The 115,343-nt window shown below is 47.0% G+C and carries 95 protein-coding genes (1 of these 95 running past the window's edge); 33 read left to right on the top strand and 62 right to left on the bottom strand.

The features are described 5' to 3' along the window. Positions 1-983 carry the beginning of an excinuclease ABC subunit UvrA gene (uvrA, locus tag EDC45_RS00485; RefSeq protein ID WP_133542385.1) on the bottom strand. 1,849 nt of this gene lie to the left of the window's left edge, so only the first 983 of its 2,832 coding nucleotides appear in the window; its start codon is at positions 981-983; the stop codon falls past the left edge of the window. Between the two features lie 150 nt (positions 984-1,133). Here uvrA and EDC45_RS00480 point away from each other — a divergent pair, with 150 nt between their 5' ends. Together EDC45_RS00480 and EDC45_RS00470 are read left to right on the top strand one after the other, a co-directional pair. After that, the gene (locus tag EDC45_RS00480) at positions 1,134-1,616 is read left to right on the top strand and encodes a single-stranded DNA-binding protein (protein WP_133542383.1); all 483 of its coding nucleotides are present in this window, start codon (positions 1,134-1,136) and stop codon (positions 1,614-1,616) included. 994 nt (positions 1,617-2,610) lie between these two features. Beyond that, positions 2,611-6,765, top strand: a complete 4,155-nt coding sequence (locus EDC45_RS00470) for an NACHT domain-containing protein (RefSeq protein ID WP_133542381.1) — start codon at positions 2,611-2,613, stop codon at positions 6,763-6,765. 979 nt (positions 6,766-7,744) lie between these two features. Here EDC45_RS00470 and EDC45_RS00460 read toward each other — a convergent pair. The 3 genes from EDC45_RS00460 to EDC45_RS00450 form a co-directional block, all read right to left on the bottom strand. Further along, positions 7,745-9,262 (bottom strand): class I SAM-dependent methyltransferase, encoded by a 1,518-nt coding sequence (locus EDC45_RS00460; RefSeq protein ID WP_133542379.1) that lies wholly within the window; start codon positions 9,260-9,262, stop codon positions 7,745-7,747. Positions 9,263-9,472: 210 nt separating this feature from the next. Further along, the gene (gene glyS, locus EDC45_RS00455; RefSeq protein WP_133542377.1) at positions 9,473-11,542 is read right to left on the bottom strand and encodes a glycine--tRNA ligase subunit beta; all 2,070 of its coding nucleotides are present in this window, start codon (positions 11,540-11,542) and stop codon (positions 9,473-9,475) included. A gap of 273 nt (positions 11,543-11,815) precedes the next feature. Beyond that, positions 11,816-12,553: a DUF8095 domain-containing protein gene (locus EDC45_RS00450; protein WP_133542375.1), complete on the bottom strand. Its 738-nt coding sequence runs from the start codon at positions 12,551-12,553 to the stop codon at positions 11,816-11,818. Between the two features lie 289 nt (positions 12,554-12,842). On the opposite strand from EDC45_RS00450, the gene EDC45_RS00445 reads away from it, so the two are divergent. Further along, positions 12,843-13,532, top strand: coding sequence for a pirin family protein (locus tag EDC45_RS00445; RefSeq protein ID WP_133542373.1), 690 nt, complete (start codon positions 12,843-12,845; stop codon positions 13,530-13,532). 58 nt (positions 13,533-13,590) lie between these two features. On the opposite strand, the gene EDC45_RS00440 is transcribed toward EDC45_RS00445, so the two are convergent. Continuing rightward, complete coding sequence (locus EDC45_RS00440; RefSeq protein WP_133542371.1) at positions 13,591-14,241, bottom strand: FABP family protein; 651 nt, start codon at positions 14,239-14,241, stop codon at positions 13,591-13,593. Positions 14,242-14,327: 86 nt separating this feature from the next. Continuing rightward, the gene (glyQ, locus tag EDC45_RS00435) at positions 14,328-15,236 is read right to left on the bottom strand and encodes a glycine--tRNA ligase subunit alpha (RefSeq protein WP_133542369.1); all 909 of its coding nucleotides are present in this window, start codon (positions 15,234-15,236) and stop codon (positions 14,328-14,330) included. 359 nt (positions 15,237-15,595) lie between these two features. Here glyQ and metJ point away from each other — a divergent pair, with 359 nt between their 5' ends. Next, positions 15,596-15,913: a met regulon transcriptional regulator MetJ gene (gene metJ / locus EDC45_RS00430; RefSeq protein ID WP_133542367.1), complete on the top strand. Its 318-nt coding sequence runs from the start codon at positions 15,596-15,598 to the stop codon at positions 15,911-15,913. Between the two features lie 77 nt (positions 15,914-15,990). On the opposite strand, the gene EDC45_RS00425 is transcribed toward metJ, so the two are convergent. The 5 genes from EDC45_RS00425 to rph all read right to left on the bottom strand — a co-directional run bounded on the left by EDC45_RS00425 (position 15,991) and on the right by rph (position 23,874). Then, positions 15,991-18,762, bottom strand: a complete 2,772-nt coding sequence (locus EDC45_RS00425; protein WP_133542365.1) for a M16 family metallopeptidase — start codon at positions 18,760-18,762, stop codon at positions 15,991-15,993. A gap of 50 nt (positions 18,763-18,812) precedes the next feature. Continuing rightward, positions 18,813-21,149 (bottom strand): TonB-dependent receptor plug domain-containing protein, encoded by a 2,337-nt coding sequence (locus EDC45_RS00420; RefSeq protein ID WP_243728749.1) that lies wholly within the window; start codon positions 21,147-21,149, stop codon positions 18,813-18,815. Between the two features lie 195 nt (positions 21,150-21,344). After that, complete coding sequence (locus tag EDC45_RS00415; RefSeq protein WP_133542363.1) at positions 21,345-22,409, bottom strand: MmcQ/YjbR family DNA-binding protein; 1,065 nt, start codon at positions 22,407-22,409, stop codon at positions 21,345-21,347. Between the two features lie 90 nt (positions 22,410-22,499). After that, positions 22,500-23,144 carry an orotate phosphoribosyltransferase gene (gene pyrE, locus EDC45_RS00410; protein ID WP_133542361.1) on the bottom strand — a complete coding sequence of 215 codons (645 nt, stop codon included), beginning with the start codon at positions 23,142-23,144 and terminating at the stop codon, positions 22,500-22,502. Between the two features lie 16 nt (positions 23,145-23,160). Continuing rightward, positions 23,161-23,874, bottom strand: coding sequence for a ribonuclease PH (gene rph / locus EDC45_RS00405; protein WP_133542358.1), 714 nt, complete (start codon positions 23,872-23,874; stop codon positions 23,161-23,163). Positions 23,875-24,031: 157 nt separating this feature from the next. On the opposite strand from rph, the gene EDC45_RS00400 reads away from it, so the two are divergent. From EDC45_RS00400 to pyrG, 3 genes are all read left to right on the top strand, one after another. Next, entirely contained in the window at positions 24,032-24,895 is an 864-nt protein-coding gene (locus EDC45_RS00400; protein WP_133542356.1) for a YicC/YloC family endoribonuclease, read from the top strand. Between the two features lie 5 nt (positions 24,896-24,900). Next, entirely contained in the window at positions 24,901-25,728 is an 828-nt protein-coding gene (ygfZ, locus tag EDC45_RS00395) for a CAF17-like 4Fe-4S cluster assembly/insertion protein YgfZ (RefSeq protein ID WP_133542354.1), read from the top strand. Between the two features lie 480 nt (positions 25,729-26,208). After that, positions 26,209-27,837: a glutamine hydrolyzing CTP synthase gene (gene pyrG, locus EDC45_RS00390; RefSeq protein WP_133542352.1), complete on the top strand. Its 1,629-nt coding sequence runs from the start codon at positions 26,209-26,211 to the stop codon at positions 27,835-27,837. A gap of 89 nt (positions 27,838-27,926) precedes the next feature. Here the strand turns inward: pyrG and EDC45_RS00385 are convergent, their stop codons facing one another. Continuing rightward, entirely contained in the window at positions 27,927-28,817 is an 891-nt protein-coding gene (locus EDC45_RS00385) for a glycerophosphodiester phosphodiesterase family protein (protein WP_133542350.1), read from the bottom strand. 259 nt (positions 28,818-29,076) lie between these two features. Here EDC45_RS00385 and eno point away from each other — a divergent pair, with 259 nt between their 5' ends. The 3 genes from eno to EDC45_RS00370 all read left to right on the top strand — a co-directional run bounded on the left by eno (position 29,077) and on the right by EDC45_RS00370 (position 31,502). Then, positions 29,077-30,378: a phosphopyruvate hydratase gene (eno, locus tag EDC45_RS00380; protein ID WP_133542348.1), complete on the top strand. Its 1,302-nt coding sequence runs from the start codon at positions 29,077-29,079 to the stop codon at positions 30,376-30,378. 68 nt (positions 30,379-30,446) lie between these two features. Further along, positions 30,447-31,079, top strand: coding sequence for an NUDIX hydrolase N-terminal domain-containing protein (locus EDC45_RS00375; RefSeq protein WP_133542346.1), 633 nt, complete (start codon positions 30,447-30,449; stop codon positions 31,077-31,079). 18 nt (positions 31,080-31,097) lie between these two features. After that, a complete protein-coding gene (locus EDC45_RS00370; RefSeq protein ID WP_133542344.1) occupies positions 31,098-31,502 on the top strand; it encodes a DUF2251 domain-containing protein in 405 nt (134 codons plus the stop codon). A 109-nt stretch (positions 31,503-31,611) separates the two neighbouring features. Here the strand turns inward: EDC45_RS00370 and argH are convergent, their stop codons facing one another. The 3 genes from argH to argC all read right to left on the bottom strand — a co-directional run bounded on the left by argH (position 31,612) and on the right by argC (position 34,898). Then, complete coding sequence (gene argH, locus EDC45_RS00365) at positions 31,612-32,991, bottom strand: argininosuccinate lyase (RefSeq protein ID WP_133542342.1); 1,380 nt, start codon at positions 32,989-32,991, stop codon at positions 31,612-31,614. A gap of 112 nt (positions 32,992-33,103) precedes the next feature. Continuing rightward, positions 33,104-33,877, bottom strand: coding sequence for an acetylglutamate kinase (gene argB / locus EDC45_RS00360; protein WP_133542340.1), 774 nt, complete (start codon positions 33,875-33,877; stop codon positions 33,104-33,106). A 1-nt stretch (position 33,878) separates the two neighbouring features. Next, positions 33,879-34,898, bottom strand: a complete 1,020-nt coding sequence (gene argC, locus EDC45_RS00355) for an N-acetyl-gamma-glutamyl-phosphate reductase (protein WP_133542337.1) — start codon at positions 34,896-34,898, stop codon at positions 33,879-33,881. 256 nt (positions 34,899-35,154) lie between these two features. On the opposite strand from argC, the gene argE reads away from it, so the two are divergent. The 5 genes from argE (at position 35,155) to hemN (ending at position 39,487) form a co-directional block, all read left to right on the top strand. Then, entirely contained in the window at positions 35,155-36,309 is a 1,155-nt protein-coding gene (gene argE / locus EDC45_RS00350; RefSeq protein WP_133542335.1) for an acetylornithine deacetylase, read from the top strand. A gap of 23 nt (positions 36,310-36,332) precedes the next feature. Continuing rightward, a complete protein-coding gene (gene rluA, locus EDC45_RS00345) occupies positions 36,333-36,992 on the top strand; it encodes a bifunctional tRNA pseudouridine(32) synthase/23S rRNA pseudouridine(746) synthase RluA (protein WP_133542333.1) in 660 nt (219 codons plus the stop codon). An 86-nt stretch (positions 36,993-37,078) separates the two neighbouring features. After that, a complete protein-coding gene (yihI, locus tag EDC45_RS00340) occupies positions 37,079-37,639 on the top strand; it encodes a Der GTPase-activating protein YihI (protein WP_133542331.1) in 561 nt (186 codons plus the stop codon). Positions 37,640-37,645: 6 nt separating this feature from the next. Then, on the top strand, positions 37,646-38,095 hold the full coding sequence (locus EDC45_RS00335; protein ID WP_133542329.1) for a DUF2489 domain-containing protein: 450 nt from the start codon (positions 37,646-37,648) through the stop codon (positions 38,093-38,095). Positions 38,096-38,119: 24 nt separating this feature from the next. Then, positions 38,120-39,487 carry an oxygen-independent coproporphyrinogen III oxidase gene (gene hemN, locus EDC45_RS00330; protein ID WP_133542327.1) on the top strand — a complete coding sequence of 456 codons (1,368 nt, stop codon included), beginning with the start codon at positions 38,120-38,122 and terminating at the stop codon, positions 39,485-39,487. Between the two features lie 104 nt (positions 39,488-39,591). Here hemN and EDC45_RS00325 read toward each other — a convergent pair whose 3' ends face one another. Beyond that, complete coding sequence (locus EDC45_RS00325) at positions 39,592-40,905, bottom strand: esterase-like activity of phytase family protein (protein WP_243728748.1); 1,314 nt, start codon at positions 40,903-40,905, stop codon at positions 39,592-39,594. A 275-nt stretch (positions 40,906-41,180) separates the two neighbouring features. On the opposite strand from EDC45_RS00325, the gene bacA reads away from it, so the two are divergent. Then, entirely contained in the window at positions 41,181-41,984 is an 804-nt protein-coding gene (gene bacA, locus EDC45_RS00320; protein ID WP_133542325.1) for an undecaprenyl-diphosphate phosphatase, read from the top strand. A 70-nt stretch (positions 41,985-42,054) separates the two neighbouring features. Here the strand turns inward: bacA and EDC45_RS00315 are convergent, their stop codons facing one another. The 8 genes from EDC45_RS00315 to artP all read right to left on the bottom strand — a co-directional run bounded on the left by EDC45_RS00315 (position 42,055) and on the right by artP (position 49,330). Next, positions 42,055-43,278: an ABC transporter permease gene (locus tag EDC45_RS00315; protein WP_133542323.1), complete on the bottom strand. Its 1,224-nt coding sequence runs from the start codon at positions 43,276-43,278 to the stop codon at positions 42,055-42,057. A gap of 3 nt (positions 43,279-43,281) precedes the next feature. Beyond that, positions 43,282-43,950 carry an ABC transporter ATP-binding protein gene (locus tag EDC45_RS00310; protein WP_133542321.1) on the bottom strand — a complete coding sequence of 223 codons (669 nt, stop codon included), beginning with the start codon at positions 43,948-43,950 and terminating at the stop codon, positions 43,282-43,284. 14 nt (positions 43,951-43,964) lie between these two features. After that, a complete protein-coding gene (locus EDC45_RS00305; protein ID WP_133542319.1) occupies positions 43,965-44,435 on the bottom strand; it encodes a hypothetical protein in 471 nt (156 codons plus the stop codon). Next, positions 44,435-46,174 carry an alkaline phosphatase gene (locus tag EDC45_RS00300; protein WP_133542317.1) on the bottom strand — a complete coding sequence of 580 codons (1,740 nt, stop codon included), beginning with the start codon at positions 46,172-46,174 and terminating at the stop codon, positions 44,435-44,437. Before EDC45_RS00300 ends, EDC45_RS00305 begins: the two co-directional genes overlap by 1 nt. A 327-nt stretch (positions 46,175-46,501) precedes the next feature. Further along, a complete protein-coding gene (artM, locus tag EDC45_RS00295) occupies positions 46,502-47,185 on the bottom strand; it encodes an arginine ABC transporter permease ArtM (protein ID WP_133542315.1) in 684 nt (227 codons plus the stop codon). Then, positions 47,185-47,856 (bottom strand): arginine ABC transporter permease ArtQ, encoded by a 672-nt coding sequence (gene artQ / locus EDC45_RS00290; RefSeq protein WP_133542313.1) that lies wholly within the window; start codon positions 47,854-47,856, stop codon positions 47,185-47,187. The genes artM and artQ overlap by 1 nt, the downstream gene beginning before the upstream one ends. A 6-nt stretch (positions 47,857-47,862) precedes the next feature. Continuing rightward, positions 47,863-48,585, bottom strand: coding sequence for an arginine ABC transporter substrate-binding protein (locus EDC45_RS00285; protein WP_133542311.1), 723 nt, complete (start codon positions 48,583-48,585; stop codon positions 47,863-47,865). 10 nt (positions 48,586-48,595) lie between these two features. Next, positions 48,596-49,330, bottom strand: a complete 735-nt coding sequence (artP, locus tag EDC45_RS00280; RefSeq protein WP_133542309.1) for an arginine ABC transporter ATP-binding protein ArtP — start codon at positions 49,328-49,330, stop codon at positions 48,596-48,598. A 339-nt stretch (positions 49,331-49,669) separates the two neighbouring features. On the opposite strand from artP, the gene citC reads away from it, so the two are divergent. The 6 genes from citC to EDC45_RS00250 all read left to right on the top strand — a co-directional run bounded on the left by citC (position 49,670) and on the right by EDC45_RS00250 (position 56,281). Continuing rightward, entirely contained in the window at positions 49,670-50,725 is a 1,056-nt protein-coding gene (gene citC, locus EDC45_RS00275) for a [citrate (pro-3S)-lyase] ligase (protein ID WP_133542307.1), read from the top strand. Next, positions 50,679-50,966: a citrate lyase acyl carrier protein gene (gene citD / locus EDC45_RS00270; protein WP_133542305.1), complete on the top strand. Its 288-nt coding sequence runs from the start codon at positions 50,679-50,681 to the stop codon at positions 50,964-50,966. The genes citC and citD overlap by 47 nt, the downstream gene beginning before the upstream one ends. After that, on the top strand, positions 50,963-51,856 hold the full coding sequence (locus EDC45_RS00265; RefSeq protein ID WP_133542303.1) for an aldolase/citrate lyase family protein: 894 nt from the start codon (positions 50,963-50,965) through the stop codon (positions 51,854-51,856). Before citD ends, EDC45_RS00265 begins: the two co-directional genes overlap by 4 nt. Continuing rightward, a complete protein-coding gene (gene citF / locus EDC45_RS00260; RefSeq protein ID WP_133542301.1) occupies positions 51,853-53,352 on the top strand; it encodes a citrate lyase subunit alpha in 1,500 nt (499 codons plus the stop codon). Before EDC45_RS00265 ends, citF begins: the two co-directional genes overlap by 4 nt. Positions 53,353-53,431: 79 nt before the next feature. Next, entirely contained in the window at positions 53,432-54,832 is a 1,401-nt protein-coding gene (gene citG, locus EDC45_RS00255) for a triphosphoribosyl-dephospho-CoA synthase CitG (RefSeq protein ID WP_133542299.1), read from the top strand. Between the two features lie 6 nt (positions 54,833-54,838). Beyond that, positions 54,839-56,281, top strand: coding sequence for an anion permease (locus tag EDC45_RS00250; protein WP_133542297.1), 1,443 nt, complete (start codon positions 54,839-54,841; stop codon positions 56,279-56,281). 85 nt (positions 56,282-56,366) lie between these two features. Here the strand turns inward: EDC45_RS00250 and lpcA are convergent, their stop codons facing one another. From lpcA to secE, 10 genes are all read right to left on the bottom strand, one after another. Next, positions 56,367-56,951: a D-sedoheptulose 7-phosphate isomerase gene (gene lpcA, locus EDC45_RS00245; RefSeq protein ID WP_133543227.1), complete on the bottom strand. Its 585-nt coding sequence runs from the start codon at positions 56,949-56,951 to the stop codon at positions 56,367-56,369. Between the two features lie 166 nt (positions 56,952-57,117). Next, positions 57,118-60,558 carry a transcription-repair coupling factor gene (gene mfd / locus EDC45_RS00240; protein WP_133542295.1) on the bottom strand — a complete coding sequence of 1,147 codons (3,441 nt, stop codon included), beginning with the start codon at positions 60,556-60,558 and terminating at the stop codon, positions 57,118-57,120. 119 nt (positions 60,559-60,677) lie between these two features. Continuing rightward, on the bottom strand, positions 60,678-64,943 hold the full coding sequence (gene rpoC / locus EDC45_RS00235; RefSeq protein ID WP_133542293.1) for a DNA-directed RNA polymerase subunit beta': 4,266 nt from the start codon (positions 64,941-64,943) through the stop codon (positions 60,678-60,680). A 101-nt stretch (positions 64,944-65,044) separates the two neighbouring features. Next, positions 65,045-69,073: a DNA-directed RNA polymerase subunit beta gene (rpoB, locus tag EDC45_RS00230; protein WP_133542291.1), complete on the bottom strand. Its 4,029-nt coding sequence runs from the start codon at positions 69,071-69,073 to the stop codon at positions 65,045-65,047. A gap of 281 nt (positions 69,074-69,354) precedes the next feature. After that, positions 69,355-69,723, bottom strand: coding sequence for a 50S ribosomal protein L7/L12 (rplL, locus tag EDC45_RS00225; RefSeq protein ID WP_133542289.1), 369 nt, complete (start codon positions 69,721-69,723; stop codon positions 69,355-69,357). Positions 69,724-69,780: 57 nt separating this feature from the next. Then, positions 69,781-70,269, bottom strand: coding sequence for a 50S ribosomal protein L10 (gene rplJ, locus EDC45_RS00220; RefSeq protein ID WP_133542287.1), 489 nt, complete (start codon positions 70,267-70,269; stop codon positions 69,781-69,783). A 276-nt stretch (positions 70,270-70,545) separates the two neighbouring features. Continuing rightward, a complete protein-coding gene (rplA, locus tag EDC45_RS00215) occupies positions 70,546-71,235 on the bottom strand; it encodes a 50S ribosomal protein L1 (protein ID WP_133542285.1) in 690 nt (229 codons plus the stop codon). Between the two features lie 3 nt (positions 71,236-71,238). Next, entirely contained in the window at positions 71,239-71,667 is a 429-nt protein-coding gene (gene rplK / locus EDC45_RS00210; RefSeq protein WP_133542282.1) for a 50S ribosomal protein L11, read from the bottom strand. Positions 71,668-71,842: 175 nt separating this feature from the next. After that, entirely contained in the window at positions 71,843-72,394 is a 552-nt protein-coding gene (gene nusG, locus EDC45_RS00205; protein WP_133542280.1) for a transcription termination/antitermination protein NusG, read from the bottom strand. 1 nt (position 72,395) lies between these two features. Beyond that, entirely contained in the window at positions 72,396-72,809 is a 414-nt protein-coding gene (gene secE, locus EDC45_RS00200; RefSeq protein WP_133542279.1) for a preprotein translocase subunit SecE, read from the bottom strand. 297 nt (positions 72,810-73,106) lie between these two features. Here secE and EDC45_RS00195 point away from each other — a divergent pair, with 297 nt between their 5' ends. Then, positions 73,107-73,820: a tRNA1(Val) (adenine(37)-N6)-methyltransferase gene (locus EDC45_RS00195; RefSeq protein ID WP_133542278.1), complete on the top strand. Its 714-nt coding sequence runs from the start codon at positions 73,107-73,109 to the stop codon at positions 73,818-73,820. Here the strand turns inward: EDC45_RS00195 and srmB are convergent. Together srmB and EDC45_RS00185 are read right to left on the bottom strand one after the other, a co-directional pair. Next, entirely contained in the window at positions 73,817-75,145 is a 1,329-nt protein-coding gene (gene srmB, locus EDC45_RS00190; RefSeq protein ID WP_133542277.1) for an ATP-dependent RNA helicase SrmB, read from the bottom strand. The two genes, EDC45_RS00195 and srmB, sit on opposite strands and share 4 nt — an antisense overlap. Before the next feature lie 171 nt (positions 75,146-75,316). Next, positions 75,317-76,975: a putative transporter gene (locus EDC45_RS00185; protein WP_133542276.1), complete on the bottom strand. Its 1,659-nt coding sequence runs from the start codon at positions 76,973-76,975 to the stop codon at positions 75,317-75,319. A gap of 177 nt (positions 76,976-77,152) precedes the next feature. Between EDC45_RS00185 and EDC45_RS00180 the strand changes: the two genes are divergently transcribed. Further along, positions 77,153-78,937: an ABC transporter ATP-binding protein/permease gene (locus EDC45_RS00180; protein WP_133542274.1), complete on the top strand. Its 1,785-nt coding sequence runs from the start codon at positions 77,153-77,155 to the stop codon at positions 78,935-78,937. 69 nt (positions 78,938-79,006) lie between these two features. Here the strand turns inward: EDC45_RS00180 and EDC45_RS00175 are convergent, their stop codons facing one another. The 9 genes from EDC45_RS00175 to ltnD all read right to left on the bottom strand — a co-directional run bounded on the left by EDC45_RS00175 (position 79,007) and on the right by ltnD (position 89,014). Further along, the gene (locus EDC45_RS00175; RefSeq protein WP_133542272.1) at positions 79,007-80,809 is read right to left on the bottom strand and encodes an alpha/beta hydrolase; all 1,803 of its coding nucleotides are present in this window, start codon (positions 80,807-80,809) and stop codon (positions 79,007-79,009) included. 4 nt (positions 80,810-80,813) lie between these two features. Beyond that, a complete protein-coding gene (locus tag EDC45_RS00170; RefSeq protein WP_133542270.1) occupies positions 80,814-81,488 on the bottom strand; it encodes a cyclase family protein in 675 nt (224 codons plus the stop codon). Between the two features lie 10 nt (positions 81,489-81,498). After that, positions 81,499-82,842, bottom strand: a complete 1,344-nt coding sequence (locus EDC45_RS00165; RefSeq protein WP_133542268.1) for a phospholipase — start codon at positions 82,840-82,842, stop codon at positions 81,499-81,501. A gap of 44 nt (positions 82,843-82,886) precedes the next feature. Then, the gene (locus EDC45_RS00160; RefSeq protein WP_133542266.1) at positions 82,887-84,353 is read right to left on the bottom strand and encodes a GntT/GntP/DsdX family permease; all 1,467 of its coding nucleotides are present in this window, start codon (positions 84,351-84,353) and stop codon (positions 82,887-82,889) included. Positions 84,354-84,400: 47 nt separating this feature from the next. Beyond that, positions 84,401-85,357, bottom strand: coding sequence for a D-erythronate dehydrogenase (gene denD / locus EDC45_RS00155; protein WP_133542264.1), 957 nt, complete (start codon positions 85,355-85,357; stop codon positions 84,401-84,403). An 86-nt stretch (positions 85,358-85,443) separates the two neighbouring features. Next, positions 85,444-86,220: a 2-oxo-tetronate isomerase gene (otnI, locus tag EDC45_RS00150; RefSeq protein ID WP_133542262.1), complete on the bottom strand. Its 777-nt coding sequence runs from the start codon at positions 86,218-86,220 to the stop codon at positions 85,444-85,446. Between the two features lie 2 nt (positions 86,221-86,222). Then, the gene (gene otnC / locus EDC45_RS00145; protein WP_133542260.1) at positions 86,223-86,855 is read right to left on the bottom strand and encodes a 3-oxo-tetronate 4-phosphate decarboxylase; all 633 of its coding nucleotides are present in this window, start codon (positions 86,853-86,855) and stop codon (positions 86,223-86,225) included. Beyond that, complete coding sequence (otnK, locus tag EDC45_RS00140) at positions 86,852-88,105, bottom strand: 3-oxo-tetronate kinase (protein ID WP_133542258.1); 1,254 nt, start codon at positions 88,103-88,105, stop codon at positions 86,852-86,854. Before otnK ends, otnC begins: the two co-directional genes overlap by 4 nt. Before the next feature lie 3 nt (positions 88,106-88,108). Then, the gene (ltnD, locus tag EDC45_RS00135; RefSeq protein WP_133542256.1) at positions 88,109-89,014 is read right to left on the bottom strand and encodes an L-threonate dehydrogenase; all 906 of its coding nucleotides are present in this window, start codon (positions 89,012-89,014) and stop codon (positions 88,109-88,111) included. Positions 89,015-89,218: 204 nt separating this feature from the next. On the opposite strand from ltnD, the gene EDC45_RS00130 reads away from it, so the two are divergent. Further along, positions 89,219-89,977: a DeoR/GlpR family DNA-binding transcription regulator gene (locus EDC45_RS00130; RefSeq protein ID WP_133542254.1), complete on the top strand. Its 759-nt coding sequence runs from the start codon at positions 89,219-89,221 to the stop codon at positions 89,975-89,977. Between the two features lie 4 nt (positions 89,978-89,981). Here EDC45_RS00130 and EDC45_RS00125 read toward each other — a convergent pair whose 3' ends face one another. The 5 genes from EDC45_RS00125 to EDC45_RS00105 form a co-directional block, all read right to left on the bottom strand. Then, positions 89,982-90,458, bottom strand: a complete 477-nt coding sequence (locus tag EDC45_RS00125; protein ID WP_133542252.1) for a low molecular weight protein-tyrosine-phosphatase — start codon at positions 90,456-90,458, stop codon at positions 89,982-89,984. A gap of 79 nt (positions 90,459-90,537) precedes the next feature. Beyond that, positions 90,538-92,535 (bottom strand): transketolase, encoded by a 1,998-nt coding sequence (gene tkt, locus EDC45_RS00120; RefSeq protein ID WP_133542249.1) that lies wholly within the window; start codon positions 92,533-92,535, stop codon positions 90,538-90,540. Between the two features lie 139 nt (positions 92,536-92,674). Further along, on the bottom strand, positions 92,675-93,346 hold the full coding sequence (locus EDC45_RS00115; RefSeq protein WP_133542247.1) for a 3-keto-L-gulonate-6-phosphate decarboxylase UlaD: 672 nt from the start codon (positions 93,344-93,346) through the stop codon (positions 92,675-92,677). Positions 93,347-93,554: 208 nt separating this feature from the next. After that, a complete protein-coding gene (locus tag EDC45_RS00110; RefSeq protein ID WP_133542245.1) occupies positions 93,555-94,022 on the bottom strand; it encodes a PTS sugar transporter subunit IIA in 468 nt (155 codons plus the stop codon). A 65-nt stretch (positions 94,023-94,087) separates the two neighbouring features. Then, positions 94,088-95,869, bottom strand: coding sequence for a PTS ascorbate-specific subunit IIBC (locus EDC45_RS00105; RefSeq protein ID WP_133542243.1), 1,782 nt, complete (start codon positions 95,867-95,869; stop codon positions 94,088-94,090). A 366-nt stretch (positions 95,870-96,235) separates the two neighbouring features. On the opposite strand from EDC45_RS00105, the gene ulaG reads away from it, so the two are divergent. The 4 genes from ulaG to araD all read left to right on the top strand — a co-directional run bounded on the left by ulaG (position 96,236) and on the right by araD (position 99,832). Further along, the gene (gene ulaG / locus EDC45_RS00100) at positions 96,236-97,327 is read left to right on the top strand and encodes an L-ascorbate 6-phosphate lactonase (protein WP_133542241.1); all 1,092 of its coding nucleotides are present in this window, start codon (positions 96,236-96,238) and stop codon (positions 97,325-97,327) included. A 187-nt stretch (positions 97,328-97,514) separates the two neighbouring features. Beyond that, entirely contained in the window at positions 97,515-98,267 is a 753-nt protein-coding gene (ulaR, locus tag EDC45_RS00095) for an HTH-type transcriptional regulator UlaR (RefSeq protein WP_133542239.1), read from the top strand. 15 nt (positions 98,268-98,282) lie between these two features. Next, entirely contained in the window at positions 98,283-99,143 is an 861-nt protein-coding gene (locus EDC45_RS00090) for an L-ribulose-5-phosphate 3-epimerase (RefSeq protein WP_133542237.1), read from the top strand. Beyond that, positions 99,137-99,832 (top strand): L-ribulose-5-phosphate 4-epimerase, encoded by a 696-nt coding sequence (gene araD / locus EDC45_RS00085; protein ID WP_133542235.1) that lies wholly within the window; start codon positions 99,137-99,139, stop codon positions 99,830-99,832. The genes EDC45_RS00090 and araD overlap by 7 nt, the downstream gene beginning before the upstream one ends. A 73-nt stretch (positions 99,833-99,905) precedes the next feature. On the opposite strand, the gene rpoH is transcribed toward araD, so the two are convergent. From rpoH to EDC45_RS00055, 6 genes are all read right to left on the bottom strand, one after another. Next, positions 99,906-100,751, bottom strand: a complete 846-nt coding sequence (gene rpoH, locus EDC45_RS00080) for an RNA polymerase sigma factor RpoH (protein WP_133542232.1) — start codon at positions 100,749-100,751, stop codon at positions 99,906-99,908. 228 nt (positions 100,752-100,979) lie between these two features. Then, positions 100,980-102,011, bottom strand: coding sequence for a UDP-N-acetylmuramate dehydrogenase (gene murB, locus EDC45_RS00075; RefSeq protein ID WP_133542230.1), 1,032 nt, complete (start codon positions 102,009-102,011; stop codon positions 100,980-100,982). A gap of 102 nt (positions 102,012-102,113) precedes the next feature. Further along, positions 102,114-103,325 (bottom strand): sodium/glutamate symporter, encoded by a 1,212-nt coding sequence (gene gltS, locus EDC45_RS00070; RefSeq protein ID WP_133542228.1) that lies wholly within the window; start codon positions 103,323-103,325, stop codon positions 102,114-102,116. A gap of 172 nt (positions 103,326-103,497) precedes the next feature. Further along, a complete protein-coding gene (gene dtd, locus EDC45_RS00065) occupies positions 103,498-103,932 on the bottom strand; it encodes a D-aminoacyl-tRNA deacylase (protein WP_133542226.1) in 435 nt (144 codons plus the stop codon). Next, on the bottom strand, positions 103,929-104,849 hold the full coding sequence (locus EDC45_RS00060) for a virulence factor BrkB family protein (protein ID WP_133542224.1): 921 nt from the start codon (positions 104,847-104,849) through the stop codon (positions 103,929-103,931). The genes dtd and EDC45_RS00060 overlap by 4 nt, the downstream gene beginning before the upstream one ends. Further along, on the bottom strand, positions 104,831-105,298 hold the full coding sequence (locus EDC45_RS00055) for a YchJ family protein (RefSeq protein ID WP_133542222.1): 468 nt from the start codon (positions 105,296-105,298) through the stop codon (positions 104,831-104,833). Before EDC45_RS00055 ends, EDC45_RS00060 begins: the two co-directional genes overlap by 19 nt. 196 nt (positions 105,299-105,494) lie before the next feature. Between EDC45_RS00055 and EDC45_RS00050 the strand changes: the two genes are divergently transcribed. Then, on the top strand, positions 105,495-106,997 hold the full coding sequence (locus tag EDC45_RS00050) for a helicase HerA-like C-terminal domain-containing protein (protein WP_133542220.1): 1,503 nt from the start codon (positions 105,495-105,497) through the stop codon (positions 106,995-106,997). 151 nt (positions 106,998-107,148) lie between these two features. On the opposite strand, the gene EDC45_RS00045 is transcribed toward EDC45_RS00050, so the two are convergent. The 5 genes from EDC45_RS00045 to EDC45_RS00025 all read right to left on the bottom strand — a co-directional run bounded on the left by EDC45_RS00045 (position 107,149) and on the right by EDC45_RS00025 (position 112,469). Then, positions 107,149-107,439 (bottom strand): YfcZ/YiiS family protein, encoded by a 291-nt coding sequence (locus EDC45_RS00045; protein WP_133542218.1) that lies wholly within the window; start codon positions 107,437-107,439, stop codon positions 107,149-107,151. Positions 107,440-107,683: 244 nt separating this feature from the next. Next, positions 107,684-109,363: a fructose-specific PTS transporter subunit EIIC gene (locus tag EDC45_RS00040; RefSeq protein WP_133542216.1), complete on the bottom strand. Its 1,680-nt coding sequence runs from the start codon at positions 109,361-109,363 to the stop codon at positions 107,684-107,686. Positions 109,364-109,367: 4 nt separating this feature from the next. Then, positions 109,368-110,309: a 1-phosphofructokinase gene (gene fruK / locus EDC45_RS00035; RefSeq protein WP_133542214.1), complete on the bottom strand. Its 942-nt coding sequence runs from the start codon at positions 110,307-110,309 to the stop codon at positions 109,368-109,370. Between the two features lie 9 nt (positions 110,310-110,318). Further along, a complete protein-coding gene (gene fruB, locus EDC45_RS00030) occupies positions 110,319-111,839 on the bottom strand; it encodes a fused PTS fructose transporter subunit IIA/HPr protein (protein WP_133542212.1) in 1,521 nt (506 codons plus the stop codon). A gap of 111 nt (positions 111,840-111,950) precedes the next feature. Beyond that, positions 111,951-112,469, bottom strand: coding sequence for a hypothetical protein (locus EDC45_RS00025; RefSeq protein ID WP_133542210.1), 519 nt, complete (start codon positions 112,467-112,469; stop codon positions 111,951-111,953). A 281-nt stretch (positions 112,470-112,750) separates the two neighbouring features. On the opposite strand from EDC45_RS00025, the gene glpE reads away from it, so the two are divergent. Continuing rightward, positions 112,751-113,098: a thiosulfate sulfurtransferase GlpE gene (gene glpE, locus EDC45_RS00020; RefSeq protein WP_133542208.1), complete on the top strand. Its 348-nt coding sequence runs from the start codon at positions 112,751-112,753 to the stop codon at positions 113,096-113,098. Here the strand turns inward: glpE and EDC45_RS00015 are convergent. After that, positions 113,068-113,385, bottom strand: a complete 318-nt coding sequence (locus EDC45_RS00015) for a DUF5389 domain-containing protein (protein ID WP_133542206.1) — start codon at positions 113,383-113,385, stop codon at positions 113,068-113,070. The two genes, glpE and EDC45_RS00015, sit on opposite strands and share 31 nt — an antisense overlap. A gap of 41 nt (positions 113,386-113,426) precedes the next feature. Between EDC45_RS00015 and EDC45_RS00010 the strand changes: the two genes are divergently transcribed. Both EDC45_RS00010 and EDC45_RS00005 read left to right on the top strand, forming a co-directional pair. Further along, positions 113,427-114,338 carry a rhomboid family intramembrane serine protease gene (locus EDC45_RS00010; RefSeq protein WP_133542204.1) on the top strand — a complete coding sequence of 304 codons (912 nt, stop codon included), beginning with the start codon at positions 113,427-113,429 and terminating at the stop codon, positions 114,336-114,338. Positions 114,339-114,410: 72 nt separating this feature from the next. Next, positions 114,411-115,169: a DeoR/GlpR family transcriptional regulator gene (locus tag EDC45_RS00005; RefSeq protein WP_133542202.1), complete on the top strand. Its 759-nt coding sequence runs from the start codon at positions 114,411-114,413 to the stop codon at positions 115,167-115,169. Positions 115,170-115,343 lie beyond the last annotated feature (174 nt).

The raw sequence follows: 115,343 nt of genomic DNA, 5'->3' as shown, positions 1-115,343 counted from the left end.
TAATGTTTAGCCAAAGAAGTCAGCATCTGATAATAATAGAAATTACGCCGATCCCAACCTTTAATTGCACCGCCGGCAAGGGAAATAGCCGGGTTCTGCACCACCCGCTGCTCATCAAAATACTGCTGAACACCAAGTCCGTCGCAGCTCGGGCAGGCACCGGCCGGGTTATTAAAAGAGAATAGACGCGGTTCCAACTCGGTAACGGAATAGCCGCAGTGCGGACAGGCGAAATTAGCGGAAAATACCAATTCCTCCGCTTTCGGATTATCCATATCCGCCACCACCACGATCCCGCCGGAAAGTTCCAACGCCGTTTCGAAGGATTCCGCCAAACGGGTAGCTAAGTCCGGACGCACCTTAAAGCGATCCACCACCACTTCAATCGTATGTTTTTTCTGTAATTCCAGTTTGGGCGGATCGGATAAATCGCATACCTCACCGTCAATCCGGGCGCGGATATAACCCTGTGCGGCAATATGCTCCAGAATTTTCACATGTTCGCCTTTCCGCGCCTTAACCACCGGAGCCAACAGCATCATACGACTGCTTTCCGGCAAAGCCAGCACCTGATCCACCATCTGACTAACGGTCTGCGCCGCCAGTGCCACATTATGGGTCGGACAACGCGGTTCGCCCACACGGGCAAACAGCAAACGCAAATAATCATAAATTTCAGTAATGGTACCGACCGTTGAGCGCGGGTTATGGGAAGTGGATTTCTGCTCAATGGAAATTGCCGGCGACAGACCTTCGATATGATCCACATCGGGCTTTTCCATCAGGGATAAAAACTGGCGCGCATAAGCGGACAGCGATTCCACATAACGACGCTGCCCCTCCGCATACAGCGTATCGAAAGCTAATGAGGACTTGCCCGAACCGGACAGCCCTGTAATTACAATTAATTTATCGCGCGGAATGATAAGATTGATATTTTTCAGATTATGCGTCCGCGCTCCGCGGATATCGATTTGATCCATAATGATTACAGCATAGAGGTTAATTCAAAACTGGAAACATTATCGCACATTCTTTAATCTGTGCAAATATCCAGTGAAAACGAATGGATCTTTTATGCTATTTCAGGCAAAATAAGGCAAATTTTTCGACAAATAGAATCAGAGGAAATTATGGCAGGAATTAATAAAGTGATTATCGTCGGCAACTTAGGTAACGACCCTGAAATCCGTACTATGCCGAACGGCGAAGCTGTAGCCAATATCAGCGTTGCCACCAGTGAAAGCTGGACCGATAAAAACACCGGCGAACGCCGCGAAATCACCGAATGGCATCGCATCGTATTCTATCGTCGTCAGGCGGAAGTGGCCGGTGAATATTTGCGTAAAGGCTCCCAGGTTTATGTGGAAGGCCGTTTAAGAACTCGCAAATGGCAGGATCAAAACGGTCAGGATCGCTACACCACGGAAATTCAGGGCGATGTTCTGCAAATGTTAGGCGGCCGCAATAGCACACAGGGCGGCTATGCACCTCAGGGCGCTCCGCAGCAGCAATACACCCAATCAAGCGCACCGTCCCGCCCTGCCCCGGCGGAAAAACCGGCGCCGAAAGCGGAACCGGCGATGGACGATTTTGATGATGATATTCCGTTCTAAGTTACATATAATTTAAACCTTTATACGCTAGAGAACCCTTTAAAACAAAGGGTTCTTTTTTTTATATTCATTTTTAGAGTGGAAATTTATCATTTTAGTATTTATATATGTTTAATTTGTAAATTAAATGGGTATGTATAAACTAAAGAACAATTAAAATCTCTTATTCGACACATGAAGTAAAATATAAAAAATAGAAGTAGGTTACCAATCCAGAAGAAAATAAATGTGAGTTTTAACCTGTGATATAAAGGCATATTGATGAAAGTTTTTGTTCGAGATAATTTGGGCGGTTGAACATCTTAATTTATTTAGGGTTATATTTATAATATGAAGGTAATTTCATCATTTGTTTTTGGTTGCAAACATAAAAACTAAATATATTGAATGCTTTTTATAGAAATAACCAAAATAGGAAACTGTAGAATTTGAGAACATTTTTGCAAAATCTTCTCAAAATCTCACCGCTCTTTTTCAATAATATTTAAAGTTATGCTGTTCGATATTCAGGCAGTCTTTCAGTAATCCATAATTAATCAATGTCAGCCATAGGATAGCCAAGCCGTTTGTGGACTTACACCTGCTTTTGTAGCTTCGTCCGCACACAATTTGGCTTACACTTCAGGCTTCATCAGCAGTGCGTTAATCTGCACATTTTCAACGACAGATATCCAATCTTTCACTTTGCAATTGGCATAGCATTCATGCGTGGCAATAAAAACCGTCTGAACCACTTTTTTATCGGTACCACCACAAGTACCATCAACAACATCAAAACACATCAATAACAAAATATCTGTCCAATTTTTGTGCTTTTAACGCATCAGGCACATTCGGATTCAACAAGCAGCAAATGATTTTAATGCTTGCATGTTTGAATTTAGTGTAAATCTCGGTGGCAAGCTTATTTAGAAAATTAATCTTTCAAGTGACTTGCCACCTACTTTAAAAATCCTCATACTTATAAAATAAAAATAATTTATGGTGATATAAGATGTCTATCAGATGGGAAAATATCAAACCTTTAAAAGGTTCTCAAAATAATGCTTTTGAAGAACTGGTATGTCAATTGGCACACCAAGAATTTCAATCACAAGGAAAATTTACCAGAATTTCTGCCCCTGATGGTGGAATTGAAGCAATGTGCGAATTTCCAGATGGCTCATTATATGGATGGCAAGCCAAATATTTTTTAAGTTCATTTTCATCATCACAATGGCAACAAATTGAAGATTCCTTTAAGGAATCTTTAAAAAATTATCCAAACCTTAAAAAATATTATGTTTGTGTCGCAACCGATAGAGCAAATGCCAATATATCTAGGACCAGGTCTTTTCTTTTCAAATGGAAAGCATATACCAAAAAATGGAAAGAATTCGCTCAATCACAAGGTCGTGAAATAGAATTTGAATTTTGGGGAAGTTTTGAATTATCTAATTTATTATCAAAACCAGAAAATGCAGGAAAAAAATTCTTTTGGTTTAATGAGAATGAATTATCAGACAAATGGTTTGAACAATACAATCAACAAGCCATTAGCAATCTTGGTGTTCGTTATACACCAGAAATCAATGTTAATTTACCCATTGCAATACAATTAGAAAGCCTAGCTCGAACAGAGAATTTTAAAGAAAATTTTGAAAAAAAATTTAATCAATTATTAATAAATGTCAAATCAAACCATCAATTCATATATCACAATGAAGAGTTAAACCAGTATTTTGAGCCTGTATATAAACTTTTAATTAAAGAGCTTAATTTATCAACAATTAATAATTTAGAGACAGTTATTGATATTAACTTATTAATTCAGAAAACTAATGAGTTAATAAGTTATATTAAAAATTTATTTCAAGATAATTCAAATAAAACAAATAATAATTACTACTTTTACAGGAGTTTAATCAAGGAATTAGACGACATTATTCAACTATTAAATTCATCTGAATTGTCATTATTCAACGGTAAAATACTTATTTTAACTGGTCAAGCTGGTAGTGGTAAATCCCATTTATTAGGGGATTTTATCCAAAACACCCAATCTTCAGGAAAATATGCCCTATTGTTATTGGGTCAAGATTTCACTGAAAAGTCTAATGTTTGGGATCAAATTTTCAAACAGTTAAATATTCGAAACACCACACCTGATGTTTTTTTGTCAGCTTTGAATAGCATAGGTGAAATGCAGAAAGAACGGGTTATTTTAGCCATAGATGCTTTAAACGAAGGCGAAGGGAAATCTTTGTGGAATAATCAACTCAATGGATTTATTGAATTGGTAAGTCAATACTCAAATATTGGATTGGTCCTTAGTGTAAGAAATAGTTACCAAGAAATTATTTTTAATCAATTAACTACAAAAAATAAAGAAAAATTATGTTATGTCAATCATACAGGGTTTATGGATAATGAGTTTGAAGCCATTCAAATATTTTTCCCTTACTATGGCTTACAATTACCTAGCATTCCATTACTTAATCCAGAATTTTCTAATCCATTATATTTAAAATTATTTTGTGAATCTTTAAGATTTCAAAGGGAAACTTATGTACCGAAAGGTCATAAGGGATTTAATTACATTATAAAATCTTATGTAGAAGGGGTTGAGAAACGTATTTGCAAACAAATTGAACAAGATATTGGCTCAAATTTAGTTCAAAGAGCAATCAATGTGATTGCAAAATTGCAATTGGAAGAAGATAAATATATCTTGAATTATATTACAGTTAAGAGAAAAATTTGTGATGAGTTAATAGAAGACATTGCAGAATCAGAAGCCAAAAAATTTCTTGATTACTTAATTAAAGAAAACGTAATCAGTAAAAGCGCTTATTATAATAAAGATGAAGAATATATTTATTTTAATTATGAAAGAATCGGGGATTACCAAAAAGCCAACTTGATATTACAACATATTCATAATAAAGATAATTTTATTCAATGGTTAAGTACCGAACAAGGGAAAACCCTATGCAAAAGAGTTAGTTATAACAGGGGTATTTGGGAAGCATTGAGCGTATTATTATCCGAACAATTTCATTTTGAATTATTTGAAGTGTTTGATTGCTCAAAAGATTGTATTTGGTTTGAGATTATTGTGGAAAATCTCTTTTGGAGGCTACCTGAAACAATCAATATGCAAAAACTGCAAAAGTTTCTTAATGCTCATCAATATTTTAATCAAGAAATTTGGATAGATGTTTTATATCAATTAGCTACCGAAATTGACCACCCATTAAATATAAGATATTTGCACAATAAACTGCATTCTTTTTCTTTAGCACATAGAGATGCAAATTGGACTGCTTTTATTGTATTAGATTCTTATCAATGCCTAGCAATAGATAGATTATTGACTTGGTGTTATAAATCAAGCGGTCAAAAAAATATTGAACCAGAAGTATTATTGTTGGGTGCAATCGCTGTAAGTTGGTTATTTACTTCTACTGACAAAAAAAATAGAAATAAGTATATCAATGCGCTTGCCCACTTATTGTGGAATAGATTGGAAATAGCGTTAGAATTATTTAAAGAATTTAATACGGTTAATGACCCTTATGTGATGGAAGGTATTTTATCTGCCATTTATGGTGCTGTTGTCTATTCGGAAAATATATCTTATTTAAAAGAACTTGCATTAGAGATAGACAATCAGATATTTAATAAAACTGAAACAGAAGAAATTTATCCAAATGTATTGATTCGTAATTATGCTCGCTATATTATTAAATATTCTTTACAAAAAGATGATTACTCATCAGATAATATTGAGTTAATCAACGAAAGAATCACACCACCATATAGAAGTTCTTTCCCTGATATTTTACCAAGCAATGAAGATATTGATAAAGAATATCATTCTAATGGGCAACGAATAATTATTCGTTCAATGGCAACGGAGCATGGTCGTGGTACTTGTAGCTATGGTGATTTTGGTAGATATACTTTTGAAGCCAATTTTCGCCAATGGAAAAATTATAAGCTAGGAAATATTATTAATGTTGATTTATTAAGCAATTATGCTTGCCAAATGGTTTTTGAAAAATTTGGTTATGATGATGAAAAGCACCTTAAATTTGATATGGAAATCCATTCAAAACATTGGCAAAGAAATGATACCAGTAAAATTGAACGAATTGGTAAAAAATATCAATGGTTGGCTTTATATGAAATTTTAGCAAGGGTAATGGATAATTTTCCTGCTTTTGTTGATAGCTATAATGATAAACCAGAGCATGATTATATAAGAAATTTAGCTAATTTTAATTTACCAAGAACCCAAATAAAAATTTCCCCCCCAATCAGAACCAATGTATTTTCTCAATACAAAAATCAAGAACAATGTAAAACCAAATATTATTTTACTATTAAGGATAATGAATTGATTGATAGTTGGGTGCAGAATAATACTTTTCCTGATATCAGCAATTTACTGGAATTGACGATCAATGGTGAAAAATGGCTTGTTTTAGAAAGACACGATGATTTTTGTGAATTGGAAAAATTCGGACAAAAAGAAACTTATGATATTCAAAAATGGTTACAAATACGCAGTTATTTAGTTAAACAATATCAATATACAGAGGTAAAAAACTGGTTAAAACAACAAGATTTTATGGGGAGATGGATGCCTGAAGGTAATGAATATTACGGGACTGATATTAATCAATTTTTTACTGAAAATATATTCAGGGAATGGCAAGAAATTTCTAGATATGGAGAAATTGAATCACCTTCATTTAAAGTGATACCCAGTGTAGATTCCCATTTTTGGGAATCTATTTATGGAAATGATGGCATTTCATTTTATGCGCCTACCCCGATAATTTATCACGGAATGAGAATGAAAAATTCCATTAAAGATGGTTATTGGGTTGATTCCCAAAATGATTTAATCTGTTTTAATCCACAGATAAATGATAAATTTCAAGACAGTTTATTAGTTAAAAAGCATGAATTCTTAAATTTTTTAAAAGAACATAAATTAAAATTAGTCTGGACTGTTTTGGGTGAGAAACACGCTTACAAACAAAGCAAATTTTTACAAGAACTTTCTGGAGTTTATTATCTGCATGGTAAAAATCAACAAGTAAAAGGTAATATTTCAAATACCATTAAAGAGATCCCAAATTGGAGAAATGAACAATAAACGCCCTTTTGTTACCATTATTCAGAAAGGCAGTCTCTCCAAAACCTCTGAACGGTTGAATATGTCAATTGACACCATTAACTGACAAATCATGGAATTGAAAAAATCACTCAACATTCAATTAGCTGACTGCAAAAAATCTGTCGTTAAGGTTTAAAAATTCGGATGGACGTGAGTCTGTACATAGTATTCATACCCTTGACGATACATCTCGAACGGTAACGCCGCTACCTGCTCTTTGTTTCCGACTGCGACTATCTGAGCCAGGCTCTGCTGAATGCTGTCTTTCTGGCAGTACATAAAGCTGTTGCAGAGCGCATCGCTCGAATTGAACATACTGAGTGTAGCCACCACCTTAAAGTGCTTGTCGGTTTGCGCTGCTTTAATCGAATACAGCCGCCACAGATTCCCAACAAGCCGATATGTGCGCTGTCTACACCTTTATACCGGCTGATAAAATCCGCTGCGGCGCGAATATTTTCGATATGGTTTTTCGGCTTATCGGTATAACGCGGTGTTCCCTAGCTGCTGCCCTGATAGGCCGTATTAATGGTAATGTATCCCTGTTCCACCAGTCGCTGTGCATACAGTCCGGCGACCTGCTATTTTCCCCCGCCGTTAGGATGGGCAACAACAATGGCCGGATATTTTTATTCGGGTCGAAGTTTGCCCTGTAAGTTTTGTGTTATCGCTCCCTCATAGGTCAATGTGAACGGTTTTTTCGTCTAATCTTCCACTATAACTGCTCCTGATATGCTGAATAAAAGAAATGAACTGAGTAATGTTTTTCTTAACATGCCCCCCTCCTTCCGGAGAAGGTCTGACAAAAATAAGAATAATGTCGATTAATGTTTCATCAACGGGTATTACTATAACGACGAATGATTATTTCGATTAATCGGAAAATAAAGAAAGGGGTTTTGAATTTTCTTCAAAAATAAAGCGAACGTAATTGTTCGCTTTATATATTGCACGGAAACTAAGCCACAAATAAAAGGCGCTTTAAGAGAGGGAGTCTGTTCTGAATAAAGGTATCCGCCAGTTTTTCCAGTTGACGTAGATTATCTTCCTCGCTTTCTAGGGTTTTACCGTCGGCGATCAAGCGTTGGCCCTGCTGTTGTAAGAATTTCCATACAAATTTTCCCCAATCATGGCTTTCCATTCCCTGTAAATGAGCGAGTAAAAACAGTTGTTCAACGCGGTTTACCTGTATCGCACCGCCCGTTAACGGACTGGCCAAATAATGAATATCCTCCCGCTCCCTGGCCTGATTCATAATATAGCGGTTTAATTTCTCGCAGCGCGGTTGCGCCCGTTCAATGTCTTTTTTATCCTGAACCAGTACCAGATGCCCGCAAGAATACAGAATAGACAGAATCTCAAACAAGCCGTCATGGCCGATGGCATTATACAGCTCGCCGACATTATGAACTTCGCCGTCTTCTAAAAGATCTAAAATTGGGTTGGTCATCTCTTCGTTAAGATTAGTCCTAATGCGACGGCTGATAGCGAAATCAAAATCTTTACGCGCCGTAATAAACATCACATTGAGTTCGGACCAAGCATCTCGCAATACCGAATGGGGTGCTGTTACCCGCCCTTTCACCCACAGATCGGCACGGAACTGTTTATTTAAAATAAAATCCTTGGCCGTCTGCATTAAGGTTCTGTTACCGAGCCCGCTGATAAACTCCGCCTGTTCCGTACTGAAGAGTACGGGATTAAAATCATCTAGAAAATTGGAAGAACAGGCAAAACTTACCTTAGCCGGCTCCAGCCATTCCTGCATTTCGGAAAAATACATGGGTTGCCAGTCTTTATTCAGGTATTCATGCGCCAGATAATTGATATTGGTATTTTTCAACTCCTGAATCTTATCCGCCAGTGCCGGTGATTCTTTCACCAAGCCATGACTAAGCGCCAGCGTTTTTTCACTCAGCTCCAGTGTATTTTTTACATTTGCCTCATGGGACTGTCCTTCAACCGCCGTTGCCTGCTGATAAACGGAAAGCAAGTGGCGTACCGGTGCTTTAGCCGACCAACCCGGCAGAGTATTGTAACTGATATGAAGCACTCCGCCGATTTTCAGTTTACGCCGGATAAACTCCACAATAACCGCACGATTTTCATCGGAGATCCAGGACCAAATACCATGTAGAGCGATAAAATCAAATTCAGGTAAATCCTCGCGTTGACAGAACTCATGAAAAGCCTGATCGGAAATCAGCGCCCCCGATGAAAAACTATCGGCAAGCTGTTGAGCGAATGCGGCATGATTCGGGTTAAAATCCGTACCGTACCAATCGGCATTTCCCGCAGCAGAATGAATATTAAAGGAAATCCCCTGCCCGAAGCCCAGTTCACAGGCGTTAATAATTTTCGGCGGAATAAGCCCCGCAGCTAAAAAAGGAATAATAATTCTCTGCGGTTGCAGATTTTCATAATAACCGTAGGTATAACCAACGCTACTGAAATATCCTTCCGACCAACTCGACATAAACTCTCCTTATTCTGCTGAATAACAAAAAATAGAAACCAATTATAAGGGGATATATATAAAAAGAAATGAAAAAAGCCAATTAGCGCGGGAAAATCGAATACCGGCATATTTTTATATAACAGTTTCAATAAACCCGTACAAAATACGCCTAGGAAAAGGTGTCATAAGTGAGTGCCGGGACATAAGTCCCGGCAATTTTAAATAAACTTAGGATTGCAGTAAGGAAATATCCGCCACTTGCAGGAAAAGATCGCGCAGGCTGTTAAGAATGGCTAAGCGGTTATGCCGCAGTTTTTCGTCTTCCGCATTTACCATCACCTGATCGAAGAAATTATCCACCAAGTTGCGCAACCCGGCTAAACGATCCAGCGCAGGCTGATATTCGCCGCGAGCAAATAACGGCTGTAATTCCTGCTGTAATTTTTCGACCTGCTCCGCCAGAGCGATTTCCGCTGCTTCGACACATAAAGTGCGGTCTATTTTCAGGGATAATTTTCCTTCCGCCTTATCCAAAATATTGCTGACGCGTTTATTCGCCGCCGCCAGCGCCTGCGCCGCCTCCAGGCTGCGGAAATGAGAAACGGCGCGCACCCGCGCATCAAAATCGGAAGGTTTGGTCGGGCGCCGCGCCAGTACGGACTGAATCACATCCACCGCAATACCTTCATCTTGATACCAGGCGCGGAAACGGGCAAGCATAAAGTCCACCACGTCTTCGAGCACATTTTTGTTGCTGAGCTTATCGCCAAATAATGCAACGGATTTTGCAATTAAATCCTTCAGATCCAAGGGGAGTTTTTTCTCGACGATAATCCGCAGTACCCCTAAAGCGGCACGGCGCAAGGCAAAGGGATCCTTATCCCCTTTCGGATGCTGACCTATGCCGAAAATACCGGTCAGGGTATCGATTTTATCCGCCAGTGCAACGGCACAGGCAACCGGAGAATGAGGCAACTCGTCGCCGGCGAAGCGCGGCATATATTGCTCATTCAGGGCAACCGCCACTTCTTCATCTTCTCCATCATGACGGGCGTAATGCATGCCCATCACCCCTTGGGTATCGGTGAACTCAAATACCATATCGGTCATCAAATCGCATTTTGACAACAAGCCGGCGCGTCTGGCTTTTTGCACGTCCGCACCGATTTGGGCGGCAATTTCACCGCTCAGCGCTTCGATACGCTCGGTTTTATCGCGCAAGGTTCCCAGCTGCTGTTGGAAAAGTACGGTCTGCAAACGCGGCAAACGATCTTCCAGGCGCTGTTTTAAATCTGTTTTAAAGAAGAATTCCGCGTCGGTTAAGCGCGGGCGTACCACTTTTTCATTGCCTTGAATAATTGCGCTCGGATCCTGCGGACGAATATTGGAAACAAAAATAAAATGCGGTAATAATTTCCCCGCTTTATCATAAATCGGGAAGTATTTTTGATCGCCCTTCATGGTATAAACCAGAGCTTCCGCTGGCACCGCAAGAAAACGCTCTTCGAATTTCGCACTTAAAACGTTCGGATATTCCACCAATGAAGTAACTTCTTCCAATAGATCTTCTTCAATATCCGCCACCCCGCCCAACTCGGCGGCTTTAGCCTGCGCCTCGGACAGAATCATAGCCTTGCGCTGTTCAAAATCGGCGATAACTTCACCCTTATCGCGCAAAATCTGCGGATATTGATCCGCATGTTCGATCCGGAATTCGCGCTCGCCGAGGAAACGATGGCCGCGCAGCGTATTCGCACTGGCTACCCCCAGAATTTCCCCCTCGATTAACTCATCACCCAATAATAGGGTTACCGTATGCACCGGGCGAACAAACTGGACGTTTTTATCCGCCCAACGCATGGTTTTAGGAATAGGTAATTTAGCCAGCGCGCCCTCAATAATTCCAACTAGCAGATTCTTAGTCGGCTGTCCCTTAACCAAGGAACGGTAAACCAGCCATTCACCTTTATCGGTGCTAATACGTTCCGCCTGTTCGAGGCTGATACCGCAACCGCGCGCCCAACCCAACGCCGCCTGGGTCGGATTACCTTCGGCATCGAAAGCGGCGGACAGCGCAGGACCGCGTTTTTCTATTTCTTTATCCGGCTGACTGGTCGCCAAGCCCAATACTTTTACGGCCAGACGGCGCGGGCTGGCGAACCATTGCAGGCCGTCAAAAGCCAGACCGGCCTGATTCAGCGCTTGTTCCACATTATCCGCAAAGGCGATGGCTAATTTTTTAAGCGCCTTCGGCGGTAGTTCTTCGGTGCCTATTTCGGCCAGAAAATTTTGTTTCATTAGTTTATTCTCAATTACAATAATTTAAGCTTGAATTATTTCAGCCTATGGAAATCTTTTCCTGATACTGACCTTGGCCGCTATGCTAACGGAGATTATTTCCTGCTGCAGGTTATCCTAATAACGACCTTATTCGGGACAATAAAAAGTGCGCCGAATATTGTATCTATTTTTAGCGCAAAATTCATCTGTTAGTGCGTTACCGCACAAATAATAAGGCCGATTGGATAAATCGATGGAAATAAAGGATCCGCTTTCCCTGCCGCCCGGGGTTTAAGGTAAAACTCGGCGCCCGCAGATATCCCCTAAAAGAAGTAAGGATTTATCCACCACTTCCATAGTAGCGAGATCCTGTCCGTACAGATTATCCAAATCCTGTAAGCCGAGAGCCGTTACCTGCTCGGATGCGGAAAAATAAGGACGGTAGCGAACATTATAGGATAAGGGTTTTTTAAGACTAATATGATGTTTGAGCAATATGCTGTAATACTGAGCGGGATCCTGTTCCTGATAGTAGTTAACCGCCATTTCCAACTTAACCCCGGCACGGGTTCGAATATCTTTGCACATCGCTCGCGGCGCCTGGAAACGGGCGTGCAGAATACGATAATTACCGAACTGATAAAAATCGAAAGCGTCCGCTTTCATTAACTCCGCCATTTCCTCCGCTCGGTTTGGATTCAGAGATTTTTCTCCGTATTTAACCAGGATCATAAACTGCTGCTCGTGCGTATCCGTTTTATTATATAGTTCTCCCAGCCTGTGCCTATGGATAACCTTCCCCTCGCTAACTTTTTGTAAAACCGTACCCAGCGGTAGCGCGGAATCATCGGTTTGTAGTTCGGAAGCGGCGCGAGGCACAAAAGTCGCTTCTCGTTCAACGCCCTCAATATCCCGATATTTTAACCAAGATTCTTCTGCCCGCTGTGCTTTTCCTTGCGGCTTCATTGAGCTACAGGCAACCAATCCTGCGCTCAGGGCAAGGCATATTATGCCTTTAACAAATTCCATTTTGACTCCTTTCCCTAAATTCCTTGCCTTAATTCCTGTGGAAAGTCGATTTGTTTCGGGGTGATAAAACCGATTTTCCCCAGGCTGTTCTATCCTGAAAATAAGACGCTTGTTATTTTAGGATCTTTTTTCGCCATTTTCATCCTTCCCCTTGATTTTATTATGAAATGTGAAATTCTCCCCAAATTATTTTTTCTCCATAAGAAATAATTATTCAACAAAATCATTATTTATTAATTTTTTATTCATAATAAAATGGCGCCTGAAAGCAATACAAAGGAGTAACCCCATGCTAAAACTTAGAAAAGCACAAGAACGCGGCGACGGTTCACATGATTGGCTACAGAGTCGACACAGTTTTTCCTTTGCCGATTATTATGATCCGCAGCATATGCATTTTTCCCATTTGCGCGTAATCAATGAAGATATTATTGCCCCGGGAACAGGATTCGGTCTGCATCCGCATAAAGATATGGAAATTCTGACCTATGTATTAAGCGGTACGGTGGAACATAGGGACAGCATGGGCAATACCACCCGGGTAAATGCCGGAGAGTTTCAGATTATGTCCGCCGGCAGCGGAATTTTTCACTCGGAAATAAATCCTAGCGAAAACCAACCGCTGCATTTATATCAGATCTGGATTATACCGGAACAAAAGGGCATTACTCCCCGTTACCGCCAAGGGAGCTTTGTACCGCAGCCGGGCGCCACCCTGATTCTGTCGCCGCAGGCGGAACAAGGCTCATTTAAGGTATATCAGGACATGAAACTATGGCGCTACTGCTATGAAGAGGCGCAGCAGGAAAATCTTAGCCTGAATCCGCAACGCAGCTATTGGTTGCAAGTCGTAAGCGGAGAATTAAGCATTAACGGCACGCCGCTAAGCGCCGGAGATGCGCTCGGGATTAAAGCGGAACAGGCGCTACAGTTGAAAACCTCTGCGCCGACAGAATTTCTATTATTTGATTTAGTCTAAAAAAACGACCCGAGCCAATTAAGCTCGGGTCGGTTCATTTCTACCGCTCTCGGCAATCTTAGCCCTCTTCCTGCTCCGCCAGCGCCAACGGATTCAGTTTCGGCTCGCCGATTTTAGTTAATCGGTTACGATCACGGTGATGGAAAGGTTCGTCAAAGTTCGGAATAATCATTACCGTATCCTGATCATAGGACCAGGTGCCGTCATCATTGATTTTAACCGTGATGGTATAACTTTCGGTGGTAAATTTCTGTTCCAAGAAGGGATTGGAAATAATCCCGTTGGTTAAGGAACCCCGTACCGCCGTCAAGGTAAATTCTTTAGCATCGGCTTTGGCATTTCCCGTTGCCATCAGAGTCTGACCGCGCGGAATACTCAGGGTCAGCAATAAGTTACCTGTGGCCGGTTCCCACAGCCAATATCCCACCTGATCATGGAATGTTTCCGCTTCCCCTTCCTGTACGATATGAATATGGTAACGTAAGCCGTAGAACAACTGCGGTCCGTTTGCCTGCGCATCGATAGGATGCAATTCGATACGTTCGATATAGGGATCTTTTACCGCCCCTTCCGCTTTCGGATTAATGTCCAGTCCGCGTTTCCCTTCCCAGATACCGGCCATAGGTGCCAACGGCCCCAGGTTTTTCAGGGTATCCGCACTGGAATCCGCTTCCGTATAAATATCTTCGGAATACTGATAATCGTTCATTTCCTTCCCCCTTTGCAATAAAGAGCGGTCCTTTTCACAGGAGTTTTTTAACCCCGACCGCCCGAATTTATGTTATGTTTTTTTAATTATTTACGGCAGCCCGGAAAACCCAAGGCTTCGCGAGAAGCATAATAAGCCTCCGCCACGCCTTTGGTCAGCGCGCGAATACGCAAAATATAACGCTGACGTTCGGTAACTGAAATCGCCTTGCGCGCATCCAGTAAATTAAAGCTGTGCGCCGCTTTCAGAATACGCTCGTATGCCGGTAAGGGCAGCGGTTTTTCCAAATTAAGTAAAGATTGGGCTTCTTTCTCATATTGATCGAAACAGGCGAACAGAAAATCCACATCGGCATATTCGAAATTATAGGCGGACTGCTCCACTTCGTTTTGGTGAAATACATCGCCATAAGTGGTTTTACCCAGAGGACCGTCGGACCAAACCAGATCATAAACGCTGTCCACCCCCTGAATATACATGGCCAGACGTTCCAGTCCGTAGGTAATTTCACCGGTAACAGGTTTACATTCCAGACCGCCCACCTGTTGGAAATAGGTAAACTGAGTAACTTCCATACCGTTCAGCCAAACTTCCCAACCCAGTCCCCAAGCACCCAAGGTAGGGTTTTCCCAGTTATCTTCCACAAAACGGATGTCATTTAGAGTCGGATCGAAACCGAGCATTTTCAAACTGTCCAGATAGAGTTCCTGAATATTATCCGGCGAAGGTTTAATCACCACCTGAAACTGATAATAATGTTGCAGGCGATTCGGATTTTCGCCGTAACGGCCGTCGGTCGGTCGGCGCGAAGGCTGTACATAGGCAAAAGCCATAGGCTCCGGCCCCAATGCACGCAAACAGGTCATGGGGTGAGAAGTTCCCGCCCCCACTTCCATATCAAAGGGTTGAACCAATGTGCAGCCCTGCTGCGCCCAATAGTCCTGAAGGGCCAAAATCATGCCCTGAAAGGTTTTTACATTAAATTTAGTGCTCATAATCATTTACTTATTCAAATCTATACCAGAAAACCGCCCCATTATACTGGAAAATCGACGCTTAGCACAGAACGAAAAAGGCGTCTAAGGACAAAAACATGGACAAAAGTGCGGTCAAAAAGCCGCCTATTTTTTGCCCTTCCGCCTCGGACGGAAAAGCCCGGGCTGCGTTCAAATCCGAGGCGATATATGTGATGATGCGACCTAATGCGCCGCAGTCCCCGTCTCTTTACACACAAAGTATGAGGTACATTTGTTTTCCGCCGCGTTGTCGTTTAAAATTGGCGCACGCAAAGGGCGACAAATAAGTAACGGCCCGGAACAGATAAAATAATCAAAGTTATTGGCAGGATTCTTTCATGGCGAACTGGAACGGAAAATACATCAGCCCTTATGCAGAGCACGGAAAAAAAAGCGAACAGGTAAAAAAAATCACGGTATCCATTCCGATTAAAGTATTGGAAATACTCACTAACGAACGAACCCGCCGCCAGATTCATAATCTGCGCCACGCCACCAATAGCGAATTACTGTGCGAAGCCTTTTTGCACGCCTTTACCGGCCAACCTCTGCCCACCGACAGCGATCTGCTTAAAGAACGCCATGATGAAATTCCGGAACAGGCGAAGGATATTATGCGCAAGCTGGGGATTGACCCGGAGGAATGGGAATACTAAATCCCGCCCCGCCGCTGATTTTCATCTTGCCCCTGTTACGCCCGGGGGCATAGTTTACAATTGGAAGAGCGGAAAAATTATTGGCTCAGCACCGCTTCGAATCTGCCCTTTCTATCAAACAGCTTTTTCGCCAAAGCATGGATTTTTTCCGCACTGACATCCTGTTCCAAGCGTTGATATAAGTAGATTAAATCGCTGCTTTGACTGAGCAGATAACTTTGTTCAATTTGATTTAATACAAAGACTAAACTGTCAAAGTTCTGCTTAATCTGAATTTTCTTTTCATTGATCTTTTTTTGTAATAATTCGGGTTCCACACCCTTTTGTATAATCTCATCGAGTACCAGATGTGTTAGCCGCAGTAAATAATCTACTCTGTCAGGCGCGGCGGAGAAGGTGATTCTGCCCTCCATTTGCGGCGACTGGGGTTCCTGAAAAACGGAAGCATTCACCGCATAAATACCGGATTCCCGCTCGCGCAGCAACAACCGCAATTTTTCCTGCAGAATATCCGCCAGAATATCTAATAAATAGCTATCTTCCGCCTGCCAGCGCTTATCCGCCACAAGGTAAAGTTCGGCTTCCGCTCTCGGTTCCGAAAAACCTGCGACGCTCAGCCGCTTTTCAGGCACGGCTACAACGACCGGATAAGCCGAACGGCGCTGCTCTTTGCGTGGTAAACCGGCAAGGTACTGTTGCGCTAAGGTTTTCACCTGATTCAGGCGAATATCGCCCACAATAAAATAGGTGAAATCGGTTTTATCCGCGATATAGTGCTGATACATACGGCGGATTTGCGTTGCGGAAAGGTTGCTTAGATTTTCCGCCCTTTGGCTATAGACGGTTTCGACATTCGGGTGTCTGAGCTTCGACAGGCGTCGGGCAAATTCCGTTTCTTTATCCCTTTGTTTCAAATATTCCAGGCTGTCTTTTTTGTATTTACTCAATACCTCGGGATCTACTGTCATGTCCTCTAATCTCAGGCGAAACAACCTTAATACTTGCTCAAAATTCTCTGTTTTCCCGCTGCCGATAAAGCCCTGATAATAATCCTCCAGTACCGTGGATAAGCCCAGCGGATTTTTACTGAACAAGCGTTCCAACGCCTGTGGGGATAAGCCGCCGATACCGCTTTCGTCAATCACTTTTGCCGCCGAACGCAGTTGATGAAAATCCTGTGGCGGTACGCTTCTGACGCCGCCTTGGGTTAGCGCTTTAAAATATACCTGTTGCGGCGATTTATCGCTGTAATGATAAATTAAGCGGCTGCCGTTGCTGAGTGTGAATTGGTAAATATCCCCTTTGTCATGATGCACTTCATCAACAATGGTACCCCGAGTTAAATCTAATGCCGGTAATGCGTCCTTAGGCGCAATATCTTCCCAAGCCCGCTGAGGTTGATGAAAACTTTCATGCCACAGCCGTGCAATTTGCGCGGAGCTGCTCAGTGAAAGTTTGGTGGCCTTAGGCTGGGTAAGCAACATTAATTTAGATTTTAATGCCACCATCTGTCGGAACCTTTGTTCCACTTCCTGTAACCTAATCTCCTTCAGTAAGCGAGATTTGAGCCGATATTGCTGGGATTGACTGAGAAACAAGGGCCGTTGCATTACGCTTGCAGTCATTAACTCATCGGCCATCCGCAAACTGCCGCGCTTTAAATCCAATTTGCGTTTATTCAATGCCTGCAAACGAGCCACTTCCCGTTCGAATTCCTGCGGGCTAAAGCCATGCTGGTTGATTTCCGCAAGAAAGCGGAATAAAAGCGCCACCGCCCCTTGATAATCCTGTTCGGCAAGTTGCAGGGTAAATAAATGTTGCCGGGTTTCCCGCCCCAGCAACGAATCGTAAAATGCGGCGGAATCTAATAGTTGCGAGTGCTGTTTTTCCCAATCTTTTAACCTATTATTTAATAATCCTCCGAGCAAGCTGTCGATAAGTTCCTGTTTGTAGTCCTCCAGGGTTTGGATTTCCCGGTAAGGTTCAAACAAGCTGAAATCAATACTGCGGTAATCGGTTTCAGGTTCCGAAACCCGGGCAAAACGCCATTGATTTAGCAAAGGAATACTGTAATCCACTTGTTCCAACGGCGTATTCGGTGTGAAACTATGCGCTAATTTTTGTTTAATTAAGGATTGAATTTTACCTTTATCAATATCACCGACAACGACCAAAGACATATTATCCGGGCGATACCATTTTTGATAAAAATCCTTTACCCGTTTTGCGGAAATATTTTTAATAATATTTACCTCGCCGATCGGATCGCGCCGAATATAACGGGAGCCCGCCATTTCTATCGCGCTTTTTTTATCGCCCAAGCGCAGCATCGGGCTAAGACGGGAGCGCCATTCCTCCAGTACGACACCGCGTTCCGCGTCCAAATCTTTTTCAAGAATCGTCAGGTTATTCATCCATTCATCAATGACCTCAAAAGCTAAAGCCAGCTTGCTTTCCTCATTGCCGGATAAATTTAAGGTGTAAACCGTATTTTCGAAATCGGTAAAGGCGTTAATATCCCGGGCAAATTTCATGCCGAGCCGCTCCAAGGCATTGATAATCTGATTCTCAGGATATTTGGCGGAACCGTTAAAAGCCATATGTTCGACAATATGGGCAACGCCTTTTTGATCTTCATCTTCATTCATTGAACCCGCATTGACGATCAGACGAAGATAAACCCGTTCCTTAGGTTCGTTATTTTCCAAAATAAAGTAGCTCAGCCCGTTATCTAATTTTCCCCGCAGCACCCGAGGATGAAAAGGCAGCTTTTGCTCATACGGAGAAAGATTGCCGTTACAACCCATTAAGAGAAAACATAGTACAAAAAGTGCGGTCAGTTTTTTCATAGTTTTTTGCGCTTACAATATAAAGGCCTGGTTACAGGCGCCATTGGCAATTAAAATTCGTATCCGACTTCCAGCCAGAATTCACGTCCCGGCGTATATTCGCCAAAATTCTCCGCGCCGCTGCGTTTCAGAATTTTACGGGTTTTATCCAGTACATTTAACACATCCACCTGAACATAAGGCTTATGCTGCCCATATATTGTCGGCTGCCAGCGCAAACGCATATCCCATTGAGGATGGGTGCCGTAATCATAGGTGCGGTATTCCAGATCCCGGATTTCTTCATAGCCTTTAACCGCCGCTTTTACCCATAGATTATTCGACCAACTTAGGCCGTATTCGGGCAATGCCATATCCAGATTAAAGCGCAAAGTCCAATCTCCATTATTGGCATTTACCCGCCGCTGCATTTCTTCTCGGGTCATAGGTTTACCGTTGAGAACAACGATTTCCTTCGGATCGAGCTGACGATGAATATCGCTTAATTTGGTGTCCAGCCAGTCGAAAGCGAGCCGCGTATTCCAGTAAGTATTTCCTAATTTCCAGGGTTCAATATTATTTATCTGGAAGGTATAAACATTCACATTATAGGGATTACCGTTGCGATACTCGTCAACACTCTCTCCATTGTCGTTTTTATAGCGCGCCAATATGATACGCTGGCGGTTTTGGCGATAAATATATTTAAGGTTAAAGGCAAAATTTCCCCAGTTTTGTTCAAGCCCCAGGCTTAACTCATCGGCATAGGGCGTTTTCAGGTGCTTTAATTTTTCATAGCGGGCCAGCTTATTTTCATTGAGCGCCAGGATTTTATCCGTCAGCTTCAGCGAAGCAAACGAACGTCCGTAGTAACGGTTATATCCCGCAATGAAGCCGGTTTGGCTAAAAGGCTTCCATTTCCCCACTAAACGCGGAGCGATATTATTATTTTTCAGATAATCATCACGTTCCGCACGGATACCGGTACGCAATTCAAAGTTACCCCATTGCATCAAATCCTCCGCATACAGTGCGGCATTTTGGTATTTGGTATCCGCGCTACCCTTACGCGCAATTAATTCGCGCTCCAGTAAAGGAATATAAATGCCATCTATAATTGAACCGACTTTGCTGGTAACCTCCTGCGCGCGATTAAATTTATATTGGCTAAATTGATATAGTCCCCCCAGGGAAACGGCATGGTTAACTGCGCCCCAATCAAAGGGATTTAACGCATATTCAGTGGAAAAGGAAAGATTGCGCTGGGTTAGCCGGCTATCGCCGTAACCGCCGATTTCATAATCGAAATCCAAGAGGGAAATCACTTCCACATCAGAGGATTCTGAATCACGTTTATCCTGTAAATTATCGTAGGCAAGCGTCGATGTTAACACGCCCGAATCGAAAGAATGAACCCAAGCCAGGGTTGCACCGTAAGCCTGATGGTAGTCTTTCACATTATTATTCAGGGTATTCGGATAAAATTTACTTTCCCGATAATTGGAATAACGCAATCCCAGTTCAAAACGGTTATCCGCATTCGGCGTCCAGTTTAAATTTAATAGTGCATTATCCGAATGAAAACGGTAGAACTGATGATCTCTTTTGCCATCTTTAGACACCAGCTTACTTTGCTGAATATTAGTACCGCGACGGCTAAGGCCTATAACCATACCGATATTCTCGGACAATGCGGTTTCCGCCATAATATTGAAAAACCGTTTGCTATATTTCGGCTGATAGGGCGCCTGTAAGGAGGGATCGGGAACAATTGACTGTAATTTGTCCTGTAATTGTTGATCGGCGTGTAACTTGGCCCAGTTTGAACCTGAGGTACGATAATTGAGTTTAATCCCGTTCCTCCCGTCATATTGTTTCGTTTTAGCCACGACGGCACCGCCGCTAAAACCGCCCAGGCTGGCGGAAATATTACTATCGTGCACCACCACCGAAGATAGTAAATTTCCATCAAAGAAATAGGCTTGGCTATGGCCCAATCCCGGAATGACTTGAATTGCACCGTCAAAAATTTCGCTATCCACCATTAAATCATTATTAACATTGACATTATCGATAAAAAATGCCGTTTGATTCGGTTCCGCACCGTTAATGGAGATATTCTCGGGTTTGATTTCACCGCTCCGGGTTCCGTCTTTATCACTTTGTTCAAAGCGAATATGCGGGTTGGTTTTCAAATAATCGGTAATATTACCGTTGCCATTCGGCGTCTTTTTAATTTGCTCCCGGGAAATCGTCCGGGTGGAAGACAGCCCCTGAGTTTGATCGGCATAAACCACGATTTCCTCAATCTGGCTTTTATCCTTCGTATTTTTTTCAGCGGCAAATAAAGATATTGAGAGGGTGGAAAGGCTACAAGCAACAAAGCAGTGAAGATAAGATAATCGCATTTTATTTAGTCCCTTAGTTATAAATGAAATAATCAAATAAGAGCCGTTATCTTAAAATATAATCAATTTACAATGCAAATGATAATTGTTTTTATTTTTTATAAAGGATATGGCACAATCCTGCACTTAAAGAACTATGGGACAAAATAATAGGCAGAAAAAATAAGGTCTGAGTTTATCTCAGACCTCCGTTAATTATCCTCCCGCCGTTTTTTCAATATATTCTCTTAGGGACAAGGGCATATTACGCGGTCCCCGTATGGCATTTACCTGAAATTCTTTCAGCTTGGCAAGGGTAAATAAATGGGGGGCATAACTTTGCAACAAGCGAATATTCATTACCCGCTTAATATTTAAATGGCGGTGCTGTCCGTGGTAAGGAAGATCCGTTTGCGTAACCAGACATTTATACATAATTGCCGAACGCGGGGCGCCCACATACATATACAAAATATCATTAACGGCCACGGCGGTGCTTTGTTTCCAAGGGATCTCGCGGTGCTGGCAAAAGGCCTTTTCAATATCGAAATACTTAGGATTGGCGGGGATCAGCCATTCTTTTCTTCCCTCCCGCACGGATTTCTCCGCACCGGAAGCAGTCAGCGCATAGCTTTGCGCAATCAACGCCAATATGTTTCGGTCGTCCAGGGTGTCGTCCAGAATCAGACTGATCCAATGTTGTTTATTCATATGGTAAGCGGGATAAATACCATCTTGCCGACATAAATTGGCGATTTGCTTGCTATCCGCTTTTAGATTCAGCACATCTGTTTTCCCCTCCGCCTTGGGGATCAGCTTGTTGCGCTCAATATACATACAAAGCGCATACCATTTATCATTACTGCGATGCTTAAACACACCGAAATCCGGATATTTCACCCAGGGGAAATGGGGCTTATCACCGTATCGCTCGTATAATATTTGCGCCAATCGGTTAGCCTGCTCGGAAACAAAAGGTCGCGGGATAAAACAATGTTCGACAATATCCTGCAGTAAGTTCAAATAAGCGGTGCGTACCCTATTAACAAATTCCCCCTGTTGCCTAGGGATATGGATATTATCGTACTCCGTTCCGCTACTGAGCTCGAATACCCGCCCGCTGAGCTTGCCCTCGGCGGAAATGCTTATTTCGGCTCGGAAATCTCCCGCCAAAATGGGGGCGGAGTAGCCATAATCCTGCCCATTCCGCTCAAAGCCGTAGGCAATCAGGCGGGCAAAGTCCGGAGATGATTTACGCAACAGATGCTGTTCTAAAGACATAATGCGCCTCGCGATGTTAATAATGCGCTAATAATGCAGGCTTAAAATGCACAAAGGGCGAAAATTCGCCCTTTGTTCCCTGATGCTCCCTTATTCCACCCCGTAATTTTCGCGATAGGCACGCATTGCGGGCAAATAGTCGGCATAGCCTTTATCCTCGGCAATAAAACTCATTAAATCGTCCAAATCAATAATGGATAACACCTCACAGCGATAATCCCGTTCCACCTCCTGAATCGCCGAGAGCTCGCCCCGCCCTTTTTCTTTACGATTTAGCGCAATCAGCACTGCGCTTAACTGCGCCTGATTAGCGGCGATAATATCCATGGCTTCGCGGATAGCGGTACCGGCGGTAATCACATCGTCCACCAGCAATACCTTTCCTTGCAACGGGCTACCTATTAAGTTGCCGCCTTCACCGTGATCCTTCGCCTCTTTGCGATTAAAGCAAACCGGTTTATCCACGCCGAAACGGTTAAACAGAGCGACAGACAAGGCGGTACCGATGGGAATCCCCTTATAGGCGGGGCCGAAAATCACATCAAAATCCACCGCACTTTGCTGGAGTGCGGCGGCATAAAACTCACCTAAACGGGCCAAATCCGCCCCTCGGTTAAACAATCCTGCATTGAAAAAATAAGGACTGATACGCCCCGACTTCAATTGAAAACGCCCGAAACGCAGTACATTGCGGCTGAGGGCAAATTGAATAAATTCCGATTTATAGGCCTGCATATTTCTCTCCGCTGGTTTATGCCAATGCTTGGCGCTGAGCTTCAAAAATAAGATGACAGCCCTGTTTGGCCAAATCCAGCAGTTTCATTAATTCCTCATGACTGAAAGGTTCGCCCTCTGCCGTCCCCTGCACTTCAATCATACGACCGTCATCCATCATTACCACATTCATATCGGTTTCGGCGGCGGAATCTTCACTGTATTCCAGATCGCACACGGCCGTTCCGTCAACAATGCCCACGGATACGGCGGCCACCAGACCTTTAATCGGATCGGTTTTCAGGGTTCCCGCCGCCCGCAGTGCGTTAATCGCATCGATCAGCGCCACGCAGGCACCGGTAATGGAAGCGGTGCGGGTACCGCCGTCGGCCTGAATCACATCACAATCCAGGGTGATCGAACGTTCGCCCAGGGCTTTCAAATCCACCATGGCCCTTAAAGAACGAGCGATCAAACGCTGAATTTCCATCGTACGACCGCCCTGTTTTCCCTTAGCCGCTTCACGCGCCATACGGCTATGAGTCGAACGCGGCAACATACCGTATTCCGCCGTTACCCAACCCTGTCCCTGTCCTTTCAAGAAACGGGGTACGCTTTCTTCCACGCTGGCGGTACAGATGACTTTGGTATCACCGAACTCCACCAGTACCGAACCCTCCGCATGCTTAGTATAGCGGCGGGTAATTTTTATCGGACGGGGCTGATTATCGGCACGTTGATTCGGTCGCATAGTTTTTCCTTATCTGCTTATCTGAGTAATTTAAATCGGCGCTATTCTAGCACAGGGGGGCATTTATGAGTACAATGACGGATAATTTTATCGCGCCGGCAGGATTCCCCCGGGTTAAGCGCAAAAGCAGAGCCGGCAGAAACAGAGAGCATTTATTATGATTTACAGTATGACGGCGTTTGCACGCCATGAAATAAAAAAAGAATGGGGCGATGCCGTATGGGAAATACGCTCCGTGAATCAGCGTTATCTGGAAAACAGCTTTCGCCTGCCGGAACAGTTCCGGGCGTTGGAAAATCTTCTACGCGAAAAACTGCGCCGCAATCTGACCCGCGGAAAAATCGAATGCAGCCTGCGCATTGAATATAAACAGGGCGCAAATACCGAACTGCACCTGAATCAGCCCTTCGCCCTCCGTGTCATTCACTCTCTGCAATGGATTAAAGCGCAAAGCGGCGAGGGTGAAATCAATCCTATTGATGTGCTGCGCTACCCGGGTGTAGTAGAAGCGCCCGAACAGGATGCGGACGCCATCAGCCGGGATTTGCTGGCGGCTTTCGACGCGTTACTGGCGGAATTTATCGCCATGCGCGCGCGCGAAGGGGAAAAACTGCGCGAGCTGATTCAGCAACGTCTGGACGCAATAAGCATCGAAGCCGATAAAGTGCGGTCGAAAATGCCGGAGATTTTACAATGGCAGCGCGAACGTATGCTGCAACGCTTCGAGGAAGTGCAGCTACAGGCGGATCCGCAACGGCTGGAACAAGAAATGGTGTTGCTGGCTCAGCGTATCGATGTGGCGGAAGAACTGGATCGCCTGCAACTGCACGTAAAAGAAACCGCCGCCATTCTGCACAAAGGCGGCGCAGTGGGACGCAAACTGGATTTTATGATGCAGGAACTCAATCGCGAATCCAATACCTTGGCGTCAAAATCCATTAATGCGGAAATTACCGCTTCCGCCGTGGAACTTAAAGTGTTCATCGAACAAATGCGTGAACAAATCCAAAATCTGGAATAACAGTTATGAACGAATTAATCGCCCTTCCCCAATACCGCTTGCTTGAAATTTGCGGCCCGGAGGCACAAACCTATCTGCAGGGACAACTCACCTGCGATTTGAACCAGCTCCCCGTCGGCAGTTCGACCCTGTGCGCCCACTGTGATCCTAAGGGCAAAGTCGGCGCACTGCTGCGCCTTTATCACGCTCGGGAACAATGTTTTTATGCCTTGGTACGTGCGGATTCCGCCCCGCACGCATTAGCTCAGCTAAAGAAATATGCGATTTTCTCAAAAGTGGAAATTCGCCCGCTGGAAACGGAAATCGCCGCTGCTCCTACGGCAAAATGCACTGAAATTAACGCCGAATTTTATATTAATCTGGGCGCATACAGCCTATTGCTCAACCCGCAACAAGCCGCCGCACAGAACCGCAGCGACGAATGGGACTGCTGGGAGATACAACAGGGCTACCCGCTGTTGTCGGCGGAGCTACAAAACCAATTTATTCCGCAGGCCTTAAACCTACAAGCGCTGGAACAGGCGATTTCATTCCGCAAGGGCTGCTATATCGGGCAGGAAACCGTGGCTCGCGCCCAGTTCCGCGGCGCCAACAAGCGGGCGATGTTTACCTTTACCTCCAGCGGCGGACAATGCCCGTCGCCGGGCTCGGAGCTGGAAATTGCGCTGGAAAACGGCTGGCGTAAAACAGGGAGCGTATTAAGCGCAATCTGCCAAGGCGACACCTTATGGCTACAGGCGGTATTAAACCGTTGGGAAGGAGAAACCCCGCAATTTCGTCTGCCGGAGCAACAAACGGCGCTCGAACTTTATCCGCTGCCTTATGATTTATAACCAAGTCCGCACCCTCGCAAAATAGGTGCGGAAAGCTTTGGTTAACAAAGAGATTACCTGCTTTAACTGCGGTTTCAATTTCAGCGGCGATATGGGAAATATCCACCGCCCTCTGATTTCCCCTTATTATGCCGAGGGCAAACCCAGCCCATATTCGGATCTTTGCCGCATAATCCTCTCGCTCTTTCGTGCCGAAAACTTTGTATTTTTCGACCGCACTTTCGGGGCAAACCCGAACAATCCCCGCCATACCTAGTTTCTCTTTCCCTGCATTCGGCGATTGAGTCGCTCGGCGTTTTACTATATACTATCCTCCCGTCTTGAGTAGCTAATCGGCTGTAAATCAATTACCTGTAAAATCATTGGAAATCCCGATTTTTATTGTATTTTTCGGCTTTGCGTTTTCGCGCAAACCGCCACCGATTAGCTATCGTTAATTTGTATTTTGTAATTATTTCTTTCCAACATTTAGGTTTCACTATGGCTACCAACTATATTTTCGTAACGGGCGGTGTGGTTTCTTCACTGGGTAAAGGCATTGCGGCCGCATCATTAGCGGCGATTTTGGAAGCGCGCGGTTTAAACGTAACCATTATGAAGCTGGACCCTTATATTAACGTTGATCCGGGTACCATGAGCCCGACGCAGCACGGCGAGGTTTTTGTTACTCAGGACGGGGCGGAAACCGATCTGGATCTCGGTCATTACGAGCGCTTTATCCGTACCAAAATGACCAAACGTAACAACTTTACCACAGGTAAAATTTATTCGGAGGTGCTGCGTAAAGAACGCCGCGGCGATTATTTAGGCGCCACCATTCAGGTGATTCCGCATATTACCAATGAAATCAAAGCCCGGGTAATCGACGGTGCCGCCGGCCACGACGTGGCAATTATCGAAGTGGGCGGAACCGTGGGCGATATCGAATCTCTCCCCTTCTTGGAAGCATTACGCCAACTTGCGGTGCAGGTGGGACGCGAGCGCACCATCTTTATGCATCTGACCCTGGTTCCTTATATCGCCACCGCCGGTGAAGTGAAAACCAAGCCGACCCAACATTCGGTGAAAGAATTGCTTTCCATCGGTATTCAGCCGGATGTATTGATTTGCCGTTCCGATCGTATGATCCCTGCCAATGAACGGGCTAAAATCGCGCTATTCTGTAATGTACCGGAAAAAGCGGTAATTTCGCTGAAAGACGTATCCTCTATTTATCAGATACCTGCCTTACTAAAATCTCAGGGACTGGACGACTTTATCTGCCAACGCTTCCGCCTGCAATGTAAAGAGGCGGATCTGTCCGAATGGGAACAGGTGCTGTATCAGGAAGCCAACCCTACCGGCGAGGTTACCATAGGTATGGTAGGTAAATATACAGAACTGCCGGACGCTTATAAATCCGTGAACGAAGCCCTGAAACACGGCGGGCTGAAAAACCGCCTGAGCGTAACGATCAAATATATCGATTCGCAGGACGTAGAAACCAAAGGTACCGATTTACTCAAAGGGCTGGACGGTATTTTAGTGCCGGGCGGCTTCGGCTACCGCGGTGTGGAAGGAAAAATTATGACCGCACAATATGCGCGTGAAAATAATATTCCTTATCTGGGTATCTGTTTGGGTATGCAGGTGGCGCTGATTGAATACGCCCGTCATGTGGCCGGCTTAAAACAGGCCAACTCTTCCGAGTTTGATAAAAATGCCGAACAACCGGTTATAGGTTTGATTACGGAATGGCAGGACGCGGAAGGGAATATCGAAACCCGTTCGGAAAAATCCGATCTGGGCGGTACCATGCGTCTGGGTGCCCAACAATGTCATCTGGCCGAAAACAGTCTGGTGCGTAAACTGTACGGCAAAGAAACCATTGAAGAACGCCACCGCCATCGCTATGAAGTGAATAACAACCTGCTGCCGCAAATCGAAAAAGCGGGCTTAAAAGTAACCGGGCTGTCTGCCGACCGCAAACTGGTAGAGATTATCGAGGTACCTAACCACCCTTGGTTTGTCGCCTGCCAGTTCCACCCGGAATTTACGTCCACCCCGCGTGATGGCCATCCGCTGTTCTCCGGCTTTATAAAAGCGGCGAAAGATAATCAGAAAAAATAACCGCTCTTTTCTCAAGCACAAGGGCTGCCGCTATATTATGAAGCGGTAGCCTTTTATTCCGGCGCAAGCAGCGGCGCCCGAGCCTCTAATCAATCCTGCGCCGGCGACTTAAACAGCTTCGGCGAATTAACCATTACCCCATCTGCACCCAGGCGACGCGCCATATCCATTTCTTCCGGCCCGTTAATACCGAATAAAATAATATGCTGCGCACTTTGCTTAAAGCATTGCATATCCTGGGGCGACCAGGCCAACGTCGCTTCGCTTACTCCCTCGCCGAGGGTAAAGCGCTCCACCACTTTCACCTTGCGATACAGTTCAAAACCGTGCCAGCCCGACTCCGCTAAGGAAGGCGGGCAACTATTACCATTCAGCAGGGTTTCTACCAAATATTGGCGCGTACTATCCCGGCTGACGAATTTCGGCACCTCTGGCGGCAATGCCTGCAAAAATTTGCTTTCGGTGGAATAAACCCGAATGCGCTCCAGCGCATGATGTTTTTTCAGCACCTGCATTAAGGCTTTCGTCATCTGTGCGGGATCCGCATCGGGCGATTTTATATCCAGATAAAAAAAAGTATGGGGATAACGAGTCAGCACCTGCTCCAAGGTCGGAACGGTGATATTTTTATGTCGGTAGGGAAAATTCTTTTTCGGCTGAAAATTATAACCGGCATCGGCCTGTGCCAATTCCTCCGCACTAAAGGAGGAAACCGCTCCCTTCAGATTGGTATTGGCGCTCAGATCCCGCGGTCGGTACAATACCGGAACATTATCTTTAGAAAGCTGAATCGTAATCCAAATCGCATCCGCCTTATTACGCAGGGATTCCTCAATGGCAAACAGGGTATTTTCCGGGGCGTCGTCGGTTCCCGCTCGATGGGCGATGATTTTCGGCCCCGGGGCCCGCTCCGCCAAAACCGATAAAGGGAAAGCGAATAGGGCGATCAAACTATACAAACAATAACGATAAAGCGACATAAATGTACTCCTTCGGCAGAAATTCAGCTATAGCCTACCCCATATTTATGACGGTTTAATGACAAAAGAGCAAAGGCTCGAAAATATTTTCCCACCGGAAAACCTGCAACCTGCGAAATCCGCCGCAATATTCCTTCACCCCGCTGTAAAACCGGATTCAAATCAACGAAAATTGATTTTTTACAAGACAAAAACGGAAAATCCCTTTAATATACGGATCGTTTTTTATTTCATTTAAACTCAGCAGAGGAAAACAAAAATGGCAAAAATCGTTAAAGTCATCGGTCGTGAAATTATTGACTCCCGCGGTAATCCTACTGTGGAAGCCGAAGTACATCTGGAAGGCGGCTTTGTAGGCCTTGCAGCTGCTCCTTCCGGCGCATCCACCGGTTCACGCGAAGCATTGGAATTACGCGATGGCGATAAATCACGCTTCTTAGGTAAAGGCGTATTAAAAGCCGTAGCGGCGGTTAACAATGAAATTGCCAAAGCCCTGGTCGGTAAAGAAGCTTCCAACCAGGCTGAAATCGACCAGATTATGATCGATCTGGACGGTACCGAAAACAAATCCAAATTCGGTGCAAATGCGATTTTGGCGGTATCTTTAGCCAACGCCAAAGCGGCGGCCGCTTCTAAAGGTTTACCGCTTTATGCGTACATTGCCGAACTTAACGGCACACCGGGCGTTTACTCTATGCCGTTACCAATGATGAATATTATCAACGGCGGCGAACACGCAGATAACAACGTTGATATTCAGGAATTTATGATCCAGCCGGTAGGTGCAAAAACATTACGCGAAGCCTTACGTATCGGTGCGGAAGTGTTCCATAATCTGGCCAAAGTATTAAAAGCTAAAGGTCTGAATACCGCTGTCGGCGACGAAGGTGGCTTTGCGCCTAACCTGGCCTCCAATGCGGAAGCCTTGGCATGTATTAAAGAAGCGGTGGAAAAAGCCGGCTATGAACTGGGTAAAGACGTTACTCTGGCGATGGACTGCGCTTCTTCCGAGTTCTACAACAAAGAAAGCGGTAAATACGAACTGAAAGGCGAAGGTCGTTCCTTCACTTCTCAGGAATTCACACATTATCTGGAAGAATTAACCAAACAATATCCGATCGTTTCTATTGAAGACGGTCAGGACGAATCCGACTGGGAAGGTTTCGCTTATCAAACTAAAGTATTGGGCGATAAAATCCAATTGGTGGGTGATGACTTATTCGTAACCAATACCAAAATCCTGAAAGAAGGGATCGAAAAAGGCATCGCTAACTCTATTTTGATCAAATTCAACCAGATCGGTTCTCTAACCGAAACCCTGGCTGCGATCAAAATGGCTAAAGACGCAGGTTATACCGCGGTGATTTCTCACCGTTCCGGTGAAACCGAAGACGCTACTATTGCGGATTTAGCGGTAGGTACCGCTGCAGGTCAGATTAAAACCGGTTCAATGAGCCGTTCCGACCGTATTGCGAAATACAACCAGTTAATCCGTATTGAAGAAGCCTTAGGCGACAAAGCGCCGTTCTTAGGATTAAAAGCGGTTAAAGGCCAGGCATAATCAGCGTGCTGAAAAACCGATGAAATTTACACCGCACTTTTTGTGCGGTGTTTTATTATGGAGAAGGTATGCAACAGGATAAACTGCTAAACGAACCCTGGTTGGGTTGGGCTTTGGAAATACAAAGCATCGCGCAAAACGGCCTTGCCTACGCTCGTGATATTTACGATATTGAGCGTTATACGCGTTTACGCGAGATTAGCGCGGAAATGCTGAGCTATAAAAGCGATATTCCCGTAGAGAAAGTCAAAGCGCTGTTCTGTAACGAACAGGGGTATCAAACGCCGAAACTGGACAGCCGGGCGGCGATTTTCAAACAGGACAAAATTCTGCTGGTACAGGAAAACGACGGACTCTGGTCCTTACCCGGCGGCTGGGTCGACGTACAGGAGACCATTGCCGGCAATACGGTTAAAGAAACCAGAGAAGAAGCCGGGCTGGAGGTAATACCGCGCTATATTATCGCAATCCATGATCAGCGTAAGCGCAATTTTCCGCCCTTTGTCCATCATGTGCTGAAAGTTTTTGTTATGTGCGATTTAATCGGCGGCGAATTCCGCCCGAACAACGAAACCCTCGCCAGCGCTTATTTCGCTTTAGACGAACTGCCGCCGATGGCGCGGGAAAAAAACACCGAACAGCAGGTACGGTTATGCTTCGAAGCCCACCGTTCTCCGCACTGGACAACAGAGTTCGATTAATCTCCGAATGAGGAAGTTATGCTACATTTAGTATTAGAAGATAAACATCTTATAGGTCAAGCCAAACGTGTCGGCGCCCATTCCACCGCCAATGATGACTTTGTTGTCATCTTTGAGGACGACGGCGAAACCGGTTATTTCTATGCCATGGACCTCCGTGATAAAGCAAACCCCGTGGCGGACAGCCTGTACCTATACTCGGTCAGCGATATTGAAAATTTACAGGAAGCGCGCAAAATACAAATCTGCTGGAATGAAAGCGGCGACAGCGCTTATTTGCTGATTAACGGTTATCCGCACGGGGTCTTCGATTTCACCCGTTTAATCGGCTATAACCACAGTAAATATCCGCAACCCGATTTGGGCAGTATGTGGTCCCATGAAGAAATTAACGATAAATTAGTGATTCAATGGTTAAAATAGGTTTAAAAAAACCATTGAAAATCCACCGCACTTTAATATAAAAAATCTGCCCCCTAATCGGTTATTGTTCAATCTTTAGGGGGCAGATTAATTTCGGCAACTTTTATCTTTATTTCAAACCGATACGTTGCTTCGCTTCGGAGATGGCCTCCGCCACCCGCAACGGCGAAACCCCGCCCTTAGCACAGCGTTTATCCAAACAGGATTGCAGCAGTAGAATATCATACACGTCTTCCGCCACCACATCGCTGAACTGACGGAACTCCGCCAAGCTCAGATCTTCCAGCCCCTTATGCACCTTAATGGCATAAACCACGGTTTCGCCCACAATATGATGAGAATCCCGGAAAGGAACACCTTTCGCCACCAAATAATCCGCCAGTTCCGTCGCATTGGAATAACCCTTCAGGGCCGCTTCGCGGGTGCGTTCCACATTTACGCGGATATCTTCCAATACAAAGGCCGCCATGGTCAGGCAGTCATGCCAAGTATCCAACGCATCGAAAATCCCTTCCTTATCCTCCTGCATATCCTTGTTATATGCCAGCGGAAGTCCTTTCAGCGTGATCATCATCGCATTCAGCGCACCTATTACCCGACCGGTTTTACCACGGATCAATTCGCAGGCATCGGGATTTTTTTTCTGCGGCATCAGCGAGGAGCCGGAAGTTACGAGATCGGAAAGCTCGACAAAATCCGCTTCTCCGCTGTTAAAAATAATCATATCCTCGGCAAAGCGGGATAAATGAACCATACTTAAAGAAGCGGCGGAAAGCAGCTCCACAATATGATCGCGATCGGATACGCTGTCCAGACTGTTACGGGTAGCCCGGGCAAAGCCTAAATCCTGCGCCAGCTGTTCGCGATCTATGGCATAGGCGGTACCGGCCAAGGCGCCGCTACCCAGCGGGCAGCTGTTCATACGCTGATAGGCGTCGCTCAAACGGGAATAATCCCGTTCCAACATTTCCACATAAGCCATACACCAATGGGCGAAACTAATAGGCTGCGCCCGCTGTAAATGGGTATAACCCGGCATCACCGCATGTTGATTATTCTCTGCGGTTTTCACCAGTTTGGCCTGCAACTGACGAATGCAGTATTGCAATTCGGTAACCTGCTGTTTACACCACATTTTAATATCTACCGCCACCTGATCATTACGACTGCGCCCGGTATGCAGTTTTTTGCCCAGATTCCCCACTTTATCGATAAGCTTACTTTCCACCCAGCTGTGAATATCTTCCGCATCATCTTGTAAAATCGCCTGCGGATTGGAACGAACTTCAATTAATAACAGTTCCAACGCCTGTTCCAACTGCTGCTGTTCCTGCGGGCTTAATACACCCACTTTCACCAGCGCTTTCGACCAACCGATAGAACCTTCAATATCCTGTTCCGCCAAACGATAATCGAAACGCAGAGAATCGTTAAAATCTTTAAAACGCTGATCCGCCGCCTGTGTAAAACGACCACCCCAAAGTGCCATATATTTTTTCCTTTCTTAATAGTCCGCCGCAACATCGGCAAAATATAATTGATATAACGCTGAAACGGCGCTGCCGCCGTTGTGAGAAGCGGGATTTTTCCCGCCTTAATAATTACGGATAAATCCGGGTACCTATAATCTCACCGGCTAAAAGTGCGGTAAGTTTCTGCGGATATTTCCAATTAGCAATATCCACTCCGCGGTTCAAAATTTTTGCTGCATCCAATGCCGCATTGACCTTAACGATCATTCCGTCGGTAATGACCTTATCATTAATCAGCCCTTTGATCTGCGCTCCGTTCAGTTTTGACAACAGCTGCTTGTTCTCGTCCAGTACGCCGTCCACATCGGATAGCATCACCAAATCCCCATTAATCAGGGAAGCGATGGCCGTTGCCGCCTGATCCGCATTCACATTCATCAGGCGCCCGCTCTCATCCGCCGCAATAGAACTGATAATAGGTAAAAACGCCTCGCCGAGTAAATTATCCAGTAATGCCGGGCTTCTTGCTACCACCGTAGCCACATGTCCCAACTCGGGATCAAACTGAGCCGCTTTGGTCAGATTACCGTCCGCCAGACAAAGCCCCACCGGGTTAAGGTTAAATTTAACCGCCTGCGACACCAGGGTTTTATTGGCGATACCGGCCAATGCGGCAACAATAATATCGATTTGATCCTCGGGCGTTACCCGTAGTCCGTTTTTTTTACGAACCGGTAAATCCAGGCGCCGCATTAAATCGTCCACAACACAACCGCCGCCGTGTACAATCACTAGAGGACGGGCGAAGTTACGCTGGTAATCCGCCAGTGCGGTAAATAAATTTTCCATAGCGGCCGGCGTATCCAGCAGCACGCCGCCCAATTTCAGTACTAATGGGTTCATCTCAGCATAATCCTAAAGTTTCCGCCAGTCCGTAGCGAATATTCGCACATTGTACGGCCTGTGCCGCCGCACCTTTTAATAAATTATCCTCGGCGCCGATTATAATAATATAACCCTCCTTACAGGCAAACCCGATATCGCAATAAGGCAAAAATTCCACCCCCTTAATACTTGGTAATCCCTGCGTATAAAGACGGATTAGCGGTTTATCATGATAATAACCGGCATAAGCAGAGCGAATTTTCTCATCATCGACGCCCTTCTGTAATTTCGCCGTAATGGTGGCTAAAATCCCCCGCTTAAAATTCCCCAAATGCGGAGTAAAAATCACCTCCGTGCCTAAATGGGTGGCAATTTCCGGCTGATGGCGGTGATTAAACACCCCATAGGCGTTTAGACTCACTTCACAGAATGCGGAGGTAAGCGAGGCTTTACGCCCTGCGCCGCTGACCCCGCTAACCGCATTGATAATCGGCGGCAAACTGAGATCGAGCAGTCCCTTTTCGATTAAAGGTTTCAAACAGAGCTGCGATACCGTAGGATAGCAACCCGCCACCGCAACTAAATCCCCATGCCGAATCTGTTCCGCATTCCATTCCGCCAAACCGTATACCGCCTGCTGCAGTAATTCCGGATAGCGATGTTCAAAGCCGTAAAAACGCGGATAAAAATCGGCGCGATTAACCCGGTAAGCACCGGATAAATCAAACACCTTACAACCTTGCTGCAAAAACAGCGGCGCCAGTTCATGGCTCACTTCATGTGCGGTTGCCAGAAACACAAGATCGGCGCTGCGGGCAAGTGCGCTCATTGCTTCGCTATTTTTTTCCGGCAACGGCTGCAAACTTAAATCGCAGATCTGCCCGAGCTGCGGATACAGTGCCGAAATCGGCTTACCGGCATCTAGGCTGTTGCCCGAAACATAAAGTCCCGATAAATCAAAATGCGGATGCCGAACCAGAATCCGCACCAATTCCGCGCCGGTATAACCGCTTGCACCGATAACAATGGCTTTCTTCATTTCTTTACACCCCGTACAAATGCGTAATTATGCTATTATTCTGCATAAATATTTAAAAAGCAATATTAAGGAAAAAAAATATATAAGCCGCTATCCAATCCTAAATAAAGCGGGTGAGATTAAAATACCTCAAGCAAAGCGCTTTAGTCTTTTCTGTTAGGTCTTGCAGTGGTAACATCCTAGAGTTTGTTTCTCTACCGCTTGCCCGCGCCGGGAACAAGCGCTTAACCTCAATGATAAACCACAGGTACATTCGATGAAAAAACTTCCCGCTTTCCTGGAAATGTATTCCCGTCTGATTGCTTTACCCACAATCAGTCATATTGAAGAAAAATTCGATCAATCCAACCGCAGTTTGGTCGAACTGCTGGCCGGTTGGCTGGAAGATCTGGGATTCGACACCGATATTCTGCCCGTGGCCGGCAGCCGACAAAAATTCAATCTGCTGGCGACCTACGGAAGCGGCGAGGGCGGGTTGCTGCTGGCAGGACATACGGATACCGTCCCCTTTGACGAAGGGCGCTGGAATGTCGATCCCTTCCGCTTAACGGAAAAAGAGGGAAAATTTTACGGCCTGGGCAGCGCCGATATGAAAGGTTTTTTCGCTTTCGTGCTGGACGCACTGCAAAATATAGAATTGCAGCGGCTGCAAAAACCGCTGAGAATTCTTGCCACCGCCGACGAAGAAACCACCATGCTGGGCGCCCGCACCTTTATCCGCCACGCCCATATCCGTCCCGACTGCGCCATTATCGGCGAGCCGACCTCCCTGCGACCGGTCTATGCGCATAAAGGGCATATTGGAAAAGGTTTGCGTATTATCGGTAAATCCGGTCATTCCAGTGATCCCGAACAAGGCATAAACGCCATTGAATTAATGCACCAGGCCAGCGGCTATTTATTCCGCTTACGCGACGAACTAAGAAATAAATATCATCATCCCGGCTTCGCCATTCCCTATCCGACCATGAATTTCGGCGCCATTCGGGGCGGAGATGCGGTCAACCGTATCTGTGCCTGCTGTGAACTGCACTTTGACATCCGCCCGCTGCCGGCCATGAGCCTGCAGGATTTGGACGAAATGCTGCGCCAAAAACTGGCGCCGTTGTTCGAACGCTGGGGAGATCGCATTAGTATTCATAACTTGCACGAACCCATTCCCGGTTATGAATGCGAACATTCCGCACAGGTGGTGCAGGCGGTGGAAGCATTGTTGGGAGAAAAATGCGCCGGCGTCAATTACTGCACCGAAGCGCCCTTTATTCAACAACTCTGCCCGACGCTGGTGTTAGGCCCGGGCAATATCGAACAGGCTCACCAACCGGACGAATACCTGGCGGCGGAATTTGTTAAACCCACAAGAGAACTGCTGCGCGCACTTATCGCCCGTTTCTGCCGAGGCGCAGTTTAACCCTGACAACAGATCATCAAACTATGGCTTTAATCGAATACAATCCCCCCGTGCAGCCTTGGCTGGATATTCTTTACCACGATAACCATATTATGGCGGTAAATAAACCTAGCGGTTTGCTTTCCGTACCCGGTAACCGCCCGCAGTATTATGACAGCGTAATGTCGCGTATTAAGGATAAATACGGTTTCTGCGAACCCGCCCACAGATTGGATATGGCTACCAGCGGCGTCCTGCTGTTCGCTCTGAGTAAAGCGGCGGACAGCGAACTGAAACGACAGTTCCGCGAACGTGAAACCCGCAAACATTACCAAGCCCTGGTATGGGGACACCCCGCTCATGCGCAAGGACGGGTAAGCTTGCCGCTGATCTGCGACTGGGAAAACCGCCCGCGCCAGAAAATTTGTTTTGAACGCGGTAAAAGTGCGGTTACGGACTACCAGGTTTTAGAATGGCTGCCGAATAACAGCGCCCGAGTGAAGCTGACCCCGATTACCGGGCGTTCTCACCAGTTGCGTTTGCATATGCTGGCCCTGGGACACCCGATTCTGGGTGATAAATTCTATGCTCACCCGCAGGCCAAAGCCATGGCGCCGCGCCTGTACCTGCATGCACAAAGCCTGCAAATCACTCATCCTATCAGCGGTGAGGTAATTCGTTTCGAATGTCAGGCGGATTTTTAACCTTGCGCCAACCCGCAAAGAGGTAGTGAGAAAAGGGCGCCGAAGTGATACAATCTGCCACCGATAAATAAAGAATAAGGAAAACTATGTCGCGTCAGAAAAAAACACGTCGTATTACGGATATTATGCCGGCCCGTAAGTCGGATAAAAAATCCGAAGGGACAAGCCGCGGTTCCGGACGGCGACCGACCCGCTACGAACTGGATGCTAAAGCCCGCGAAGAAAAAAGAAAGAAAAAGCATAAGGGGCTGGCCGCAGGTTCGCGCCACAGTTCTGCGGATAATCAAGCGGGCGGACAACCAACGGAAACAAAGGATCCCCGTATCGGCAGCCGCAAAAAAGTCCCCTTAATCGTTGAATTTGTTAATAAGCCTCCACGCGAAGCGAAAGTCGCGCAGAAGGTGCTGAAAGATGTTCTGTCTCCGGAACAAGAACTGGAACGCTTAGAGAACAACGAATGCTTAAACCAGCTCTTGGACGCGCTCGATGCGGGTAAAACCCTGAGTGCCGACGAACATAAATTCGTAGAGGATTGTCTGGAGCGCATTGCGCAATTAATGGAACAATTGGGCATTGAAGACGAAGATGAAGACGAAGAGGATTTATACCGTAGCTTCGAAAACATTGATATTAACCGTTTTAAGTAATTCCTCATGCAGTTAACCGACTTTACCCTCCCGTTACTGGTTTTGGCCCTGCTGGTTATTCTTGCTCTGAGCGCCTACGCCCTGTATTTACTGCGCCGCCTGCACAACCGCAAACGCCAGATTGAGGATGCGCGCCGACAGCGCTCGCGCCGCCTAAAAGAAAGCGTACGGCTGATTGGCCTGGCGATGCAAAAAGGACATTGTGATTATTCGGAAGGAGTTATCCGCCTGAAAATGCTCTTGGATCCCTTGGGCGCTAAAAAACTGAACGCCTATCCCGCCATGTATAGCCTCTATCAAAGGGTAATGGATATGCCCACCCATGAAGCAAGACGAAAATTGGAAAAACGCGAACGAATGCGTCAGGATCATCTGCGTATAAGCAGCGAAGCGGAACTGGCGGAAAAAATCAAATTAGAGTTACATCAGTTATTAGCCGATATTAACGGTAATTAAAAAGGATTTGTGGGGAAGCTAACAATGTCTGAAATCATCTGGGATTTATCCCTTATTCAAAAATATAATCAGTCCGGGCCGCGCTATACTTCATACCCGACCGCACTGGAATTTAATCAAGACTACAGCGATGAGGATTTCCGCGCCGCAGCGGCACGCTATCCCGAACGTCCGCTTTCCCTGTACGTACATATTCCTTTCTGCCATAAACTCTGTTATTTCTGCGGCTGCAATAAAGTCATCAGCCGCCATCAGCACAAAGCGGATATTTATCTGGATTATCTGGAGGAAGAAATCAAAAACCGGGCGCCGCTGTTTAAGCAACGTCGGGTTACTCAAATCCACTGGGGCGGCGGTACGCCTACCTATCTGACCGAAGCGCAATCCTCCCGCTTAATGGAAATGCTGCGCTGCAATTTCAATCTCAGTACAAAAGCGGAAATCAGTATTGAAATGGATCCGCGTGAAATCGAGCTTAGTATGTTGGATCATCTGCGCGCTATCGGCTTCAATCGAATCAGTATGGGCGTACAGGATTTCAATAAAAACGTGCAGAAAGCGATTAACCGCGAACAGGACGAAGACTTTATTAAAGCATTGCTGATGCGCGCCCGCGAACTCGGTTTCCAATCCACCAACCTGGATTTAATTTACGGCTTACCTCTGCAAACGGTAGAAAGTTTTATGTTCACCCTGCAGAAAGTCATCGAACTGAATCCGGATCGTCTCAGCGTATTTAACTATGCCCATTTACCCAGCCGCTTTGCCGGTCAGGCGAAAATTAAAGAAAATATGCTGCCGGCGCCGGCCACTAAGCTGACGATTTTACAAAAAACCATTGAAACCCTGGGTCATGCCGGCTATCGCTTTATCGGCATGGATCATTTTGCCAAACCCGACGATGAACTGGCTATCGCTCAGCAAAAAGGCATATTGCACCGTAACTTCCAGGGTTATACCACCCAAGAAGAATGCGATTTACTCGGCATGGGCGTTTCCGCCATCAGTTTATTGGGGGATACCTACGCCCAGAACCGAAAAGAACTGAAATATTATTATGCCGATGTAGATACAAAAGGCATCGCTTTGGAGAAAGGGCTGGTCTTAAGCCGGGAAGATTGCCTGCGTCGTGATGTAATCAAACAACTTATCTGTAATTTCAAGTTGGATTATGCACCGATTGAAGCCATGTATTCCATTGATTTTAACCGGCATTTCGCCGAAGATCTCAGCCTGCTTGCCCCCTTGGCAAAAGACGGTTTGGTTGAAATAACCCAAGAGGGAATTTATGTTTCCGCCAAAGGGCGCTTGCTGATCCGCAATATTTGTATGTGCTTTGACACCTATTCCCGCCAGCTGGCAAAACGGCAGCAGTTCTCGCGCATTATTTAAAACATAGAGCCGCCGCACAAAGGGAAACCGGGGCATAGCGCCCGGAAAAAATAACGGAAACAGGCGGCTTTACACCTGTTTCCGTTAATAGCGGCAATATCTGATTACTTAATTTTAAGCATGCTCTCGACATTTAATAAAATCAGTTCGTTATCATCCGCCTTATTTGGCTCCCGGCTGCTTGAATAAGGCAAATTATTGTCATTTCCGACGATAATATGCTTCTCATCAACCAAATCCACATTCTCTATTGTAAAGAACGGGAACTTAAAGCGTCCTTCGCTTAAGGGCTTACGTGCCAGCTGATTAGGATCCTGAATATTGAGTAAATCCACATAGGCTAATTTCTCAACATTTTGCCCCTGGTTATCTCGGTTAAAACGAATCAAATACACTCGCTTAAATTTCGGTAAATCCGCAAAGCAAGCTGTTTTATCCTGCTCGCCCGAAGCACAGGCCTTTTCAACGACGCCTTCACCGTTATCTCGTTCAATCACTAAGGCGCGCTGCTCGTCAATCATATTAAAATCGCCGATGGCGTTAGCATTATTTTCTAACGGATATTTCCAGAAATTTCCGCTCCATTGCTCCGTATCCAGATCGAATTCCAAAATCCTTAAATAATTTTTGCCCTTATCGTTTTCATACACTTGCTGTTCCGTATCCCACAGACTGCCTTCCAGCAAAGGATATAACTTTTTGCCGTCCTTGGAAGCCGCCATTCCTTCAAAGCCCTTAGAGCGTTTTGCCTCAAATTCAGGTACCGCATCTGTCGGCGCTCCCGGCATTTTAAGACTGTGGTTATCCGGCGAACGAATTATTTTATTGGCGGCTTTGGTTGCAAAAACCTGCAGCACTTTGCCCTTTAAATTCGCTTTAATCAAGTAAGGGCCGAACTCATCGCCAATCCAAAGGGTATCGCCAATAATCTGAAAGCTCTCCGGATCGAAGTCCGCACCGGTAAGGTAACGCATATCCGTAGCCTCGTTCACAATAGGGAAAGGGACTTTTTTATTCGGATCATGTAAAAAAATGCGCTCTAAGGGTTCGAAATTTCCTTGTTTAAAATCAATCCGATAACGTGAAAGATAAAGCATAAAATCGGCAGAGTTCGCCTTACTGCCGGCACCGTTATCCGTTAATATCCAGTAGCTGCCGTCAGCCATTTTCTTTATCCCCGAATGACCTTGTAGCGGCTGCCCTTTAAAGGGTAGAAAAACCCCTGTGGGACGCTGCGCCGAATGCCCTTCCAGCGTACCCGGCTCATCAATCCGCTCAGCCCCCGTAAATTTACCCGAGTAATGTAAATTATGCGGAGCATCTGCAGGTGCGGCAACAAAAGATTCCGCCGGCAGGAGCGCATGCCCCGCCAGAACCGCTTCTTGCACGCTCGCGCTATGTGCATAAAGATTCGGCATACATAACCCGCAAATAAGGCTTACCGAAAGCATCCCGTAGTTTTTTTTCCTCATAGAAATCCCCTTTATTGGCTGATTAATTTGAGCCAAGTTTAAAAAATAAATATGACAGTAAGATGACAGCCCCTGTGCTCCCAATAAATTTTCGATTAATGCCGCAAATTCAGATAGAATACCCCGCATAAATCCGTATTCGGTAATGAGCTGACAACCCGTCGCTAAATGTTGTTTTCACGCCAAGTGCGGTTATTTTTTAACTATTTTTTGAGGAAACCATGTCTGAGTTATTTATTGCCTGTATTCTGGGAATTGTAGAGGGGCTGACCGAATTTCTGCCCGTATCTTCTACCGGTCATATGATTATCGTAGGTCATCTGCTCGGCTTTGAAGGAGAAAAAGCGGCGACCTTTGAAGTGATTATCCAACTCGGTTCGATTCTTGCGGTAGTCGTCGTATTCTGGCGCAAATTGTTCAGTTTAATCGGAATCCATTTCGGGCCCAAACCGGATAGCGGTCAACCCCGGCTGACGTTGATTCATATTTTATTAGGCATGTTTCCTGCGGTGGTACTGGGTCTGATCTTTCACAAAAATATCAAAGCCCTGTTCAGCCCGGAGATGGTAATGTATTCATTGGTAGTAGGCGGTATTCTGCTGATTATTGCGGAAAAATGCCGTCCTCAGGTCAGTGCGCACAGTCTGGATCAAATGAGCTATACCCAGGCATTTACCGTCGGTCTATTTCAATGTCTGGCGCTATGGCCGGGCTTTTCCCGTTCCGGCGCAACCATTTCCGGCGGTTTACTGATGGGAGTGGGACGCCATGCGGCGGCGGAATATTCTTTTATTTTAGCCGTCCCTATGATGGCGGGCGCCACCGTACTGGATCTGTATAAAAGCTGGCACTTTTTAAGTGTCGCCGATTTACCCATGTTCGCCGTCGGCTTTATCACCGCCTTTATTGTGGCGCTGATCGCAATTAAAACCTTCTTAAATCTGATTAAGAAAATTTCCTTTATTCCTTTCGCTCTGTATCGTTTCGTCGTAGCCGCAGCGGTATATTTGGTCTTTATTCATTGATAAAATAAGCCGTCGCCGGATCTGCCCCCTTATCCTGTGTGCAGACATGGTTACGGCTTATTTATCCCGCCTAATCCTGCTCACGCAGAATCCTTATCGGCGAGCGGCCGTACAGCCGCAATAAAGGTATCAGCGCCATCAAACCAGCACTCAGCAGAATCAGCAAAATATGATAAATATCCTGTGCACGCAGGGAAAGCGGCAGTAAAAAACCACTGTTCATACCGATTTGTCGCGAAATCAGCAGTGCCGCGCCGTAACCTGCGCCGACCCCGATAAGCACCGAAAGCGTAATCAGCATAAACAGACCGCCCCAGATCAACCACAGGATTTTACCTCTGGGGGCGCCGAAAACACGCCAGGCGGCAATTTGCCGCTGTTGTCCCTTAAGATAGAGGCTAATAATCATCAGCAGGGCAATAGCCACTAAAATCTGCGTAACCACCGCAACCCAGCTCAGTACCTGCTTGGCATCGCCCAACAGGGCATATACCTTCACCAACACTTCGGCAGGAAATAGCCCCTGAGTTTGTTCGTTACGGTACTGGCTGCGCAACTGGTAGGCGGCGGCGATGCTTTTCGGTTTCACGACAATGGCGGAAACCCCCGGCTCCGAATGAGAATGCGCAACATCATTCGGCTCTGCGGCTGATGCGGAAGAGGGTTGCCCCTTCTCTTCCCGCTGATGTTCATGTACCTGCCAAAGGGTTTCCAGCGGTACCAGAACCGCATGATCCCAAGCGCTATGATCCTGCGCGCGAATCCCCACCACTTCATATTCGATATGCTTATGATGATGAGCCCCCTCTTCCCCTATTTGTCCGTGTAAGGGGGAGAATTTATCACCGATCGCATAACCGCTGTTAGCCCCCGCCACCGCTTCGAAAGGTTCGGCGAATACCCTTCCGCTAATCAGCGAGTTAGCCGCATTCAGAACAAAATTTTTATCCGTACCTACAATCGGCATTCCCTTGGTAAAATCTCCGAAGGCTAAGGGAGAAGCCCAGGCAACTCGCGGATCCTGTTGTAATGCGTGCAGATGGCTCACGGGAATTAACGGCAATGGGGCGGGTTGTAGAAACACGCTGGAAAGCACCAACTGAGTCTCGCTGCCCGGTGCGCCGATTACCAAATCAAAACGTTCCGCCGCCGCCGCACTTCCCTCCCGGAATGCCCGTTCTTGCAAATTCAGACAAATACTCAACCCGACGGATAGCGCGATCAGCAATACAATCATCAGGGAGCCGAATTTATTTTTATACAGATTCAGCCATAATAATTTAAAATATAACAAGCTTCAGTCCTCATGCCGAATCCGGCCGTTTTCCAGATAGATTCGCCGCTGCATAAGCGCCGCCAGCGCCTTATCATGAGTGGAAACAATTAAACTGCATTGTTCCCGCTGCGCCAAGCCAATCAGTAAGGAGCCGATGAGTCGGGCGTTCTCCTCATCTAAGCTGGCGGTCGGTTCATCGGCAATTATCACCTTTGGTCTTAGTAATAGCGCTCTGGCAATGGCAACCCTTTGCATTTCACCGCGGGAAAGGCCCTCGATTTTGCTGTCCGCTCGTTGAAAATTCATCGCTTCCAGCAGAGATAAGGCGCGCGACTTGATCTCCGCACCTATATGACCATAGCGGAAAGCATAGGGTAATAGCAGGTTTTCCATTGCGGAAAGTCCCGGAGTTAAATAAAAATCCTGCATCACCAGCCCGATATGCTCAAAACGCCAGCGATCCCGTTGCGGCGCCGAAAGCTCGGCAGGATCCGTATCCTGCCAGCGCAGCTGGCCGGGCATAATATCGATCAGGCCGCTCAGCGCCTGTAATAAGGTACTTTTTCCGGAACCGGAAGGGCCGAGTACGGCAACCTGCTGACGGGAAGGGATCACTAAATTAGACAGAGAAAGAATCGGCTGGGGCAGTCCGGCCACCTTAATCTCTAATTGATTAACACTTAACTTCATGATTTCTGTTCCGCTTATAAGGGGCGGAAAACCGCATTACGCAACCGCAGTTGGCTGACAAAACCTGTTTCGGGATCGGTCCAGGAGCCGTATTCCAACCGGCCTTCCACTTCAATGGCGGCGTTATATTGCACAAAGGTCTGGCGCTCTTGCAGATAGACCACCAGAATATCCTCCGGCCAATCCGCATCGGAAGAACAGAACGGACAAAGGGCCATGGGGGTTTTGGTCAGCACGAAAAACTGCGATTCCGCCTTTAAGGGCGGAGCCATAAAACCGCGCATCACCACCTGTTTCCCGGCCATGGTTTTCACCTTGTTACTGAACTCCAGTCCGGTAACGGAAAATTTGCCATAGAGCTGCTCAAAATCCAACCTATTGTCCGCCATTGAAGGGACTGCCAACAATAGCAATAAACAGCCCAGATAAACCGGGCCGTTTAAGCTAAAAAGAGCGGTTATTTTTAGCAGAGTTTTTTTCCCCATTATTTCACCGCTAAAGCATCTACAATCACTTTAAACAAATCGGAGTTTTCCATATATCCGCGAATTTCCTCTGCCCCCGGTCCTATTGCCTGAACGATCATATCGTCCACGGAATGTACACCGGTATCGTTATCTTTCGGCAAATTACCTTCGCGTAATACAGCTCCCGGAATATCCTTATAGGCTTGATTGGCCACATACTGATTATTCTCATTCTTCACCGCAGGTACGAATTGCTTATCCATTTTCGGACGGAAGGTTTCGTAGTAATCCGGGAAAGAGGCGAAAAATACCGCTAAGCGTTTATCCACATCCCATTTATCCGGATAGCCGTCGCCGTTTTCGTCCTTATAATCCGGCCAGCCGGCATGTTGATATACACCAACCTTCTCGCGCATACTATCGCCCGGTTTGTTATCATCCACCGTTCCGATAATGGAAATACCGTGGGTGTGGTCGCCGGTAACGATAATTAGAGTATCCGGATGTTTTTCGGCGAACTCTTTGGCGATTGCCACGGACTGATCAAGCATAATGGTACTGGCCATGGCCCGTTCCCAGTCGAGCGGGTGCGAAGCTTTGTCGATTAATGCGGATTCGACCATCAGGAAAAAACCGTCCTGATTCTGTGATAAGACGTCCAGCGCGGTTTTGGTCATTTCGGTCAGATCCGGCTGATCCGGCTGATCCGGGAATTTTTTGGTTACCCCGTTATTCAGAAAACGACGATCCAGCACCGTATCCATATTGCCGGTATTAAACAGTCCGAGCAGTTTACCGCTGTCTTTACCCGCTTCTTTTAATTCCTGCGCATTAGTTACCAAACGATAACCATCGGCTTTAAACAAATCGATAAAGTTTTTCTCGTCTTTACGTTTCGAACCCGGTGTAGTTTGCGGTAAGAAATAAGCCGCTCCGCCGCCTAACATCACTTCCGGTTTCAACTGATAAAACATTTCGGTAATAGCCGCTTTTTCGGCGCGACGACGGGTATGGGCAACCACTGCCGCCGGAGTGGCGTCCTGCAGTTCCGCATCGGAAACAATCCCGACCGACATTTTAGTACGGCGTTTGAGTAATTCCCCTAAGGTTTCCTGCTTCGGATGATTGAAATTATCTTCGGAACGGCCGGCATAAACACCTAAGGCATTAACCGCGGACTTATGCCCGGTCATATAGGCGCTCATCGTATTGGCACTGTCCGTCGCGATGGAATCCGTACTGGAGGTGCCGATAAATCCCATATAAGGCAGGCTGTCTATCGCCAATTTTCCCTTAGCTTTACCCTCCGCAATCCCTTTGGACAACACTCGCGCTCCGGTACGATGCGCTACGGACAAGCCGTCGCCAATAAACAAAATTACATTTTTGGCTTTACGCACCTGCGGCGTGGCATAAACCTGCCAGGTTACTTCGGTTTTCTGACCGTTGAGCGTAACATCCACTTTATAGTCGCCGGCCTGCTTAAGGCTCGCATCACGTACCCAAAGGGCGGATACCGCTTTCCCCTCTTCATCGGCAACAAATTCGGTTTTGCCGCCCAGAACTTCCTGATAATTTTTTCCGTTAATCAGAATCTGCGCACTGTCTTGCGTAATTACCTGATCAAACTCCACTTTAAAGTCGAACTTTCCGCCTTCCGGCATGGTGGCACGATCAATCGGATAAATCACATTCTGCGCCATTCCCGCTAAGGGTAACGCCGCCGCCATCAATGAAACCAGATAACGATATTTCATATTTCTCTTTCTCCTTTATACAGGTCAACCCCGATGTAAAACTGCAAAAGAGTATATGCAATAATTATGACAGTTTGATGACTGGCCCTTTAGTAAAGTGCGGTCGAAAAAAACGATTTTTTCGACATTATGCCGGCGCTTACACAACACTTAATTAAAAAAACGGCATAAAACCAGAAAAACTAAAAAATGGTGCCTATCCAAGGAATACACACCAGAAATCAGGAAAACTGGTGTGTATTGTTATAGACAATACAAGCTCTAGCGACAAATAAAAAACAGGTGAAATAAAATAAATTATTTCACCTGTTTATAATTACGGGCAAATTAAGCCGTTTGTTCCGCCGGGCGTTCGAAAGCCAATACTTTATGCTCCAGACGGCGCAGTAGCAGGGTGGCAATACCGGTAATCAACAGGTAAATAGCGCCGGCAATGCTGTAAATGGTAATGGCGTCGTATTCCGTACCGTATAACTGCCGAGCATAACCCATAATATCCAGAATCGTAATAATCGAAACCAATGAAGTCCCTTTAAATACCAAAATAATTTCATTACTGTAAGAGGGTAACGCCCGTTTCAAGGCATAAGGAATCAGTATTTTCAGGGTTTGCAGACGGCTTAATCCCAGCGCCGCACAGCTTTCCCATTGCCCTTTCGGAATGGCTTTCACCGCCCCGTGGAACAGCTGGGTCGAATAAGCCGCACTGTTTAAAGTCAGAGTTAATGCGGCGCAAAACCAGGCATTGGAAAATAATGACCAAAGCGGGCTCTGAACCAACCATTGAAATTGTCCCGGACCGCTATAGATCAGAAAAAACTGCACTAGCAGCGGTGTGCCGGTAAACAGGGTTAAATACAGATTAATCAATCTTTTCAACCAGCGGTTATCCATGGAAAGGCCGAAGGTAAGTAACAATGCCAACAGAAAAGCCGCACACAAGGAAACGGCGGTTAGTCCCAAGCTGGTTGGAATCCCCTGGGCAATGGTATGAAAATAATCCTGAAACATTATTTCCCTCCTCGTTCAAAACGGGTAAAACGTCGCTCCAGTTTACGGATTAGGAACTGACTAATCAGGGTAACCGCCAAATAGAGTAAAGCCGCCAAGCCGTACCAGGTAAAAGGCTGGTGAGTATTGGTATTGATTAATTCGGTCTGACGCATCAGATCATTTACCCCGATTAAAGAAACCAGCGCCGTATCCTTTAGCAGCACTAGCCATTGGTTACTTAATCCCGGCAATGCATGCCGCCAGACTTGGGGTAAAATAATACGTAAAAAAGTATGGCTGCGACTTAATCCCAAAGCCGCACCGCTTTCCCACTGACCAATTGCAATAGCTTGAATGGCACCGCGTAAAGACTGGGAGGCGTAGGCGGAAAAAATCAGCGCCAATGCCGCAACACCGCAACCGAAGGCACTAAATTCAATATATTCGCCGGTTAGCATCTCTACCAGTTCGGTCGAACCGAAATAAATCAGCAAAACCACGATAATTTCCGGCAGACCGCGCAGCAGCGTAACCAAAACTGATGTCGGTTTACTGATACAGCGCCATTTCGCCGTTTCCAGTACCACGAAAAGCATGGACAAAAGCAGGCCGACAATCAATGAACAAACCGCTAACCCCAAAGTCATCAGGGTTGCGGTATACATTAAAGGAAGATAATCAAAAAACATAATGGATTATTTTGCTGTCATCCATTTATCGTAGATTTTCTGATACTCACCGTTCGCCTTAATGGTGCTGAGGCCTTTATTCAGATTTTCCAGCAAAGCTTTGTTGGATTTGTTCACCGCAATGCCTAAACCGTTACCGAAATATTTTTTATCGGTTACCTTATCGCCGACAAAGGTCAGTTCCGGTTCTTTATTCAGCATATCCGCCAACACTGCGGTATCGCCGAAAATAATATCGATACGGCCGTTTTTCAAATCTAAAATCGCATCCTGCAGAGAAGCGTAGGACTTAGGTGCATATTGTTTTGCTTCGGCAACCACATATTGCTGGAAAGTGGTTCCGTTCTGTACCCCGATATTCTTCGCACTGTTCAGATCCGCCTTGCCTTTCACCGCAATAAAACTGGCCGAACTGTCATAGTAAGCATCGCTGAAAGCAACCTGTTTGGCTCGGGCTTCGGTAATATCAATAGCGGAGATGGAAGCGTCGATCCGTTTGGCTTTCAAACTTGGAATCAAAGCATCAAAGGCCTGACTTTTAAAATGGCAGGTAGCCTGAATCTCTTTACAGATCGCATTGGCGACATCTACGTCAAAACCGATGATTTCCCCTTTCTCATTGGTTAATTCGAAGGGGGGGTAGCTTGGTTCCATGGCAAAGGTAATGTCCTGCGCCTGAACGGAAAAAGCGCTGCCTGCCAATAATGCGGTTACAAGTAATTTTTTCATAATAATGTCCTTACTCGGAATGAGATAAATATTGTTTAAACTGTTCGGTCTGAGGGTTATCAAAGCAATTGGCATCGCCAGTTTCCACAATATGCCCCTGCTCCATATACACCACCTTGGTGGCGACCTTACGCGCAACACCGACCTCGTGGGTTACGATAACCTGCGTAATTCCGGTTTGCTGTAATTCCTGAATAATAGAAACGATCTGTGCGGTAATTTCCGGATCCAATGCGGCGGTGGGTTCGTCAAATAACAACACCTTAGGTTTCATCATTAAGGCTCTGGCAATAGCCACACGCTGCTGCTGACCGCCGGACAACTGTAGCGGGAAACGGTCCGCATATTCTTCCAGCCTCAAGCGGCTCAACAATTCCATCGCCTGAGCCTGCGCGCTTTGTTTATCCGTACCCAGAATTTTCATCGGCGCTTCCAGTAAATTTTCCAATACGGTAAAGTGCGGCCACAGATTATACTGCTGAAACACCATGCCCACATCTTGTCGCAGACGACGAATTTTTCCGGCATCGATGGGCTGTGCCAGGTCAAATTTATTATTCACAATATCCAGTTCGCCGGAAGTGGGCATTTCCAACAGATTCAAGGTGCGAATCAGAGTACTTTTCCCCGCACCGCTCGGCCCGAGCAGAACAACGGTATCACTGTCGTCTGCGCTGATATTAATGTCGAACAACGCCTGCGACGAACCGTAGAAAAAATTTAAATTCTTAACACAAATGGTCATATTTGATTACATATCTCTGGTCTTAAAAACTGAAATAATATTAGTATTTTTTGCATAATTATGCAATAACAAGTTTATTCTGGCAAAATAAAAATTTTACCCCCTCCTCCCTCCCAAAATAATACAGCAAAAAATTCGTGTATGGATTTTTTGTTAGAAAAGCTATCGGCTTGTAAAAATTTTTTAATGGAAAGTTAAGCCTTAATCATAGATATCCTGCAAAATGTTAATAGAAGGAAAAAAGCCTTTTATTAGAGATAATCGGCATTTTTTTACTAGAAATTAAGCATTATCTTAACTAGAATGAAAAAGCTACAAGGCTAAACGGACTTATTAATTATGCAACTCGGACGCATTGACAGATGTCAGGAAAAGGAATATCTCAGGATTAAAGATTTTCTTGCACAAAACGAACTGAGCATGGATCGCAATATATTGTCTTTTATCGTCGCCTACGATGAAGAGGGGCATATTCTTGCCTGTGGCGGCATAGCGCCTAAAATCATCAAATGTGTTGCCGTACGTTCCGAACTGCGCCATACGGGACTGGCTTTAAGGCTGGTCGGGGAACTCATTAAACTGGCTTACGAACTGGGCTATCCGCAACTCTTCGTATTTACCAAACCGGAATACGAGCAACAATTTTACCAATGCGGCTTTTTCACTCTGGCAACCGCCCGTCCCCATGTAATCCTTATGGAAAACAGCGCTTCGCGCCTGCATAAACAATGCGAATACTGGCGCTCACTAAAAGTCAAGGGTCGGCATATCGGTGCAATTGTCATGAATGCCAATCCTTTCACTCTGGGGCACCGTTACCTAATCGAACAGGCGCAAGAATATTGCGATCATCTGCATCTTTTTATTCTACAAGAGGAGGCGCCGCCCTTTTCCTACAGAGAGCGCTTCCGTCTGGTTGAGCAGGGTATCGCCGATCTTAGCAATATCAGCCTACATGCCGGTTCCGATTATATAATTTCCAAAGCCACCTTCCCCACTTACTTTCTGAAAGACACTCATATCGCTGAACAATCCTATCCGGAGATCGATCTATATCTTTTTCGCCATTATATTGCGCCAGCTCTGGGAATTACCCGACGTTTTGTCGGCTCGGAACCCCTATGCCCCCTAACCGCACAATATAACCGCAGTATGAGCTATTGGCTAGCACAGGCACCGATAGCCGCTCCGCCGATAGAAGTTATTGAAATCAAAAGGAAAGAGCATGACAAAGCAGCTATTTCAGCCTCTCAGGTGCGTGCCCTTTTCAGGACTAAAAACTGGCATCGGCTGGAAACTTTAGTACCCGCTCACACCCTTCGTTTTCTTCAAGATAAAGGACTATCCCATGAAAATAATACGCCCCGCAGCCGCAGGCTCTCTGGAATCGAGTGATGCCTTAATCCAAGTTGCGCCCGCCGCCGTAACCGAGATTGAAATCAACAGTGTGGTCGGCAAGCAATTCGGTGCAGATATTTTGAATACGGTCGAACAAGTACTGAAACAGCTCGCTGTCGATAGCGCACATATCATCATCGAGGATAAAGGAGCGCTGGACTGCGTACTGCGTGCGCGGCTCAAAGCGGCTCTGCTACGCGCCAGCGCACAGCCTGTAAACTGGGAGAATATTATATGAAACTAAGAAGAAGCCTACTTTTCGTCCCCGGTGCCAATGCCGCCATGGTAAGCAATAGTTTTATCTATCCCGCCGATGCGATTATATTTGATCTGGAAGATGCGGTAGCCCTACAGGAAAAAGACAGCGCCCGCCTATTGGTAGCCCATGCGCTACAGCATCCATTCTATCGGGAAAGGGAATCTATAGTCAGAGTGAATCCGCTGGATTCTGAATTCGGCATGGCAGATCTGCACACAATCATACGCGCCGGGGTCGATATTATCCGTATGCCGAAAACGGAAACCGCCCGAGATGTAATAGATATGGATAATGCCATCAGCGAAATTGAGCTGGCCTGCGGTCGTAGCCCCGGAACCACCGCAATACTCGCCGCCATCGAATCCCCCCTCGGAATAACTCAGGCCAATCAGATCGCAACGGCCTCAAAACGGCTAATGGGTATAGCCTTAGGGGCGGAAGACTATGTACGCAATTTAAAAACCGAGCGTTCGCCGCAGGGTACGGAATTATTGTTTGCCCGCTGCAGCATATTGCAGGCGGCCAGAGCGGCGGGGATCCAAGCCTTTGATACGGTTTATTCCGACAGCGAAAACGATGCGGGCTTTTTGCGCGAAGCGGCCTTGATCAAGCAATTGGGCTTTGACGGTAAATCGCTGATCAATCCGCGCCAAATTGAATTACTGCACAATCTGTTCGCACCGACGGAACAACAGGTCGAACAGGCACGGCGTATTATTGAGGCGGCGCAAGAAGCTGAACAATGCGGTCTGGGTATCGTTTCGCTAAACGGAAAAATGATTGACGCTCCGGTAATCGAACGGGCCAAAATGTTGCTTGAACGCGCCAAATCCGGCATCAGGGAAGAACAGGAAGGAGAAAACTTATGAGCCGACAAGAACGTATTGCAAGATACCGGGGCGAACTCGCCGCCTATCGGCATCAAGCCAAAGAGAATAACCGCCGACATAGCAGCCAAAACCGAAAACTGTGCGCCGATTTGGAACAGGCGATTATCCGCAGCGGATTACAAGACGGTATGACCGTTTCTTTTCATCATGCTTTTCGCGGCGGTGATTTTATCGTTAATCAGGTCATGAACAAAATCGCCGCCATGGGTTTCAAAAACTTAACCTTAGCTTCCAGTTCTCTGATCGACAGCCATTTTCCCCTGATTGAGCATATTAAAAACGGGGTGATTCGCAAAATTTACTCTTCCGGCCTGCGCGGAAAACTGGCGGACGAAATTTCCGCCGGTCTGCTACAAGAACCCGTCAATATTCATTCTCACGGCGGACGCGTCCATTTAATTAAAAGCGGCGAACTGAAAATCGACGTGGCTTTTCTCGGCGTGCCCTGTTGCGACCCCTTCGGTAACGCAAACGGCTACGGCGGTAAAAATAACTGCGGTTCGCTCGGCTATGCCCGCGTAGATGCGGAATATGCCGATAAGGTGGTATTGCTGACGGAACTTGTGGCCCCTTACCCGTTGCACCCCGCCAGTATCAATCAGGATCAGGTAGATTTCATCGTAACCGTGGATGCGGTGGGTGATCCGCAAAAAATCGGCGGCGGGGCCACACGGATAAGCAAGGATCCGCGTGAACTGCTAATCGCCAGAAAATGTGCGCAGGTTATCTTCGCTTCGGGCTATTTTCGGCCGGGCTTTTCCCTGCAAACCGGCTCCGGCGGCGCGGCATTGGCGGTAACCCGCTTTTTGCAAGATAAAATGCGGCGCGATAATATCTGCGCCTCCTTTGCCCTCGGCGGCATTACCGCAGGTATGGTGCGCCTACATGAAGCCGGACTGATAAAAAAGCTACTCGATGTGCAGAGTTTTGATTTGCAGGCGGCCGAATCCCTGGCGCGCAATCCTAATCATATTGAAATATCCGCCAATCAGTACGCCAACTACAGTTCGAAAGGCGCATCGGTAGAACAACTGGATATCGTTATCCTGAGCGCCTTGGAAATAGATACGACATTCAATGTTAACGTACTGACCGGTTCCGACGGCATATTGCGTGGCGCCTCCGGCGGTCATTGCGATACGGCGGCCTGTGCCAAGCTGGCTATTGTAGTAGCACCGCTGCTGCGCGGACGGATTCCGACGGTAGTGGAAAAAGTGATTACCTGCGTAACTCCGGGGGAACATATCGATATATTGGTGACGGATCAGGGCGTTGCGGTCAATCCGAAACGACAGGATCTCATTGCCGCCCTAACTGCCGCCGGTATCGCCCTAATGGATATTGAGCAACTTTGTCAGCGCGCTTATCTGCTGACCGGAAAACCGCAACCGATCCAATTCACCGATAAGCCGGTGGCATTGGTTCGCTACCGCGACGGCTCGCTGCTCGATGTGGTTTATCAAATAAAAAATTAATCCGGTCACAACAGGCCCGGTAAATCTATGCGGAACCGGGCAAAACTTCACCGTTCAGGATCAGGGATGATAACGAACAATGCTGAAAAAATTTCACCGCAGTTTTTCTCTGCACGGCCCTAAAATTTCATTGGCGCAAATCCTGGAAGCCCGCGAACAGCGCAACCTGCGTATGGCTAAATATCTATGCAGATACCGGCTGCCGTTGCTCTCGCTAACAATAAATGCGGTGGGTGAAGTCAAGAAAAACGCCATGACGGATTATCTTTTTGAAAAAAGTCTGGAAAAATTGACCGCTCTTTTTCAGCAACTGGCGCTAATCCCGACAAAATGCCGTATTTATACGCCCGCCAGCGGACAGCAAGCCTTGTTCATCCTTCCGACCGATGCTGAGGCACTAAAAAAAGCCGTTATCATGCTGGAACAAGAATCCTATCTCGGCCGTTTATGGGATATTGACGTAATCGCGGCGGACGGAATACCGCTCAGCCGACAAAGGCTGGGATTCCCGCCGCGCAGCTGCTTACTGTGCCGGGACGAGGCTAAAATTTGCGCACGTTCGGGCAGACATAGTCAAGCGGAACTTAACCGAGAAATGCAGCGTAGAACCGAGAATTACGCATTTGCCGAACAAATCGCCAGTCTGGCGATACAGGCGCTTCGCCGAGAAGTCCGCCTAACCCCGAAACCCGGCCTGGTGGATCAGGCCAATAACGGCGCTCATCGGGATATGAATCTACAAAGTTTCGAACGCAGTGCAACGGCCCTTTTCCCTTTCTTTATCCGTTTTATTTTAATCGGTATACAAACCGCCGCCCGCCCCGAATCGGAAATACTGGCATTGCTCCGCCCGCTCGGTATACGGGCGGAACAGGCAATGTTGCAAGCCAGCGGCGGCATTAATACGCATAAAGGCGCGATTTTTGCCTTCGGCTTAATCTGTGCCGCCATCGGCAGAAGCCATATCCTAAGTGCGGATAAAACCCTCAATATCGAATCCCTGTGCCATACGGCGGCGGGGTTTTGTCAGGGAATAAGCCTCGAACTCAGTGCCGATCCGCAGCCGGCGCAACATAAGCTCAGCGCCGGTATGCTCGCCTATCGCCGTTACGGATTACGGGGCGCCCGCGGCGAAGCGGAACGGGGATTTCCGCTGGCACAAAAGGCGCTAGTACAGCTAGGACATCTTAAGCGAAATCCGCATACGGATCAGGAACACCGGCTGCTTATTGCTTTACTCTACATCATGGCCCATAACGATGATACCAACCTTGTCCGGCGCGGCGGTCCAGACGGTCTGCGCTTTGTGCGTCGGCAAACCGCCACACTGCTGAAGCAGCGGCCTGTTTATCAGGATAAAGCCTTTCTGCAACAACAATTACGCGAGTTTGACCGAGTTTGTATCCAACGTAATCTCAGCCCCGGCGGCAGCGCGGATTTACTGGCGCTGACAATTTTTTTTGACTCTTTAATGAGGTAATTGACTATGGCTCTCAATAAAACCGGAAAACTTATTATCCTAGCGGTCATTCCGACCCTAATCTTTCTGTTGCCCACCCCGCAAGGATTGCCCCTAATCGCCTGGCGCTTATTCGGTCTGTATCTCGCCACTATTGTCGGCTTGGTATTAAAACCCTACGGCGAACCGGTGATTCTGCTCGCCGCCGTCGCCGCGTCCGCCGTCACCATCGGTAATACCGAAAACGCCGCCGCATTGGTTAAAATCGGACAGACCCTCAGCGGCTATCAATCTGGTACCACCTGGTTAATCTTCACCGCCTTTACCCTCAGTTCCGCCTTTGTCATTACGGGGCTGGGTAAAAGAATCGCCTATCATATGATCGATAAAATGGGAAGCACCACCTTGCGCCTGGGTTATGTCACCATGTGTCTGGATTTGCTGCTGGCGCCGGCAACCCCTTCCAACACGGCACGTGCCGGCGGCATTGTCTTTCCGATTATCAACAGCGTGGCGGTCGCCCTAGGTTCGGAGCCGGAAACCTCGCCGAAGAAAGCCGGGCGCTATCTGCTGCTGAACGTCTATATGGTGGTAAAAACCACCAGTTATATTTTCTTAACCGCCATGGCGCCGAATGCCCTGGCCCTATCCTTAATGGGGCCGATTCTGGGAATCGAACTCAACTGGTTGCAATGGTTTCTGGCCGCCTCGGTACCGGGATTGGTTTGCCTGCTGTTTATTCCGCTTATTTGTTATCTGGTCTGCCCGCCGGAAATGAAACGTGTGGATAACCACAGTATCGCCCGTCAGGGGTTGGAGCAGCTGGGGCCGATGAGCTTTCGCGAAAAGGCGCTGGCTGTACTGTTCCTCTGCGCCCTGGGCGGCTGGATTTTCGCCGCCGCACTGCATATTAATGCGACCACGGTGGCACTGGTTACGATGGTATCCTGTATCCTGCTGAATATCGTGTCCTGGGACGATATCCGCAAAAATAAAGCCGGATGGGATACGCTGATTTGGTACGGCGGGATTATCGGCATGTCGGCAATTCTGGAAAAAGCCAAATTTTTCGATTGGCTGGCGCAAACCCTAAGCCACTATGTAAACTTCGGGGCCGATGCTGAAATTAGCTTACTAGTTATCCTGCTGCTCAGCGTATCAGTACGTTATCTGTTCGCTTCCGGCGGTGCTTATGTCGCCGCTATGGTTCCGGTATTCGCCACCGTCGGCAAAGTAGCAGGTGCTCCGGTAGAATTACTGGCACTGGCCTTACTGTTTTCCAACTCCTACGGCGGTTCTCTCACCCATTACGGCGGTGGTCCCGGCCCTATTACCTTTGGTGCGGGTTATAACGATATTAAATCCTGGTGGACGGCGGGGGCAATTATCGCCTTCGGCAGCCTGATTATTCACGCCACCCTCGGTATGGCCTGGTGGAAAACGCTACTGAGCATGGGCTGGCTGGAATAAAGGAAGCGGCATAAAAATCCCCGCAGGGTGCGGGGAATAATCAGTCCGGCGGCGGCCGGATAAGGCGGAGCAGATCGGGTTAATTTCAGGCCTGCTTCGCCATTTCGAATTCAATCAGCATCATCAAAATATGAATGACCTTAATATGAATTTCTTGAATGCGATCCGCATAACGGAAATGCGGAACCCGGATTTCCACATCGGCCAGACCTGCCATTTGTCCGCCGTCTTTACCGGTCATGGCGATCACTTTCATACCTTTTTCTTTCGCCGCTTTAATCGCATTTAATACGTTTTTTGAATTTCCCGAGGTGGACAGGCCGAATAAAACATCGCCTTTCTGCCCTACAGCTTCAATATAGCGGGAGAAAACATAATCATAGCCGAAATCGTTACTAACACAGCTAAGGTGGCTGACATCGGAAATGGCAATGGCCGGATAACCGGGACGATTTTCGCGATAGCGTCCGGTCAGTTCTTCGGCGAAGTGCATAGCGTCGCAGTGAGATCCGCCGTTTCCGCAGGACAATACCTTGCCCCCCTGTTTAAAGCTGTCGGAAATCAGCAGTGCCGCCCGTTCAATCAGCTTAATATTGTTTTCGTCGCCGATAAATTTGTTCAGTACGTCCGCCGCTTCGTCAAGTTCGGCTTTGATTTGATCAAAATACATATTGTCTCCTTGCTGAATAAATAAAATTGTCTGTTGCATACTAACTTCTGCCATGCCGATTGGCAAGCATCGCTAAGATTTTATTTTCATTCAAAAACTTACCCCGCTTTAATCTAAAAGAGCGGTGGAAAATCCTTAAGTTTTCCACCGGGCTAGCCGGGAAAAATCAGGCGATATTTTTTAGCAGTTCCGCCACAAAATCCAGGCGTGCTTTCGCCTCATTCAATTCAATATTGAAACGGAATTTGCTGGCGCCGTCAAAACGGTAAACCTGAGGCGCCTGTCGAATCAACTGTAAAAACTTGCCCGGATCCAAATCCGCATCGGGAGCAAATTCAATAAATCCTCCCTGTGCATAGGCATCGATGCGTAGGATTTTCAATACCGCTGCATTTAAACGCAATTCGGTAATCCGCAGCAAATTCTGTGTGGCTTCCGGTAAAGCGCCGAAGCGGTCGATCAACTCCACTTTCAGCTCGTCCAATCCCTGTTTATTCTCCGCACCGGCGATACGTTTGTAGAAAGACAGGCGCATATTCACATCACCGAGGTAATCCTCCGGTAATAAGGCCGGAATACGTAAATCAATATCGGTCTGGCGGCGGGTAATTTCTTCCAGAGAAGGCTCCCTTCCTTCTTTCATTGCACGTACGGCATTTTCCAGCAGTTCCATATAAAGAGAAAAACCGATGCTTTCAATCTGTCCGCTCTGTTCCGAACCGAGTAATTCACCCGCTCCGCGAATTTCCAGATCATGGGTCGCCAGAATAAAGCCCGCCCCCAGATTATCCAAACTTTCTAAGGCTTCTAGCCGTTTCTGAGCGTCTTTACTCATTAATTTCGGCGGCGGTGTTAACAAATAGGCATAGGCTTGATGGTGAGAACGGCCAACCCTGCCGCGCAACTGATGCAGCTGCGCCAGTCCGAATTTATCCGCCCGTTCGATAATAATGGTGTTGGCACTCGGCACATCGATTCCGGTTTCAATAATGGTGGAGCAAACCAAAACATTAAAACGCTGATGATAAAAATCGGACATGACCCGCTCCAGTTCACGCTCGCGCATTTGCCCGTGTCCGATGGTAATGCGCGCCTCCGGAATAAGTTCGCTCAGTTTTTGAGCGCAATTTTCAATGCTGGCAACATCATTATGCAAATAATAAACCTGCCCGCCGCGCAATATTTCACGTAACACCGCCTCGCGAATAAGCATATGATCGTTCTGGCGCACAAAGGTTTTAATCGTCAAACGGCGCGCCGGCGGAGTGGAAATAATCGACAGATCTCGAATACCGTTCATCGCCATATTCAGGGTACGCGGAATCGGGGTGGCGGTTAGGGTTAAAATATCGATATTTGCCCGCAGCCGTTTGATTTTTTCCTTCTGACGAACACCGAAACGATGTTCTTCATCAATAACCAGTAAGCCGAGATCATGAAATTTTACTTCCGATTGAATCAGTTTATGAGTTCCGATCAAAATATCCACTTTACCTTCTGCCAGATTCTCCAGAATCTGTTTTTGTTCCTTGGCGGTTTTAAAGCGGGAAACCATTTCCACATTAATCGGTAAATTAGCGAAGCGATCACGGAAGTTTTCATAATGTTGTTGCGCCAGTAAGGTGGTAGGTACCAATACCGCAACCTGTTTATGGTTCATTACCGCTAAAAAAGCGGCGCGCATCGCCACCTCGGTTTTACCAAAACCCACATCGCCGCATACTAGACGATCCATGGCTTTCGGCTGACACATATCGGAAATCACCGCATTGATGGCCATTTCCTGATCAAGAGTTTCTTCAAAGGGGAAGCTGGCCGCAAACTGGCGAAATTCTTCGCGCGGATATTGAAACGCAAATCCCTGTTGAGTTTCACGCTGAGCATACACATCCAGTAATTCGGCGGCCACATCGCGGATCTTTTCCGCCGCTTTCTGACGAGCCTTCACCCAGGCATCGCTACCGAGCTTATGCAGAGGTGCATTTTCATCACTACCGCCTACATAGCGGCTAATCAGATGTAAAGCGGCAACAGGAACATAGAGTTTCGCCTCATTGGCATAATGCAGCAGTAAATATTCTGCTTTGATCCCGCCGTTTTCCAAGGTAACCAAACCGCCGTAACGGCCAACCCCATGTTCCAGATGAACCACGGCTTGACCGATTTTTAATTCCGCCAGGTTACGGATCAAAGTATCCGGATTTACATTTTTACGCTTATCACGGCTACGTTGCTGAACCCGTTCGCCGAGTAATTCCGTTTCGCAAATCAGGGCAATGGGTTCCCCTTCTTCCGGCTCAATAATAAAGCCGTGGTTTAGGTTGCTAATTAATAATCCGCAGGGGTGTTGTTCTGCCTGGGATAAATTTTGTATCGGCACCGGTTTCAATTTAAGCGGTGCCAGTAGTTCGAGCAGAGTTTCCCGTCGCCCCTCGGTTTCAACCGAAAATAACTTATGCCCTTTAAATTCCTGCAGAAAATGCCGCAACTGTTGCAAAGGTTCTTTATGCTGAGCCTGTATTTTTAATTCCGGCAGCGGACGTACGCTCAGGTTTTTCTGTTTTACCGAGCTGCGCACCCGCTCCGCTTTTAAACTGATACGCGGATATTGTTTGAGCTGGCGGTTAACTTCGTCAATCCGTAGCCACAGTCGCTCCGGCGGCAATAACGGGCGCATAGGATCAATTTTGCGGCTTTCGTAGCGCTGCTCCGCATCCTGATAAAAGCGCATCGCCTGAGCCTGATTCTGATCCGTATCGATAAATAGGCACTGCTCCGGCAGATAGTCAAATAGGGTGGCCATTTGTGGAAAAAACAACGGCTGCCAATATTCGATGCCGCTGACCAACGTACCTTTGCTGATTTGCTGATAAATATGCTCCGGATCCCGCCGGATTTCACCGAAGGTTTCGCGAAAGGAAGCGCGGAAAAATTCTATTCCTTTCTCATCGCTGGGAAACTCGTGGGCGGGCAGTAAATTAACCGCCTCAATTTCTTTCAGCGTGCGCTGGCTGTCCACATCGAAATGACGGATACTGTCAATCTCATCGTCAAAAAAATCCAGTCGGAACGGCTGCTTACTTCCCATCGGAAAAAGATCCAACAGGGCGCCGCGTACCGCATATTCGCCGTGTTCCAATACCTGTTCTACCGCCCGATAGCCGGCACTTTCCAGCTGCAGACGTAATTTATCTATCACCAAACGATCGCCCTTTTTCACCAACAAAACATTATGGTGCAGATACTGCGGCGGACAAACCCGCTGCAACAGCGTAGTAATAGGTAGGATAAGTACGCCGCGCGGATTATTTTGCAAATAGAATAATGTTCTCAGCCGTTCGGAAATAATTTCCTGATGGGGAGAAAAGGCGTCATAAGGCAAGGTTTCCCAATCGGGGAAAAAACGCACTTCCTGCGTACATAGTTGGCGTAAAACTTTCTCCAAAACCACCGCACTTCGGGTATCAACGGTTACCACCACCGTCAATCCCTCATGCCGGGCAACGATTTCGCTGATTGCCAGCGCATCGGCGCCGGGTAAAACATTGGCTAGAATCTTATGCTCATTAGCCTGAACGGGAATCTCTAAATTGAAATAAGGTTTCATGAATTTATCAGTATGCAACGTAAAACTTCCGCGCTTATTATAGCTCTGTTGCTTTTATTTAATAATTAAAAAGCCCTTATTTAGGTTAAATAAGGGCTTTGTTCTATCGGCCTCTGTGCTTATTCCGCATCATCCGCCATATTCAGCATTTCCGCCAAACTTGCGGTAGGATCTTCAGCGATAAGATTGAATTCCGCTTCGATTTCCGCTTCGTCCGCCGCTGAGAATTTCACTTCGTTTTCATCCGCAATATTCACAAGGTTATGACGGTTTTTCACCCGATTCTGGTGATAGGCGAAACCGGTACCGGCCGGAATCAGACGACCTACGATAACGTTCTCTTTCAGACCGCGCAGTTCGTCGCGTTTACCGGCAACCGCCGCTTCTGTCAACACGCGCGTCGTTTCCTGGAAGGATGCCGCCGAAATAAAGGACTCGGTAGCAAGAGAAGCCTTGGTGATACCAAGCAGCTCGCGCTCGAACTCTACCAAAGGTTTGCCTTCCGCCGCACGTTTACGGTTGACGATTTTCACCCGTGCCACTTCAACCTGTTCCCCTTCAAGGAACTCTGAATCGTAAGCATTGGTGATAATCGCTTTACGCAACATCTGACGAACGATAACTTCAATGTGTTTATCGTTAATTTTTACCCCTTGTAGGCGGTAAACTTCCTGCACTTCGTTGACGATATAATCGGTTACCGCATGTACGCCGCGTAAACGTAAAATATCATGCGGCGTTTCCGCGCCGTCGGAGATTAAATCGCCGCGCTGTACCATTTCGCCTTCAAATACGTTGAGCTGACGCCATTTCGGAATCATTTCTTCATAGGCTTCACCCTCAACCGGGGTAATCAGTAAACGACGTTTGCCCTTGGTTTCTTTACCGAAGGAAACAATACCGGAAATTTCCGCCAAAATGGCCGGCTCTTTCGGTTTACGCGCTTCGAAAAGATCCGCTACGCGCGGCAGACCGCCGGTAATATCTTTCGTACCTACGGATTCTTGTGGAATACGAGCCAGAGGTTCACCCACATGTACTTCGGCACCGTCATCTAAGGTAACAATCGCTTTACCCGGCAGGAAGTACTGCGCCACCACATCGGTACCGGAAATCAGAATGTCATTCCCCTGAGCGTCTACCAATTTAATCGCCGGACGTAAGTCCTTACCAGCGGTAGCACGTTCACCCACATCCTGTACCACGATAGAGGATAAGCCGGTCAATTCATCGGTTTGACGCGTTACGGTCAGACCGTCCACGATATCGACGAATTTCACAAAACCGCCCACTTCGGAAACCACCGGCATGGTATGCGGATCCCAGTTGGCAACGGTTTCGCCTGCGGTTACTTCCTGGCCGTCGGCCTTGCTCAGCACCGCACCGTAAGGCACTTTATAATGCTCTTTGGTACGACCGAAGGTATCGATAATCGCCAACTCGGTATTACGTGAAGTAAGTACCAGTTTACCCTCTTTATTGGTAACGGATTTCACATTGGTTAAGCGAATGGTACCGGTATTTTTCACCTGTACGCTGGATTCTTTCGCCGCTGCGGAAGCCGCACCACCGATATGGAAGGTACGCATGGTTAACTGAGTTCCCGGTTCACCGATAGACTGTGCGGCGATAACCCCAACCGCTTCCCCCTGATTAATCAGGTGGCCGCGGGCCAGATCACGACCGTAACATTTAGCACATACGCCGAAATCCGTATCACAGGTTACTACCGAGCGAACTTTAATACTATCGACGGAATTTGCGTCAATCAGATCACAAAGTTTTTCGTCCAATAAGGTATTGCGAGGAATCAGCACTTCATTGCTACCCGGTTTCAGGATATCTTCCGCCGCCACACGCCCCAGAACGCGATCACGCAAGGCTTCTTTTACATCACCACCTTCAATCAGCGGAGTCATCACGATACCCTCATGGGTGCCGCAGTCTTCTTCAACAATAACCAGATCCTGAGCCACATCTACCAGACGGCGGGTCAGATAACCGGAGTTTGCCGTTTTCAATGCGGTATCCGCCAAACCTTTACGCGCACCATGGGTTGAAATAAAGTACTGTAATACGTTCAAACCTTCACGGAAGTTTGCGGTAATCGGGGTTTCGATAATCGAACCGTCCGGACGCGCCATCAGACCGCGCATACCCGCCAACTGACGAATCTGCGCCGCAGAACCACGAGCACCGGAATCCGCCATCATAAAGATGCTGTTAAAGGACGCCTGTTTTTCCGGCTGGCCATCGCGGTTAATCACTTCTTCGGTAGAAAGATTTTCCATCATCGCCTTGGCCACGCGTTCGTTCGCCGCCGCCCAGATATCGATCACTTTATTATAGCGTTCGCCTGCGGTTACCAAACCGGACTGGAATTGTTCCTGAATTTCCGCTACTTCGTGTTCCGCAGCGGAAATAATTTCGTATTTCTTGGTCGGAATAACCATATCGTCGATACCGACGGAAGAACCGGAACGCGCCGCATAAGCAAAACCGGTATACATGATCTGGTCGGCAAACATAACGCTCGGCTTCATGCCCAGACGACGATAGCTTTCGTTAATCAGTTTGGAGATCGCCTTTTTACCCAAAGTTTGGTTGAATAAATTAAACGACATGCCTTTCGGCGCAATCATCCACAAAATCGCACGACCGATGGTGGTATCCACCAAATTGGTCTGCGCATCAAATTCGCCCGCTTCGTTTTTTACATATTCGGTGATACGTACTTTAACCCGTGCATGTAATTCCGCCTGACCGGTACGATAGGCTTTTTCCGCTTCGCGCGGATCCTGCAGCAACATACCTTCGCCCTTGGCGTTTACTTTCTCGCGAGTCATATAGTAAAGACCCAATACCACGTCCTGCGAAGGTACGATAATAGGATCACCGTTGGCCGGAGATAAGATGTTATTCGTTGACATCATCAGCGCACGCGCTTCCAGCTGGGCTTCAAGGGTCAAAGGAACGTGAACCGCCATCTGGTCGCCGTCGAAGTCCGCGTTAAAGGCCGCACATACCAACGGGTGCAACTGAATGGCTTTACCCTCGATCAGTATAGGTTCAAAAGCCTGAATACCTAAACGGTGCAATGTCGGCGCACGGTTTAACAGAATCGGATGTTCGCGAATAACTTCGGCTAAGATATCCCATACGATAGCGTCTTCACGTTCCACCATTTTCTTCGCTGCTTTAATCGTTGAAGCGAATCCGCGGCTTTCCAATTTGGCATAAATAAACGGACGGAATAATTCCAACGCCATTTTTTTCGGCAAACCGCACTGATGCAGATGCAGGTAAGGTCCTACGGTAATTACCGAACGACCGGAGTAATCCACACGTTTACCCAAGAGGTTCTGACGGAAACGACCCTGTTTACCCTTGATCATATCGGCCAAGGATTTTAACGGACGTTTGTTTGAACCGGTAATGGCGCGACCGCGTCTGCCGTTATCCAATAAAGCGTCAACGGATTCCTGTAGCATACGTTTCTCGTTGCGTACGATAATATCCGGTGCAATCAGATCCAATAAGCGTTTTAAACGATTGTTACGGTTAATTACGCGACGGTACAAATCGTTCAGATCGGAGGTAGCGAAACGACCGCCGTCCAAAGGAACCAACGGACGCAGATCCGGCGGCAGCACCGGTAATACGTTCATTACCATCCATTCCGGTTTATTGCCGGACTGAATAAAAGCTTCCAATAATTTCAGGCGTTTAGTGATTTTTTTGCGTTTCGTTTCGGAATTGGTTTCCTGCAGCTCTTCGCGTAATTTTTCACATTCCTGAGCCAAATCCATATCGCGCAATAAGGCCTGAATGGCTTCCGCCCCCATTTTCGCATCAAATTCGTCTGCCCAGCGATCTTCCGCATCCATAAATTGTTCTTCGGTTAACAGCTGACCTTTTTCCAAATCGGTCATACCGGGTTCAATCACAATATAGGATTCAAAATACAATACGCGTTCAATATCGCGCAACGGCATATCTAATAATAAACCGATGCGGGACGGCAGAGATTTCAAAAACCAGATATGGGCCACCGGCGAAGCTAGTTCGATATGCCCCATACGTTCACGACGTACTTTGGTCTGAGTAACTTCAACGCCGCATTTTTCACAGATAACGCCGCGATGTTTCAAACGTTTATATTTACCGCACAAACATTCGTAATCTTTCACCGGTCCGAAGATACGTGCACAAAACAGGCCGTCCCGTTCCGGTTTGAAGGTTCGGTAGTTGATGGTTTCCGGTTTTTTCACTTCGCCGAATGACCAAGAACGGATCATATCCGGTGAGGCTAAACCGATTTTGATCACATCAAAATCTTCACTGGATTTTGATTGCGCTTTTAAAAACTTAACTAAGTCTTTCACAGATTTGCTCCTGTCGGAGTTAAACTTATTCAAGTGCGGTTAAAAAACTTTAAAATTTTCGACCGCACTTGAGCTTACTTTGGTTTATCGCCCTGTCGGGATTACTCTTCGTCCAGATCGATATTTAACCCGAGTGAACGGATTTCTTTCATAATCACGTTGAAAGATTCCGGTGTGCCCGGATCCATCTGGTGCGTACCGCTGACAATATTCTTATACATTTTGGTACGACCGTTCACATCATCGGATTTAACGGTTAGCATTTCCTGTAAGGTGTAGGCCGCGCCATAGGCTTCCAGCGCCCAAACTTCCATCTCACCGAAACGCTGACCACCGAACTGCGCTTTACCGCCTAGCGGTTGCTGAGTTACCAGACTGTAAGAACCGGTTGAACGAGCATGCATTTTGTCGTCCACCAGGTGGTTCAGTTTGAGCATATACATATAGCCGACAGTAACCTGACGCTCGAATTTCTCACCGGTACGTCCGTCATACAATGTAATCTGGCCGGAAGTCGGTAATCCGCCCAGTGCCAGAAGATCTTTGATCTCTTCTTCGTGCGCACCGTCGAAAACCGGCGTCGCCAGCGGCATACCCTTACGCAGGTTATGTGCCAGACGCATCACTTCTTCGTCAGTAAAGGTACTCAAATCCACTTTCTGCGAACCGCCGCCCAAATCATAGGCTTTTTGAATGTAGCCGCGCAGTTTCTCGACTTCCTGCTTCTGTTTCAGCATGGCGTTGATTTGATCACCGATACCTTTCGCCGCCAGACCCAAGTGAGTTTCAAGAATCTGACCGATATTCATACGTGAAGGAACCCCGAGCGGGTTAAGTACGATTTCCACCGGCTGACCGTTTTCATCATACGGCATATCTTCAACCGGGTTAATTTTCGAGATAACCCCTTTGTTACCATGGCGACCCGCCATTTTATCACCCGGCTGGATCTGACGTTTCACCGCAAGGTAAACTTTAACCACCTTGAGTACGCCCGGCGCCAGATCATCGCCCTGAATGATTTTACCGCGTTTCACTTCCAACTTATGTTCAAAGTCTTTCCGCAGTTCTTCATACTGTTCGGCAAGCTGTTCCAACTGGCTTTGTTTCGCTTCGTCGGCTAAGGTCTGTTCCAGCCATTTCGTCCGTTCCAGATGCTGCAGATCTTTTTCCGCAATACCGCCTTCCACTAACAAATTGCGCACACGAGAGAATAAACCGGCTTCTAAAATTTCCAGTTCTTCCACCAGGTCTTTCTTCGCCTGTTTTAATTGCATTTCTTCAATTTCAAGGGCGCGCTTGTCTTTTTCCACGCCGTCGCGGGTAAAGACCTGAACATCGATAACCGTACCTGAAACACTGTTTGGTACGCGCAGAGAAGAATCCTTCACATCGGAAGCTTTTTCACCGAAGATGGCGCGCAATAATTTTTCTTCCGGAGTCAGCTGAGTTTCGCCTTTCGGTGTTACCTTACCCACCAGAATATCGCCGCCGCGCACTTCCGCACCCACATAAACGATACCGGACTCATCCAGTTTGCTTAGGGCCGCTTCACCTACGTTAGGAATATCCGCGGTGATTTCTTCCGCACCCAGTTTGGTATCGCGCGCCACACAGGATAATTCCTGAATATGAATGGTGGTAAAGCGATCTTGCTGTACTACCCGCTCGGAAACCAACATGGAGTCTTCAAAGTTATATCCGTTCCAAGGCATAAAGGCTACACGGATATTCTGACCTAAAGCCAGTTCGCCTAAATCCGTAGACGGACCGTCCGCCAAAACTTCACCGCGTCCGATAGGCTCGCCTAAAGAAACGCAAGGAATCTGGTTAATACAGGTATTCTGGTTGGAACGGGTATATTTAATTAAGTTATAAATATCAATGCCCGCTTCGCCCGGTACGGTTTCGTCTTCATTAACTTTTACTACGATACGGGAGGCGTCCACATATTGAATGGTACCGCCGCGTTTAGCCACTACCGCAACACCGGAGTCAAGAGCCACCGCTTTTTCGATCCCCGTACCTACCAAAGGTTTATCCGCACGCAATGTAGGTACCGCCTGACGTTGCATGTTCGCTCCCATCAGCGCACGGTTCGCATCGTCGTGCTCAAGGAACGGAATTAACGCCGCCGCAACGGAAACCACCTGCTGAGTGGAAACGTCCATATAATGGATATCTTCCGGACGATATAAACCGGATTCACCATGTTCACCGCGACAGGTTACAAAGGCATCGGTAAAACGCTGATTTTCATCCAGATTGGAGTTCGCCTGAGCGATAACGTAGTTGCCTTCTTCAATTGCGGAAAGATATTCGATTTCTTCCGTAACCTGACCGTCGATTACTTTACGGTAAGGGGTTTCCAAGAAGCCGTAATTATTAGTACGCGCATACACGGACAATGAGTTGATCAAACCGATATTCGGTCCTTCCGGCGTTTCAATCGGACATACACGGCCATAATGGGTCGCATGTACGTCACGAACTTCAAAGCCCGCTCTTTCACGGGTTAAACCACCCGGCCCTAAGGCGGAAATACGACGTTTATGGGTAACTTCCGATAACGGGTTGTTCTGATCCATAAACTGAGACAGCTGAGAAGAACCGAAAAACTCTTTCACCGCTGCGGAAATCGGTTTAGCATTGATTAAATCCTGTGGCGTAACCGCATCCAGATCACCTAAAGAAAGACGTTCTTTAACCGCTCTTTCCACCCGCACCAGACCGATACGGAACTGATTTTCCGCCATTTCACCGACGGAGCGGATACGACGGTTGCCTAAGTGGTCGATATCGTCCACTTCGCCGCGACCGTTACGGATATCGATCAGTTTTTTCATAACGCTGACAATATCTTCTTTGCTTAATACGCCGGAACCGACGGATTCGTTCAGACCTAAAGAACGGTTGAATTTCATTCGTCCCACCGCAGACAGATCATAGCGTTCGGTAGAGAAGAACAGGTTATCGAATAAGGCTTCCGCCGCCTCTTTTGTCGGCGGTTCGCCCGGACGCATCATACGGTAGATTTCTACCAGGGCACTTAAGCGATCGTAGGAAGGATCAACCCTTAAGGTTTCCGAAATATAAGGGCCGTAGTCCAAATCATTGGTAAATAAAGTTTCGATTGTGCTATATCCCGCCTGAGCCAGCTTCGCCAGGGTTTCCAGGGAAATCTCCATGTTAGCGGCGCAAAGCACTTCGCCGGAGTCTAAATCCACATAATCTTTTGCCGCTACCTTACCGACGATATAGTCGGTCGGCACTTCAACCTTAGTGATATTATCTTTCTGCAAAGCCTTAATATGCCGCGCGGTAATACGACGGCCGCGTTCCACATAGACTTTTCCGTTCGCTTCAATATCAAAGGTCGCCGTTTCGCCGCGCAATCTGTCCGGCACCAGCTCCATTAATAATTTGCTGTCCTGAATCTCGAAAACAATTTTATCGAAGAATAAATCTAAAATCTGTTCGGTAGTATAGTCTAAGGCACGCAGAATAATGGTCGCCGGTAATTTACGACGGCGGTCGATACGTGCGAATAAATTGTCTTTCGGATCGAATTCGAAATCCAGCCAAGAACCGCGGTAAGGAATAATTCTTGCGTTATATAATACTTTACCGGAAGAATGGGTTTTACCTTTATCACTGTCGAAGAATACGCCCGGGCTGCGATGCAGCTGCGACACGATAACACGCTCAGTACCGTTAATCACAAAGGTACCGTTATCGGTCATCAGCGGGATTTCGCCCATGTAAACATCTTGTTCTTTAATATCTTTAATCGTGCCCGGCGCCGCATCTTTATCATAGCTGACTAAACGCAATTTCACGCGCAGCGGGGCGGCAAAGGTGGTTCCGCGAATCTGACATTCGCGCACGTCGAAAACAGGCTCGCCCAGCTTGTAACTGACATATTGTAATTCGGTGCTGCCGTTATTGCTGATAATCGGGAATACGGAACGGAATGCGGCTTCCAGCCCCTGTTGTCCTTCTGGATCTCTCTGAATGAACTTCTCGAAAGAGTCTAATTGAATTGTTAATAAATAAGGTACGTTTAATACTTGCGGACGTTTGCCGAAGTCTTTACGAATACGTTTTTTCTCGGTATAGGAGTAAACCATAGGGTTCCTCTGCTTGCTGTTCAGTGACCCACAATTAGCACACGCAATGCTTTCGCCATTGGTGCAGTGTATTTGATACCGTTTGTTAGATGACCGCACTCTGAACCTTACTTCTGTAGTGGGTTGCCCGAATTAAAATGCTGTATTAATCCGAGTAAAAACAAAAAGCAATTAAACGGCAAATTTGTTTTTGTTTTTTTGTTTCAGTTTGATAGCACAAAATGGCTGATGGATAAACCACCAGCCATCAGGCCTGAAACAGGACAAGAGATAATCAAAAATTATTTGACTTCTACTTGTGCGCCGGCTTCTTCTAATTCTTTCTTAAGCGCTTCGGCTTCAGCTTTAGAGATGCCTTCTTTTAATGCTGCAGGTGCAGATTCAACTAAGTCTTTAGCTTCTTTCAAGCCTAAACCTGTTGCACCACGTACTGCTTTGATTACTGCTACTTTGTTAGCACCTGCTGCTGCAAGGATAACGTCGAATTCAGTTTTTTCTTCTGCTGCTTCAGCCGGACCTGCCGCTACTGCAACTGCTGCCGCCGCTGCTGAAACGCCGAATTTTTCTTCCATCGCTGCGATTAATTCAACGATTTCTGATACGGATTTAGAAGCAATCGCTTCGATTAGTTGTTCGTTAGTTAATGACATAACAATCAATTCCTAAAGTAAAAATAATGAAAAAGTTAAGCGTATCTTAATGTAAAATTAAGCCGCTTCCAATTTGTCGCGTAATGCCGCCAAAGTGCGAACGAGTTTGCCTGCCGCAGCTTCTTTCATGGTACCCATTAAACGTGCAATTGCTTCTTCGTAAGTCGGTAATGTTGCTAAGAAATCAACATTTTGAACTTTACCTTCAAAGGCCGCACCTTTAATTTCAAACTTATCGTTTGCTTTCGCAAAATCTTTGAACAAACGTGCCGCAGCACCCGGATGCTCGTTAGAGAATGCGATAAGTGTAGGACCGACAAACGTATCTTTCAGACATTCGAAGTCAGTACCTTCCACCGCACGACGTAATAAAGTGTTACGTACGACGCGAATAGAAACGCCTGCTTCACGAGCCGTTTTACGTAATTCGGTCATTTTATCTACAGTAACACCGCGTGAATCGGCGATAACCGCAGATAGGGCACCTTTGGCTGCTTCATTTACTTCAGCAACAATTGCTTGCTTATCTTGAAGATTTAATGCCATTGGCTTTTAGCTCCTGAATACACTCCGATTGCTCGGAATTAAATTACCTGATATTCAACTGCATATCAGGACCACTTCGGTGTACAGAAGCAGAAAAATTCATACTCTGTTCACCATCTACGTAGGATAATTAAGAAATCGCTTTCCCCTACGGTCTCGGACGGGGCTTGAATAAGGTCAAGCACCAGCCAGAAAAAATCATATTTGCGGATAGCCGCAAAAATAAGGCATAGAATTATAAATATAAACTATGCCTTTGTAAAGGGTCGGTACAGATTATAAGCTGCTCTGATCTACCTGGACACCGGCGCCCTGAGTAGTAGAAACACTTACTTTCTTAATAAAGATACCCTTAGCGCTTGCCGGTTTAGCTTTAGTTAAAGCCGCTAACAAGGCCTGTAAGTTTTCTTTTAACTGTTCCGCAGAGAAATCCGCTTTACCGATGGTGGTATGGATAATACCGTTTTTGTCATTACGGTAACGAACCTGTCCGGATTTCGCATTTTTAACCGCTTCCGCAACATTAGGAGTTACGGTACCTACTTTCGGGTTAGGCATTAAACCGCGCGGACCAAGGATCTGACCTAACTGACCAACTACGCGCATTGCATCCGGAGAAGCAATAACTACATCGAAGTTCATTTCGCCTTTCTTGATCTGATCGGCAAGATCTTCCATACCCACTAAATCTGCGCCCGCTTCTTTCGCTGCATCGGCATTTGCACCCTGTGTAAATACGGCGACGCGAACGGAACGACCTGTACCATGTGGAAGTACGGTAGCGCCACGTACGTTCTGATCGGATTTACGTGCATCAATACCTAAATTCACCGCTACGTCAACGCTTTCGTTGAATTTCGCTGTAGCGAACTGTTTCAATAATGCGATGGCTTCGTTGATTTCGTAAGCTTTAGTTGAATCTACGCCTGCTTTAATCGCTTTCATACGTTTGGTAAGTTTAGCCATTGATTAGTCCTCCACTACCAAACCCATTGAACGCGCAGTACCTTCAATAGATTTCATTTTGGTTTCGATAGTTGCACCGGTCATATCCGCCGCTTTAGTTTCGGCGATCTGACGTACCTGTTCACGGGTTACTTTACCGACTTTATCTTTGTTCGGTTTACCGGAACCGGATTTAACGCCCGCAGCTTTTTTCAGCAATACGGCTGCCGGAGGTGTTTTAGTCACGAAAGTGAATGAACGGTCGGCATAAACGGTGATCACGACAGGAATAGGTAAACCTTTTTCCAAACTTTCGGTACGTGCGTTGAACGCTTTACAGAATTCCATGATGTTTACGCCTTGCTGACCCAATGCAGGACCAACCGGCGGAGACGGGTTAGCCATACCCGCTGCAACCTGCAGCTTAACGTAGGCTTGAACTTTCTTTGCCATTTTAATTTCCTTTATTGTGGGTGATATCGCCGAGGATTCGGCTCCCCTGTTGATTAAAGGGCTGTATTCTAATTAAACACAGCCGTAATTTCAAGTTCAGTACTAAAAAACTTGAAAAAAAACGACCGCACTTTAATCACCTTCCCTCCGGAAGACGGAAAAAGTGCGGTGAAAATCAGCTGGCTTTTTCCACCTGACCGAACTCCAGTTCCACCGGTGTAGCACGACCGAAGATGGATACGGATACTTTAACCCGGCTTTTTTCATAATCCACTTCTTCCACCGTACCGTTAAAGTCGGCGAACGGCCCTTCGGTAACGCGCACTTCTTCACCGGGCATAAAGGTGGTTTTCGGTCTTGGTTTATCGCTGCTCTGTTCCAAACGGTTCAGAATAATATCCGCTTCACGATTGCTGATCGGTGCTGGTTTATCCGGCGTACCGCCGATAAAACCCATTACGCGCGGAACACTGCGAACAAGGTGCCAGGTATCGTCGTTCATTTCCATTTGTACCAGCACATAGCCCGGGAAGAATTTCCGCTCGCTTTTGCGGCGTTTACCGGCAACGTTCTCCACCACTTCTTCGGTAGGAACCAACACTTCGCCGAACTGATCTTCCATGGCGTTTAACTTAATGTATTCGCGCAAGGTTGCCGCCACACGACCTTCAAAACCTGAAAACGCCTGTAATACGTACCAGCGTTTTTTTGCTGCATTGTCTGTCATTTTAGAACCTCAAATCGGTTAAGAATTTCAACAATGAAACGATGATACTGTCGAAACCCCATAAAATTAATGAAGTCAGTACGGTAACGCCCATCACGATAAATGTTGTCTGCATGGTTTCCGGACGGGTCGGCCATACGATTCTTCTCAATTCGATTCTGGATTCGCCGAAGAAGGTGCGCGCCGTTTTACCCTGATTAGTAAGGGCGGCGAGTGCTAATGCGACGACTAATAAAAGGATCACACCGATCACACGGACGGGCGTGGCAAATTGATCAGTAAAATAAATATTACCGACGGCGGCGATGGCAACAAGCAATACGACCAGAACCCATAAAAAAGCATTTAAGCCCTTGGATTTCTGCTCAACTTCTTCCGCAGCCGTTTTCTTCTTTTTCTCGATTTCTGAAGCCATAATCAACCTATAGATCAAATTTTAAAATTTGAGAGATTTTTCGAACGCGTGATTGTAGCATTTTATTTGCGGCTTTCATATTAAATTTTCATTAAACCTGATTTTTCGCCGGAAGCGCAATGCAAAGGGGAAAAGGGTATCCTCACAATTTCGGTAAGTATTCGAATAAGCCGTACGACACAGGAAGGAACAAGCCGAAAGATTCACCTCGAAGCTTACGGACAACTGGATTTAACGCCCCGAATAATGCGAAAATAGCTTCTTTCTATCTCCTGACTATCTCCTGAGCCAGTACTTATGCAAGAAAATCCGGATTTTCGTTTTAAACAGTTTAGCCTCCGCCACGATAAATGCGCCATGAAAGTCGGTACCGACGGTATTCTGCTCGGAGCCTGGATTGCACCCACCGAGCAAGCCTCATCTTGTCTGGATATGGGCTGCGGTAGCGGTCTGATTGCACTGATGCTGGCGCAGCGAACCGCCCCGCACTGCCGGATTACCGCCGTGGAAATCGATGCGGCGGCAATGGCTCAGGCACAAGAAAATTTTCGCCATTCTCCCTGGTCGGATAAATTACGGATTTACCGCGAAGATGTGCTTGAATTTTTAACCCGCAGCCGGCAACAATTCGATATTATCGCCGCAAACCCGCCTTATTTTGAAGCCGCTATCAGCTGTAGTAACCCGGCTCGTAATCAGGCTCGCTACTTTGCCGAACAAACTCATCAAGACTGGCTCCAGAACGCGGCACAATGTTTATCGGAGCAGGGACAAATCCATTTTATTCTGCCCTTTACCGCCGGAAAAATATTGCAGCAGCAAACCGATCTTTACTGCCTGCGCGCCTGCGAAGTCATCACCAAACAAGGAAAGCCTCCCCATCGTTTGCTCCTTTCTTTCGGACGTAAAAAATCACCAACCGAATTGAGCCGCTTGGTGATCTATAACGCTGAAAATCAGTATACGCCGGACTTTATCCGTCTGACCCGGGATTTTTATTTAAAATTCTAAGACGGCGAACTTTCCTCTAAAACTGCCTTAGGACGACGACGTTTACCGATATTTTTACTTTCTTTATGGCGCACCTTTATCTTACGGTCGCTTTTTTTACGCTCTTCATATTGTGCTTTTTTACGCGCTTTCTGTTTTTTGCTGACGCTTTTCACTTCGCCGTTCTTAGGCGCCTTGGTTCGCGGCTCCAGCCCCTCGATAATACGGGGCTTCAGCAACTCTCCGCTATAGCGCTTGATTTTACCGAGCAATTTATAATCATGGCTCTCCACAAAAGAAACCGCACAGCCTTTTTTCCCCGCCCGGGCGGTACGCCCAATACGATGCAGATAGACATCCGCACTATAGGGCAAATCGAAATTCATTACATGGCTGATATCTTCAATATCGATACCCCGCGCCGCCACATCCGTTGCCACTAAAATCCGCACCACGCCGTTTTTCAGCTTATCTACCGCATTATTACGCTGACTCTGCGCCATCTCGCCTTCTAAATAAGTCGTGCGGATACCGCGTTTACGCAAGGTTTCCGACAGTGCGCGTACCTCTTCGCGCCGGCGTACGAATACAATACCGCGCTGAATATCCTCTTGCTCGATAAAACGGGCAAGCAGTTTGATTTTATGCTCGTTACTGTCCGCATGATAATACCATTGCTGAATTTTCTTCCGCTCGCGCCGGCTGGATTCGGCATCAATTCGTATCGGATCATTTAACAGGCGGGCGGCAAAATCCGCCAATAATTCCCCTTCCAAGGTAGCGGAAAACAAAAGGGTCTGCTTACGCCAGCGGGTTTCCGCCGCAATTTTTTCCGCACTCTGACCGAAGCCCATTTGCAACAAACGATCCGCTTCGTCAAAAATTAATATTTCCACCGCCCGGCAGTCAAAATTTTCTTCCTGGATATATTGCAGCAAGCGTCCCGGCGTAGCTACCACCATATCCTGATTCTTATTGAACACTTCACCATGATTCTGGTAGGCAACGCCGCCGGTAATGGTAGCGATACTCAAATCGGTAAAACAGGCCAATGCCTCAGCCTGTTCGGCCACCTGCATCGCCAGTTCGCGGGTCGGCGTCAGAATCAAAATGCGCGGCGGCCCCGGCTTACGTCGCGGATAGTCCAGTAAATGCTGAATCGCAGGTAATAAAAAAGCGACGGTTTTTCCGGTGCCGGTCGGTGCGGAACCTAATACATCACGTTCTTCCATCGCGGCAGGAATGGCTTCGCACTGAATGGCGGTCGGTCGGCTATAGCCTTTTTTCTCTAGCGCGCGTAATAATTGCGGCGAAAGATCGAAATCTTCAAATTGCGTTTGTGGCATACTGTTTCTCTGCTCTATTGAGTATCCGTTAATAAAAGTCCGCGCGATTATATCCTACTTTAGCGGCAAAAGTGCGGTCATTTTCCACGGATTTTTCCGCAACAATAATAAATCCGCCGCTCGCAGTAACCCTGCGGCGGCGAATAAACATAATCCGTCGGTAATTTCCGGCTACATTACCGACCAGAGCAAAATCGCCAGCAGCTGCGGCGAAATAATACGTAAAAACATAACCAAGGGATAAACCGTCGCATAAGATAAGGCGGCGGCACCGTTTTCTTCTTTCATCGCATTAGCAAAAGCCAAAGCCGGCGGATCGGTCATAGACCCCGCCAGCAATCCGCAGATACTGAGATAATTCATTTTGGCATATAAGCGCGCCAGAATACCCACCGCCATCAGCGGTATAAAGGTCAGCAAAATACCGTATCCCATCCATTCCAGTCCGCCGCCCTCGACCAGGGTATGTACGAAGTTACCGCCGGATTTTAGTCCCACCACGGATAAAAACAACACAATGCCGATTTCCCGCAGCGCCAGATTGGCACTCGGCGGCATAAACCAGTACAGTTTACCCACAGAACCGATACGCGCCAGAATCAGTGCGACAACTAAGGGACCGCCGGCCAGACCGAGCTTTAAGGCAACCGGGAAGCCCGGGATATGAAAAGGTATGGAACCGACCAAAACGCCCAGACCAATACCGATAAATACCGGCAACATCTGCACCTGCTGCAATTTAGACTGGGCATTGCCCAAAATGGCAATGGCGCTGTCAATAGTATCGACACTGCCGACAATGTGCAGAACATCACCAAATTGTAAAGTGGTACTGGCGGTCGGAATCAATTCCACCCCGGCACGATTCAGACGTGAAATCACCACACCGTATTTCTGATGGATTGCCAGATTGCGGATTTTCTTCCCCAGTACCTTTTCATTGGTTACCACCACCCGTTCGGAACGCAAATTACCGCTCAGACTGGAAGCCTCCACATTAACTTCCTCACCGATAATCAGCTTCATTTTTTTCAGCGCGGCATAATCGCCGATGATATGCAGTAAATCGCCAAGCTGAATTACCGTATCCGCCTTGGGAACACAGATGCTTTCATGGCGTTTTAAACGGGTGCAGATAACCTCCTGGGTTTCGATACCGGGAATATCACGCAGCAGCAGTCCGTGCAGATTCGTATTGGTTACCTTAATATTGACCTTATGCAGCGTATCCTTATCACGACCCGATTCCCGATCGAAATTCGCCGCCTCCGCATCTATTTTCACTTTAAAAAAGAGGCGCACCAGCCACATGGTCAGCAAAATACCGCAGATACCGAAGGGATAAGCCACCGCATAAGCCATCCCCATGCTCTGGGTAATATCCGTCATTCCCAGCTCCGAAAGAATCTGTTGCCCCGCACCTAGGGAAGGGGTGTTGGTTACCGCCCCGGAATAAATCCCCAGAATAATATCCAGCGGAATATCCACCGTTTTATACAGGATCACCACCAATAATGCGCCAAGCAATACAACCAGTGCGGCAAAAGCATTCAGCTTCAGCCCGGACTCACGTAAAGAAGCGAAAAAACCCGGACCGACCTGAATCCCGATGGTATATACAAACAGAATCAGGCCGAATTCCTGAATAAAATGCAGCGTGTGCGTATCCAGATGCAGACCGTATTGTTCGGTAAAATGCGACACCAGTATGCCCCCGAACAGCACGCCCCCGATACCCAGACCGACACCTTTAATTTTCCAGTGTCCAATCCACAGGCCAATCACGGAGACAAGGGCAAGGATACTGATGGTAATGGCAACATCAGACATAACTCTTCCTACCTCGAATTTAAAATAATGAAAACTGAAGGAATTATAGCAATCTTTAGCCGGGTGAAATGTGACCGGCTATGAAATTTTGAACATTTCTTATATTTTTCTTGCCTAACTCTCGAATTTACTAAAAAATAACCGACTTAATTTCAATCACAGGGTATAAGCGATTATATGGATTATGTACAAGAACTGCTGACTTCTTTTTTATGGATACTAAAAGCCCTCGGTATGAGTGCCGTACTCTTTTCTCTGGTGCTCTGGCTGTTGGTCAGAACCACAGGCTGGGCTAGCCAATTTTGGCTGTTGGCAAGGGACTATCTTTCCCCGCGGCGCAGTATTAAACCGCTGGCCTATTTTATAACCCTGGTTTTCTTTAACCTCCTTTCGGTGCGTTTAACCGTACTCTTCTCCGAATGGTACAAAGCCATGTATAACGCACTGCAAGAGATGAATGCCGCCGAATTCTGGATTCAGATGGTCATCTTCTCCGTGCTGGCCGCCATTCATATCAGCAATATTCTTTTAACTTACTATCTGACTCAGCGTTTTACCATTCAGTGGCGCACCTGGCTAAATCAGTCCATGCTGGAAAAATGGACATATAATCAATCCTACTATAAGGTACAATACCTACCGAACCAGCTGGATAATCCGGATCAACGCATTCAGCAGGATATCCTCTCTTATGTTTCCAGCTCTATCGGCTTCGCTACCGGTGTGATTTCCTCGGTGGTTTCCATCGTCGCCTTCACCATCATTTTATGGGATCTCGCCGGCCCCATGACGCTATTCGGCGTAACCATTCCCCACGCCATGGTATTTTTAGTTTTTATCTATGTGCTAGTCAGCAGTATTTTCGCCTTTAAAATCGGGCGACCGCTGATTCAATTAAACTTTGCCAACGAAAAACTGAATGCAAATTATCGTTACTCCCTGATTCGCCTGAAAGAATACGCCGAAAGCATCGCCTTTTTCCGCGGTGAAAAAATGGAGAAAAATATTCTGTTTGCCCAATTCGATAAAGTAATAGGTAATGTTTGGAAAATTGTCTACCGCACCCTAAAACTTTCCGGTTTTAACCTGATGATCTCCCAGGTTTCGGTTATCTTTCCTTTTATCATTCAGGCCAGCCGTTATTTTAATAAACAGATTCAGCTGGGCGATTTAATTCAGACCGCCCAAGCTTTCGGTCAGGTACAATCCGCCCTATCCTTCTTCCGTAATTCCTATGACGAGTTCACCGGCTACCGTGCGGTACTGGATCGTCTTACCGGCTTTCATAGCGCAATCAACCAGGTCAATAGCGGAAGCGGCTGCGCCATTGAAGACGGAGCTGAAGGTATGCGCCTAGATCAACTGAATATTAATAAACCTAATGGAGAAGCCTTGCTGCGAGAACTGAATCTGGATCTGGCACAGGGTACCTCATTATTAATTAAAGGCCCGTCCGGTGCGGGAAAAACCACCTTGTTGCGTACCATCGCCGGTCTTTGGCCCTATGCCGAAGGAAAAATAACGCGCCCGCTACACAGTGCCTTGTTCCTGTCGCAGAAACCTTATTTGCCGCAAGGACGCTTAATCGATGCCCTGTATTATCCTGAAAACACCCCGCCTCAGCCGGATTTTGCCGCTGCCGGGGAAATTATGCTCAAAGTTCAACTGGGACATTTAAGCGCCCACCTTAGTGAAGAAAACGACTGGGCTCGCGTTCTTTCTCTCGGTGAACAACAACGTCTCGCCTTTGCCCGTTTACTTATGCACCGGCCTTTAATCGCATTTTTAGACGAAGCCACCGCCAGTATGGACGAAGGATTGGAAGACGCCATATATCGCCTCCTGCGTGCCGAACTGCCGCATACCACCATTATCAGCGTAGGCCACCGCTCCACCCTGCAACCTCATCATCAGCAACAATTACTGATCGACCCCGAGGAACAAAGCTGGCGTTTACTCTAATTCCCGAACATAGGCGAGAGCTTACTTTATTCTCGGCTTAAAAGTAAAACATCAATAACATCGGGCGTTTCAAGCCAAAAAACGCCCGATAACCTGCCCACCGACCATAATCCAAGTCATCAGCATTGAAGTGAAAAATACGCCGAGATAAATATAGCCCGTTTTCAAATAGCACCAGTGATGGAGCAAGCCGAATACAATAAACTGCGGAATAATCACCGCCAGCATCATCATCCAACGCCCGCCGAATTGCGGTAGACCGATAACATCAAAACCCGGGCCAATCTGCATAAAAGCCGGCACGAAATGCAGCAACCACAGCAGAATTAAGCCGCCGGCGGCAAAAATCGCCGTATTCAGCGTCCAGCTTGCTAAAGTCGCGCTAAAAGAAGCGCGGTTTTTCTGCTTCATCTGCACGGAAACGATCAATCCGTTAAAAACGAAGAAAAACACTAAAATCGGCAGCCAATATTGCGAAAGCAAATTAAATCGTTCTGCATTCAACGGCTTCAGCAACGGCCACAAAAAGCGTAGTTCCGCCCCCCAATACTGATAGATAAAAGTCGCAATGAAATACAACCAAAGGATTAACAGCACACTAAGTAATAAATAACGCCCTGCGAGTACAATGGTAGATATTTCGGGAGAATCACTCAGCACCCCGAACCGACGCAAACAAACCGAGTTGCCTCTTTTCCAGCATAAGAAAAAAATCAGATTAATTAGGGCGCTGACCGTTAGCCAGGTAATAATGCCATTGCCCATTTCCAAAGGCATAAAGGGCAATAATGAAGCAATAGGTTCGTTAGCGCCGCCCCAGCGGGTAAATAACGGATACAAAATCATCGTGGCAAGCAAATTGATAAATGCAAAAATCCGCCATTGTGAGCTGGAAACTGCGGTCTGTTTTGTTACAGGTTTAGTTACCGAGGAGAAATATGCCGTGCTTAATAAGGCATTCGCTACAAACAGGGAGGAAATCAATGCCGCTGCAAGCGCAACCAACCCGGCAAGTTCTTTATACCAATAGGTTTGTTGTTCGGGGTCAATCCAATCCTCCGTTTGTTTACCATCCTGTAGTGCCCGATTAAACCATAAAATCGCTTCTTTATTGCTGTGTGCGGCAATCATTACCCCCAAATGAGTGCCCTTTACCAATGCCGCTCGCCGCGCGGAACCATCAGCAAAATCACCATAGGTATGATTCCATTGCAATATGTCATCTGCTGACAATGAAAAAGCTGCCAGACGTTTTTGATTATTCACCAACGCTTTAACCGGGAAGATTTTTTCCCGATAGCCGCCTATTTCTTCAAATAGCCCCTGAGTCAGCAGATAATTATGTAAACTTTCGTCGCCGCCGTTAGCGCTTAGACCGTTTACCGCTTTATGATCGGGATTAAGCTTCGCTACTCGTATCGCATTTAGGGCGCCGGTGGAATGTCCGAATATACCCAACCTTTCTTTATCGACAAAAGGCAAGCTTTTCAAATAACGGTAACCGTTATTAGCACCGCTCATATTTTTATCCGAAGCAGGCAAAGCGGTCGAATAACCATGACCGAAGTGATCGATCGCCAATACCACAAAACCTCGCTTTGCTAATTCCAATGCGCCGAAAGTGGCGGCGGCTTCCTTATCACTCTGATAACCGTGTAACGCCAGCAAACCCGGTTTAGGGTGCTGTGGCGTTGCCGACAGGGGGCGATATAATTTAGCGTGCATCGGTTGCATTTCTTCGCTTATAAAGCTAAAACGGCTGATCTCGATTCGCCCGAAATCCCGCTCGACCAAGGAACTCAAATAGGCGCCGATAAAACTTAAACAACAGAACAAAATGGCTAACCAGTAACTATTGTCGCTTTTTTGCATAGAATTACTCACTCTCGGCTAAAATACAGACTTGTGCGCTGTCGATCCCTCGGATCAACAAGGGCATGGCAAAAATACGTTTCAAACGAGTTTTATCCACTGCAGATAGCTTCATATCCTCAATAATACAGATGAAATGATGGCTGAACATACCTAGCATAATTTGATGCGACTTTATCCCTTGTTCAGGGTGGTCAGGGGAGGCAAGTGAAATAAAATCAAATCCGAGTGCTTTCAGATTAGCCGCATGTTCCATCAAATAACGAGCCGTCTGAACGCTGACTGCTACACCTTTAGTCGCATATTGATTAGGATGCTGCATACGCAGCTTTTCCAACCCGGTGCGTATCATCAGAAAATCCGCCCGGCGGATAGCGCTCAAATGAATTTCCAGATCAATTGGCTGAATCATCTCCCCCGCAGATTTAGGAATATCCAATAACAGCGGTCGCTCATAAATAAAACGCTGCAGTGGCAGTTCGCTGATGGTAGCCCCTTTGGGGTTGAAATGATTCGGCGCATCAAAATGCGTACCGAAATGATTGAATAAATGTACGATCGAACTGTTATACATATCTCCGTCGGCAATACGGGTACTTTTTTGAATACTTAGGGTAGGTTCCCCGGGAAAACCGGGATCGGCAATATCCAGGGGATAAGACAGAAGCTGATAGTTCATCGACTCCTCCTCAGGGTAATCTCTGTGCTAGTAACCAAGTAATCACTTCCGGGCTATTGAATACCGCATCCCAGCTATTATGCGGATTGTGATTGATAATGCCGTTATCCCCGGCCCGAATAAAACTGAATTCGGTATATTTCACATAGGGCGCTCCTAATGCTGACAGAATCCGATAATTAATCCGTGAACCCTGCACCGGCGCTACCTGATCTTGTTTACTGTGGAAAAACCATATAGGTACGTTTTTAAGCGGAGCCAAACTCGCCGGCGTCGCATTGCCGTCAATCCATTCCAGAGAATCCGCCTCACGTCCGCTAATTAGAAGTGCACCGGCAAAAAAGTGCGGTCGTTTTTGCAAGAGTTTTAGTGCGCCTTCCGCCCCACGCGACAGTCCTACCAGATAAATCCGTCGTTTATCAATGGTAGGGTTCTTCGCTAGCGTCCGATCAAGCATCTGCAACACTAAATCCATCCGGTTATCGCTCTGCCAGTGAATCCCGCCACGCTGGCCCTTGTTTGCGTCATCAAAAGGATCGAATACGGAAGAATATTGCGGCGCCAGAACAAAACCTTGCTCATATGCCAAGGTAAAGGTGGCTCCTTTGCTAGACAGCAACTGAGCCAGATTGTCCGAACCTACTTGGCCCGAACCGTGCAAAAACAGGAGTAGCGGATAGGACTTGGCGCTGCCCGTCGGCGTATATAAACGATAGCGCAGAATATTATGAGGATCGCCAGATGCCACCTGATGTGCGATGAAATTATCAATATAGCGATTTTTTACCTTATTTTTAGCTGCACTCTGACTAACTATAAAGCCGTCTAAAGTCTTGCCGTTACTCAGTTTGAGTAGTCCCTTTTGTTCAATATGGTATTGTAACCGCGCATGATAAAACTTCGGCACATTATTCCTCTGGACTTTTTCGATCTCAATAATCTTGCCATCGCTATCCCTGGCTCTAAATTTCATCGGTCGTTCGTTTTCCTTGCGCAGGCTATACAGGGCGGCATTGTTATCCCTGCTATCCAGTTCAATAATTACAAATCTGCCGGTTTTTGCTTGATAAGCGGTTTCCGCCTTATCATTGACATAGGCTTTTAACACCGAACGGGGTTCCTGCCCCTGCTGATCCAAACTGGTAGCAACCCGATACAAATGTCCTAAATTACTACCGGATAACACATCGGATTCATATTCCAGCGCAACCGCATTGATTCGTTGTCCCTGCTCCGTTACTTCACTGAGCAGGGTTACCCCCACCCAAGCAGGAATCTGAGGGCTATCCGCGCTTATTTCACCGACAGCGGACAAAGCCGGCAGGAATAAGTAAAGGAAAATCCATTTCCGCATAACTACCTCTGATTAAAAAAGGTTAACGGGGAAACCCCATGTTATTAGTCGCCCCTATTCTGAATTTTAACGTACAGCAAAATGGCGGCCAGAACGCCGAGCGGTAAAATTAAATCGAACACTGAACCGTCGTTCCCCCATATCAGATTGGATAGAATCACCAGACAGCCGCCGCTAGCCCAGGCGACGGTGGTAGGTACCGACCAAACGATCATTTGCTTGCCAACATCATTAATCCCCATCATACGATTAACCACCCAGAATAAGCTGTCGTTAAAATACCCGAAGAACAATGAACCCATGGTTGCCGCCTGTGCGGCAAGCAGCATATTAACGCCCGGAATTTGCATTAGAATAGGAGCGGAAATAGATGCGGCGGTAATCATCGCCACAGTACCCGAGCCCTGAATAAAACGTACCAAGGTAGAAACGATAAAGGGGATCAGAATCGGTGAAATCGGCAAGGCGGCAATTTGTTCGGCCAGAGCGGTACCGGCTCCGCTTTCGCGTAGCACCGCACCCAGCGCACCGCCCGCACCGGTAACCAACAAAATAATCCCGGCGGTTTTCACCCCCTCTTCCAGATGAAGTGCGGTGGTATTTTTATCCGCTTTCGGTAATAAGGTATAAACGGCGATTAATACGCTGATTGCCAGGGCAATCATCGGATGACCGATAAAGGCGAACAATTTATACAGCGCCGCTTCTGCTATTTGCGGACTGGTTTTAATCGCCAGATCAAATAATGCCTTAATAAAAATCAGACCGATGGGCAGCACAATCGGCAACAGAGACAGTCCCAGCCCCGGTAAATCTTTGTTTTTGCCCTTTTCGATATAATCCTCGTATTTCTGTTTTAATTCTTCCCGGCTAAAAGTTTCCTGGTTAAAGGAGGGATATTTTTTATCCAGCCATTGCGCATATAATACGATACCGATAACAGGGAACAGAGCAAAGGCCATGCCTACCAGCAACATAGCGCCGATATCAACCCCGAATATGCCCGCCACCCCTAAAGGCCCCGGAGTAGGAGGAACAGTATGATGGGTAACCACCAGACCGCCGGCAAGGGCGACCCCCAGGGTTAGCAGGGAACGTTTCCCTTTTTTCGCCAGCGCCTTAGCCACGGGATACAAAATCACGAAAGCCGAATCAACAAAAATAGGAATGCTGACCACATAACCGGTAATCGCCAACGCCCATTCCTCTTTTTTCTTGCCTAAGAATTTTATAAAACTATAAGCCATTTTTTCCGCGGCACCGGAAACTTCCAGAATACTGCCCATCATAACCCCGAGGCCGATAACGATACCTATTCCGCCTAAGGTGCCGCCGAATCCTTTGCTAATGGCACCGAGCGTATCGCTAACGCTCATTCCGCCGATAATACCCGCAATCGCCGCAGCAATTAGCATGGCAATAAATGCATGAACGCGCGTTCTTAACACTAGAACCACAAGAACGAATACCGCAATAATTAAACCGATAACCGGTGTGGGAAGTCCGAACATAGGTATTCCTTACAATAAGATTGAACATCGGCGCCGCCAAGCACCTTTCATTCGAACCGCATATCGCAGCGAATAAACTGGTTGATAACCTCCTTAAAGGAAGAATCCGCTTTAAATCCGAGGCTTAACGCCTGCTCGCAGTTGATTTCCGCCGGCCAGCTGGCCACGATATCGTTAATCGCCGCATCAAATTCAAAGTCGATATAACCTAAAATCTCCTCGCCTTTAATGGCGGCCAGCGCTTCTAGCATATGATGCACACTGATACTGAAACCCGGCAGATTTATCACGTGCCAGCTGCGCTGCGGCAAGCTCGGTAGAGTTAAGGCATGGATAAAATTGTCAATAACCGTATTCGGGCTGGATAGCCAGAGTCGTAATTCCGGTGCCACGGGACAAATCGCCCTTTGTTGGTGTAAAGGTTCGCGCATAATGCTGCTGACAAAAGAGGAGGCTGCCTTATTCGGTTTGCCCGGGCGAATACAAATGGTCGGTAAACGTACGGATAAAGCGTCCACAAAACCTTTACGACTATAATCATTAATCAGCAGTTCACACATGGCTTTCTGCGTACCGTAAGTCGATTGCGGCGTGAGTGCCGTATGATTTTGAATCTGCGCCGGTAGCTCACCGCCGAAAACCGCCAGTGAACTGGAAAAAATAAAACGAATATTCGGGTTATTGCCACGGCATACTTCAAGCAGATTCCGAGTGGCCAAAAAATTTATCGCATAGCCTAAATCCGGATCCTGTTCGGCATGACTGCTAACAATTGCCGCCAGATGGAAAACCGCATCGGTTTCGCCATCAATAAGCCCTTCCAGCCCGTCCGGATTACTGAGATCCATTTGTACCCATTGCAGGCGCGGATCATCCTGTGCGACGACAGGTTTAACTACATCGATCAGAATTAATTTGCGAATATTAATATCCGTACGGCTAAGCAAGGTTTCGGTTAAACGCCGGCCTAAAAATCCCTGAGCACCGGTAATTACAATTTTCATAACAGCTCCTTATGGAATAAGTTGTGCAAGAGCGGTCGTTTTTTTACGGAGTTTTAAAAACAGGAGAAAAACAACCTAACTTTGGTTTATTTGTATTGTTCAAACCAACCCAGACCGGCTTGCGTTGTGGTACGCGGTTGATATTCGCAGCCGACAAAGCCCTCATAGCCGATGGCATCCAACAACCCGAACAGATGGACATAATTGATTTCCCCTTCATCGGGTTCATGGCGATCCGGGACGGAAGCGATCTGAATATGACCGAGCCGCTGTTTCAATCTATTGGTCAGGCGACTGAGGTTTCCGTCCACATTTTGGGCGTGATAATAGTCCAGCTGAATGTAAACGTTATCGCAATCTATGAGTTCCGCCAGTTCCAAGGCCTGATACTGGCTGCTGTAAAGATAGTTAGGTTTGACTTCGGGGCTTAAGGCCTCCAGCATAATATCGATACCGTACGGCCGATATTGCTTCGACGCATAACGCACATTATCAATAAAGGTACGCCGATATTCCTCTTTATCTTCGCCGGGCGGAACCACACCTGCCATCAACAACACCCGCGGACAATTGAGCCCGATAGCATATTCAAGTGCGCGGTCAATATCGCGCCGTGCTTCCTCTTCCCGGCCGGGGAGCGCGCATATTCCCCATTCGCCCCCTCCGATATCGCCGCCGGAGGTGTTAAATAAAACCTGCTGTAAACCGTTTTCAATCAGTTTCGCTTTTAATTGCTGAACCGGATAATCATAAGGCCAGAGATATTCCACATATTTAAAACCGGCGACGGCGGCCGCTTCAAACCGTTCCAGAAAAGGTACTTCGTTAAACATCATGGTTAAATTCGCTGCAAATTTAGGCATATCTATTTCCCTCTGTGTTCTAAATCCTTGATTTCCGCTGCTGTGAGATAGCGGATTTTATGTCCCTGTAAAATAAAATACAGTTTTGCGGTTTCCTCCAATTCTTCCGTATTTTCTAGCGCATCGACCAAATTTTCGCCGCATACCACAACGCCGTGATTGGCTAACAGAAAAGCTTTACCCCGATTTGCCCGTTCTCCCAGTTCGCGTGCAATATTGCCGTCGCCCGGTGGATAATAAGGCACCACCGCCAGCTTACCGACCCGCATCACATAATAGGGGGTAAAGGCTCGAATCGCATTATCCGGATCCAACCCCTGCAGACAGGATAGTGCGGTTAAATAAGTGGAATGCAGATGCACGATAGCCCCACACGCCGGATTATTGCGATATATGGCTAGATGAAATACCGACTCTTTCGAAGGCTTATCCCCGCTCAGCAGGTTTCCTCGCATATCAACCACCGCCAGACGCTCAGCCTGTAAACGTCCCAGCGAGGCACCCGTAGGGGTTACCAGAATACGTTCTCTATCGAGGCGGACAGACAGGTTGCCCGCCCCGCCGACACTATAACCGCGCTCAAACAATGAACGGGCTAGAGCGACCATTTGTAGTTTTTGCTCCTCTTCCCTCATAACGTCATACCCTGTGCAACTTCAAAGAAATCCTTTGTGCCAAAGTTTCCCGACTTCAAGGCCAGAAAAACAGGTGCGTCCAATGTTTTCAGCCAGGGAACGCCCGGCGCAATCTGCTTTCCGATATAAAAAGCCGAAAGCCCCAGTCGCTGCACCACAATGCTTGAGGTTTCTCCGCCGGCGACGATAAAATTGGTAAAACCCGCCGCTTTTAGTTTTACGGCCAGGCAGGCAAAAACCTCTTCAATTGCTCGGCTGATTTGTGCTACACCGAAACGCTGCTGAATCTGTTTCAGTGCTGCAACCTCCACTGTGGCGTAAATCATCGGTGCCGGTTTGTGTTCCGCATGGGCAAGCACCCAGCGATACAGCTCGTCGCCGTAATCCGGATTATGCAATGCCTGCTCGGCATCTAATGCCAGGCTCGGAGCCAACGCCTTGTAATAATTCACCTGCTGATTGGTCATCAGCGAGCATGAACCGGATAAAATAACGGTTTTGCCCGGGGCGGGAATTAACGCCGGCAGATTCTGCGCCTGCCGGTCATAGCTCCGCGCAATATAAGCCGCCAGTCCTGAACCGCCGGTTACCAGAGGGAAATCTTTTACCGCCTCAGCCAGTAGGGCGAGCTGAGAGTTCTCCGTCGCATCTACCACCGCATAGCGGTATCCCTCCGCTTTTAAACGCGCAAAGCAGGTTTTAATAGATTCCGTTCCACATATAACCTCGGGGTACGCCACCAAACCGGTTTTTCCCTGTGCCTGCGCATCCATTAAGCGCAGCAGACTGGCATCTTTCATCGGCGTAATCGGATGATTCTGCATACCGGACTCGTTCAGTAAAAGATTGCCGACAAATAAATAGCCGTTAAAAACCGTACGCCCATTTATCGGTAAGGCCGGGCAGATTACGGTGAAATCTTGTTGCAACGCATCCAGCAAAGCATCGGTTACGGGGCCGATATTACCTTCCGCACTACTATCAAAGGTCGAACAATATTTAAAATAAAAACGATTACAACCGTTTTTCTGCAACCAGCGTAACGCCTGTAAAGATTGTTCCACCGCTTCCCGAGGCGGATTGGAGCGGGATTTCAGACTGATAACCAGAGCATCGGCTGGATTCGGTAATGGCTGTAAAGGAACGCCGTTTATTTGGATTGTTTGTAATCCGTTCTCGCTTAAAAAACCGGCGATATCGCTAGCCCCGGTAAAATCATCGGCAATCACGCCTAATTTTTTATCCGCCATTCCCTATTCTCCTTTCTGCGGCAAAGAAACCGCGTTAAAAATTTTGATCACCGCACTATCGTCCAGCTTGCCGTAACCGGCGTTACTGGCTGCAGTAAACATCGAATGCGCCGTATTCGCCAGATACAGCGGGAAGTGCAAAGATTTGGCCGTATCCGTAACCAGACCCAAATCTTTAACGAAGATATCAACCATGGATAGGGGACTATAATCCCCCTCGACTACATGTTTCATTCGGTTTTCAAACATCCAGGAATTACCGGCCGCATGAGTAACGATCTCATACATCAAAGCCAACGGAATACCGGCTTTCGCCGCCAGTGCCATGGCTTCCGCCGCCGCGGCGATATGCACGCCGGCCAGCAACTGATGAATGATTTTAACCGTCGCGCCTAAACCGATTTCCGCACCTATGTTATAAACTTTCGCCGCTACAGCGGTCAGCATCGGCTGCAACTTGTTAAAAGCAGCTTCACTGCCGGCCGCCATTACCGTTATTTCCCCGCTGGCGGCCTTTGCCGCACCGCCTGAAACAGGGGCATCCAGTACGATTAAGCCCTTTTCTGTTAATTTTTGTGAAATTTCTTTCACCTCCTGCACCGAGATGGTGGAGGAGAGCATCAGCGCGGTACCTTTATTTAATTTATCCGCCAGCCCGTTTGCTCCGAACAGTACACTCCGAATCTGTTCAGCATTAACCAGCAGTAATAAAACCGCATCCAATTTTTCAGCAAAGGCTCCGGCATCCTGTGCCACCGCGGTAGCACCCGCCGCTTTCAACCTGGCTAATGCCGCGGTATTTAAGTCGATACCATAGGTTGTCAGCCCCGCCCGTAAACAAGAAAGTGCCGCTCCCATGCCCATAGCACCCAGCCCTATCACAGCAACGGAATAAGATGATTTCGTCATAGACTTTTCCTCCTTTGCAGCAAATCCTATCCCTGTGCATATATCATCTTCCTTTTTAAGATTAAAATCTGAGATCTAACTCACAAAAATTAACAAAATATGTTATTAAATGTTATTTATTGATAATTTTCTATAGCACATTGAATAGGGATAAGAAAAAAGCGTATAATTTTCACAAAAATAAACAGCTAGACCGGAAAAGAGATGATTCCCGCCGAACGACAAAAAAAGATTCTGAACCTGATTAACCAACAGAACATTATCAGTATCGCCGCATTGGTGCAGATTATGCAGGTTTCGCATATGACGATTCGGCGGGATATTCAGAAATTAGAAGAAGAAGGAAAAGTGGTTTCCGTTTCGGGCGGGGTTCAATTATTAGAGCATTTGTCCGCCGAACCGACCCATGATGATAAATCGCTGCTGTTTCAGCGTCAGAAGGAAAAAATCGGTATTGAAGCGGCCAAACTCATTACGGAAGCCTCCACTCTGTATCTGGACGCAGGTACCACTACCCTGGAGATTGCCAAGCAGATTAGCCATCGCAGCGATTTGCGTATAATCACTAACGACTTTGTAATTGCTAACTTTCTGATGGTTAACAGTGCCTGCGAACTCATTCATATCGGCGGCTCGATCAATAAGCGTAACCGCTCCTCCGTCGGCGAACTGGCCGCCCGTTTTTTACATAATTTTTCCATTGATACGGCCTTTATTTCCACTTCCTCTTGGAATTTAAAAGGCCTCACTACGCCTGATGAAAATAAACTCCCGGTCAAGAAAGCCATTGTCGAAGTCAGTAAACGCAAAGTTCTGGTTTCGGATTCTTCCAAATACGGTAAAGTCGCCACCTTTTTGCTTTACCCGCTAAGTGTATTCGACTGTATTGTCTGCGACCGGGAATTACTTCCCAACGCTCAGGAAGCCATTCGTAATATGGATATCCGCCTACTGTTGGTATAGATTCTTATAAGCCGCGTTCGCTTTTCAGTTTTACTAATAAAGCCTGACAGCACTGCTCCAGTAATTCATAGGTTTGGGTAAAATTGCCGCTGTACCAGGGATCGGGAATATGGTCGATGCCGAGATCGGGACAAAGATCGGTGATTTTAAACAGTTTATGCGGATGAACGCCGAACAGGTGCTGTAAATCGTGCAGATTGTTGTCATCCATTGCAATAATGTAATCGAATCTATCCCAATCCTGCTTGTTTACCTTACGGCTGACGAAGCCGCTGCTGTCAATCTTATGTAAATCCAGCATTTCCGCCGTACCGCAATGCATATCTTCGCCGTCATGGTAACCGGCGGTACCCGCGCTGGCACAGGAAATCAAATTATCCAGGCGGGCCTGTTTGATTTTATCCCGCATTACATATTCCGCCATCGGCGAACGACAAATATTGCCCAAACAGACGAATAATATATGCGTTTTATCTTTCATAGCTTTGCTCCCAAAAAATCAGGGACAAGCCGGCTTGTCCCTGAAAATAACTAATTCGCAGATAAAGTACGGTTAAAAATTACAGAATTTCTTTTGCCTTAGCGACCACATTTTCTACGCTGAAGCCGAACAGTTTGAACAGCTGATCCGCCGGTGCGGATTCGCCGAAGCTGTGCATGCCCACAATACGTCCGCCAAAGCCGACGTATTTGTACCAGAAATCCGAAATTCCCGCTTCAACGGCTACGCGTTTAGTTACTGCAGCCGGCAATACGCTTTCGCGATAAGCGGCGTCCTGTTTATCAAATACATTGGTGGACGGCATGGAAACCACACGAATTTGCTTACCTTCGGCACTCAGCTGTTGTGCCGCTTTCAGCGCCAATTCCACTTCCGAACCTGTGGCGATAAAGATGAGATCCGGCGTACCTGCGCAATCCTGCAAAATATAACCGCCGCGCGCCACATTCGCCAACTGTTCGGCGCTGCGTTCCATCTGGGTCAGATTCTGACGGGTGAAAATTAAAGCACTCGGCCCCTCTTTACGCTCCACCGCCGCTTTCCAGGCTATTGCCGATTCCACTTGATCACAAGGACGCCAGGTTTCCAAATTTGGAATCAAGCGTAATGAAGCGGTCTGTTCAACCGGCTGATGGGTCGGACCGTCTTCGCCCAAACCGATGGAATCGTGGGTGTAAACGAATAGGGAACGCTGTTTCATTAACGCCGCCATGCGTACCGCATTATGAGCGTATTCATAGAACATCAGGAAGGTGGCGCCGTAAGGGATAAATCCGCCGTGTAAGGCGATACCGTTCATAATCGCCGACATACCGAATTCGCGTACGCCGTAGTTAATATAGTTACCATCAACATTTTTATCGGCGCGAATAGGTTTGGAACCGGACCACAGGGTCAGATTAGAACTAGCTAAATCCGCCGAACCGCCGAGAAATTCCGGCAAAATATGAGCATAAGCTTCAATCGCATTCTGCGAAGCCTTACGGCTTGCAATAGTTGCCGGATTAGCCTGTAATTTCTCAATAAAGGCCTGGGATTTTTGCGCCCAATCCGCCGGCAATTCGCCGTTCATCCGACGTTTAAATTCCGCCGCCAGCTCAGGATAAGCTTTTGCATAAGCGGCAAATTTTTCGTTCCAGGCTTGTTCCGCGGACTGTCCTTTTTGTTTGGCATCCCATTCGGCATAAATATCCGCCGGAATTTCAAAAGGCGCATAAGGCCAGTTTAGCGCTTTACGAGTTAATGCGATTTCTTCGTCGCCTAAAGGTGCGCCATGACAATCGTGAGAATTGGATTTGTTCGGCGAGCCGAAACCGATAATGGTTTTACAGATAATCAGGGTCGGCTTATCGGTTTCTGCCTGCGCCTGTTTGATCGCCTGTGCGATTTGTTCAGGATCATGTCCGTCCACCGCAGGGATCACCTGCCAACCGTAAGCTTCGAAACGCTGTTGGGTATTATCGCTGAACCAACCCTCAACATGACCGTCGATAGAAATATTATTATCGTCGTAGAAGGCGATTAATTTACCTAAACCTAAGGTACCGGCCAACGAACAGGCTTCGTGTGAAATACCTTCCATCAAACAGCCGTCGCCGAGGAAGACATAAGTATGATGATCTACAATCTTATGTCCGTCGCGGTTAAACTGTGCGGCCAATGTTTTTTCCGCAATGGCCATACCCACCGCATTGGTGATTCCTTGTCCCAAAGGCCCAGTAGTGGTTTCTACGCCCGGCGCATAGCCGTATTCCGGATGACCCGGTGTTTTTGAATGTAGCTGACGGAATTGTTTTAAATCTTCAATAGATAAATCATAGCCGCTCAGATGTAACAGGCTGTAAATCAACATGGAACCATGTCCGTTTGATAACACGAAACGATCGCGATCCGCCCATTTCGGATTTGTCGGATTATGTTTTAAGAAACCGCGCCATAATACTTCGGCGATATCCGCCATGCCCATAGGTGCGCCCGGATGACCGGATTTTGCTTTCTGTACGGCATCCATGCTCAGAAAACGGATTGCATTCGCCAGTTCACGATGTGTTGACATATAGACTCCTAATTGATTCAGACTGTGAAATGTCGTTCAATTCTACACTAGATTGGGCTAAAAGCTAATAGTCTAAAGCACTTAATTTCCCTTTGATATTACCGAGCAGCCTTTATCCTCGGTGCTTATCTTGCACCCTTTACCAGTATTTATCGATTTCCCTCCGAATCGCCTGCGCCTCCCATATCCCCCGCTCTCCCAGCAATGAACGACCGGCAATAAAGGCTTTTACATTTTTAATTTGTTTGAATAAATGAATATCCTCCGCCACAATACCGCCGGTAATCGACAGCATCAGACCTAAGTCGGATAAGCTTTTCATGCGTTCGATATCTTCCTCGTTCCAGCCTTTACCCGCCAGCTCCGCATCGCGGGAGCGATGATAAATCGCCTGGGTGATTCCGCAGGTCAGCCAGTCCTTGGCATCCTGATTTGTCCAGTTACCGTAAATTTCGATTTGAATTTCTTTCGGTACTTTCAGCTGTCGGGTTAAATTAAATTCCTCCGCCACCTTTTGGCAGGCGGCTTTGGTCGCCGGGTGAGCGGCGGCGGACACCGTCAGCCAGTCCGCACCGGCTTCAAAAGCCATCTTAGCCAGAATAGCTCCGCCGTCGGTAGTTTTTAAATCGCAAACTAAAATATGCTGCGGATACAATGCCCGCAAGCAACTTACCGCTTTCATTCCCTCCGCACAGGCCAGAATGGTGCCGACCTCAATAATTTCCACACAGGCTTCCGCCTGTTTGGCATCGCACAAGGCTTTTTCCAAACTTAATGCGTCCAATGCGATTTGAAGTAAAGGTTTACTCATGTCGATATCCTTTTCCGTTCGGTTAATGCACAAAAGTGCGGTTAAAAAATAAATACTTTTTCTAGGCTGAGAAGATGAGCTGAAACCAGGTTGAAACCGCCCGTAACCTCCTCCGCCCCATGACTTCCATTACCATGAAATTATGGGGGCGGAAACCGGTATCCCCCGTTTATTCGCTGCTCAATCTTCCCATCAGTTTTTGCTAAGATTAATTCTCCAGAGCTTGCTCAATCACTTGCAATACCTCCTGCTTGCTGTTGCAGGCTAAAAATTTATCAATATTTACCCCGCTGTCCGCTTCCGGATCGTCAAATATCCGGGTGATTTCGACAATGCCTTCCAGATGAGTTTCCGCATCGCTACCCGCCAGAGTCAATAGCACGGATACGGGTTCGTCTGCCCCCTCAAACCAAACCGGTTGTTTTAAGGTTACCAGTGCGAAAGCGGTTTTGAGAACACCGTTTTCCGGTCGGGCATGGGGCATGGCGAGGCCGGGAGCAAGAATAATATAGGGGCCCATCTGTTCGATCATCCGCACTATGGCCTCATAATAGCGCGGTTCTACCGCACCGGAATCCACCAATAAATCCGTACCGATTTTAATTGCCTGTCGCCAGTCTGCAGCCTGTTGATTCAGTTTAATCGAATCGTTCTCAAGCAGAGATTCCTTTAGCATAAGTTCTCCTGTTTTATTAAAAATATTTCCGGGAAAATATCGGGTGAAACAATAATTCTCTTTAATTATCTATACTTATGGATAAGTGCCAGTAGCTCGTCGCCGAAAGAGTTCGGATTGAGCATATTCTGTACGCCCAGCACAGAAATCCGTTCGCCTACTACGATTTCATCGGCAAGATGATGGGAGCATACGATAATATCCACGTTGTCCGTCTTGCCTTTATAATCCGTTACCGCGCAGGAATCCATTTGATTCGGAATGTTATGTTTATCCAAATAGGCTTTAATTTTCATTTTCATCATCATGGAAGAACCTTGTCCCGAGCCGCAAACCGCTAGAATTCTGACCGGACGCTGCATATCCTCGGCAACCGAAGCGGGAGCAACCCTATCCGCTTGTAGATTCTGCAAGTCATCGCCGCCATAGCCCTCCATTTGTTCAAGGGTTTTTCCTGCCGCTCGAGCCGCCGCTTCCGCTGCGCGCAAATTCTTACCCGCATAAGCCATATACAGCACCGCCGCCGCTAAAATCACAAAGAAAAAGAACGGAATACTGACAATTCCCTGCAATAACGGCGGGAAAAACAGCGCCCAATCCGCCATACCCATCCAACCGTTAAATACGGCGCCCTGCGAAGCGAGAAGTTGGATAATCCAAGCCGATCCCAGCACTTCGATAATTCCCATGACAAAGCAGATTTTCATAACCGCTTTCCAGCCGCCGAAATGGTTGGCAAACACACCTATGGTTGCGTTCGAGAAAAACATCGGAATAAACCCCGGAATAATCAATACGGGAGCGCCGATAGCAAGCAGAAGGGCAACCGCCGCAAACTGTCCGATCGCTCCCCACATAAAGCCGAATACCATGGCATTCGGTGAAAAAGCGTAAATTGCCGCACAATCGATAGCCAGTACCGCATTGGGGATCAAACGTTCGGAGATTCCTTTAAAGGCTTCGGACAATTCCGCCACAAACATTCTTACGCCCATAACGATAATCTGAATCGCCACGGCAAATTTCAATCCGGTTTCCAGAATATAAATCGACCAGTGGGTTTGCCCCGCCATTTCTTGCAGGTTATCCAAACCGAAAGAAAGCAGAATAATCCCGAAAAATACTGACATCACTATGGCCGTTGCGGAAATACTGTCGTGAAAAATATGCAGCCATTTGGGCAAATTCATTTGATCCACATTATCTTTTTTATCGCCCAGCTTCGGCGCCAGCTTAACCGCAATCCAAGAAGCGAATTGCTGCTGGTGTCCGATAGAAAAACCCGCACCGCCGGTAACCGATTGCGTAGCCTGATACATAATATTGGAAGAAATGCCCCAGTACAGCGCCATAATTATGGCGGTATAGATAACGGTTTCCCACATGGAAGCGCCGATAATCATATAAAACACCGCCACCAGCCCCGCCTGTTGGAACATAATATGCCCCGTGAGCATAATGGTGCGGATGCCGCTAATACGGCGAAAGATCACCAAGAGAATATTTAATCCCAACGCCAGAATAACCGCATAACCGACCCAGGCATAGTTTTCACCCATGGTCTGAATAGTAGCCTGCATACTGGTATAAGGGTCGATCACGGCGCCCGTCAATTGATGAAATTTGGCCAGATTGTCAATTATCGGTTTAAACCCCTGCACCAGCGTTCCCGCTCCCACCTGTACCAGCATAAAACCGACGATGGTTTTAATCGTCCCTTTAATAACAACGCTTGCCTCTTTCTTCAGCAACAAATAACCGATACAGGCCACCACCCCCAGCAGTAAAGGAGCTTTGGATAACACCTGCACATTAAACTGCAGAAAAAGATTGTATAAAATTTCCATGACAAACCTCTGATATTTCCGTATAAACCGATAAATAACAACCTATCGCACTATTAAATAAGAATAAGGGAATTTACCGCCGCAGATAATAGCGGCTCGGTCAAGGGGTTTGAAGATTATTATTGATAAATTGCGATTAGAATCACATTTTTCCCTCGTTTAAAAAATTAAATATAATCACTACTCTAAAGTATCCTTCGCCGGAAAATGTAAACATATTTGGTGATAGGTCGAGATTACAAAATATAAAACGGCATAATTTTTTATAAACTGCGATCTAGATCGCAAATAAATAAAAGTAAGTTTTACAAAAAAAAATGACCAATTACGATTCTCGCTGATTATTTTCAAGGAGAGAAATAAGCAATGAGTAAAGTAAACGAAATCAGCAGAGAGAGTTGGATTCTATCCACCTTCCCCGAATGGGGCACCTGGCTGAATGAAGAAATCGAACAGGAAGAAGTGGCGGAAGGCAACGTAGCCATGTGGTGGTTGGGCTGCGTCGGGCTATGGCTGAAAACTCCGGGTAATGCCAATCTGTGCATTGATTTATGGTGCGGACGAGGTAAAGCGACGAAACGGGTGAAGGATATGGTACGCGGGCATCAAATGGCCAATATGGCGGGAGTACGCAAGTTGCAGCCGAATCTGCGTAACTCCGTGGCGGTACTGGATCCCTTTGCCATCAATCAGGTAGATGCGATTATCGCGACCCATTATCATAACGATCATATTGATGTTAATGTAGCAGCCGCCGTTATCAACAATCCTGCGCTGAATCATGTGAAATTTATCGGCCCTCAATACTGCGTCGATATGTGGACCCGATGGGGGGTGCCGCCGGAACGCTGCTTGGTGGTAAAACCCGGCGACAGTATAAAAATCAAGGATTTGGAATTAATCGCGCTGGATTCTTTCGATCGCACCTGTTTGGTAACCCTGCCGGCCCGCGGTGCGGAACAGAACGGCGGCGAACTGCACGGTCTCTGCCCGAGCGACGAAGAAATGGGCCTGAAAGCGGTAAACTATTTAATTAAAACCCCGGGAGGTAACATTTATCATTCCGGCGATTCCCACTATTCCATTTACTATGCCAAACACGGCAAAGATTACCAAATTGACGTAGCTCTGGGGAGTTACGGGGAGAACCCCGTCGGCATCGCCGATAAAATGACCTCTGTGGATTTACTGCGTATGGCGGAATGTTTGCGCGCTAAAGTGGTGATTCCCGTTCATCACGATATTTGGACAAACTTTACCGCCAGCACCGATGAAATTCTCGCCCTGTACCGGATGCGCAAGGAACGCCTGCAATACAAATTCCATCCCTTTATCTGGGAAGTCGGCGGTAAATACGTTTACCCGCGCGATAAAGATTTAATCGAGTACCATCACCCGCGCGGATTCGACGACTGTTTCGAACAGGAACCGAACGTACCCTTTAAATCGATTCTGTAAAAACTTTTAAAATTTCGACCGCACTTTGCAACCTGTAGCGGGTTGAAAGTGCGGTCTGTTTTCACGGTTTTTTTACTTTTACGCTCACTAACGACCTTTATTTTTCGATAGCAGTACCGCTTATGCGCTGACCGCAAGTGTTGGCTTATAGGCTTAATCATGGATAGTATCATAAGGAAATGACAACATGAACGAACAAATCAGGCACAAAAAGCTTCTCGCTTTACTGGCACAGAAAGAAATTCTTTCTGTGGCGGAACTTATTGAATATTTACAGGTTTCTCCCGCAACGGTCAGACGGGATATCACTAAACTCAATGAGCAGGGTAAATTACATCGTATCCGTAACGGAGTGGAATCCCTGCACCATATGCAGCGGGATCCATTAACTCAACATATCGTACAGATTCCGCACGCCGAAGAAAAACAGCGTATTGCACAGGCGGCGGCTGCACTGTGTGAAAACAGCGAAAGTGTAATCCTGACCTGCGGAACCACAATTATGACCCTGGGGGCCGCCCTGCGTCGTAAACCTATCCAGATTATCACCAATTATCTGCCCTTGGCCAACAGACTGATTGAAAGCAACCATGATAATGTGGTGATTATGGGCGGACAATACAATAAAAATCAGGAAATTACCTTTTCCATCAACGCTTCGCCCGAATACTTCGCCGCCAATATTATGTTTACCAGCGGTAAAGGGCTGACGGAAAACGGTTTATATAAAACAGATATGCTTATTGCCTCCTATGAACAGCAGATTGCACAGCGGGCGGAAAAGCTGGTGGTGTTATTGGACAGTTCTAAGCTGGGCAATGCCGTCGGCCTGCTCTTTACCCGTCTTGAGCAAATCGATCTGCTGATCACCGGCAAAGAAGCGGATCCCGTACTAATCGAAAAATTACGCGGCAAAGGGTTAGAAATTATTCTCGCATAATCAACGGAGGGAACGATGCGAAAACATAAATTAGGTATTTATGAAAAAGCCTTACCAAAAAATATTCACTGGTGCGATCGCCTGTCGGCGGCAAAGGTTTGCGGTTTTGATTTTGTCGAAATGTCCATCGACGAAACTGATGAGCGTCTTGCCCGCCTCGATTGGACAAAAGCGCAGCGTATCGAACTGGTTCGGCATATCCTAGATAGCGGCATCACCATTCCCTCTATGTGTTTATCCGCCCATCGTCGTTTTCCATTCGGCAGCCGGGATTCCGCCATACGGGAGAAAGCGCGCGAAATAATGCAAAAAGCCCTGTGTTTAGCGGTTGATCTAGGTATCCGTACAATTCAGTTGGCGGGTTACGATGTTTATTACGAACCCCGGGATAAACGGACGGAACAAAATTTTCAGGCCGGATTGGAATGGGCGGTAGAACTGGCGGCGGCTCATCAGGTTACCCTATCCATGGAGATTATGGATACGGAATTTATGAGTTCGATTAGCCGCTGGAAAAAATGGGACAGTCTTATCCGCTCCCCCTGGTTTACCCTGTATCCGGATTTAGGCAATCTCTCGGCCTGGAATGATAATGTTGCGGAGCAGTTAAGGCTCGGTATCGATAAAATCTCCGCCATTCATTTAAAGGACACCTATAAGGTCGGCCCCCATTACGGCGGACAATTTCGCGATGTTCCCTTCGGCAAAGGTTGTGTAAATTTTGTCGAATGCTTTAAAATACTTGCGCAATTAAATTATCGCGGCGCATTTCTGATTGAGATGTGGACGGAAAAGGCGGACGAACCAATAAGCGAAATTATTCACGCCCGCCGCTGGATTGAGCAAAAAATGAAAGAGGGTGGTCTTCAATGTTAGAACAATTAAAACAAAAGGTATTAAAAGCAAACCTGGCGTTACCCCGGCATCATCTCGTTACCTTTACTTGGGGTAACGTCAGTGCCGTCGATCGGGAAAAAGGACTGGTGGTAATTAAACCTTCCGGGGTGGAATACGATGTCATGCAGGCGGAAGATATGGTTGTGGTGGACCTGCATACGGGCGAAGTCGTCGAAGGCCATAAAAAACCCTCTTCCGACACCCCGACCCACCTGGAACTGTATCGCCGTTTTCCGAGCATCGGCGGTATTGTACATACCCATTCCCGCCATGCCACTATTTGGGCGCAAGCAGGCGAAGATATTATTGCCGCAGGCACGACGCATGCGGATTATTTCTACGGCCCCATTCCCTGCACACGCAAAATGACGGCTCGGGAAATTGCCGCCGAATACGAGTTGGAAACGGGCAAAGTCATCGTGGAAACCTTTCTTGAACGCAATATAGATCCGAGCCAGGTGCCGGCGGTGCTGGTGCATTCTCACGGGCCTTTCGCCTGGGGCAGCGATGCGGATAACGCGGTGCATAATGCGGTGGTATTAGAAGAAATCGCTTATATGAATCTATTTAGCCGACAGTTGCAACCGGCGCTTGCACCTATGCAACAGGAGCTGTTGGACAAACATTATTTACGCAAACACGGCAAAAACGCTTATTACGGCCAGTAATCTTCAATTACTTCCCTTGCTGCAAAAAAATAAGACCAATATCAGTATTGGTCTTATCGCTTAAAAAAATTAATTAAAAACTTACCGCACTTCTCAGTTTTTTCAGTGCATTGCTCTCAAGCTGGCGAACCCGCTCTGCTGAAATATTATATTTCGCCGCTAATTCGTGCAAGGTCGCTTTATTCTCATCTAACCAACGCGCCTTAATAATATCCTGGCTGCGCTCGTCCAATCCTTGCAGGGCGTTGCTTAACTGATCCGCCGCCTGAGCTTCAAAGTTCTCGTTTTCCAACTCTGCGGCAAAATTAGAATTCTTATCTTCCAGATATAGAGAAGGGGCAAAGGTATCTTCGTTATCTTCAACCGGCAAATCAAAACCTAAATCGGCACCGGCCATACGATTTTCCATTTCCATCACATCTTCTCTGGAAACCCCCAGTTCATCCGCCACCAAGCTTACTTCATTATCGTTAAACCAGCCTAAACGCTGTTTGGTTTTACGCAGATTAAAGAATAGTTTACGCTGCGCCTTTGTGGTCGCAACCTTTACGATTCGCCAGTTACGTAATACATATTCGTGTATTTCCGCCTTAATCCAGTGTACCGCAAAGGATACCAAGCGTACGCCGACTTCGGGATTGAAACGCTTAACCGCTTTCATCAGACCTACGTTCCCTTCCTGAATCAGATCCGCCTGCGGCAAGCCGTAGCCGGAGTATCCGCGAGCCACATGGATGACAAAACGAAGATGAGACAGAATCAGTTTTTTAGCTGCCTCAAGATCTTCTTTATAGTACAAACGTTCCGCCAATTCCTTCTCTTCCTCTGCCGTCAGCATCGGATACTCGTTAGCCGCGCGGATATATCCCTCGAGGCTGCCTTGCGGAACCAACATCATGGTTTGTGTATCTTTATTCATTACTATCCTTCTTAGTTATGATGCACGCCCTTATCTATAGGCTGAGGACAAACATCTCGGTTTACGGATTATCAGACTCTCTACTGAGAAAAAAGTTCATATTCCGAGTAAATAAGTCAGTTAATATCCATAATGAAACGGAACTATTATAACGCCGTTATTCCTTTTAGATAAAGCGTTTCAGCCATCTTTTTGCTCCCGAATCGGAAACAACGATAATATCACAATTTATACCTGAGCGATCAGGCGATCTCCATTCAGTTCGCCTTGCGCCCCCATAAAGCGGACTTCCGGTGATAAACGGACGCCAAATTTATTTTCGACCGCGTTACATATATGAGCGGCCAAACGAACCACATCTCGTCCCGAGGCGTTTCCCGCATTAATCAGAACCAAGGCTTGCTGTCGGTGTACCTCCGCACCGCCGATACGATAACCTTTTAAACCGCACTGGTCGATCAGCCAGCCGGCTGCCAGCTTAACCTTGCCGTCCGCCTGCGGAAAGTGCGGTATATCCGGGTAAGACTTCCGTAATGCCGAAAATGCCTGCGCCTCAATCAACGGATTCTTAAAGAAACTGCCGGCATTACCGAATTCCTTAGGATCAGGCAGTTTACTGCGCCGAACCCGACATACCTCGTCAAAAATCTGTCGTGCGCTAACCTGGCTCGCATCCAGTGCCGTTAGGGAGCCGTACTGCAATACCGGTCGCCAATCTTTGGCTAACTTCAGCCCTATTGCCGTTACCACATAACCCTGTGAATATTGGTGTTTAAATATGCTATCGCGATACCCGAATTCGCATTCCGCGCGACTCAATCTAAATAGGTTGCCGCCTTGTAAATCCAATACTTCGACATAATCGCACAGATCTTTAAATTCCACTCCGTAAGCGCCGATATTCTGTACTGGTGCGGAACCTGCACAACCGGGAATCAAAGCCAAATTCTCCAGCCCATAAATTCCCTGCGCCAAACTCCATTGCACCAGTTGATGCCAATTTTCACCGCCACATACATGGAGGTAATGAAAATCCTTATCCTGCCGGTGCTCAATCCCCTGCAAGCGGTTAACGAATACCGCACCGGCAAAATCTTCCACAAATACTACATTGCTGCCCTGTCCCAAAAATAATAGCGGCATTTTTTCTTCGACACATTGATTCCACGCCTGTTGCAGCTGCTCAATACTATCTATTTCAATAATCTGTTTCGCCTTTACCGGCAAAGCAAAGGTATGGAACGGGATTAAACTCTGCATGATAATTCCTTAATCGTAACGAATTCGGGCTAGTATAAACGGGGAAAAAAAATTAGCAAAAAAATACCGCACTTTTATGCGGTATTTTGTCATTGCGCCTGCCTAAGCATGTAAATAAGAGGCAAGGCTCAGAAACACTTTTAATAACGAGTTATTCAGCAAGTCGATAAAGAAAGCGCCGACCATAGGTACAATTAGAAAAGCCTTATGAGAAGGGCCGTAATGGGAAGTAATCGCCTGCATATTGGCTACCGCCGTAGGTGTGGCGCCCAACCCGAAGCCGCAATGACCGGCACTCAGTACAACCGCATCATAATCCTTACCCATCATGCGATAGGTTACCAGGATTGCGAAAGATGCCATTACCCCGACCTGAATAACCAAGAGGATAAACACCGGTAACGCCAGATCCGCCAATTCCCATAACTTCAGCGAAATTAATGCAATCGCCAGGAAAATGGATAATGCCACCGTACCCAGTACATCAATGGATTCGTCCGCCACTTTGAATTTAAACAGATGGGTCAAAGAATTACGGATAATCACACCGGTAAACAGACACCATACAAAGGTAGGTAAACGCCAAGCACCGCCTTTTGTCAGCTCGTCCAGATACTGCCCCACAAACAGACAGATGGACATCATGGTAACGGTTTCAATAATAGAACGGGTATTGATTTTACGGCGATAAACCGGTTTTTCAAACACCTCTTCCACATCATCTACATTTTCATCTTCAGGAATTTCCTGTTTATGCAAACGTCTTAGCAAAAAACTGGCAACCGGTCCGCCGATAATACCGCCGAATACCAGACCGAAAGTGGCACAAGCCATCGCCAGCTCCAGAGCGCCCGGAATGCCAAATTCTTCGGTCAGGATCTCCGCCCAGGCCGCACCGGTACCATGTCCGCCGGTTAGAGTAACAGATCCCGCGATCAGACCATAGGCAGGATCAAGGCCAAGCGCCATAGAACCGAAAATCCCCACGGTATTCTGTATTGCAATCAGCACACCGGCGGCAATCAGGAAAATAATCAAAGGTTTTCCGCCTTTCACCAAGCGGGCGAAATTTGCGCTTAAACCGATGGAGGAGAAGAATACCAGCATCATAGTACGCTGCAAATCCGTATCAAAGGTGAAGCTCATTCCCCAGATTTGATGGACAATGGTCAAAATCAGCGCCACCAGAAAACCGCCGACAACCGGCTCCGGAATATTAAACCGACTTAATAGGCGTACCCGCTTTACCAAAAAATAGCCTAGCAACAATACCAAACAGGCAAGCGCTATTGTTTCATAAGTATTAAATATCATAAGCATCCTTCTTTGATTGAAAATCAGCCAAAGACTTGAACTGGCTGGCCGAATAATGAGAAATGATCAATAAAATTGCGGTGTGTTGATCAAAGAAACGGAAAATTAATTTATCAGAAAAAATACCGATGCGCTAGAAAAACCTAAAACATCCGCCAAGGCTAAAGGCAGGTTATAGATTCAGCCAGAACGTAACCGGCCCGTCATTGGTCAAACTAACTTGCATATCGGCGGCAAACTCGCCTTGCGCTACTCTGACTTTTTCCGCACATCGGGTAATAAAATGCTGATACAGCGCTTTGGCCCGTTCCGGAGGCGCACCTCTGGAAAAACTCGGGCGCAATCCTTTGTGCGTATCCGCCGCCAGGGTAAACTGCGAAACCACCAGCAAGCTGCCGCCGGACTGGCAAAGATTGAGATTCATTTTTCCCTGTTCATCACTGAAAATGCGATAATTCAGCACTTTTTCCGCCAGACGCTCGGCTTTGCTCTCATCATCTTCCTTTTCGACGCCCAGTAAAACCAGTAATCCGGCGCCGATTTGCCCCACCGTTTTTCCCTCAATATCTACACGCGCCTCGGTTACCCGTTGAATTAATGCAATCATTGTTGTTTCTCCGCTTGGGTCGATGTTGAAAGCTGTTCTGACGTCGCTGTCGCCGCTAATCTCTCCGCTCCTTGAATATCGGTAATTGCCAGCTCGCCTTTGTTCAATGAACGCATATCGTCCAAAACCGCAGCCAACTGTGCGCCGAGCAGCACGAAAACCCAACTCAACTGAATCCACAATAGCATTAACGGCAATGTTGCCATGGCGCCGTAAATCATTTCATAGGACGGAAAGGTCAGAATATACCAGGAAAAGGCTTTTTTGCCCAAGGTGAAAAAAACCGCAGCAATCAGCGCACCCGCCCCGGCATGCAAAACGCTGACCTTTTTATTCGGCACCAGCGTATAGATTAAGGTAAAGCTTAACCAGGTCAGCAGGAAAGGGACGAAACTGAGCAATTTAATTCCGAAGGGTAAAATATCCCCGCGAAATACGCTTATCGATCCCACATAGCTGCTGACAGCAATACTCGCCCCTATAACCACCGGGCCGAGGGAAAGAATGGTCCAGTAAATGGCGAAAGAAAAAACCGCACTGCGATTTTTCGTATTCCAAATATCATTAAGGGCGCGATCCACCGAATTAACCAGCATTAACGCCACAATAATCAGGCTGATAATACCTACGGCGCTCATCTGCTTGGTATTGGCAACGAACTGATCAATATAGCTGCCTACCACATCGCTCGCCGAGGGGGCAAAGTTATTAAAAATAAATTCTTTAATCGCACCCGTAGCCTCGCTGAACATCGGAAAGGCGGAAAACAGTGCGAACACAACCATAACTAAAGGGACAATGGCCAACATGGTACTGTAAGTCAGGGCACCCGCCGCTTGGGTCAGTTTATTCTGATTAAAACGAACCCAAAATACTTTCAGGAAAAGTATTAATTGATTCACAGCAATCCTCCGCAACAATGTTTAAATTTCTTTCCGCTACCGCAAAAGCAAGGTTTTTTCATTCCCGGCAAAGGCAAAGTCGGATCCACAAAATACCAAGCCTCATGAATTTTCACAAATAACGAATGCTCATGATGTGTCCGGGTGCCTTCCGCATCGGCAAAAAAGGCGTTAAATTCGACCTTACTATGAATATCCGACCCGGCGACCCCCTGATGGGAAATCACCTCAAGCCCCACCCAACGGGTCGTTTCCGCCCATTGATATAAAGCCTCCCGATCTAATAAAGGCTGCTGCGAGGGCACCGTCGTCGCCACAATATAATCAATATTGCAAAGGCTATAAGCCGAATAACGCGAACGCATTAATTGTTCCGCATCGGCAGGGTGCCGGCGGTTAAGATGAAAGGCGGCGCAACAGTCGCCGTAAGTTTTCCCCGAACAACAGGGGCAAAGCACGTCCATAATATATTTTTATCTCTGTGTTTATCGTTGGTTTTATCCCTAGGCTAAGGGGGTAAGCCCTTTATCTGCGGCACTTATTCGCAAGCCCTAAGAATAGCATATTTATATGCCGAAATTAAAAATCCGGTAATTTTTGACCGCTCTTTATTTTTTTCTTATTATGCTGCAAAAAGCTCAACATCAGTAAGGAAAAATTATGGCTCAATATCTTCTGGCGCAAACCGAACAGGGGCAAAAACTCGGCATCTGCGCAAAAATGGCAAATCGCCACGGTCTGGTTGCCGGTGCAACGGGAACGGGAAAAACCGTTACCCTGCGTAAAATGGCGGAAGCATTCAGTGATGACGGTATTCCGGTCTTTCTGGCCGATGTAAAAGGGGATTTATCGGGCCTGACCCAAGCCGGCGAGATGAAAGGAAAAATCGCCGAACGAGTAACCCAATTCAATCTCGGTGCTGAAGAATATTTTAGCGGTTATCCGGTTTCCTTCTGGGATGTTTTTGCCGAAAGCGGTATTCCTCTGCGAACCACCATCTCGGAAATGGGGCCGTTATTGCTGTCGCGCTTACTCAATCTGAATGCAACGCAGGAAGGGCTGCTTAATCTGGTATTCCGGGTGGCGGACGACAAAGGTTTATTGCTGATCGATCTGAAAGATCTGAGAGCCATGCTGAAATATATTGCGGACAATGCCAAAACCTTTCAGGTGGAATACGGTAATGTATCGGCGGCCAGCGTTGGCGCCATTCAGCGGGCTCTTTTAACACTGGAAAATGAAGGTGGTGCGAAATTATTCGGCGAACCTGCACTAAATCTGGACGACTGGTTGCAAAGTTATGAAGGTCGCGGCGTGATCAATATTTTAAATGCGGAGAAACTGATTAATTCGCCGCGTATTTATAGCGCCTTTTTGCTCTGGCTGATGGCGGAACTGTTCGAACGCCTACCTGAAGTGGGCGATAGAGATAAACCGAAATTCGTTATGTTCTTTGACGAAGCCCATTTATTATTTGACGGTGCGCCCGCCGCTCTAGTGGATAAAGTGGAACAGGTAGTGCGCTTAATCCGTTCCAAAGGGGTGGGGATTTATTTTGTTACCCAGAATCCTCTCGACCTGCCCGACACCGTTCTGGGGCAGTTGGGCAATCGAGTGCAGCATGCCCTGCGCGCCTTTACTCCGCGTGATCAGAAAGCTGTGAAAGCGGCTGCGGAAACCTTTCGTTCCAACCCGAATATCAATGTTACTCAAGCTATCTCCGAATTAGGCGTAGGGCAGGCACTGGTTTCGTTTTTAGATGAAAAAGGTACCCCGAGCGCCGTGGAAATCGCCATGATTTATCCGCCGAAAAGCCGCCTTGATCCCCTGAGCGAAGAACAGCGCCGGCAGTGGGTACAGGATGACGAGCTGTATCCTTATTATCGTGATGATGTAGATAATCCTTCCGCCTTTGAAATGTTGGCACAACAGGCAAACCTCGAGGCTGTGGCGCAAAAACAGGCGCAACAGGTACAGGAAGAAGAAGAGGGCGGTTTATTCGGCAGCCTGAGCCGGATGTTATTCGGCAGCCAGAAACGGGGCGAAAAATTAACGCCGACCGAACAGATCGTCAATAGTGTGGCGAAATCCGTGGGGCGCAATATCCGTAATCAAATAACTAAACAGATTATGCGCGGTATTATGGGCGCGTTGAAAAAATAAGTGCTGAAAAATAAGCCTCGCTAACAATTCGCCCCGCAAACCGGCTTAGGTATGCGGGGCGAATTATATCCTGGCAGTAATGGCAAAAGCCCTGAATCAGAAGCGGCCAAAAAACTTGATGATTTTCCACCGCACTTTTACTTATGCAGGATTAAATGGAACGGGTGGCAAGCTGAAAAATAACCACTTCCGCCTGGCAGCTAAAGGTAAATTTCGCATTGAGCTTATAACCGCCTTCCACTGCAGAGATTTCACTACGGATTTGTGCCGGCTCGCTTTCCGTATCGCGCGCTTTACGGATCAGCTGTGCAAGTGTTTGTTCCGCTGCTTCTTTATCGGCGAAAATCTTTTCCACATTTACGTCCAATTCGCTGTTATCCAGAATGGAACCCACATCAAAAGTATTGCAGCCGGTACATTCAATCGGTTTATCTGATTTCATACTTTTTCCTTATTTATTAATGAAACATACCCGCTTACTTTAATACCAAACGCCCTCGCAATCAACCGAGGAACCGGAACCTCACCCTATTTTGTCGCTATTTTCAACAAAAGAGCGCCCCCTGTCCAAAAGCAACTAGGGGTATAACTCCCCTTGTCGCCCACCCTATTTCCGACCGGATAAAGGATGTAAAAAAACCTTTGTACATCGACAAAGGTTTTTTAGTTTAGCCAAATTCGAGTTGTTATGCGCCGTTCTTCGGTTTAATCAGGGCATAAATCACACCGGTAACCACGGAACCTATGGCAATCGCCGCCAAATACATCAAAGGCTGAGATACGAGCGGAATCACGAATAAGCCACCGTGAGGCGGCCGCAGCATAATACCGAAACTCATTGAGATAGCCCCGGTAATCGCACCGCCGATAATGCTGGAAACGATAACACGCACCGGATCCGCCGCCACAAAAGGCAACGCCCCTTCGGAAATAAAACATAATCCCAGTGCAAAAGAGGCCTTGCCCGCATCGCGCTGATTACTGTTAAATTTCGCCCGTGCCAGCCAGGTGGCAATCGCCATACCGAGCGGTGGCACCATTCCGGCCGCCATTGCCGCCGCCATCGGCGTATAAACGTTTGAGGCGATTAAACCGACGGAGAAAGCATAAGCCGCTTTATTCACCGGGCCGCCCATATCGGTACACATCATCGCACCGATGATCACGCCGAGGATAATCGCATTCACCTCGCCCATGGACTGCAACCAGGCGGACAGCGACGCCATAATCTGCGCGACCGGCGGATTAATCAGGTAAATCATTGCCAAGCCGACAATAGCCGCACCGAACAGAGGCAGGATCAAAATAGGCTTTAACGAGGCCAAACTGGCGGGCAACACAATCATATCGTTCAGCCACTTCACCACATAGCCGGCCAGAAAACCGGCAATAATGCCGCCGAGAATCCCCGCTCCCGCAGTAGTCGCCAGCATACCGCCGATTAATCCCACCGCCAGACCGGGACGATCGGCAATGGAAAAAGCCACATAACCGGCAAATACCGCAATCATTAAATGGAAGGCCACACCGCCGCCGATATCCATTAAGGCTTTCGGCAAGCCGCCGGCAATGGTTTCGTCTTTAAAGGCCTCAATACCGAACATAAAGGAAATGGCGATAAGCAGGCCGCCGGCGACAACCAGCGGTAACATATGCGAAACCCCGGTCATCAGATGTTTATACAGACCTTTTTGCTCTCCCGGCGCCGACTCCGCGCCATTGTCGTTTGCATCCTCACCGCTATAAACCTTCGCCTGGGCGAAAGCTTTGTCAAACTCCTGTGCGGTTTTCTTCAAGGCTAAACCGGTGGAAGTGCGGTACATAGGTTTGCCTTTGAATTTATTCAAATCTACGTCGATATCCGCCGCCACAAAGACCAGATCCGCCGCCGCCACTTCTTCCGGCGAAATCACATTTTTAGCCCCCACCTGACCGCGGGTTTCCACTTTAATGTTCCAGCCTTGGCGTTTGGCATATTCCGTAATGGCTTCCGCCGACATAAAGGTATGCGCCACGCCGGTCGGACAGGCGGTTACCGCAAGGATATTTTTTACCGCAGTAGTTGAAGCGGGATCTTCGGTAGCGGCAGCGCCTGCCGCAATATAATCCGTGGCTTTCGATAAGGCCTCCTCAAGGGTGGCTTCCGGTGCATCGAACGCCCGAGCCGCATCGGCCAGATACAATTTTTTGCCGTTAAAGGCCGCATTATTAGGTAGGCTATCACCGTAAACAAGTATAAGTTCCGCCGTATCGGCACTATCTACGAGCTGGTGTCCCCGTTGCTTCAACGCAACCCCCAGCGTTTGCTGGATCAGATAAGCCTTGGCTTTACCGAGATTATGAGAGGGTGTAAGAAAAATATTCATTGAGCTATCCTTCAATCGTGGTGATTTTAACCTGTTCTAAAATGGGTGCCAGTAATTGGCTGTCGCTGACCCCAACATTACTTTGTGAAACGGCAAATGCGGAAACCGCACTGGCGAAAGCCAAGGTATCCTGTTGCGATAAATGATGCGTCAGACCGTAAATCAATCCCGCCACCATGGAATCCCCCGCACCGACGGTGCTGACCACATTTTCGCATTGCGGCGGCTGAGCGCGAACAATACTCGCGTCATTCAGCCATAAGGAACCCTTAGCTCCCATAGAAATAATCACATTGGCAATACCTTGCGCTTTTAGCTTTTTCGCTGCCGCAATAACCTCTTCCAAGCTTGCTAAAGTATTTCCCGCCCAGGCCTCCAGTTCGCGCAGATTGGGTTTCACCAACCAAGGATTGGCTTTTAATCCCTCGCTCAATGCGGCGTTACTGCTATCTAAAACCACTTTCACCCCGGCCTGGCCTAAACCTTGCAGCCAATCGGCAAATAATTCGGGGGTAACGCCGCGCGGCAAACTGCCGCATACGGCCACAATATCGAAATGGCGACAATAATCCAGAGAGTCCGCCACAAAGTTTTGCCAGTCTGTCGGATTAATCTCATAGCCGAGGAAATTTAAATCGGTAACCTCCGCTTCCGTTTCGGTAATTTTTACATTAATACGGGTTTTACCCGCCACTCGATGAAATCGGTCTTCCAGGCCGAGGGACTGAAACATCTGTTTAAAATCCCCCTGGTTATCTTCACCCAGAAATCCGCCCACTGCTACGGGAAGCCCCAGATCCTTCAACACTTTGGCAACATTAATGCCCTTACCGGCAGGAAACAAACCTAAGGTTTCCACCGTATTAACCTCGCCCAGTTCAATACGCTTTAAACGACCGACCAGATCATAGGCGGTATTTAATGTAATGGTTGCAACTTTTGCCATCTTGCTCTCCTATTCGCCCAGACCGGCGGCAATGGCCGCACCTATACCTTCAATCGCTTTCTGGGCTTCTTCGCCGGTGGCGACGAAACGCAGACGATGCCCTTTCACCGCGCCGAGCGCCACGATTTTCATCAGGCTTTTGGCACTCACCAACTGGCTTTCCCGATCCAGGTTCTGTACCGCCACCGATGCGTTGTATTTTTTCACTTCATTTACCAACAGGGCGCTAGGACGAGCATGTAAACCATGTTCGTTCAGAATAACAAATACGCCTTCGACGCTGTCCGCCGGTAGTTCCTCTTTTTCATCTACCGCCATCTGCATTTGTGCGCTGCCGCTTTCTTCAATACTGTCCGGCTGCTGTGGAGCCGCTGCGGAAACCGCTTCGCCCAGTCCGGCGGCGATTTCCCGTCCTATAGCTTCAATAGCGGCTCGCGCGTCATCTCCCTCCGCCACAAACCGCAAGCGATGTCCCTGGGTAACCCCCAGGGCCACGATTTTCATCAGGCTTTTCGCACTGACCGGCGCCGTACCTCGGGTAATATTTTCAATCGTAATCTTAGCGTTAAACTGTTTGACTATATTCACTAAGGCGGCACTCGGGCGTGCATGCAAACCATGTTCGTTACGCAGGGTAAAGGTACCTATAACCGCACCAACAGGTACAGCCACCGTCTCCGAGGTATTCGCCTGCGCCTGCGGAGCGCTCTGCTGTTCGCCATTCAAAGCAGCGACAATCTGTGCGTCGTCGCCCTGCAATAGGATATCCTGTACTCGGGTTTCCAATAAACGGGCCAGCACCGAATTAATTTGCTCATCTTTCGCCGCAATAGTTAAAACACCGCCAATGGATTTTCCGTTATGCTCAAAGGGCGCTTTCGGACGACTGAAAGCCAAAGCATTTTTCAGGTTTCCACTCAGGCTGTCGGTCAGCCATAAACCTTTACCCAGAGGTAAGGCGGCATTAGCAATCACTTCGGCGATAAACTGCCGATCCACCGCGCCCTGTTGCTGTAACTGACCGGCATTTACCGCAGTCAAGGTCAGCAGGCTGGTGCTATCCACATTCAGGCTAATATTTTGCGCACTAATCTTTACCTCTTCCTGTCCGTTTAACAGTTTGTGAAATTGTTTTACGTCCTGCAAGGTCGCCAGTTTTTGCGCAACTTCTTCATCACCAAGGACATGTGTTAGCTGGCGCAACAAAGCCAGATGTTCATCGGAACGGGCGGCAATCGCAATCACCAGATAAGCGATATTTCCCTCCCCCCATTCAACCCCTTGCGGGAACTGAAAAATCTGAACGCCGGTATTTTTCACCATGGCGCGAGTTTCCAACGTACCGTGCGGAATAGCGATGCCGTTGCCTAAAAAGGTGGAGGTTTGTAATTCCCGATCCAGCATCCCCTGTAAATAGCCCTGTTCAACGTAACCCGCCTGTTCCAGCGCCGTTGCCGCCTGCTCAATGGCCTCCTGTTTATTCGCCGCACGGGCGGATAAATGAATGTTACTTTCGGATAAATTAAACATTTGTTTCCTCATCGATAATCATTAATCACGGATAGCTTAATGCATTCAGCATAATATTTAAAAAATATATGAAAATGCCGGTAAGTCCATACTTACCGGCAAAATATCTCTTTATTTACATACCTTTAACAATTGTTCGCTACCTTGCACCAGATATTCATCGTCCTCCGCACGCGGCTTACCTTTTTTCAGATCGAGCATGGCATCATAGATGCCCTGGGTCATACTCGGACGATCGATTTTTCCCCAACAACCTTCTCCGCCGAGACGACTGAAATTATTCTGTAACTCGGAAGCGAATACTACACCGCTGTAATAGGCGTGTACATTAGTATCGATACCCTGGGTTAATTTTGCTTTAATTTGCTCAAGCGGAACCAGAATCGCACCGGCATACCAGTCTTTCGCACCGCTGGCGAAAGAATTCACATCATAATCTTCGTTTACCCGGCCGCCATTAGTCTGCAGGGTAGCTGAATAAGCAACCGCATAGGATTTCTGATCAATCTTTTCTTCGCTCAGATTAATCACCGGTTTATCCGCTCCCGTAAAAGGAAGGTAAGAAGATAAGGAACAGGCCGATAGCATGGTTACGGCCAGGGTCAAAAGAAGCTTGTGTTGTTTGCGCATATACATCCTTTCCCATTGATGAAAATCCGCCCCATTATACTGTGAGTTGTTCGGATCAAAAAACAGTTTTTACCCTCAGCCGGCGGGGGGAGTAAATCCCGGCATAATAGAAGCGCGTTTAATCCCTTTTTGCTATTTTATCCCACATCAAAAATTGCTATATTACGCAATTAGTTAGCTGCGCACCCAGGCTCCTGAATAAGCTCTCAACATTAACGGCGGGGATTAATCAGGCAGCTGTTATATATAAGCCGCTAAATTTACCCTAAGGGATTATTAATATGCAAGATATTACAGAGATTACGCCGCAGCAGGCATGGCAGATGATGCGCCAGGAAAATGCCGTACTGGCGGATATCCGCGATTTACTGCGCTTTAATTATAGCCATGCCGAGGGTGCCTTTCATCTGACGCAACAAAGTTACAATAGCTTTCAGGATCAGTTTGATTATGATCAACCTATTATTGTCAGTTGCTACCATGGTATCAGCAGCAGAGGCGCAGCGGCTTTTTTAACCGAGCAGGGCTACGATCGGGTATATAGTTTGCGCGGCGGTTTCGAGGCCTGGGTAAATGCAGGCTTACCCCTTACAACCGCCTATACTGAAAAACCGACCGAAACGAGATAAAATAAAAAGGCGTAAAAAACCACCGCACTTATAATCAGCCCCTGCTTGGCACGATGCGGTTTACGTTTATGCAGCTTAAATAAAATACGAGCAGTAATCGCCAGGAGAAAAGGATAGATCCAAAGGAAAACGGACATTGATGTCAGCTGAAAATCACTTAGTCCGGGGTTTTTAAGTAAACTCGGTGAAATCAACAAGGCTAGCGGCCACAGCAGCACGGGCAGACAAAACCCGGCTAATGCCCAACTGAAGCGGCTGAATTTCTCCGGCATTGCTTTATTTTCCATTTTTATCCTCAGGTTAACTAACTAGAAAAGGAATATAACAAATGCAATGTCTGTTTAGAAGCGAATTTCCCGCATTAGCGTTACAATTCAGAGATTATATCCGTCTGCGTTATGCCGTCGAGCTGCTTATCAAAGAGGAACGGGATAGATGGAATCAAAGCTTCACCGCCGTTTACTTACCTGACAATATCGAAAATGAAGACAGGGAAGCAATCTGCCGCGAAAGTGAAGATTTTCTTCGTAACCCGACGGATTCTCGCTACGAGCAGGCAGCCTGGCTGCGCGGCGATACTCGCAGCCTGAAGTACAGCATTCCCGTTAAAACCGATAAAAATTTTCTGTTAAATTTGCTGATCGGAATAAAACAGACGAAATTTACGCTTTTCATTATTTTACTTTGTATGCTGATTTATCTGTTGCAGAACATCGGTTACCAGAACGAGATTTTCCAAACTTTCCATTATCCCGACTCCCCCGAAGAAAAAAGAGAGATTTGGCGCTATCTCAGTCATACGGTGGTACACCTGAATCATCCGCATATTCTGTTCAACCTGTTATGGTGGTGGATCTTCGCCGCAATGATAGAACGCCGGGTCGGTACTCCCGCTCTAGTGATGATCTATATTATCTCCGGGGTTATCAGCGCCGCTCTGCAGGATTGGGGATTATCTACGGAATTTTTCGGTCTTTCCGGCGTAGTCTATGCGGTATTGGGCTTTGTCAGTGCGGCTAATTCCGCGGCGAAAGATAACTTATTTAATCTGCCCCTGGGCTTTAATGTAATGATTATTGTCTCGGTATTGCTGGGATTTCTGGCTTCCTCTCCGCTTATCCGCTTTTATGTGGCCATGTATTCACATTTAGGCGGTCTTCTATGCGGCATTGTTTTAGGCTGTTTATATGGCAAAAAAATACTTAAAAATAATAAAACCCGACCTTTAGTCAATGAGTAGATTGCGTTGTCAAGTACCCCTGAATTCCATTAGAATGTCGAAGGTTTATCCCTTATTGCTCAAGGAGCCGTTATGAAGCAATCTATCCGCCATAAAAAAATCGTCGAATTAGTCAAACAGCAAAGCTACATCAGCACCGAAGAACTGGTTTCCATACTGAAAGTCAGCCCGCAAACCATTCGACGCGACCTGAACGAACTTGCCGAAAGCAACCTGATTCGTCGCCACCATGGCGGTGCCGCCTCCCCTTCCAGTTCTGAAAACAGCGACTACAGCGATCGCAAACAATTTTTTTCTCAGGAAAAAAATCAGATTGCCAAAGAAGTGGCAAAATTAATCCCGGACGGTTCCTCCCTTTTCATTGATATCGGAACAACCCCCGAAGCGGTAGCCAATGCTTTGCTAAATCATAAAAATCTGCGCATCGTTACCAATAATTTAAATGCCGCCCATATTTTAATGCAGAATGAAAGCTTTAAGATCACCCTGGCCGGCGGTTCGTTACGCCAAGACGGCGGCATAATCGGCGGCGCTACGGTAAACTTTATCTCGCAGTTTCGTCTGGATTACGGAATCTTAGGAATCAGCAGCATTGATCTGGACGGCTCGCTGCTGGATTACGATTTTCATGAAGTGCAGGTTAAACAGGCTATTATGGAAAGCTCCAGAGAAACACTGTTGGTCGCCGATCATTCCAAATTTACCCGCCATGCCATTGTTAAACTGGGGTTAATTACCGATGTGGCTTACTTCTTCACCGATATGCAGCCGCCGAAATCCGTACTGGATATAATTCGCGACAGTACGCTGGAATTAAAAATCTGCGCTTAAGCAAAAAAGCGAAAGTTTTTCGAGCAATTATAATGTTCCTGATTACAAATTGCCGTAACCATGTTCTCTCCCTGCCTGCAAAACTTTCGCTTTTTCGACCGCACTTTTCCATAAGCGCTTACCTTACCTAAAATAAACAAAGGGGAGCTTAGCTCCCCTTCCCTTTACCTTGTT

The organism is Mesocricetibacter intestinalis (assembly GCF_004363295.1).
GTDB lineage: Bacteria > Pseudomonadota > Gammaproteobacteria > Enterobacterales > Pasteurellaceae > Mesocricetibacter > Mesocricetibacter intestinalis.
This window is presented reverse-complemented; position numbering and strand designations above follow the sequence as displayed.

Bases quoted from the DNA above. Each gene is read 5' to 3' on its own strand.
- EDC45_RS00480 (WP_133542383.1), top strand. From the start codon at position 1,134: ATGGCAGGAATTAATAAAGTGATTATCGTCGGCAACTTAGGTAACGAC.
- EDC45_RS00470 (WP_133542381.1), top strand. From the start codon at position 2,611: ATGTCTATCAGATGGGAAAATATCAAACCTTTAAAAGGTTCTCAAAAT.
- EDC45_RS00460 (WP_133542379.1), bottom strand. From the start codon at position 9,262: ATGTCGAGTTGGTCGGAAGGATATTTCAGTAGCGTTGGTTATACCTAC.
- glyS (WP_133542377.1), bottom strand. From the start codon at position 11,542: ATGAAACAAAATTTTCTGGCCGAAATAGGCACCGAAGAACTACCGCCG.
- EDC45_RS00450 (WP_133542375.1), bottom strand. From the start codon at position 12,553: ATGGAATTTGTTAAAGGCATAATATGCCTTGCCCTGAGCGCAGGATTG.
- EDC45_RS00445 (WP_133542373.1), top strand. From the start codon at position 12,843: ATGCTAAAACTTAGAAAAGCACAAGAACGCGGCGACGGTTCACATGAT.
- EDC45_RS00440 (WP_133542371.1), bottom strand. From the start codon at position 14,241: ATGAACGATTATCAGTATTCCGAAGATATTTATACGGAAGCGGATTCC.
- glyQ (WP_133542369.1), bottom strand. From the start codon at position 15,236: ATGAGCACTAAATTTAATGTAAAAACCTTTCAGGGCATGATTTTGGCC.
- metJ (WP_133542367.1), top strand. From the start codon at position 15,596: ATGGCGAACTGGAACGGAAAATACATCAGCCCTTATGCAGAGCACGGA.
- EDC45_RS00425 (WP_133542365.1), bottom strand. From the start codon at position 18,762: ATGAAAAAACTGACCGCACTTTTTGTACTATGTTTTCTCTTAATGGGT.
- EDC45_RS00420 (WP_243728749.1), bottom strand. From the start codon at position 21,149: ATGCGATTATCTTATCTTCACTGCTTTGTTGCTTGTAGCCTTTCCACC.
- EDC45_RS00415 (WP_133542363.1), bottom strand. From the start codon at position 22,409: ATGTCTTTAGAACAGCATCTGTTGCGTAAATCATCTCCGGACTTTGCC.
- pyrE (WP_133542361.1), bottom strand. From the start codon at position 23,144: ATGCAGGCCTATAAATCGGAATTTATTCAATTTGCCCTCAGCCGCAAT.
- rph (WP_133542358.1), bottom strand. From the start codon at position 23,874: ATGCGACCGAATCAACGTGCCGATAATCAGCCCCGTCCGATAAAAATT.
- EDC45_RS00400 (WP_133542356.1), top strand. From the start codon at position 24,032: ATGATTTACAGTATGACGGCGTTTGCACGCCATGAAATAAAAAAAGAA.
- ygfZ (WP_133542354.1), top strand. From the start codon at position 24,901: ATGAACGAATTAATCGCCCTTCCCCAATACCGCTTGCTTGAAATTTGC.
- pyrG (WP_133542352.1), top strand. From the start codon at position 26,209: ATGGCTACCAACTATATTTTCGTAACGGGCGGTGTGGTTTCTTCACTG.
- EDC45_RS00385 (WP_133542350.1), bottom strand. From the start codon at position 28,817: ATGTCGCTTTATCGTTATTGTTTGTATAGTTTGATCGCCCTATTCGCT.
- eno (WP_133542348.1), top strand. From the start codon at position 29,077: ATGGCAAAAATCGTTAAAGTCATCGGTCGTGAAATTATTGACTCCCGC.
- EDC45_RS00375 (WP_133542346.1), top strand. From the start codon at position 30,447: ATGCAACAGGATAAACTGCTAAACGAACCCTGGTTGGGTTGGGCTTTG.
- EDC45_RS00370 (WP_133542344.1), top strand. From the start codon at position 31,098: ATGCTACATTTAGTATTAGAAGATAAACATCTTATAGGTCAAGCCAAA.
- argH (WP_133542342.1), bottom strand. From the start codon at position 32,991: ATGGCACTTTGGGGTGGTCGTTTTACACAGGCGGCGGATCAGCGTTTT.
- argB (WP_133542340.1), bottom strand. From the start codon at position 33,877: ATGAACCCATTAGTACTGAAATTGGGCGGCGTGCTGCTGGATACGCCG.
- argC (WP_133542337.1), bottom strand. From the start codon at position 34,898: ATGAAGAAAGCCATTGTTATCGGTGCAAGCGGTTATACCGGCGCGGAA.
- argE (WP_133542335.1), top strand. From the start codon at position 35,155: ATGAAAAAACTTCCCGCTTTCCTGGAAATGTATTCCCGTCTGATTGCT.
- rluA (WP_133542333.1), top strand. From the start codon at position 36,333: ATGGCTTTAATCGAATACAATCCCCCCGTGCAGCCTTGGCTGGATATT.
- yihI (WP_133542331.1), top strand. From the start codon at position 37,079: ATGTCGCGTCAGAAAAAAACACGTCGTATTACGGATATTATGCCGGCC.
- EDC45_RS00335 (WP_133542329.1), top strand. From the start codon at position 37,646: ATGCAGTTAACCGACTTTACCCTCCCGTTACTGGTTTTGGCCCTGCTG.
- hemN (WP_133542327.1), top strand. From the start codon at position 38,120: ATGTCTGAAATCATCTGGGATTTATCCCTTATTCAAAAATATAATCAG.
- EDC45_RS00325 (WP_243728748.1), bottom strand. From the start codon at position 40,905: ATGCCGAATCTTTATGCACATAGCGCGAGCGTGCAAGAAGCGGTTCTG.
- bacA (WP_133542325.1), top strand. From the start codon at position 41,181: ATGTCTGAGTTATTTATTGCCTGTATTCTGGGAATTGTAGAGGGGCTG.
- EDC45_RS00310 (WP_133542321.1), bottom strand. From the start codon at position 43,950: ATGAAGTTAAGTGTTAATCAATTAGAGATTAAGGTGGCCGGACTGCCC.
- EDC45_RS00305 (WP_133542319.1), bottom strand. From the start codon at position 44,435: ATGGGGAAAAAAACTCTGCTAAAAATAACCGCTCTTTTTAGCTTAAAC.
- EDC45_RS00300 (WP_133542317.1), bottom strand. From the start codon at position 46,174: ATGAAATATCGTTATCTGGTTTCATTGATGGCGGCGGCGTTACCCTTA.
- artM (WP_133542315.1), bottom strand. From the start codon at position 47,185: ATGTTTCAGGATTATTTTCATACCATTGCCCAGGGGATTCCAACCAGC.
- artQ (WP_133542313.1), bottom strand. From the start codon at position 47,856: ATGTTTTTTGATTATCTTCCTTTAATGTATACCGCAACCCTGATGACT.
- EDC45_RS00285 (WP_133542311.1), bottom strand. From the start codon at position 48,585: ATGAAAAAATTACTTGTAACCGCATTATTGGCAGGCAGCGCTTTTTCC.
- artP (WP_133542309.1), bottom strand. From the start codon at position 49,330: ATGACCATTTGTGTTAAGAATTTAAATTTTTTCTACGGTTCGTCGCAG.
- citC (WP_133542307.1), top strand. From the start codon at position 49,670: ATGCAACTCGGACGCATTGACAGATGTCAGGAAAAGGAATATCTCAGG.
- citD (WP_133542305.1), top strand. From the start codon at position 50,679: ATGAAAATAATACGCCCCGCAGCCGCAGGCTCTCTGGAATCGAGTGAT.
- EDC45_RS00265 (WP_133542303.1), top strand. From the start codon at position 50,963: ATGAAACTAAGAAGAAGCCTACTTTTCGTCCCCGGTGCCAATGCCGCC.
- citF (WP_133542301.1), top strand. From the start codon at position 51,853: ATGAGCCGACAAGAACGTATTGCAAGATACCGGGGCGAACTCGCCGCC.
- citG (WP_133542299.1), top strand. From the start codon at position 53,432: ATGCTGAAAAAATTTCACCGCAGTTTTTCTCTGCACGGCCCTAAAATT.
- EDC45_RS00250 (WP_133542297.1), top strand. From the start codon at position 54,839: ATGGCTCTCAATAAAACCGGAAAACTTATTATCCTAGCGGTCATTCCG.
- lpcA (WP_133543227.1), bottom strand. From the start codon at position 56,951: ATGTATTTTGATCAAATCAAAGCCGAACTTGACGAAGCGGCGGACGTA.
- mfd (WP_133542295.1), bottom strand. From the start codon at position 60,558: ATGAAACCTTATTTCAATTTAGAGATTCCCGTTCAGGCTAATGAGCAT.
- rpoB (WP_133542291.1), bottom strand. From the start codon at position 69,073: ATGGTTTACTCCTATACCGAGAAAAAACGTATTCGTAAAGACTTCGGC.
- rplL (WP_133542289.1), bottom strand. From the start codon at position 69,723: ATGTCATTAACTAACGAACAACTAATCGAAGCGATTGCTTCTAAATCC.
- rplJ (WP_133542287.1), bottom strand. From the start codon at position 70,269: ATGGCATTAAATCTTCAAGATAAGCAAGCAATTGTTGCTGAAGTAAAT.
- rplA (WP_133542285.1), bottom strand. From the start codon at position 71,235: ATGGCTAAACTTACCAAACGTATGAAAGCGATTAAAGCAGGCGTAGAT.
- rplK (WP_133542282.1), bottom strand. From the start codon at position 71,667: ATGGCAAAGAAAGTTCAAGCCTACGTTAAGCTGCAGGTTGCAGCGGGT.
- nusG (WP_133542280.1), bottom strand. From the start codon at position 72,394: ATGACAGACAATGCAGCAAAAAAACGCTGGTACGTATTACAGGCGTTT.
- secE (WP_133542279.1), bottom strand. From the start codon at position 72,809: ATGGCTTCAGAAATCGAGAAAAAGAAGAAAACGGCTGCGGAAGAAGTT.
- EDC45_RS00195 (WP_133542278.1), top strand. From the start codon at position 73,107: ATGCAAGAAAATCCGGATTTTCGTTTTAAACAGTTTAGCCTCCGCCAC.
- srmB (WP_133542277.1), bottom strand. From the start codon at position 75,145: ATGCCACAAACGCAATTTGAAGATTTCGATCTTTCGCCGCAATTATTA.
- EDC45_RS00185 (WP_133542276.1), bottom strand. From the start codon at position 76,975: ATGTCTGATGTTGCCATTACCATCAGTATCCTTGCCCTTGTCTCCGTG.
- EDC45_RS00180 (WP_133542274.1), top strand. From the start codon at position 77,153: ATGGATTATGTACAAGAACTGCTGACTTCTTTTTTATGGATACTAAAA.
- EDC45_RS00175 (WP_133542272.1), bottom strand. From the start codon at position 80,809: ATGCAAAAAAGCGACAATAGTTACTGGTTAGCCATTTTGTTCTGTTGT.
- EDC45_RS00170 (WP_133542270.1), bottom strand. From the start codon at position 81,488: ATGAACTATCAGCTTCTGTCTTATCCCCTGGATATTGCCGATCCCGGT.
- EDC45_RS00165 (WP_133542268.1), bottom strand. From the start codon at position 82,842: ATGCGGAAATGGATTTTCCTTTACTTATTCCTGCCGGCTTTGTCCGCT.
- EDC45_RS00160 (WP_133542266.1), bottom strand. From the start codon at position 84,353: ATGTTCGGACTTCCCACACCGGTTATCGGTTTAATTATTGCGGTATTC.
- denD (WP_133542264.1), bottom strand. From the start codon at position 85,357: ATGAAAATTGTAATTACCGGTGCTCAGGGATTTTTAGGCCGGCGTTTA.
- otnI (WP_133542262.1), bottom strand. From the start codon at position 86,220: ATGCCTAAATTTGCAGCGAATTTAACCATGATGTTTAACGAAGTACCT.
- otnC (WP_133542260.1), bottom strand. From the start codon at position 86,855: ATGAGGGAAGAGGAGCAAAAACTACAAATGGTCGCTCTAGCCCGTTCA.
- otnK (WP_133542258.1), bottom strand. From the start codon at position 88,105: ATGGCGGATAAAAAATTAGGCGTGATTGCCGATGATTTTACCGGGGCT.
- ltnD (WP_133542256.1), bottom strand. From the start codon at position 89,014: ATGACGAAATCATCTTATTCCGTTGCTGTGATAGGGCTGGGTGCTATG.
- EDC45_RS00130 (WP_133542254.1), top strand. From the start codon at position 89,219: ATGATTCCCGCCGAACGACAAAAAAAGATTCTGAACCTGATTAACCAA.
- EDC45_RS00125 (WP_133542252.1), bottom strand. From the start codon at position 90,458: ATGAAAGATAAAACGCATATATTATTCGTCTGTTTGGGCAATATTTGT.
- tkt (WP_133542249.1), bottom strand. From the start codon at position 92,535: ATGTCAACACATCGTGAACTGGCGAATGCAATCCGTTTTCTGAGCATG.
- EDC45_RS00115 (WP_133542247.1), bottom strand. From the start codon at position 93,346: ATGAGTAAACCTTTACTTCAAATCGCATTGGACGCATTAAGTTTGGAA.
- EDC45_RS00110 (WP_133542245.1), bottom strand. From the start codon at position 94,022: ATGCTAAAGGAATCTCTGCTTGAGAACGATTCGATTAAACTGAATCAA.
- EDC45_RS00105 (WP_133542243.1), bottom strand. From the start codon at position 95,869: ATGGAAATTTTATACAATCTTTTTCTGCAGTTTAATGTGCAGGTGTTA.
- ulaG (WP_133542241.1), top strand. From the start codon at position 96,236: ATGAGTAAAGTAAACGAAATCAGCAGAGAGAGTTGGATTCTATCCACC.
- ulaR (WP_133542239.1), top strand. From the start codon at position 97,515: ATGAACGAACAAATCAGGCACAAAAAGCTTCTCGCTTTACTGGCACAG.
- EDC45_RS00090 (WP_133542237.1), top strand. From the start codon at position 98,283: ATGCGAAAACATAAATTAGGTATTTATGAAAAAGCCTTACCAAAAAAT.
- araD (WP_133542235.1), top strand. From the start codon at position 99,137: ATGTTAGAACAATTAAAACAAAAGGTATTAAAAGCAAACCTGGCGTTA.
- rpoH (WP_133542232.1), bottom strand. From the start codon at position 100,751: ATGAATAAAGATACACAAACCATGATGTTGGTTCCGCAAGGCAGCCTC.
- murB (WP_133542230.1), bottom strand. From the start codon at position 102,011: ATGCAGAGTTTAATCCCGTTCCATACCTTTGCTTTGCCGGTAAAGGCG.
- gltS (WP_133542228.1), bottom strand. From the start codon at position 103,325: ATGATATTTAATACTTATGAAACAATAGCGCTTGCCTGTTTGGTATTG.
- dtd (WP_133542226.1), bottom strand. From the start codon at position 103,932: ATGATTGCATTAATTCAACGGGTAACCGAGGCGCGTGTAGATATTGAG.
- EDC45_RS00055 (WP_133542222.1), bottom strand. From the start codon at position 105,298: ATGGACGTGCTTTGCCCCTGTTGTTCGGGGAAAACTTACGGCGACTGT.
- EDC45_RS00050 (WP_133542220.1), top strand. From the start codon at position 105,495: ATGGCTCAATATCTTCTGGCGCAAACCGAACAGGGGCAAAAACTCGGC.
- EDC45_RS00045 (WP_133542218.1), bottom strand. From the start codon at position 107,439: ATGAAATCAGATAAACCGATTGAATGTACCGGCTGCAATACTTTTGAT.
- EDC45_RS00040 (WP_133542216.1), bottom strand. From the start codon at position 109,363: ATGAATATTTTTCTTACACCCTCTCATAATCTCGGTAAAGCCAAGGCT.
- fruK (WP_133542214.1), bottom strand. From the start codon at position 110,309: ATGGCAAAAGTTGCAACCATTACATTAAATACCGCCTATGATCTGGTC.
- fruB (WP_133542212.1), bottom strand. From the start codon at position 111,839: ATGTTTAATTTATCCGAAAGTAACATTCATTTATCCGCCCGTGCGGCG.
- EDC45_RS00025 (WP_133542210.1), bottom strand. From the start codon at position 112,469: ATGCGCAAACAACACAAGCTTCTTTTGACCCTGGCCGTAACCATGCTA.
- glpE (WP_133542208.1), top strand. From the start codon at position 112,751: ATGCAAGATATTACAGAGATTACGCCGCAGCAGGCATGGCAGATGATG.
- EDC45_RS00015 (WP_133542206.1), bottom strand. From the start codon at position 113,385: ATGGAAAATAAAGCAATGCCGGAGAAATTCAGCCGCTTCAGTTGGGCA.
- EDC45_RS00010 (WP_133542204.1), top strand. From the start codon at position 113,427: ATGCAATGTCTGTTTAGAAGCGAATTTCCCGCATTAGCGTTACAATTC.
- EDC45_RS00005 (WP_133542202.1), top strand. From the start codon at position 114,411: ATGAAGCAATCTATCCGCCATAAAAAAATCGTCGAATTAGTCAAACAG.